General features: G+C 38.2%; 101 protein-coding genes, 6 tRNA genes and 2 pseudogenes (1 of these 109 running past the window's edge). 44 read left to right on the top strand and 65 right to left on the bottom strand.

Translation table 11 applies throughout. From position 1 onward, the window contains the following. Positions 1-7: 7 nt before the first annotated feature. The 5 genes from GWI68_RS13965 to GWI68_RS20670 all read left to right on the top strand — a co-directional run bounded on the left by GWI68_RS13965 (position 8) and on the right by GWI68_RS20670 (position 3,061). A tRNA-Asn gene (locus GWI68_RS13965) sits at positions 8-83 on the top strand. A gap of 291 nt (positions 84-374) precedes the next feature. Further along, positions 375-450: transfer RNA gene (locus GWI68_RS13970), tRNA-Asn, on the top strand. Positions 451-648: 198 nt separating this feature from the next. Further along, the gene (pyrC, locus tag GWI68_RS13975; RefSeq protein ID WP_166540685.1) at positions 649-1,701 is read left to right on the top strand and encodes a dihydroorotase; all 1,053 of its coding nucleotides are present in this window, start codon (positions 649-651) and stop codon (positions 1,699-1,701) included. A 211-nt stretch (positions 1,702-1,912) separates the two neighbouring features. Beyond that, the gene (bssS, locus tag GWI68_RS13980) at positions 1,913-2,167 is read left to right on the top strand and encodes a biofilm formation regulator BssS (RefSeq protein ID WP_064720401.1); all 255 of its coding nucleotides are present in this window, start codon (positions 1,913-1,915) and stop codon (positions 2,165-2,167) included. 291 nt (positions 2,168-2,458) lie between these two features. Then, entirely contained in the window at positions 2,459-3,061 is a 603-nt protein-coding gene (locus GWI68_RS20670; RefSeq protein WP_166540686.1) for a LuxR C-terminal-related transcriptional regulator, read from the top strand. Positions 3,062-3,325: 264 nt separating this feature from the next. Here the strand turns inward: GWI68_RS20670 and ttrA are convergent, their stop codons facing one another. Genes ttrA through ttrB form a run of 3 tightly spaced genes read right to left on the bottom strand, consistent with a single transcriptional unit; the run spans position 3,326 to position 8,167 of the window. Next, on the bottom strand, positions 3,326-6,406 hold the full coding sequence (gene ttrA / locus GWI68_RS13990) for a tetrathionate reductase subunit TtrA (protein WP_166540687.1): 3,081 nt from the start codon (positions 6,404-6,406) through the stop codon (positions 3,326-3,328). After that, a complete protein-coding gene (gene ttrC, locus GWI68_RS13995; protein ID WP_166540688.1) occupies positions 6,399-7,427 on the bottom strand; it encodes a tetrathionate reductase subunit TtrC in 1,029 nt (342 codons plus the stop codon). The genes ttrA and ttrC overlap by 8 nt, the downstream gene beginning before the upstream one ends. Next, on the bottom strand, positions 7,424-8,167 hold the full coding sequence (gene ttrB, locus GWI68_RS14000) for a tetrathionate reductase subunit TtrB (protein WP_072068548.1): 744 nt from the start codon (positions 8,165-8,167) through the stop codon (positions 7,424-7,426). The genes ttrC and ttrB overlap by 4 nt, the downstream gene beginning before the upstream one ends. 177 nt (positions 8,168-8,344) lie before the next feature. On the opposite strand from ttrB, the gene ttrS reads away from it, so the two are divergent. From ttrS to GWI68_RS14035, 8 genes are all read left to right on the top strand, one after another. After that, complete coding sequence (gene ttrS, locus GWI68_RS14005; RefSeq protein ID WP_166540689.1) at positions 8,345-10,108, top strand: tetrathionate respiration histidine kinase TtrS; 1,764 nt, start codon at positions 8,345-8,347, stop codon at positions 10,106-10,108. Between the two features lie 10 nt (positions 10,109-10,118). Further along, the gene (gene ttrR / locus GWI68_RS14010; protein ID WP_166540690.1) at positions 10,119-10,721 is read left to right on the top strand and encodes a tetrathionate respiration response regulator TtrR; all 603 of its coding nucleotides are present in this window, start codon (positions 10,119-10,121) and stop codon (positions 10,719-10,721) included. Positions 10,722-10,795: 74 nt separating this feature from the next. Continuing rightward, positions 10,796-11,737 carry a Kdo(2)-lipid IV(A) acyltransferase gene (locus GWI68_RS14015; protein ID WP_166540691.1) on the top strand — a complete coding sequence of 314 codons (942 nt, stop codon included), beginning with the start codon at positions 10,796-10,798 and terminating at the stop codon, positions 11,735-11,737. A 272-nt stretch (positions 11,738-12,009) separates the two neighbouring features. Continuing rightward, complete coding sequence (locus GWI68_RS14020; RefSeq protein ID WP_347877532.1) at positions 12,010-12,909, top strand: MFS transporter; 900 nt, start codon at positions 12,010-12,012, stop codon at positions 12,907-12,909. Then, positions 12,876-13,217 carry an MFS transporter gene (locus GWI68_RS20490; RefSeq protein ID WP_347877536.1) on the top strand — a complete coding sequence of 114 codons (342 nt, stop codon included), beginning with the start codon at positions 12,876-12,878 and terminating at the stop codon, positions 13,215-13,217. The genes GWI68_RS14020 and GWI68_RS20490 overlap by 34 nt, the downstream gene beginning before the upstream one ends. Before the next feature lie 420 nt (positions 13,218-13,637). Continuing rightward, positions 13,638-15,173, top strand: a complete 1,536-nt coding sequence (locus tag GWI68_RS14025) for a peptide MFS transporter (RefSeq protein ID WP_166540692.1) — start codon at positions 13,638-13,640, stop codon at positions 15,171-15,173. A 163-nt stretch (positions 15,174-15,336) separates the two neighbouring features. After that, the gene (locus GWI68_RS14030; RefSeq protein ID WP_166540693.1) at positions 15,337-16,116 is read left to right on the top strand and encodes a PhzF family phenazine biosynthesis isomerase; all 780 of its coding nucleotides are present in this window, start codon (positions 15,337-15,339) and stop codon (positions 16,114-16,116) included. 108 nt (positions 16,117-16,224) lie between these two features. Then, positions 16,225-16,635: an acyl-CoA thioesterase gene (locus GWI68_RS14035; protein ID WP_072068555.1), complete on the top strand. Its 411-nt coding sequence runs from the start codon at positions 16,225-16,227 to the stop codon at positions 16,633-16,635. 230 nt (positions 16,636-16,865) lie between these two features. On the opposite strand, the gene GWI68_RS14040 is transcribed toward GWI68_RS14035, so the two are convergent. The 6 genes from GWI68_RS14040 to GWI68_RS14065 all read right to left on the bottom strand — a co-directional run bounded on the left by GWI68_RS14040 (position 16,866) and on the right by GWI68_RS14065 (position 22,638). Then, positions 16,866-17,183, bottom strand: coding sequence for a hypothetical protein (locus GWI68_RS14040; protein ID WP_166540694.1), 318 nt, complete (start codon positions 17,181-17,183; stop codon positions 16,866-16,868). A gap of 132 nt (positions 17,184-17,315) precedes the next feature. Continuing rightward, positions 17,316-18,989 carry a YadA-like family protein gene (locus GWI68_RS14045; protein WP_243733404.1) on the bottom strand — a complete coding sequence of 558 codons (1,674 nt, stop codon included), beginning with the start codon at positions 18,987-18,989 and terminating at the stop codon, positions 17,316-17,318. A 431-nt stretch (positions 18,990-19,420) separates the two neighbouring features. Further along, a complete protein-coding gene (locus tag GWI68_RS14050; RefSeq protein WP_109407840.1) occupies positions 19,421-20,050 on the bottom strand; it encodes a CatB-related O-acetyltransferase in 630 nt (209 codons plus the stop codon). Positions 20,051-20,307: 257 nt separating this feature from the next. Further along, positions 20,308-21,399: an NADH:flavin oxidoreductase/NADH oxidase gene (locus GWI68_RS14055; RefSeq protein WP_166540696.1), complete on the bottom strand. Its 1,092-nt coding sequence runs from the start codon at positions 21,397-21,399 to the stop codon at positions 20,308-20,310. Positions 21,400-21,725: 326 nt separating this feature from the next. Then, positions 21,726-22,004, bottom strand: coding sequence for a DUF2798 domain-containing protein (locus GWI68_RS14060; RefSeq protein WP_109407842.1), 279 nt, complete (start codon positions 22,002-22,004; stop codon positions 21,726-21,728). 295 nt (positions 22,005-22,299) lie between these two features. Continuing rightward, positions 22,300-22,638: a DUF5713 family protein gene (locus GWI68_RS14065; RefSeq protein WP_166540697.1), complete on the bottom strand. Its 339-nt coding sequence runs from the start codon at positions 22,636-22,638 to the stop codon at positions 22,300-22,302. A 154-nt stretch (positions 22,639-22,792) separates the two neighbouring features. On the opposite strand from GWI68_RS14065, the gene GWI68_RS14070 reads away from it, so the two are divergent. The 3 genes from GWI68_RS14070 (at position 22,793) to GWI68_RS14080 (ending at position 26,291) form a co-directional block, all read left to right on the top strand. Beyond that, positions 22,793-23,524, top strand: coding sequence for a hypothetical protein (locus GWI68_RS14070; protein WP_166540698.1), 732 nt, complete (start codon positions 22,793-22,795; stop codon positions 23,522-23,524). A gap of 697 nt (positions 23,525-24,221) precedes the next feature. Further along, complete coding sequence (locus GWI68_RS14075) at positions 24,222-24,887, top strand: response regulator transcription factor (protein WP_109407845.1); 666 nt, start codon at positions 24,222-24,224, stop codon at positions 24,885-24,887. Further along, entirely contained in the window at positions 24,888-26,291 is a 1,404-nt protein-coding gene (locus GWI68_RS14080; protein WP_166540699.1) for an ATP-binding protein, read from the top strand. It begins immediately after the preceding gene. A gap of 81 nt (positions 26,292-26,372) precedes the next feature. Here GWI68_RS14080 and GWI68_RS14085 read toward each other — a convergent pair whose 3' ends face one another. Further along, positions 26,373-26,699 (bottom strand): AzlD domain-containing protein, encoded by a 327-nt coding sequence (locus tag GWI68_RS14085; RefSeq protein WP_166540700.1) that lies wholly within the window; start codon positions 26,697-26,699, stop codon positions 26,373-26,375. Then, on the bottom strand, positions 26,699-27,361 hold the full coding sequence (locus GWI68_RS14090) for an AzlC family ABC transporter permease (protein WP_166540701.1): 663 nt from the start codon (positions 27,359-27,361) through the stop codon (positions 26,699-26,701). The genes GWI68_RS14085 and GWI68_RS14090 overlap by 1 nt, the downstream gene beginning before the upstream one ends. Before the next feature lie 84 nt (positions 27,362-27,445). On the opposite strand from GWI68_RS14090, the gene GWI68_RS14095 reads away from it, so the two are divergent. Continuing rightward, the gene (locus GWI68_RS14095) at positions 27,446-28,006 is read left to right on the top strand and encodes an XRE family transcriptional regulator (RefSeq protein WP_166540702.1); all 561 of its coding nucleotides are present in this window, start codon (positions 27,446-27,448) and stop codon (positions 28,004-28,006) included. Positions 28,007-28,098: 92 nt separating this feature from the next. Here GWI68_RS14095 and GWI68_RS14100 read toward each other — a convergent pair whose 3' ends face one another. Beyond that, the gene (locus GWI68_RS14100) at positions 28,099-28,953 is read right to left on the bottom strand and encodes a D-amino-acid transaminase (RefSeq protein ID WP_166540703.1); all 855 of its coding nucleotides are present in this window, start codon (positions 28,951-28,953) and stop codon (positions 28,099-28,101) included. 194 nt (positions 28,954-29,147) lie between these two features. Here GWI68_RS14100 and GWI68_RS14105 point away from each other — a divergent pair, with 194 nt between their 5' ends. Then, positions 29,148-29,726, top strand: a complete 579-nt coding sequence (locus GWI68_RS14105) for an HdeD family acid-resistance protein (RefSeq protein WP_109407851.1) — start codon at positions 29,148-29,150, stop codon at positions 29,724-29,726. A gap of 101 nt (positions 29,727-29,827) precedes the next feature. Here the strand turns inward: GWI68_RS14105 and GWI68_RS14110 are convergent, their stop codons facing one another. Further along, complete coding sequence (locus tag GWI68_RS14110) at positions 29,828-31,447, bottom strand: hypothetical protein (RefSeq protein ID WP_166540704.1); 1,620 nt, start codon at positions 31,445-31,447, stop codon at positions 29,828-29,830. 598 nt (positions 31,448-32,045) lie between these two features. On the opposite strand from GWI68_RS14110, the gene GWI68_RS14115 reads away from it, so the two are divergent. The 4 genes from GWI68_RS14115 to GWI68_RS14130 all read left to right on the top strand — a co-directional run bounded on the left by GWI68_RS14115 (position 32,046) and on the right by GWI68_RS14130 (position 37,502). After that, positions 32,046-33,302 (top strand): mechanosensitive ion channel domain-containing protein, encoded by a 1,257-nt coding sequence (locus tag GWI68_RS14115; RefSeq protein ID WP_109407853.1) that lies wholly within the window; start codon positions 32,046-32,048, stop codon positions 33,300-33,302. A gap of 358 nt (positions 33,303-33,660) precedes the next feature. After that, positions 33,661-36,093 (top strand): DMSO/selenate family reductase complex A subunit, encoded by a 2,433-nt coding sequence (locus tag GWI68_RS14120; RefSeq protein WP_166540705.1) that lies wholly within the window; start codon positions 33,661-33,663, stop codon positions 36,091-36,093. An 11-nt stretch (positions 36,094-36,104) separates the two neighbouring features. Beyond that, entirely contained in the window at positions 36,105-36,722 is a 618-nt protein-coding gene (locus GWI68_RS14125; protein WP_023581764.1) for a DMSO/selenate family reductase complex B subunit, read from the top strand. 3 nt (positions 36,723-36,725) lie between these two features. Next, the gene (locus tag GWI68_RS14130; RefSeq protein ID WP_166540706.1) at positions 36,726-37,502 is read left to right on the top strand and encodes a DmsC/YnfH family molybdoenzyme membrane anchor subunit; all 777 of its coding nucleotides are present in this window, start codon (positions 36,726-36,728) and stop codon (positions 37,500-37,502) included. A 71-nt stretch (positions 37,503-37,573) separates the two neighbouring features. Here GWI68_RS14130 and GWI68_RS14135 read toward each other — a convergent pair whose 3' ends face one another. Continuing rightward, a complete protein-coding gene (locus GWI68_RS14135) occupies positions 37,574-38,116 on the bottom strand; it encodes a DUF924 family protein (RefSeq protein WP_166540707.1) in 543 nt (180 codons plus the stop codon). Positions 38,117-38,814: 698 nt separating this feature from the next. Between GWI68_RS14135 and GWI68_RS14140 the strand changes: the two genes are divergently transcribed. Beyond that, positions 38,815-38,994: a GhoT/OrtT family toxin gene (locus GWI68_RS14140; RefSeq protein ID WP_109407857.1), complete on the top strand. Its 180-nt coding sequence runs from the start codon at positions 38,815-38,817 to the stop codon at positions 38,992-38,994. A gap of 359 nt (positions 38,995-39,353) precedes the next feature. Here GWI68_RS14140 and GWI68_RS14145 read toward each other — a convergent pair whose 3' ends face one another. From GWI68_RS14145 to GWI68_RS14170, 7 genes and pseudogenes are all read right to left on the bottom strand, one after another. Then, positions 39,354-39,773, bottom strand: coding sequence for a GNAT family N-acetyltransferase (locus GWI68_RS14145; RefSeq protein ID WP_166540708.1), 420 nt, complete (start codon positions 39,771-39,773; stop codon positions 39,354-39,356). Positions 39,774-39,945: 172 nt separating this feature from the next. Continuing rightward, positions 39,946-40,263, bottom strand: a complete 318-nt coding sequence (locus GWI68_RS14150; RefSeq protein ID WP_166540915.1) for a tail fiber assembly protein — start codon at positions 40,261-40,263, stop codon at positions 39,946-39,948. 62 nt (positions 40,264-40,325) lie between these two features. After that, positions 40,326-40,520, bottom strand: coding sequence for an Rz1 family lipoprotein (locus GWI68_RS20675; RefSeq protein WP_347877533.1), 195 nt, complete (start codon positions 40,518-40,520; stop codon positions 40,326-40,328). Next, positions 40,429-40,737 (bottom strand): annotated as a pseudogene (locus GWI68_RS20500) (lysis system i-spanin subunit Rz); the annotation flags it as partial. The pseudogene GWI68_RS20500 and the gene GWI68_RS20675, both read right to left, overlap by 92 nt. Further along, positions 40,734-41,138, bottom strand: coding sequence for a structural protein (locus GWI68_RS14160; RefSeq protein WP_166540709.1), 405 nt, complete (start codon positions 41,136-41,138; stop codon positions 40,734-40,736). The pseudogene GWI68_RS20500 and the gene GWI68_RS14160, both read right to left, overlap by 4 nt. Further along, positions 41,131-41,439, bottom strand: a complete 309-nt coding sequence (locus GWI68_RS14165; protein WP_072068579.1) for a phage holin, lambda family — start codon at positions 41,437-41,439, stop codon at positions 41,131-41,133. Before GWI68_RS14165 ends, GWI68_RS14160 begins: the two co-directional genes overlap by 8 nt. 364 nt (positions 41,440-41,803) lie before the next feature. Continuing rightward, positions 41,804-42,619, bottom strand: coding sequence for an antitermination protein (locus tag GWI68_RS14170; protein WP_166540710.1), 816 nt, complete (start codon positions 42,617-42,619; stop codon positions 41,804-41,806). A gap of 239 nt (positions 42,620-42,858) precedes the next feature. Here GWI68_RS14170 and GWI68_RS14175 point away from each other — a divergent pair, with 239 nt between their 5' ends. Continuing rightward, complete coding sequence (locus GWI68_RS14175; protein WP_109407864.1) at positions 42,859-43,596, top strand: helix-turn-helix transcriptional regulator; 738 nt, start codon at positions 42,859-42,861, stop codon at positions 43,594-43,596. Positions 43,597-43,725: 129 nt separating this feature from the next. Here the strand turns inward: GWI68_RS14175 and GWI68_RS14180 are convergent. The 4 genes from GWI68_RS14180 to GWI68_RS14195 form a co-directional block, all read right to left on the bottom strand. Continuing rightward, positions 43,726-43,801, bottom strand: a tRNA-Thr gene (locus tag GWI68_RS14180). 6 nt (positions 43,802-43,807) lie between these two features. Next, positions 43,808-43,895, bottom strand: a tRNA-Ser gene (locus tag GWI68_RS14185). 293 nt (positions 43,896-44,188) lie between these two features. Next, a tRNA-Thr gene (locus tag GWI68_RS14190) sits at positions 44,189-44,264 on the bottom strand. Positions 44,265-44,270: 6 nt separating this feature from the next. Continuing rightward, positions 44,271-44,358, bottom strand: a tRNA-Ser gene (locus GWI68_RS14195). 203 nt (positions 44,359-44,561) lie between these two features. Here GWI68_RS14195 and rcsD point away from each other — a divergent pair. Both rcsD and rcsB read left to right on the top strand, forming a co-directional pair. Beyond that, a complete protein-coding gene (gene rcsD / locus GWI68_RS14200; protein WP_166540711.1) occupies positions 44,562-47,270 on the top strand; it encodes a phosphotransferase RcsD in 2,709 nt (902 codons plus the stop codon). A gap of 2 nt (positions 47,271-47,272) precedes the next feature. Continuing rightward, positions 47,273-47,929 (top strand): response regulator transcription factor RcsB, encoded by a 657-nt coding sequence (gene rcsB / locus GWI68_RS14205; protein ID WP_036935620.1) that lies wholly within the window; start codon positions 47,273-47,275, stop codon positions 47,927-47,929. Positions 47,930-48,236: 307 nt separating this feature from the next. On the opposite strand, the pseudogene rcsC reads toward rcsB, so the two are convergent. Continuing rightward, a pseudogene (gene rcsC / locus GWI68_RS14210) lies at positions 48,237-51,002 on the bottom strand (two-component system sensor histidine kinase RcsC). 261 nt (positions 51,003-51,263) lie between these two features. Next, a complete protein-coding gene (gene gyrA / locus GWI68_RS14215) occupies positions 51,264-53,891 on the bottom strand; it encodes a DNA topoisomerase (ATP-hydrolyzing) subunit A (RefSeq protein WP_166540712.1) in 2,628 nt (875 codons plus the stop codon). 172 nt (positions 53,892-54,063) lie between these two features. Between gyrA and ubiG the strand changes: the two genes are divergently transcribed. The 6 genes from ubiG to tyrP all read left to right on the top strand — a co-directional run bounded on the left by ubiG (position 54,064) and on the right by tyrP (position 60,605). Then, entirely contained in the window at positions 54,064-54,801 is a 738-nt protein-coding gene (ubiG, locus tag GWI68_RS14220) for a bifunctional 2-polyprenyl-6-hydroxyphenol methylase/3-demethylubiquinol 3-O-methyltransferase UbiG (RefSeq protein ID WP_109407225.1), read from the top strand. Positions 54,802-55,149: 348 nt separating this feature from the next. Then, a complete protein-coding gene (nrdA, locus tag GWI68_RS14225; protein WP_166540713.1) occupies positions 55,150-57,441 on the top strand; it encodes a class 1a ribonucleoside-diphosphate reductase subunit alpha in 2,292 nt (763 codons plus the stop codon). 11 nt (positions 57,442-57,452) lie between these two features. Then, positions 57,453-58,583: a class Ia ribonucleoside-diphosphate reductase subunit beta gene (gene nrdB, locus GWI68_RS14230; protein ID WP_109407228.1), complete on the top strand. Its 1,131-nt coding sequence runs from the start codon at positions 57,453-57,455 to the stop codon at positions 58,581-58,583. Between the two features lie 25 nt (positions 58,584-58,608). Beyond that, positions 58,609-58,887 (top strand): class I ribonucleotide reductase maintenance protein YfaE, encoded by a 279-nt coding sequence (gene yfaE, locus GWI68_RS14235; protein ID WP_109407229.1) that lies wholly within the window; start codon positions 58,609-58,611, stop codon positions 58,885-58,887. Positions 58,888-58,977: 90 nt separating this feature from the next. Further along, on the top strand, positions 58,978-59,211 hold the full coding sequence (locus GWI68_RS14240; protein WP_166540714.1) for a YgdI/YgdR family lipoprotein: 234 nt from the start codon (positions 58,978-58,980) through the stop codon (positions 59,209-59,211). Between the two features lie 242 nt (positions 59,212-59,453). After that, complete coding sequence (tyrP, locus tag GWI68_RS14245) at positions 59,454-60,605, top strand: tyrosine transporter TyrP (protein WP_243733424.1); 1,152 nt, start codon at positions 59,454-59,456, stop codon at positions 60,603-60,605. Between the two features lie 84 nt (positions 60,606-60,689). Here tyrP and GWI68_RS14250 read toward each other — a convergent pair whose 3' ends face one another. Then, positions 60,690-61,232, bottom strand: a complete 543-nt coding sequence (locus tag GWI68_RS14250) for a YfaZ family outer membrane protein (protein ID WP_166540716.1) — start codon at positions 61,230-61,232, stop codon at positions 60,690-60,692. Between the two features lie 285 nt (positions 61,233-61,517). Here GWI68_RS14250 and GWI68_RS14255 point away from each other — a divergent pair, with 285 nt between their 5' ends. Further along, positions 61,518-62,972, top strand: coding sequence for a catalase (locus tag GWI68_RS14255; RefSeq protein WP_166540717.1), 1,455 nt, complete (start codon positions 61,518-61,520; stop codon positions 62,970-62,972). A 178-nt stretch (positions 62,973-63,150) separates the two neighbouring features. On the opposite strand, the gene menE is transcribed toward GWI68_RS14255, so the two are convergent. The 6 genes from menE to GWI68_RS14285 form a co-directional block, all read right to left on the bottom strand. After that, the gene (menE, locus tag GWI68_RS14260; protein WP_166540718.1) at positions 63,151-64,578 is read right to left on the bottom strand and encodes an o-succinylbenzoate--CoA ligase; all 1,428 of its coding nucleotides are present in this window, start codon (positions 64,576-64,578) and stop codon (positions 63,151-63,153) included. Further along, on the bottom strand, positions 64,566-65,537 hold the full coding sequence (menC, locus tag GWI68_RS14265; protein ID WP_166540719.1) for an o-succinylbenzoate synthase: 972 nt from the start codon (positions 65,535-65,537) through the stop codon (positions 64,566-64,568). Before menC ends, menE begins: the two co-directional genes overlap by 13 nt. After that, complete coding sequence (gene menB, locus GWI68_RS14270) at positions 65,537-66,394, bottom strand: 1,4-dihydroxy-2-naphthoyl-CoA synthase (protein ID WP_109407235.1); 858 nt, start codon at positions 66,392-66,394, stop codon at positions 65,537-65,539. The genes menC and menB overlap by 1 nt, the downstream gene beginning before the upstream one ends. A gap of 12 nt (positions 66,395-66,406) precedes the next feature. After that, the gene (gene menH, locus GWI68_RS14275; RefSeq protein ID WP_166540720.1) at positions 66,407-67,174 is read right to left on the bottom strand and encodes a 2-succinyl-6-hydroxy-2,4-cyclohexadiene-1-carboxylate synthase; all 768 of its coding nucleotides are present in this window, start codon (positions 67,172-67,174) and stop codon (positions 66,407-66,409) included. Continuing rightward, positions 67,149-68,843: a 2-succinyl-5-enolpyruvyl-6-hydroxy-3-cyclohexene-1-carboxylic-acid synthase gene (menD, locus tag GWI68_RS14280; protein WP_166540721.1), complete on the bottom strand. Its 1,695-nt coding sequence runs from the start codon at positions 68,841-68,843 to the stop codon at positions 67,149-67,151. The genes menH and menD overlap by 26 nt, the downstream gene beginning before the upstream one ends. Positions 68,844-69,195: 352 nt before the next feature. Next, positions 69,196-70,527 carry an isochorismate synthase gene (locus GWI68_RS14285; RefSeq protein ID WP_166540722.1) on the bottom strand — a complete coding sequence of 444 codons (1,332 nt, stop codon included), beginning with the start codon at positions 70,525-70,527 and terminating at the stop codon, positions 69,196-69,198. Between the two features lie 211 nt (positions 70,528-70,738). Between GWI68_RS14285 and GWI68_RS14290 the strand changes: the two genes are divergently transcribed. Both GWI68_RS14290 and GWI68_RS14295 read left to right on the top strand, forming a co-directional pair. Then, positions 70,739-71,950 (top strand): alpha-xenorhabdolysin family binary toxin subunit A, encoded by a 1,212-nt coding sequence (locus tag GWI68_RS14290; RefSeq protein WP_109407239.1) that lies wholly within the window; start codon positions 70,739-70,741, stop codon positions 71,948-71,950. Positions 71,951-71,965: 15 nt separating this feature from the next. Then, positions 71,966-73,012: an alpha-xenorhabdolysin family binary toxin subunit B gene (locus GWI68_RS14295; RefSeq protein ID WP_166540723.1), complete on the top strand. Its 1,047-nt coding sequence runs from the start codon at positions 71,966-71,968 to the stop codon at positions 73,010-73,012. A gap of 60 nt (positions 73,013-73,072) precedes the next feature. Here GWI68_RS14295 and nuoN read toward each other — a convergent pair whose 3' ends face one another. The 14 genes from nuoN to hexA form a co-directional block, all read right to left on the bottom strand. Beyond that, entirely contained in the window at positions 73,073-74,542 is a 1,470-nt protein-coding gene (gene nuoN / locus GWI68_RS14300) for an NADH-quinone oxidoreductase subunit NuoN (protein WP_109407241.1), read from the bottom strand. Between the two features lie 6 nt (positions 74,543-74,548). Then, complete coding sequence (nuoM, locus tag GWI68_RS14305; protein ID WP_166540724.1) at positions 74,549-76,078, bottom strand: NADH-quinone oxidoreductase subunit M; 1,530 nt, start codon at positions 76,076-76,078, stop codon at positions 74,549-74,551. Between the two features lie 19 nt (positions 76,079-76,097). Further along, positions 76,098-77,933: an NADH-quinone oxidoreductase subunit L gene (nuoL, locus tag GWI68_RS14310; protein WP_166540725.1), complete on the bottom strand. Its 1,836-nt coding sequence runs from the start codon at positions 77,931-77,933 to the stop codon at positions 76,098-76,100. Further along, on the bottom strand, positions 77,930-78,232 hold the full coding sequence (gene nuoK / locus GWI68_RS14315) for an NADH-quinone oxidoreductase subunit NuoK (RefSeq protein ID WP_023581731.1): 303 nt from the start codon (positions 78,230-78,232) through the stop codon (positions 77,930-77,932). The genes nuoL and nuoK overlap by 4 nt, the downstream gene beginning before the upstream one ends. Beyond that, positions 78,229-78,762: an NADH-quinone oxidoreductase subunit J gene (gene nuoJ / locus GWI68_RS14320; RefSeq protein WP_072063175.1), complete on the bottom strand. Its 534-nt coding sequence runs from the start codon at positions 78,760-78,762 to the stop codon at positions 78,229-78,231. The genes nuoK and nuoJ overlap by 4 nt, the downstream gene beginning before the upstream one ends. A gap of 12 nt (positions 78,763-78,774) precedes the next feature. Continuing rightward, a complete protein-coding gene (gene nuoI, locus GWI68_RS14325) occupies positions 78,775-79,317 on the bottom strand; it encodes an NADH-quinone oxidoreductase subunit NuoI (RefSeq protein ID WP_006533299.1) in 543 nt (180 codons plus the stop codon). Between the two features lie 14 nt (positions 79,318-79,331). After that, positions 79,332-80,309 (bottom strand): NADH-quinone oxidoreductase subunit NuoH, encoded by a 978-nt coding sequence (gene nuoH / locus GWI68_RS14330; RefSeq protein WP_006533300.1) that lies wholly within the window; start codon positions 80,307-80,309, stop codon positions 79,332-79,334. Next, positions 80,309-83,041 carry an NADH-quinone oxidoreductase subunit NuoG gene (nuoG, locus tag GWI68_RS14335; RefSeq protein WP_166540726.1) on the bottom strand — a complete coding sequence of 911 codons (2,733 nt, stop codon included), beginning with the start codon at positions 83,039-83,041 and terminating at the stop codon, positions 80,309-80,311. Before nuoG ends, nuoH begins: the two co-directional genes overlap by 1 nt. Before the next feature lie 53 nt (positions 83,042-83,094). Further along, on the bottom strand, positions 83,095-84,459 hold the full coding sequence (nuoF, locus tag GWI68_RS14340; RefSeq protein ID WP_072063177.1) for an NADH-quinone oxidoreductase subunit NuoF: 1,365 nt from the start codon (positions 84,457-84,459) through the stop codon (positions 83,095-83,097). Next, positions 84,456-85,001: an NADH-quinone oxidoreductase subunit NuoE gene (gene nuoE / locus GWI68_RS14345; protein ID WP_006533305.1), complete on the bottom strand. Its 546-nt coding sequence runs from the start codon at positions 84,999-85,001 to the stop codon at positions 84,456-84,458. The genes nuoF and nuoE overlap by 4 nt, the downstream gene beginning before the upstream one ends. 2 nt (positions 85,002-85,003) lie before the next feature. After that, positions 85,004-86,800, bottom strand: coding sequence for an NADH-quinone oxidoreductase subunit C/D (gene nuoC / locus GWI68_RS14350; protein WP_166540727.1), 1,797 nt, complete (start codon positions 86,798-86,800; stop codon positions 85,004-85,006). A 76-nt stretch (positions 86,801-86,876) separates the two neighbouring features. Beyond that, positions 86,877-87,551, bottom strand: a complete 675-nt coding sequence (locus GWI68_RS14355) for an NADH-quinone oxidoreductase subunit B (protein ID WP_166540728.1) — start codon at positions 87,549-87,551, stop codon at positions 86,877-86,879. Between the two features lie 17 nt (positions 87,552-87,568). Then, positions 87,569-88,021 carry an NADH-quinone oxidoreductase subunit A gene (locus GWI68_RS14360; protein WP_072068609.1) on the bottom strand — a complete coding sequence of 151 codons (453 nt, stop codon included), beginning with the start codon at positions 88,019-88,021 and terminating at the stop codon, positions 87,569-87,571. A gap of 800 nt (positions 88,022-88,821) precedes the next feature. Further along, the gene (gene hexA, locus GWI68_RS14365; protein WP_166540729.1) at positions 88,822-89,739 is read right to left on the bottom strand and encodes a transcriptional regulator HexA; all 918 of its coding nucleotides are present in this window, start codon (positions 89,737-89,739) and stop codon (positions 88,822-88,824) included. Between the two features lie 853 nt (positions 89,740-90,592). Here hexA and GWI68_RS14370 point away from each other — a divergent pair. Beyond that, the gene (locus GWI68_RS14370) at positions 90,593-91,807 is read left to right on the top strand and encodes a pyridoxal phosphate-dependent aminotransferase (protein WP_072068611.1); all 1,215 of its coding nucleotides are present in this window, start codon (positions 90,593-90,595) and stop codon (positions 91,805-91,807) included. Between the two features lie 135 nt (positions 91,808-91,942). Beyond that, positions 91,943-92,524 (top strand): 5'-deoxynucleotidase, encoded by a 582-nt coding sequence (gene yfbR, locus GWI68_RS14375; protein ID WP_004243705.1) that lies wholly within the window; start codon positions 91,943-91,945, stop codon positions 92,522-92,524. Between the two features lie 57 nt (positions 92,525-92,581). Here the strand turns inward: yfbR and GWI68_RS14380 are convergent, their stop codons facing one another. The 4 genes from GWI68_RS14380 to yfbV all read right to left on the bottom strand — a co-directional run bounded on the left by GWI68_RS14380 (position 92,582) and on the right by yfbV (position 96,307). Continuing rightward, on the bottom strand, positions 92,582-94,411 hold the full coding sequence (locus GWI68_RS14380; RefSeq protein WP_166540730.1) for an SLC13 family permease: 1,830 nt from the start codon (positions 94,409-94,411) through the stop codon (positions 92,582-92,584). Positions 94,412-94,520: 109 nt separating this feature from the next. After that, the gene (locus tag GWI68_RS14385; RefSeq protein WP_166540731.1) at positions 94,521-95,183 is read right to left on the bottom strand and encodes a sugar phosphatase; all 663 of its coding nucleotides are present in this window, start codon (positions 95,181-95,183) and stop codon (positions 94,521-94,523) included. A gap of 34 nt (positions 95,184-95,217) precedes the next feature. Then, on the bottom strand, positions 95,218-95,712 hold the full coding sequence (locus GWI68_RS14390; protein WP_072068750.1) for a YfbU family protein: 495 nt from the start codon (positions 95,710-95,712) through the stop codon (positions 95,218-95,220). Positions 95,713-95,851: 139 nt separating this feature from the next. Beyond that, complete coding sequence (gene yfbV / locus GWI68_RS14395; protein WP_166540732.1) at positions 95,852-96,307, bottom strand: terminus macrodomain insulation protein YfbV; 456 nt, start codon at positions 96,305-96,307, stop codon at positions 95,852-95,854. Positions 96,308-96,700: 393 nt separating this feature from the next. On the opposite strand from yfbV, the gene ackA reads away from it, so the two are divergent. The 3 genes from ackA (at position 96,701) to GWI68_RS14410 (ending at position 100,421) form a co-directional block, all read left to right on the top strand. Then, a complete protein-coding gene (ackA, locus tag GWI68_RS14400) occupies positions 96,701-97,903 on the top strand; it encodes an acetate kinase (protein WP_166540733.1) in 1,203 nt (400 codons plus the stop codon). A 77-nt stretch (positions 97,904-97,980) separates the two neighbouring features. After that, complete coding sequence (gene pta, locus GWI68_RS14405; RefSeq protein ID WP_166540734.1) at positions 97,981-100,125, top strand: phosphate acetyltransferase; 2,145 nt, start codon at positions 97,981-97,983, stop codon at positions 100,123-100,125. Positions 100,126-100,277: 152 nt separating this feature from the next. Then, positions 100,278-100,421 carry a Hok/Gef family protein gene (locus tag GWI68_RS14410; RefSeq protein ID WP_166540735.1) on the top strand — a complete coding sequence of 48 codons (144 nt, stop codon included), beginning with the start codon at positions 100,278-100,280 and terminating at the stop codon, positions 100,419-100,421. A 70-nt stretch (positions 100,422-100,491) separates the two neighbouring features. Here the strand turns inward: GWI68_RS14410 and alr are convergent, their stop codons facing one another. Continuing rightward, positions 100,492-101,715, bottom strand: coding sequence for an alanine racemase (gene alr, locus GWI68_RS14415; protein ID WP_166540736.1), 1,224 nt, complete (start codon positions 101,713-101,715; stop codon positions 100,492-100,494). Between the two features lie 292 nt (positions 101,716-102,007). Here alr and GWI68_RS14420 point away from each other — a divergent pair, with 292 nt between their 5' ends. Beyond that, positions 102,008-102,190 carry a helix-turn-helix domain-containing protein gene (locus GWI68_RS14420; RefSeq protein WP_347877534.1) on the top strand — a complete coding sequence of 61 codons (183 nt, stop codon included), beginning with the start codon at positions 102,008-102,010 and terminating at the stop codon, positions 102,188-102,190. Between the two features lie 76 nt (positions 102,191-102,266). Here GWI68_RS14420 and GWI68_RS14425 read toward each other — a convergent pair whose 3' ends face one another. Genes GWI68_RS14425 through GWI68_RS14435 form a run of 3 tightly spaced genes read right to left on the bottom strand, consistent with a single transcriptional unit; the run spans position 102,267 to position 104,295 of the window. After that, positions 102,267-103,523, bottom strand: coding sequence for a PTS ascorbate transporter subunit IIC (locus tag GWI68_RS14425; RefSeq protein ID WP_109407259.1), 1,257 nt, complete (start codon positions 103,521-103,523; stop codon positions 102,267-102,269). Between the two features lie 10 nt (positions 103,524-103,533). Next, the gene (locus GWI68_RS14430) at positions 103,534-103,821 is read right to left on the bottom strand and encodes a PTS sugar transporter subunit IIB (protein ID WP_088495113.1); all 288 of its coding nucleotides are present in this window, start codon (positions 103,819-103,821) and stop codon (positions 103,534-103,536) included. A 30-nt stretch (positions 103,822-103,851) separates the two neighbouring features. Then, a complete protein-coding gene (locus tag GWI68_RS14435; protein ID WP_072068623.1) occupies positions 103,852-104,295 on the bottom strand; it encodes a PTS sugar transporter subunit IIA in 444 nt (147 codons plus the stop codon). Between the two features lie 227 nt (positions 104,296-104,522). On the opposite strand from GWI68_RS14435, the gene GWI68_RS14440 reads away from it, so the two are divergent. After that, complete coding sequence (locus GWI68_RS14440; protein WP_166540737.1) at positions 104,523-105,569, top strand: LacI family DNA-binding transcriptional regulator; 1,047 nt, start codon at positions 104,523-104,525, stop codon at positions 105,567-105,569. Here the strand turns inward: GWI68_RS14440 and yfcD are convergent. Then, complete coding sequence (gene yfcD, locus GWI68_RS14445; protein ID WP_072068625.1) at positions 105,566-106,108, bottom strand: NUDIX hydrolase YfcD; 543 nt, start codon at positions 106,106-106,108, stop codon at positions 105,566-105,568. The genes GWI68_RS14440 and yfcD overlap by 4 nt on opposite strands. Before the next feature lie 198 nt (positions 106,109-106,306). Between yfcD and GWI68_RS14450 the strand changes: the two genes are divergently transcribed. Then, positions 106,307-106,924, top strand: coding sequence for a glutathione binding-like protein (locus GWI68_RS14450; RefSeq protein ID WP_166540738.1), 618 nt, complete (start codon positions 106,307-106,309; stop codon positions 106,922-106,924). A 64-nt stretch (positions 106,925-106,988) separates the two neighbouring features. Beyond that, complete coding sequence (locus tag GWI68_RS14455; RefSeq protein ID WP_166540739.1) at positions 106,989-107,894, top strand: TIGR01777 family oxidoreductase; 906 nt, start codon at positions 106,989-106,991, stop codon at positions 107,892-107,894. 188 nt (positions 107,895-108,082) lie between these two features. Here the strand turns inward: GWI68_RS14455 and GWI68_RS14460 are convergent, their stop codons facing one another. From GWI68_RS14460 to truA, 8 genes are all read right to left on the bottom strand, one after another. Next, positions 108,083-108,664 (bottom strand): UbiX family flavin prenyltransferase, encoded by a 582-nt coding sequence (locus GWI68_RS14460; RefSeq protein ID WP_166540740.1) that lies wholly within the window; start codon positions 108,662-108,664, stop codon positions 108,083-108,085. 119 nt (positions 108,665-108,783) lie between these two features. Then, entirely contained in the window at positions 108,784-110,301 is a 1,518-nt protein-coding gene (purF, locus tag GWI68_RS14465) for an amidophosphoribosyltransferase (RefSeq protein ID WP_072068629.1), read from the bottom strand. Between the two features lie 30 nt (positions 110,302-110,331). Then, complete coding sequence (gene cvpA / locus GWI68_RS14470) at positions 110,332-110,823, bottom strand: colicin V production protein (RefSeq protein WP_023581692.1); 492 nt, start codon at positions 110,821-110,823, stop codon at positions 110,332-110,334. A 184-nt stretch (positions 110,824-111,007) separates the two neighbouring features. Beyond that, a complete protein-coding gene (gene dedD, locus GWI68_RS14475; RefSeq protein WP_109407264.1) occupies positions 111,008-111,664 on the bottom strand; it encodes a cell division protein DedD in 657 nt (218 codons plus the stop codon). Next, entirely contained in the window at positions 111,654-112,952 is a 1,299-nt protein-coding gene (folC, locus tag GWI68_RS14480; protein ID WP_166540741.1) for a bifunctional tetrahydrofolate synthase/dihydrofolate synthase, read from the bottom strand. Before folC ends, dedD begins: the two co-directional genes overlap by 11 nt. Continuing rightward, on the bottom strand, positions 112,945-113,907 hold the full coding sequence (gene accD, locus GWI68_RS14485) for an acetyl-CoA carboxylase, carboxyltransferase subunit beta (protein WP_166540742.1): 963 nt from the start codon (positions 113,905-113,907) through the stop codon (positions 112,945-112,947). The genes folC and accD overlap by 8 nt, the downstream gene beginning before the upstream one ends. Positions 113,908-114,076: 169 nt before the next feature. After that, positions 114,077-114,778, bottom strand: coding sequence for a DedA family protein (locus GWI68_RS14490; protein WP_166540743.1), 702 nt, complete (start codon positions 114,776-114,778; stop codon positions 114,077-114,079). A 24-nt stretch (positions 114,779-114,802) separates the two neighbouring features. Continuing rightward, positions 114,803-115,343: the 3' portion of a tRNA pseudouridine(38-40) synthase TruA gene (gene truA, locus GWI68_RS14495; protein WP_243733408.1), read on the bottom strand. 344 nt of this gene lie beyond the right edge of the window; only the last 541 of its 885 coding nucleotides appear in the window; its start codon lies off the right edge, out of view — the gene reads right to left on this strand; its stop codon occupies positions 114,803-114,805.

Raw genomic sequence — 115,343 nt, forward strand, 5'->3', positions numbered from 1 at the left:
ACACGCTTCCTCCATAGTTCAGTCGGTAGAACGGCGGACTGTTAATCCGTATGTCACTGGTTCAAGTCCAGTTGGAGGAGCCAAATTTAGAAAAGCCCGCGCTATTATAGTGCGGGCTTTTTGCTTTCTATCTTCAGCATAATTCATTTCATTCTCTTCTCCGTTAATGTATTTTTTTAAGATCTCCATTTTTACAGTTGAGTACGTTATCTCTTTATTTTTATTCATTATTGCAGAAAATATCACCTCTTTATCAGAGTATCCGTTTTAGAAATGCACAAAATGTTGCTTATCTACGCACTTAAACAAATATCGAGGATTGTCCTTTGACATATCAAAACGACCGCTATATGATACACGCCACTTAGTGTTATTCCTCCATAGTTCAGTTGGTAGAACGGCGGACTGTTAATCCGTATGTCACTGGTTCGAGTCCAGTTGGAGGAGCCATTTCTATTTGTGTCACCCTCGTAACCTTTTGATTTTATTCTCTGTTTTCCCTTACAGCATTCCATAAGACATAATAAAAAATACGATTAAATGGTAGCTATTTAATCGTTTTCGTATTAGCATTCGTTTCCGGCTTGACTACTTAGTCCAATCCAATCCTTGATCTTTCGATTTTCCTAAGACACACGGAGCCGGTATATGACCACTGCACAACCTATCACCCTCACTATTCGCCGTCCTGATGATTGGCATGTTCACTTTCGTGATGATGACATGCTAAAAACCGTTGTTCCTTATACCAGTCGTTATTTTGGCAGAGCCATTGTCATGCCAAACCTTGTTCCACCAGTGACAACTATTGAAGCAGCTCGCGCTTATCGTGATCGAATTAAAGCTGCTATTCCTGCTAGTGATAACTTCGAACCTTTAATGACTTGTTATTTAACGGATAGCACGCTGCCTTCAGAAGTTGAACAAGGTTTTTTACAAGGTGTTTTCACCGCCTGTAAGCTTTATCCTGCAAATGCAACAACAAACTCAAGCCATGGTGTATCTGATATTACAAAGATTTATCCAATCTTAAGTGTGATGGAAAAAATCGGTATGCCATTGTTGATCCACGGCGAAGTTACTGCTTCACATATTGATATTTTTGATAGAGAAGCACGTTTCATTGATAGCGTCATGTCCCCTGTGCGCAAACAATTTCCTGAGCTAAAAATAGTTTTTGAACATATCACAACCAAAGAAGCGGCTCAGTATGTGTTAGAAGGAAATGAATTTCTTGGCGCCACCATTACTCCACAACATTTGATGTTTAACCGTAATCATATGTTAGTTGGCGGTGTTAAACCTCATCTCTATTGCTTACCAATTCTTAAACGTAATGTTCACCAAGAGGCATTAAGACAAGCAGTAGCATCTGGAAATTCTCGCTTTTTCTTAGGAACAGACTCTGCACCACATTTGCAACATCGAAAAGAGTCCTCTTGTGGCTGTGCGGGTGTATTTAATGCCCCTACTGCATTAGCCGCCTATGCAACCGTATTTAAAGAGCTTGATGCATTAGCGCACTTTGAAGCATTCTGTTCACTCAATGGCCCACGTTTTTATGGGTTACCTGTAAATGAAGGCACCATTACGCTAACAGAAAAAACCATTGAAGCACCTGCTCAAATTCTTTGTGGTAATGAAGCTCTTATCCCATTCTTAGCGAATGAAAATATTCACTGGGATATTACTGTCGATTAATCTCACCCCTTGATATTTTTCTAAAATGCACCATATAACATTTGTTCGACTGTTAATGGTGCATTACTCTTTTATCAGAGCCAGCACACATTTTTTTGTTACAACAAAAATTTATCTTTTTAATCATGATAAATCTCGTATACTGAAAAGTAACCACATTGCGTGGGAGCTTCTCTCTTAGTCAAAACCGGCTGTATGATTAGGAGGTATTATGAGTAGAAAAAATGAAGTTATACAGACACATCCTGTTGTAGGCTGGGATATCAGTACCGTTGACATCTACGATGCCATGATGTTGCGTTTACATTATCTTCCTGAAAACGAACATCATCCAGAAAATGCAGTTGTAGATAAGACACTTTGGCTCACAACAGACATAGCTAAACAGTTGATTCATATTCTTCAAGCAGGTATTGATAAAATTGAATCATCTGAAGATTCTGTTTCAGACAACACCAAGCATTAATAAAAAGATCGACAAAAAGATAGCGAACGCAAAGCAGGAGTACTATGTACTCCTGTTCTCATTTTTATCATTCCGCATAATCATTTCTTATATACTATCTATTTATAAATTTCATATCATAAAAAACAATTAACAACATTAATAAATAAATCATCATTTAATACAAGAGTAATAATAATTATTTTATTCGATATATCTTGAAAAAAATAATATATATGCCGAATTGACATAAAATGAAGTTATCTTTATTTTAATAAATTAATAGAATAGTAACAAACAAGGAAGTTATTTGTGAAAATATTAATTATTGATGAATGTTTCTTTACTCGTAACGGTATAAAACATTATTTCTCCAAAAGAAATATAAGACATGAAATTATTGATGTATCATCTATACAAGAAGCTAATAATTATATTAATCATTCTATGCCTGATATCATATTCATTGATCTTACCCGATATTGCCGAGAAATAGCACACTGCCAACATTTGCAACTCTTTTTCATTTCAACAAGAAATTGCCGACTTTATCTCTACATTGATGCAAACTATCCTGACAAAGAAAGACCTATCTCTTTGACAAATAACTGTTTTATCCTACCTAAAAGAGTACTTCCTTGGGTGCTTGAAAAAACATCTTTATTCACATCACGATGCCAAGTATTTTTTCCAACATATAAACACTCTATGTGCTCTATTTTCAGCACACAAGAACAAAAAATTATTAATTACTGGATGAATGAATTACCCAATCACCAAATAGCTAAAAAGCTATGTATTAGCAATAGTACGGTATATTCACACAAGAGACATATTACTGAGAAGATTAATGTAAAAAATAGAATTGAGCTATTTTTCATATATAACATTTTAAAGTACATATATGAAAAGTAGTCTTGTGTTTTTATATTATAAAATAAACAAAAGAAAAAAGGAGTCCGATTCCTATTATTACTCTCTGTAAGCATGATGACGAATAGGCGTGTTGGTCACCTTAAATTTATAATAATATTATGTATGTAGGGTACATGTGATATTAAGATAATTAAACTAATATTATATATATTTTATAATATAAAAAATAAGCTATTTACTTTGTTATCACTTCACCCTCCATTTTGAAGAGTGAAGTGATGGTCAAAAACTCAAGACAGATAATTAAGCGATACGTTCAATCTTAGCTGGTAAACCTTGACGAACAGAGGCACCAGATACCCAGTCTAACCAAGTGTTGGTTATCTCTCTTGTTGGATCAGCGAACCCTAAATCATTAAGATTGATACCATTACCAATACCTTTATCCATCGGTAAAGGTTGTTCATCTAAGTAATGTTGACGGGAGCCTAATTCTTGATGCCCATAACCATACTCAATCGCTAAAACACCTGGCATCACACCATCGAGTAAACTAATCTCAGCTTCAACTTGCCCACCAGGTGTTACAATACGAACCTTATCACCATGGTTAACACCCCATTTTTTACCATCTTGAGGATTAATTGCGACCAAGTTACTCGGTTTCACCATTCGTAAACGTTGTATCATACCCGTTGAACTACTCACCACATGAGACTTAAAGGACATTAATTTTAATGGCCATTGATTTTCAGGATAGTGCTGGTGAATATCGCTACCATCTGAAAGGCGTGGTGGATAATAAGTTGGGCAACCACTATAACGTTCACCCGTTATTGCATGATGGTTTTTTGCAACTTCTTCATTCCAAATTTGTAATGGTTTCTTCCACTGAGGTCCCGTTTCATCACCATTCCATGCTTTGTCATAAGGCGCAAAACGACCGCCTCGAGTGTAAATATATGCAACACGTAATACTTCTTCATTTTTTAATGTGGAAGTCATTACTGGCAAAATTCGATCAACACCACTTAATAAAATATCTTCATTAGTTGCAGGAGCAACCGGCTTTTCACCCATAAACGCCATATTAGCCGCAACACGTAAATAGTAATCTTCTGCACTGTTGATTGGATAAAAATTTCCATCCATATCTTCAATAGCTTTATCACCAAAGCCTGGTAAATCTAAGGCTTTTGCAACAGCAATACAGAATGTTTCCATTGAGATTGGTTGGCCTTCCGCTGTTTTAGCAACACGAGGTTCAATAATCGGCCAACGTGCAGTACTTGCTTTCACTTGAACACCAGACCAAGGCGCGCTAAATCCCCAACTTTCAAAGTTGTGTGTATCAGGCACGATATAATCTGCCAGCGCAGTTGTTTCATTCATAAAGGCATCAATACCGATAATTAAAGGCAGATGCTTTGGATCTTTAAGGCGCTCTTCCATTACTTGACGAATACCAGCAATCCCATAAACAGGGTTGGTCATATTCGTGATCCATGCTTTTAATGAATAAGGATAACCCGCTAATGCAGAACCCAATTGCTCAGTTAATTGCCCCGCAGCAAACGGATACCAAGGTGCTTTGGCAGGATATGGCGATTCTCCTTTCTCTACACGCTCACGATATTCATCGGATTTTTCATAGGCTGCTTTACTACGTGATAGCACCATGCCTTTTGGCTTCACTTTACCTTTAAAGCTATCCATTTTGTAACAAGGGCCATCTGTTGCGCCATTAAATTTACCGCCACCAACAGATACCCCACCTTTAAGGTTTAAGTTACCTATTAGTGCATTGAGCATAATCACGCTCCAAGCAGTATAAAAACCATTTCCTCCCATCATACCGCCATGAGAGATAACAGCAGCCTTTCTCCCATAAGCGGTAAATTCTCGGCCTAATGCGGCAATGGTCGTTTCTGGTACTTTACAGCGCTCGCTATATTCAGCCAGAGTCATACGTTTAGCCGCTTCATCAAGTAATTGAAAACTTGATTTAACAGTCACTTCTGCGCCTGTTTTTAAAGTAATTTTATGCGTAGCAAATAATTGTGCTTTATCGACTTGTGTTGCGGGAACTAATTCACCATCTAGCGATAACACTAAGTTTTGCTCTTCCCCTTCAGCAACATCATTCAAATGTGCCGTAGTGAGCATTTGTCCTGAAAGTGGATGTTTTTCATCACTGATCACAAGGTGAGTGGCATTTGTCCAGCTCTTCTCACCCACATTTTTCATTGAAACTTCGCTTGGTACTGACAGATAGTCTGCATTGTAACGCTTATTTTCAATGATCCAGCGGATCATTCCCATCACTAAAGCAGCATCCGTTCCTGGTTGAACAGGAACCCAATGCCCATGATCGTTAGCTAATGTTGTTGTTAATGGTAAAGCTGGTGCAACAACCACATAATTAAACGAGTCACGAATACGTGCATTAGCTAACTGGCGACCTTGACGTTTAAATGGGTTACCTGATTGTGCTGGTGATGTTCCTAAGAACAGTGCAAATTCAACATAATCCCAATCTGGTTTAACGTGGGCGTTTTTATCTAAATCGTTCATTAACGCACCAGAGCCAGCACGATACGCTAACCCACAATAAGAGCCATGAGCGCCAAAGTTTTTACTACCAAATGAGTTTTGAGCGAAACGACGAATAAATGTATCACGTCCATCATCACCCGCATTTGTCATTAATAATTGGTTAGCTTTAGGACCTAATGAGGGTTGTTTGGGATCAATCAGAGTGTCTAAATCACGGATCGCACGCAAACCATCAACATGACCTTCTCCGAATAAATCACCGCCTTCAACAATTTCTTGGATCAATTGTTCAAAACTGATGCGTTTCCATTTACCTTCACCACGTTTACCAACTCGTTTCATCGGCTCAAGAATACGTGTTGGGCTATCAAGGCTTTCCATCATGGTTGCACCACGCGCACAGGCCGTAGAGCGATTTTCTAACCCACTTTCACCCCCCATTTTTTCAAATGCTTCTTTAATTGGCATGTTGTAGCCAAAATGATGATCATGAGAAAGTGGATGATAAGGGTTACCTGCAATACGTAATACTTTATTGTTTGCTCTATCAACACGGGCACGAACACCGCATTGCGTCCAACAACCAAAACATTGGGTCATACAAACCGATTGATCAGTATTCGCTTGCCATTTGCTCTCTTTAACAACCTTACCTTCAGGTAATAATGAGTTGCCATTGATCCTGTCAAGTGTCACTTTACCTGATGTGCCATCAACTAAACCATCTATGGCACGTTTAGCAACATCACGGTAGCTGGCAGCAAATGCGGCAATACCACCGATAACCAATCCACCTTTAAGCCATTGACGTCTTGTAAACTTAGCCATGCTGCACTCTCCTGACAACCCAACGAATACTTTCTCTAAATATGATGGTTAACGCTATCCACAATCCAAATGTTCCGACGATTGCCATCAGTCCATCATTGCCTAGCGTAAATTCATAAGGATTTGTAATAATGTTATATTTTGGAATATATTGTGCACCCATCAACATTAACCAGCGTAATACCCACGCAAGCCCCATTGATACAAATGCCATAATGGTAATAAATACGATCGAACGGGCTTGTTTTGCCATCAAAAGTCCCATTGCAACAGAGATAACCCATAGTGCGATAACGCCCATGGCACTCCACCAGCCAAGACTTCCCATGGCTAATTGTTGTCTAATGGCCTGACCTGAGATCGTATCGCCAGCAACCCAAAAACCCGTACATACTGCTAATAACATTAATGAGCTTACAAACCACATCGCTAATTCACGTTGATGTACAGGTTCACGACGCGTTCCTAATGCCAACAATGTTGGTAGCACTTGCATTGCACTAAAGAACAGTAAGATCGGTAACCAATAGGTATACAACACAGGTCTTGCTTTTAAGATAGAAGCTTCGCGCCCTGTATATAACAGCAAACCAATTGCAGTTAATGAGCAAGCTAATGCAACCCAACGTGTTAATTTATATTCACGTTTCCACACTAAGCGAACAACCATTGCCGCAAAGTAAAGCATGCTAAACGCCGAAAACAATGGCAGTAATATTGAACCCCATGCCATCCACGACCACGGTGTTGGATAAGCATAAAAGTGCCATACACGCGCTGTTTGGTGTAAATCTGCAGTTAAAGCAAGCGGTGCTGTAATACCCGCGGTCACTGCAATAAATACCGCTACGGCTTCTAAACGTTGATTACCTGCACGGCCTTTCCAACACTGCCAACAGGCGTAAAGTGTTGCGCAACAAGCAATACCAATAAAAAAGAAATACTGCACAGCCCAAGGCAACCAAAAATATTCTTGCGGGATCGCAATGACTTCTTGAATTTGAGAGAGTTGCGGGATCATGAGTGAACCTCCTGCTGCCATAATGCTGGTTGTCCTTGACCTGCTAACGGTTGTACAAATGCATCATCGAGGCCGAGATAGAAAACTTGTGGTAATGTGCCACTTTCTGGTTTTAATACTTTCAGCTCTTTTTCATGTGTACGCAGCATTTTACTGATAGTGCTATTAGGATCTTTCATATCACCGATAATACGCGCGCCGCCAACACAAGATTCGACACAGGCAGGTAATAAACCAACTTCAAGACGATGCGCACAGAAAGTGCATTTATCCGCAGTTTGTGTTGAGTGATTGATAAAACGGGCATCGTAAGGACATGCTTGAACACAATAAGCACAACCAACACAACGTTCATTATCAACAACAACAATGCCATCTTTACGTTGGAAAGTTGCTTGGACAGGACAAACTGGCACACAAGGTGGTTCATCACAATGGTTACATAATCTAGGTAGCAAGACGTTGGTTATCCCCTCTTGCCCCTTGATAGCAACCTGATATTGGTTTACTGTCGTCCTAAATTGCCCTTGGGGTGTTTGATTTTCAATATTACAGCTCACAGTACAGGACTGGCATCCTACACAACGGCGTAAATCAATCAGCATGCCATAGCGTTTATCTTCTGAGCCTTCACGACGCTCAGGTGATAATTTAATGCCGGCTTCAGCTAAAGGAACCAGTGAAGCACCTGCAGTAAGGACCCCTAATTGTTGTAGAAATTTTCGTTTTCCAAGATCCATATTTGTCTCCAGCATCACTCAACAACACAATCTCACAATGAGTGAAGGAAATAGAAAGTAAAAAGTATGTGTTTTGTTATAAGTGCATTGTAAAAATTACTGAAGACAACACCTATTGTGGTTTACCACATACCGGGTATGAACTTGATCCAAAACAATATTTAACATTAGATATTTATGACGATAAAACAGACAATTGGGATAAGAAATACAGTAAGTATCGGATTATTACTGCTCTTTTTTGTACTTCCTCTACATGCCATTGCAAAAGAGTGGAATATTGGCGTCTTGGCCTTACGGGGTGATGCTTCAACACAAAGACACTGGTTACCTCTTGTTCAAACATTAAATGAACAATTGCCTTCAGAAAATTTTGTGTTAGTTCCCTTAAATCTGGAAGAAATGAAGCTAGCAGTAGCGAAAAAAAAGGTTGATTTCTTACTAACAAATCCTGCGCAATTTATTCAATTGGATAATGCTTTTCCATTACGCTGGTTACTCTCTTTACGCTCTGGTTATGAGCCTGATAACACGACACGAAATGTGATTGGTAGTCTAATTTTAGTGCGTAATGACAGCCCAATTACTTCTGTTCACGAGCTAATAGGAAAGCGTGTTGGTGCTATTGCACCCGATGCTTTTGGTGGTTATCTTTTAGGTTATAAAACACTACGCGAAGAAGGTATCGATCCCGATAAAGATTTCACTCTACGTTTTACCGGTTTTCCTGCCGATGCCTTGCTTTATCTCTTACGAGATGAAGATATTAACGCGGCAATTATTCCCGTCTGCCTACTAGAAAATATGGATAATGAAGGGTTGATTCGAAAAAGTGATTATCGCCCAGTCATTTCCTATCAAACTAACACTCCGTGCTTAACCAGTACCCCCCTGTATCCTAATTGGTCATTTGCAGCATTAGACACTGTGCCTGATGAGTTAGTTGATAAAGTGACTCGCGCTTTACTCACGGATGACAGTAAACCCATGAAATGGGGAGCCCCTGCATCACATACACAAGTTGAAAACTTACTCAGGGAAGTCAACCAACATCCTCGACAACGCCAACTTTGGCTGGATGCAAAAAGCTGGGCAATTCAACACCAATTTATTATTGGTCTTTCGTTGGCTGCTATCTTTTTTCTTATTTTAAACCAAGTGTGGATTAGCTATTTAGTAAGGCGTCGCAGTCAACAATTAGAGCATGCTCATAATCGATTAAGGCAGCAAAAAGAAGAGTTAGAACACGCTCAACGCTTAAATATATTGGGGGAGATGGCTTCAGGATTTGCTCACGAACTTAATCAGCCTCTTTCCGCCATAAAAAGTTATGCACAAGGTAGTGTCATTCGCCTTAAAAAAGAAAATGAGTCACACCCGCTATTACCTGCATTGCAACAAATAGACAAGCAAGCACAACGCGGTGCTGATATCATTAGAAATCTACGTTTATGGGTTGGAAAACAGGCACCTAACACAGATACGATTACGCTTTCTCATCAGAATATTGCGGAATGTATCCACCATATTTGGAAACTTTTACGTGTAGAAGAAAAATACCCACAAGTTTCACTGAAAACCAATGTTGATGAACATGATACTCTGTGTTTACCCGAAACCTTATTAGAGCAAATTTTATCGAATTTAATCACCAATAGCCTGCAAGCAGGTGCAAAGCATTTAAAGATAAGTTCACACAAAGCACCAGATAGATTGCTTGTTGTTATTGAAGATGATGCAGGCGGAATGAGTCATAGTCAGCTTGAACAACCTTTTTCTCCATTCCAAACAACAAAAACGGAAGGACTTGGATTAGGTTTAGTGATTTGCCAGCGATTATTGCTTTCTCAAGGTGCGGATATTCATATTGAAAATCAACAAAATGAGCAAAATAATGTCGGATTAAAAATCACGCTTATTTTCCCTAATAAAAATAAATAACGGAGAAAAAATGCCCACTATTCACCTTGTTGATGATGATCTTGCTGTCACTGATGCTTGTCAGTTTTTATTAGAAAGCTTAGGTTATTCAGCCCATGTTTGGAATGATAGCGAATTCTTTATCAACAACGTCAATCTCTATCAACAAGGGGTTGTACTGTTAGATATGCGAATGCCAAAACCTGACGGTAGACAAGTTCACCAGCATTTAATTGATAAGCACAGTACACTTTCTGTGATTTTTTTAACAGGACATGGTGATATTCCTATGGCCGTTGAGGAGATCAAAAAAGGCGCTATTGATTTTTTACAAAAACCCATTGATAGCAATGCACTGTTATCAGCCTTAGATGCCGCATTTCTTGAAACAAATACCCGTTTTACTGCGCATGATATTCGTCGTCGCTATGCATCATTAACCCCAAGAGAAAAAGACATTGCTTATTATGTTATTCAAGGTTTAATGAACCGGGAAATCGCTGAAGTTGCTTGTGTTTCAATAAGAACTGTTGAAGTTCATCGAGCCAAAGTGATGGACAAAATGGCCGCTAAAAATATTGCTGAATTGGTGACTGCGTTACAAGGCATTGAAATAATTTCACCTAATTTATGACAAAATTTCTTATCTGCGCCAAAAAATGTCACAATATAAGATATTCATTGGAAAAATAGTAAATAGATAGGCTTATGATAAAGTCACCTCCATTTAAAAAATCATTTTTGCAGCCTAAGTATTGGCTGACTTGGTTTGGGATCGGATTACTCTATATTCTGGTTCTGCTTCCTTATCCTGTCATTTATTGGCTAGGCACACGCCTAGGTCGTTTCTCTAAAGTTTTTTTAAGAAAACGTGTCCAAATAGCGGAACGAAATCTTGAACTTTGTTTTCCACAAATGCCAAAAAGTGAACGCGAAGCTTTAATTAATAAAAATTTTGAATCTGTTGGTATGGGATTGTTTGAGACTGGAATGGCTTGGTTTTGGCCTGAATGGCGAGTTAAGCGCTGGTTTAAAGTCAGCGGACTTGAAAATATTTCAGCGGTTCAAGAAAAAGGACAAGGCATCTTACTTATTGGGATACATTTTCTTACTCTTGAGCTAGGTGCTCGTATTTTTGGTATCTATAACCCAGGAGTTGGTGTTTACCGCCCTAACGATAATCCCGTTATGGACTGGCTACAAACATGGGGTCGATTACGTTCTAATAAATTTATGATCGACAGAAAAGATGTCAAAGGCATGATCCGTAGCTTAAAAGCGGGAGAAATTGTTTGGTATGCACCTGATCATGATTATGGTCCACGTAAAAGTGTTTTTGTACCTTTGTTTGCCGTTGATAAAGCGGCAACAACAACGGGAACTTATATTCTGACAAGAACCAGCAAACCTGCATTAATTCCATTTACGCCCAAACGCTTACCTGAAGGTAAGGGTTATGAGTTAATTATTTCTCCGGCTGTTGCCGATTTTCCTGTTGATAATGAGGAAAATACTGCTAAGGCGATGAATAAAGTGGTTGAACAAGAGATTTTACGTGCGCCAGACCAATATATGTGGTTGCATCGCCGCTTTAAAACCCGCCCAGAAGGGGACGCTTCTTTATATAATGAAATAAAGAAAGTACACTAATCACGAAGTGGCTGTTTTATTCCAAAGCAGCCACTTTGTAATATGACAACACGCTGAAACAACAATAATAAAATCAACAACAGCACAAGCTGTAAACTCCTGCAAAAACACATTATAAGAGCAAGACCTATCGCACTTATTCTGTATCATGGCTATATTCTTATTCACTATAAATAAGAAGACCGATGCGTTGTCACAATATTCAACATCACCACGGTTATGTTCAGCCTATTTTCTTGGTTTACTCTCTCGTTCTCGGCTAAAGGAGTAACATGGATCTCAAGCCCCGAAATAATTCTTGGAAACGTAATCTTTATATTGTCTGGTTTGGTTGTTTTCTAACTGGCGCAGGTTTTAGTTTAATTATGCCTTTTCTTCCTTTATATGTTGAAGAATTAGGTATAACCGATCATGAAGAGCTTAACCTTTGGACGGGTGTAGCATTTAGTATTACTTTTCTTTTTTCTGCTATCGCCGCCCCTTTCTGGGGAAAATTGTCTGATAGGAAAGGTCGAAAATTAATGCTATTACGCTCTGCCCTTGGCATGGCAATTGTCATGGTATTAATTGGTTTTGCACAAAATATATGGCAGTTACTGGTATTACGTGCCTTGCTAGGTGTATTAGGTGGCTTTGTTCCTAATGCTAACGCATTAATTGCAACTCAAGTCCCTGTCAAAAAAAGTGGTTGGGCATTAGGTACTCTTTCAACGGGTGCTGTAAGTGGCGCTTTAATCGGTCCTTTAATTGGAGGAATGCTTGCCGACCTCTATGGTTTACGCCCTGTATTCTTTATTACTTCAGCGGTTTTATTTATTTGTTTTCTAGTCACCCTCTTTTTCGTGAGTGAAAACTTCACACCGGTTTCTAAAAAAGACGCACTAACTACAAAACAGGTTTTTTCATCACTTAAAAACAAAAGACTCGTTGTATGCCTATTTTTCACCACAATGATCATTCAAGTGGCAACGGGTTCAGTTACCCCTATTTTGACACTTTATATCCGTGAATTAACAGGATCAGTCAGTAACCTTGCCTTTATCAGTGGTGTTGTTGCCTCCGTACCCGGTATTGCTGCACTGATTAGTGCCCTCGCTTTGGTAAGCTTGGTGACCGAATTGGCCCTGATAAAGTCCTTATATTTACCCTCGGGCTCTCTATTTTTATGCTAATTCCAATGGCACTAGTCAGTAATTATTGGGAACTTGGTGCATTACGATTTTTACTTGGCGCAGTCAATGCAGCTATGTTACCTGCAGTGCAAACGCTTATTCTCTATAACATTACCCCGGCTATTGCGGGTCGAATTTTTAGTTATAACCAAGCACTAAGGGATGTTGGAAATGTTACAGGACCGTTAATGGGTGCTTTTGTTGCTGCAAGCTATGGATTTAGAGCTGTTTTTTATTTCACCGCGGCGGTTGTCTTTTTTAATCTAATTTATTCTTGGTTAAGCTTTAGAACGCCACAAGAAAAGTAGTCAGAAAATCCACAAATAAGATCAGTTAATAGTTTTTTTTCTTCAAAAAATTACACTTTTACATTTAAAGGCCTAATTGTTACTTTTTTTATTCTATTTTTTGTAATTTATTGTTTATTAAGAACATTCTTAACGCCTGTTTGTTAAGACCTCTAAAATTTTCTTGTCCTCTTTTTTCAAAAAATTGCAAGGTTAACTATTGCAAAATGAGATTTTTATCGACTTTTGCACCAAAAAATGGTTTATAAAGTATTAAATATACTTTTAGTCGCTAAATCCTGACAAAAGTATGTTAAAAATATATTAATTAAATGCGGTGAATATTGATAACAGAATGAAATAATTTTGTTTCATCACTTGCTAATATTTTGTTCTTTTTACTTGCAAACGACCTGTAGAGGTTTTTTTTGGGAATTTAAGATGCAATCTACTCACTCAAAATCTAGCCGAACTTTCTTTGGCCACCCATATCCATTAAGCTCCCTTTTCTTCACTGAAATGTGGGAACGCTTTTCTTTCTATGGTATTCGCCCATTATTAATTCTATTTATGGCGGCAACCGTTTATGAGGGTGGCATGGAAATCCCCAGAGAGCAGGCATCTGCTATTGTGGGTATTTTCGCAGGTGGTGTTTATTTAACATCGCTACCTGGAGGTTGGCTGGCTGATAACTGGTTAGGTCAACGCCTAGCTGTATGGTATGGCTCTATCTTTATCGCATTAGGGCACCTATCCATCGCACTTTCTGCGTTTTGGTCAGAAGATCTGTTCTTTATCGGTTTATTACTGATTGTATTGGGCACAGGATTATTTAAAACCTGCGTCACAGTAATGGTAGGAACCTTATATAAAAGGGATGATACTCGCCGTGATGGTGGATTCTCCTTATTTTATATGGGTATCAATATGGGCTCATTTATTGCACCACTCATCACCGGTTTCTTAGTGCGTGATTATGGCTGGCATTGGGGCTTTGGTATTGGTGGAATTGGTATGCTTGTTGCGTTACTGATTTTCCGCTTTTACGCAGTACCGACCATGCGTCGCTTTGATAGTGAAGTAGGTTTAGATTCAAGCTGGGATCGCCCAACGGTTGTTCGTCGTAATGTCGGTCAATGGATTTTAGCGTTATCTGTCGTTCTTATGGCAATTGTTGGCCTTATCATTTCTGGTGTTATTCCTTTTAACCCAGTTGCTGTGGCTAACTTTATGGTCTATGTGATTTCCGGTAGTGTTATCGCCTATTTTATCTATTTATTCCTATTCGCAGGATTAAGTAGTAGTGACCGTTCTCGCTTATTTGTTTGTTTCCTTTTATTGGTTTCAGCCGCCCTTTTCTGGTCTGCATTCGAACAAAAACCGACATCATTTAACTTATTTGCCAATGACTATACAGACTTAAACTTTATGGGCTTTGAGATCCCTGCAGTTTGGTTCCAGTCTGTAAATGCCTTGTTTATTATTGTTCTTGCGCCTGTCTTTAGTTGGTTATGGCCAATGATGGCACGTAAGAATATGAATTTAAGCAGCATCACTAAGTTTGTGATTGGTATTTTATTTGCAGCGGGTGGCTTTACCGTCATGATGTTTGCATCTGAAAGCGTTATCGCAACAGGACAAAGTGTATCACCACTTTGGTTGATTGGTAGCATCTTATTGCTGACATTAGGCGAATTATGTCTAAGCCCAATTGGCCTTGCCACAATGACTATTTTAGCCCCAGCAAGAATGCGTGGGCAGGTCATGGGATTATGGTTCTGTGCAAGCGCATTAGGTAATTTAGCCGCTGGTTTAATGGGCGGAAATATTCGTCCAGACAAATTGGATGTAATGCCTGATTTCTTCTCTCATGTTTCTATCGCACTGGTTATTTGTGCCGTTGTTCTTGCTGCACTAATTATTCCAGTTCGTAAGATTTTACAAAGCGCAGATAGCAAAGAGAAAGCACAAGCTTAATTTCAGTTGCTCATTATTGAAGCCATGCCTCATTTGCTTAGGCATGGCTTTTTGCTTTTATACCCTGTTATTTAAAGGTGATTTTTATATATTGCACCTAGTATTTAAAACACTTAATCTCATTATCTTCTATCGATTGATAATTTATCACTAAGGTAATGGAATGACTGTTCTTCCTATTTATTATGTTAATGCCTTTTCTTCTACACCTTTTTCAGGGAATCCCGCAGCTGTCGTTTTGTTAGAAGAATGGTTGCCAGATGCCACCTTAATTACACTTGCTAGTGAGATTAATTTACCTGAAACCGCTTTTTTAGTGGATGATCACATTCGCTGGTTTACACCAAAAATAGAAGTACCATTATGTGGACATGCCACATTAGCCACCGCATTTGTATTAAAAACGATCAAACACGCTCCAGATAATTTATTTAAATTTCATTCACTTTCAGGTGAGCTCACCGTCTCTTGCCAAGATTCATTTTTTACGCTTGATTTTCCAACCATTCCAGCAACGTTAAATAACGGCATAAAATCACAACTCGAAACACAACTTAATTTAATCATCAATGAAGTTTGGCAAGCACATGATCGTTATGTCTGCTTTTTATCTGATCCAAAAACAGTCATTAACTACCAACCTGATTTCACTCAAATCGCACAGTTAGATTTACCTGGCGTTATTATTACAGCTAAGGGCAATAAACCTTTTGATTTTATTTCTCGTTTCTTTGCACCTGTAAAAGGGGTTAATGAAGATCCCGTTACTGGTACGTCTCACTGTGTATTAGCTCCTATTTGGAGTAATAAGCTAAATAAAAAACAATTACACGCAAGACAAGTCTCAAAACGAGGTGGAAATATCGACTGTGAATTAAAAAATGGTCGTATTCTACTTACCGGTGACGCGACTCTTTTTCTAGCAGGTGAAATTACCTTTTAATTACTGACGACATTATCAGCCATTCATCTACTTTGCTTTCAATTTACTCTATTTTATACTGTGGGGAAAATTTCCCTACAGTATCAAAAAGAAGAAGGCTTTATTGTTATGTCTATCTCTGACTTATCTCCTGAACTGCAAGATAAAATCAAAAATTCAGTTACTCGCGTTTCTAAAGTTATCTTTCCAACCACAACTAACCATCACTCCACACTCTTTGGTGGTACTGCATTAGCTTGGATGGACGAAGTGTCATTTATTACCGCCACACGCTTTAGTCGTAAACGCCTAGTGACTGTCTCAACCGAAAAGATTAACTTTAATCATCCGATCCCATCAGGCACGATTATTGAACTAGTCGGTGAAGTTATTCGTGTTGGACGTACTAGCTTAACGGTTAATGTCTCAATTTTTCTGGAAGATATGTACGCTGAAGGACGAGAAGAAGTGATCCATGGCCAATTTAATTTTGTAGCTGTCGATAATGCCGGAAAACCCACGCCATTATTCGACAAATAGCCTCTTATAAAGAGTACTATCTCTCTTTTGACCTGCCTTAATTAAAAAGTACATGATTTTATTATGTCGTAAATTATTCTTAGTAAGAACAAGACATTAAAATAATTAATTCAAATGGATATTTTTCAATCAATGATAAATATTCAATAAAATCAAATAGTAATAAGATTACTAACATGTAAGACAAGAGTTATCCACAGTTAATGTGGATAACTGTATACAACAGAGAATTAGAGAACACAGATCTTTATTACTGAAAATTCAATCTGACAAACTGTTAATTTCATTCCCATTTTTGCACTTTCAGCAATAACTATATCAACAGAGTGTGAATATCTTCGGCCCACTTCAAGCGCCAAATCGATGGAAGGTTCAATGAGCAATATTACGCCAACATCCTCATTATCCCCAGAGAGGTCAGTAAGCGATCTTATTTGAATGAGTGGTTTCATTATATTGTTAGCAATTTCTTGCGCTTTATCTGTTGCGGCTTGATTTACTCTTACTTGCTTTTCTATACAGCCACCACCAGAATGAAGATAGATCATGATAGTCTCATTATAAAAACAAAGGTCGTTATCCTTATTATTCAAATCGACGGCATAAAAGCCAGTCAATCCTATAAGAAAAAACGACCTTATTTCTCATTATTATCCTAAGCAATATTATTTAGTAGACACTTACCAGCCATAAGAAACACCACCACCGACAACACCGCGATCTTCCGTATTCCATGAAGCTGAAACACGAATAATTGCACTTTCTGTTATTTGATACTGAGCACCTGTTGCAAGTGCATTAGCATCTCGATAATTACCAACCCCCACACCTAAACTAAAAGTGTGAGCCGTCACATAGGGAATATTCGCCATAGCTGCAACGGAAGCGATACCAGCACTTGCTCTCTTATCTGCCTTATCAATTTTATTATCCATATTTTTCAGTGCAATATCGTTATCAATAAAGATATTTTTAATTTTATTATTGGTATATTCATTTGCAATAGAGATAGAGTCATGTTTTGATCTTTCTATATATTCCTTCAACGATTCATCTCTCTCACTAATAATGCTATTAGTGATATTAATATACTCATTTCCTTTTTGAGTAATATACTTCTCACGCTCCTTTATTATTTTTTCATTATTTTTTCCAATAAGCCCTTCCATACCCGATGCTATTTTACTAATTTCTATATCCGTATAACTATTAGCACTTTTTTCTGATGCTTTAACTTGCCCTTCTGTTGATATTGTAATTTCATTTCTAACATTATCAATATGCTCAACTATTTTTACATCATGCTGATTAACTTTAAAATCAGTATACTCTTTACCACTATTTTCAACTTCAATAAATCTATTGTTTGTGTAATTTTTAATATCCTTTTCAGACTCACTAATTTTATTATCAGTATAAGACTCAACACCGGCTTTCATGTCTGAAAGTTTATCTTCGGTATAAAGGTAGAATTCATTTTTTTCTTCATTGATATAATTAATAATTGTATCTTGATGTTCGTTTATTTTACTATCAGTATATTGATTTGATTTTTTATTTGCATCATCAGCCAATACCTTTGCTTTAGATTCACTTTGTTTTAATACAGCTTCACTTGCTTTAGAGATATCATTTTGTATTACTTTGTTATTTTCATTTATTTGAGTTGTGGTTGCTTTGAGTAGAGTATTTTTTTCTTGCTCAATTTTATCATTGATGACGACATTATTGTCACGAATACGCTTATCAGCTTCAATAAGAATATTATTTTTCTCTTCTTGCAGTTGAGAAACATTCACCGCATCTGTATCTTGTGTTCCTGCTGCAACATTAATAATTTGTCGCTGATTTTTATCACTGCCTATTGATAGCGTATTATCTCGATTATTACTGCTTTTATCACCTAATATAATAGCATTACTTGCTGTTCCTGATGACTTACTGCCAATAAGGACCGAATTTTCAGCGCTATCTGAAAGGCGGCTTCCACTGCCTAATATCACCCCATTTTCCGCATTATTTATTGCACCTTTACCTATACTAATTGCATCCTTACCTTCACTATAAGCTTGAGAGCCAATAGACAGTGAACCTTCGCCAATAGCCATTGCCCCACTTCCTAATGACAATGCATTATCCCCTATTGCCGTACTTTTATGACCGATTGCTGTTGCATTTTTACCTTCAGCGCCGGCATTAGCTCCAATCGCTGTTGATTGGTCTGAATGTGCCCACGTATTATATCCAACTGCTGTCGCCTCATTACCATCTGCTTTACTATCTCCACCTAATAAAGTGGTATTGTTGGCATAAGAAAATGTAGATGAAAATAATATAATAGCCAATAGTTTCATCTTAAAACTTATATTGCAAATCATATTTATATCACTCCATAATTAATAAACTCATACATAGAGTAATATGTATTTTATTTTTTACACATTATATATTTTACAAAATAATTTAATTCCACTCAGGAATTTCATTATAAATGAATAATAACATCTATATATAATTAGATAATCAATGAAAAAATAAATTACTATTTTTTATTTTCAAAATAAAATCAACCACTAAAGAAAAAAGACAAATAATAAAAAAACAAGAATAATATTTAATATTAAAAACAAGATCCATTTTAATAAAATTAAAATGTTTTAAATTTTGAGATAAAGATCAAATAATAATAACGTTATTTTTTTATATTTTAATAGCATTATAAATTTATATTACAACAATAACTAAGTATAAATCCCTAAACATTTTTATGTTTAGGGATTTATGTTTATTCAATAAAAGTCGCTTCTGCGATTAATAATTTATCAATTGAGGATTGACATAAATAAGGCCTAAGAGCTTCAAATTTTTTCTCTGACCATTGATAAATTTTTAACGATAAAAGTTGCTCAATCACATTTGGATCAAAACGGAATTTAAGATGTTTCGCTGGCGTTCCACCTACAATACTATAAGGCTCCACATCTTTGGAAACAACACTATTAGCAGCAACAATAGCCCCTTCACCAACAGTGACTCCAGGCATTATCATTGCACGCATTCCTATCCATGCACCATCCTGAATATGAGTATCACCTTTACCTATATAAGCTTCTTCAATTTTATCCATAAAAGGATATAGAGAGAACCAGTCCATACGATGAGTATGGTTTCCGCCCATTAATATAACGGCTTGTGCACCAATACAAACATAATCACCGATATATAATTTATCAATTTCCCATAATGGTTCCCATTGCAGGCTAACTTCATCACCATAAAGATAGCGCACAACAGAAGCTTCAAAACCCTCATCCCAACAATCACTGTAATAGCTATGTTGTCCTTTGATGATAATGTTTTTATTTTTTACTGTTTCATGTAGATATTCTACACGTGACCAATGCTTATTTTTCATAATATGACTCGCTATAAATTAATGAGTCATCAAAGAATGCTTAATTCTCTGATGATGTGTTCGCATTCAAAACACATCGCCTTAAGCTATCCTAGGTTGAAGTAATAAAGGATTTTGTTTCATTTTACTTTATTATCCTGTCTCTTTATTCGATAAACTTATACCACTATTGTTATCTGTCATCATAAGCTTTATTGACGAAAAAACCACGGATAATCTACATAACATTTTATGACTATCCATGGTTTAAGAAATGACTATTTAAAAAAATCTTTACTCCCATGAGGCGCACAACGTAAATATTGAGGCGCAACTTTTATGGTTTGCTTCAGTTTTTCTGCCGCATGCCACGGCCAACGAGGATCGTATAAAATACCTCGACCTAATGCAATAAAGTCAGCTTGCTCTGTTAATAAAATAGCTTCAGCTTGTTCTGGCTCGGTAATAAGTCCAACCGTAATAACTGGCAATTGTGTTTCATTATAAATAGCCTGAGCAAATGGCACTTGATAATTAGGGCCTAGTTTAATATTTTGCTTATCAGATAAACCACCAGAAGAAACATGAATATAATGGCAACCTAACTCTTCAAGATGTTGCGTTAAAGCAACTGTGCTTTCAAGATCCCAGCCACCGTCAACCCAATCTGTTGCAGAAATTCTCACGCCAACACAAACATTATCAGAAACAGCATTTTTCACTCCAACAAAAACATCTGCTAATAACCGACTACGATTATTAAAATCACCACCATACTGATCTGTTCTATCATTTGATAATGGGGATAAGAATTCATGCAATAAATATCCATGAGCGCCATGAATTTCAATAACATCAAAACCTGCTGATTCTGCTCTTTTCGCTGCCTCAATAAAGGATTGCTTTATCTCTTCAATTTCTTCAATAGTCAGAGCATGAGGCTGATGATTTTTTCCAAAAGGAATTGCTGAAGGTGCAACTTTTTGCCAACCATAAGGAGAATCTGGTGCTAATGATCCGCCACCATTCCAAGGTAAATCAGTTGATGCTTTGCGCCCCGCATGGGCGATTTGTATACCAATTTTAGCAGAGGAATATTGCTTAATATTATCAACCAATTTTTTTAATTCACTGCCATGCTGATCAGACCAAATGCCTAAATCTTTATAGCTAATACGGCCTCTCGGTTCAACAGCAGTTGCTTCCACAATCACAAGCGAAGCACCTGATAATGCAAGCTGCCCATAATGCATAATGTGCCACGTTGTCGGATAACCATCTTGTGCTGAATATTGGCACATTGGCGCAACAATAATACGATTATCTAACTGATGGGGGCCTAATTTTTTAGGGGAAAACAACAAACTCATATAAAGCCTCCTGCTACCAATAAGAATTTATGCAAAGAAAATTACTTTGCTTATAAATAAATGGATTTAATATACAAGTTTAAGGCTATCGGATCTTATCCATCAAGGCGATGCCCTACTTCACATTGTGATGATAAATACTTTATTTCTTAGTTATTATTTATTCTTACCTAAACCTTATAGTTATTAAAAAATGTAAAAGTTACTCAATAAACTATCACCTTATTTTAATCTGCTACAACGGAATAAGATATTATTTGAAACGTATAAAACAAGAAATGAACAACATGAAAAAGATCAGCACTAAATACTGATCTTTTTTCTAATTAGTCATTCGATTTTGCAGGCTTAACCAGTAACAGAGAGAAACGTCTTGCGATAGGCAATACAAATAAGACGGTTGGAAAAGCAATCATCCAAGAGATCCCCCAAGAGCTTAACCATGGGGAGATAACATACATACCCATTCCTAACGATTTGACGGTACTAATAAAAGCAACAATACCTGACATAATAAAAGAAAGGAAAAAAGGAACAAGAAAAATCATTGCTCGAGTAGGCAGTTTAGGAATACCTAAAAAATAATTTTTGTCATGAAAAGACATAGTGAAAGACCCCAATAATACGATTGTACAACGGCACATAACTGCCAATACAACAGGCTAAAACTAAGTTATATGCGTTGATTAACGTAAACGCTTACGAGTCTTATTGACTAAACTGTAGGCTAGTTTATTAATAAATATTTTTTTGTCAACTAAATTATTCTATTCTCATCTAGAGAATAAATGATATGAGATAAATATACGTTTCTTTTGTTTTATATAAAATTTATTTATATAATTAAACAATTAAAAATAATAAAAATGAGAAAACATTATCTTGTTTTCTCACACTTTTTTACCAATCTCTTGTTGCAATTAATTCTTCTATATCAGCATCTTTAAAACCATATTCATCAGCAATAATACCAAAATCTTCTGCAATACACTCTCTTGCAACGGTTTCAATCTCACTACCTTCTTCACAAAACTCCTCAGCAAGATCATTAAATTGATCTGTTGTTTCTTGAGTTAAAATATAAAGCTCTGATAAATCTTTAGGTGAAGTCGCTTCAATTTTAAAACACAGTGTTTTAAGTAAATCTTGTCCTTTTTTTACCAGGTGAGCTGGATAATACTCATCATTTTCCATCTCTTTTAAAAAAGAGTGTAAAGCTAAAACTGAATTTTTGATCATGGTGAAATCCTATTTAAGTATTTACCTTAGTGACATTAAATACATGTCCTTTTTCTGGTAAGGATATATTACTTTCTTTAATTAAATGATTCATTTCTGTTACACTGAATTTATACAACTTTAAGAGTAAATAGAATATAGGCAATAAAGTAAAATGAATAAAAAAATACGAATTATTTTTCTTTTTTTGACTATCGCTTTGCTTTCTTTTTTTATTCTTAATTTCTATTTTAAGCACTCCCCTTTAGCAACATGGAAATTTTATGGCAGTAATGGTGAATACATTACAGGTCGTTACTATCCACCAGCAAAAGACAGTGCAACAGATCTCATAATTTCAATTCCAGAAGTTCCAGAAAAAAACGGTTTAAAAATAACAAAATGGGATAATTGTCATTTAAATTTAAACAACGATAACAAAACATTGGATATCTCTTATTTTACAAATGGGCTCATTCAAGCCTCATTTTCCACAGATAATCCAATTTATATGCCTCTAATAGAGCTTAATTTTTATCAGCCTGATGATATGCATTGGTCGATAACTCGTTTAACTGATGGCACTTATAAAGGCTGGATCTGGGATAATGTCGCTAATCAATTAATTCCCATACATTACCAATCTGATAGAACAACATTAATTGAAGGCACTAACTATACACTGATGCCTGGTAGTTATTGGCTATTTCAGCGTTGGGATAATGGAGTATTAGTGGAAGAATACAATTTAGATGATTTACCTGCAAAAGATAACTTTATTCCTGAAAGCGATAAACAACGTCTAGAACACGCAAAAGCAGAATTTCAGAATATAGCGAATGAACTAGCAAAACCGTTAAATTTACCATTTGATTTACATTTATGGGATAACTCATTTTGTGAGTAATAACCACCATGTGAAATGCTCCCAGAGGGATGGGAGCATTTCTGACACAGAATGATTTAATTTATACTAAATAACACCATCTAATTTCATATAAATTCCTTTTAATAAAAATCAAATTCCTTTTAAAACACGAAGTTCTATTGCAAGAGTATAGATGAATAGAGTAAATAATTTAAATCTAATAAAATGTTGCACAACAGGGATATAATAATCCTATTATTTTATTTCAATAAAACAATAAAGCATCATTTTAATAGACATATTAATCAATGAAATTATTTTTTTATATTTATATTATCTTAAATACACCATCACATTTAATCATTCTTAACTAATGTTATATTTCATTTTAAAAAAGCAAGCATCTTAGGTAAATCATTTAAGTTAACTTAGCATAATAATGTGAGAATATACTACCTATAACAAACCAAGAATAGTAATTCTAACTTAATTCGTTTTTAAAAATTAACATTAAATGCCTTAAAATAATAAAATACAAAACAAAACTATCTAGAAACTCCATTCATATTAATACTTTATTTTTAAAGTCGCCTATTTTTAGTAAAAAAAAATATTAAATAAAATCTTATCTTACATTAAGAGTTCATTAATCAAACTTGATTTTACATTTTATTATATTGCTCAATTTTTATTTGGCTCTTATACTTTCTTAAGACGATTTTAGATAGGTATTATTATGAATATTTTATTGGTTGAAGACGATCTACAACTCGGTAAAGCGCTTTGTCGCGGGCTTGAAATTGCCGGTTTTCACCCATGTTGGGTTAGGTTACTTGCTGATGCTCGTGTTCAACTGAGCCAGCGCCCTTTTGATTTAATGCTATTAGATTTGGGTCTACCGGATGGCGATGGACAAGATGAACTTATTGCACTTAGAAAGAACGGCGAAAAAATTCCGATCATCATTTTAACGGCTCGAACTCAAATCGACAATTTAGTACAAACTTTAGATTCAGGGGCTGATGATTTTTTACCGAAGCCTTTCGCTATGCCTGAACTTATTTCCCGTGTAAAAGCAGTTAGCCGTAGAATGGCTGGTTTTTCATCACAAATATGGTCTATTGGGGATTTACAGCTTAATCCTGCAAACCATCAAGTCACCTTAAATGACGAACTGCTTTTATTATCAGGTAAAGAATATCAGTTGTTATACGAATTAATGCGTAATACTGATAATGTAGTGCGTAAATCCGAGTTAGAACAACGCCTATTTGGTTTAGATGATAAAATTGAAAGTAATTCACTTGAAGTCCACATGCATAATTTGCGTAGAAAAATAGGAAAAGAGCGAATTATCACTGTGCGTGGTGTGGGTTATTTATTAAAAAAAGATGCTAACTAAATGAAGATCCGTTCTTTCTTTATTTACACCATTGTTCTTCAAATTATCTCTATTGTTATGCTTTGGGGCGTATGGTTAGCTTGGATACAATTTGATTATCTTGCTGAGTTTGAAAAAATTTATAATAAACAGCAAGAAATTATTGCTGAGGGTTTTGCTAATACCTTAGAGAGTGTTGCTGATCAGCCTGAAGTCCTTAAAGAAATCGCTCATAACTTACAAGGTATGTATATAGATGCCATGCTCAATGGCGAAGATGATGAATTACAATATCTGCCGTGGTTTATTGCCTTAGATGCAAATAATACTCTGATTTATACTAACCGCCCTGAATTACCTATTCCAACCAGAGTGCTTTCATTAGCATCCGAAAAAGTCTCTGTGGCGGGTGAAAAGTGGATCCTCTCTTTTAGTTGGGGAGAAAAACACAAAATAAAAGTATTTATTGGTGAATCCGTTGAAGATAGGGGGCATGTTATAGGTAACCCTGTTGAGGGAACATTTGTGCCCTTTCTGTTTATTCTAGCAACAGTTATTTTTGCTATTTTAATTACAGCTTATTTTAGTTTACGTCCGTTAAGGCAAGCTGCAGAACTAATTTCTAATCGTAAACCTCGTAATTTAACGCCGATTAATGTCGGTCAACAATTTAAAGAAATACGTCCAATCTTTAAAGAATTAAACCAGTTAATGGCAAGAATTGATGCAGCTAATATTCGTGAAAAACAATTTATGGCAGATGCCGCCCATGAATTAAGAACACCAATAGCTGCTGTTATTGCTCAATTACATCTACTCTCTTTAGTAGATGATCAACATGAGCGCGAAGAGATTATTGATGATATGAAACAATCACTTGATAGAGCCGCAGCTCTTTCTCATCAAGTAATTGATTTAGCACGATTAGAATGTGATGATTTTCCACTTAAAATAGAAACCCTTGATATCTATAACATCATTGGTAATGCAATAGCACAACGTGTTCCCTATGCAATTAGTAAAAATATTGAACTATCACTAAATGAAGGGCATCCATTGCCCCTTAAAACTGATAAACAGGCATTACTCTCTATATTTAATAATCTACTTGATAATGCTATTAAATATTGTCCTAAAGGTAGCCAAGTAGAAGTTACTATTGAAAATAGATATGCAGAAGGGGTTAACATTTTTGTGCGTGACGATGGGCCAGGAGTGGCAAAAGAACATATTAATGCCCTTTTTTCACGTTTTTATCGTGTTCCTGGTTCAAATGAAACGGGTAGTGGCTTAGGGTTATCTATTGCACAAAACCTCGCTAATAAAATTCAAGCCTCATTAATTGTGGCTGAAGGACTTAATAATAGAGGTATCGGTTTTATTATCACGCTACCGTTAGAAATAAAACCATCAGAAAATGATTAATTACTTGTTAATTAACAAAATATTAGAAAGGAGGCATTCATGCCTCCTTTTTCTTTTATCACCGTAGCGTTAATTGTTGATTTATTCCCAAAGCTTTATTAGCCAACGTAACCCAGCAGTCACTATTGCGGCACTAAGCACAATCATAATAAATGGCTTTTTTTGCCAAGTGAGAACACCCGCTACCCCGACACCAATAATTTTTGATATATCAGCAAGTTGATTGCCATCAAAAAATGTTGAGGTCGTTGCCACTGAAAATAAAATAACAATTGCTGATAATGAAAGTATCTCTTTTACACGAGGCGAAACACCGGACCTATTGTTAAGCAATATTCCGGAAAGACGCATTGCATATGTGCCAACAGCAAGAATAATAATTCCTGTAATAATAGATGCGGTGGACATTAAATTCTCCTTAGCACAAATAACACGCCAACTAATGACAATAAAACGGGGATCCCTACAGGTAAAAATAGTGTTGTTATAAGAGCAATGGCACTACCAATAATCGCAGCATTACGTGTTAGTTTATTTTTTAATGCTGGCAAACTTAGTGCCAAGATAATAGCGGGGAACATCGCATCTAACCCTAACATCTTAATATCAACAATAAATGATCCTAAATAAATACCTATCATGGTTCCTAAAGGCCAAACAAGTAAAATGCTCAACCCACATGCCCAAAATGCAAGTTTATTCTGTTCAGCTGTTCGTTGAGATAAACCAAATACAACACTTTCATCATTTAATATATGAAAGCCTAATAATGATTTAAGCCCTTTTCCGGGTAAATCTTTTACAGCCATACTGAAGGGAATATGTCGTGCATTAACCATCAATCCAGCAAGCGCTGCATAAATTGCACTTCCTCCCATCGCCACTACACCAATAAAAAGAAACTCAGAAGCGCCGGCTAAAACGAAAATGGATAACACTAATGGCACCCAAAAATCAAACCCTTGTGTATGAGCCAAAGCACCATAAGAGATACCAACAATACCATCTGCTAATGAAACAAGCAGAATGTCTCTAAGTACGTTATTATCAAGCCGACTGTTAATTTGCATAGAATATCGTATTTTTTATTGAACATATCGTTCATTATGTTGAACGATTTATTTTTTTGCAAGATGATTTTAAAGGAAGCTATGATGTCATCGCCTTGTGCGCCTATTGAAATTATTTCTCAGGCCCTTGCCCGAGAGAGAAAAAAAGCGGGCCTTTCGCTTGCTGAAATTGCAAGACGAGCCGGTGTTGCAAAATCCACATTATCTCAATTAGAAGCAGGCCAAGGAAACCCTAGTATTGAAACACTCTGGGCGATTTGTGTTGCATTAAACATTCCGTTTTCTCAACTTATTTCAGCACCACAATCTGAAGTCAAAGTTATTCGCAAAGGTGATGGCTTTAAAATTAGCGCAGAAAAAGCGTATTACCATGCTTTTTTACTTTCATCCTGCCCAATGGGGGCAAAACGCGATATATATACCGTAATTGCTCAACCAGGAAAAGATAGGGTGTCAGATCCTCACAGTAAAAATGTGACTGAACATATTATTATTATTAGTGGTAGTGCAATGGTGGGAACGCTAGATAATCAACAAGAATTGCAACCCGGTGATTACATTTGCTATCCCGGTGATGTTACTCATGTATTACGGGCTTTAGAGCCAGATACAACCGCTGTAATGATCATTGAACATCATAATTAATACAATAAATGATAAATTTACCGCACTGTTATATTGCAATAAAAATCTAAAAACAGTGCGATAAATTCTATTAAGTATATTTGTCTATTCAATTATTTTTTAAGTGCTTTATCAAGGTAGATCTCTCGTAGACGTTGAGACAAATGCCCAACTTTCCCCTGATTAATCTCTTCATTATCGATTGAAATTATAGGCCAAATTAACGTGGTAGCTGAGCTAATAAAAGCTTCTTTTGCTTTTTTAGCTTCATCAAGCGTAAATAAACGCTCAATAACTTTAAGCCCCTCTTCTTGCGCTAATTGAATAATTGCTTGGCGCGTGATACCTGGCAAAATGTCCTGACTCAAAGGTCGTGTAATAATTTCATTATCATGATTTACAATAAAAAAATTACTTGAACTACCTTCTGTTATATAGCCATCTTTTATTAAAATAGCATCATCAGCACCTTGTTGATGTGCATAATGTTTCGCTAAACATGCGGCTAATAATGCAACAGTTTTAATATCACAACGCTGCCAGCGAATATCGTCAATACTGACTACCGAAATGCCTTTTTTGGCATTAGGATGATTAATTACTGTGGAGTGCTGAACGAAGGCAACAATTGTGGAAGGAATAGATGAAGACGGAAAATCAAAAAAGCGAGATGAATCAGTACCTCGGGTTATTTGTAAATAAATAAGCCCTTCATGAAGATGGTTGCTTTCAATAAGTTTTTGATGAATATCGATTAATTGTAATTTCGTGATAGGAAGGGATAATCCTAATTCTTTGCACGAACGCTGTAAACGTTGGAAATGTCCGTCAAAGTCAATGAGTTGACTATCAATAACTGCGGTAACTTCATAAACCGCGTCTGCAAATAAAAAACCACGGTCAAAAACAGATATTTTAGCCTGCTCTTTAGGTACAAACTGATTATTTAAATACACAACATCAGACATTTTACCTCCGTTATAACTTTTATTAACATTTAACCTTAGCCACTACCTTACTCCTTCAATTTTATATTTCAAAGATGATTTATCACCTTCCCTACCTCTTTTTAATTATAGTTTTATTTAAAGAAGTCATGTTATATAAACAAAAATTGCTATAATTTAACTTATGTCCAAAATATAAACATAAAGAGGTTGCTATGTTAGATATTAATAAAAATAATTTATCTCAGCTAACAGAGAAACTGGTTAAAAGACAATGTACCTTAATGAATATTATCGCCACATTGGGCTTTATTGCAGGTTTTATCTGTATTATTAACCCTCTCTCTTCTGGTGTTGTTATCAGTGTATTACTCGGTATCGTTTTCTTTGCCTGTGCAATATCCAGCATTATTGGTGGCTTCAATTCTCAAGTCTCTTCAGGCTGGTCAATGCTCATCACATTATTAGCTGGTTTTATTTATCTTTTGCTGGGCTATATTTTTATTACTGATCCGCTAAACGGTATGCTTAGCCTGGCTTTTTTTATCGGTTTTCTCTTTATTTTTGCGGGGATATTGCGCCTAAATATCGGCTTCAAGCAAATTAAAGATAACTTTTATGGGTGGTTTAATATCTTGGTAGGATTTTTAGATCTCGTTATCGCCTATTTTTTACTTGCGTTTGGGCCTGAAACATCCGTAGCTCTGGTAATGGCATTGATTGGTATACAGCTTATTTTAAGCTCACTCACCATTTTATCGATAACCAGTGCAATAAAAAGAATGACTCGTTAATAGGCTATACAATAATCATATTCTTATTAGTTTTTGCTAAGCAAAGAGCCACATTATGTGGCTCTTGAGCAGAAAACTATTCTCTATATTAAGTGTAAGTATTAAGCACAAGGCAAGCGCAGAGATACTGTATACATATTCTCACCACAAAGATAACAATTCCCTGTATTCTCAAATATCATCACTTGGATACCTAATTGCCCCACTTCAATATTCGGTAGTGCATCAGCCAAAATACTTTCTAACACAGGTTCTAGTATTTCAACCATATTTATAGGTTCATTATTTGGTGTTATATCATGCAAGAAGTTACCTAAACGAGGATCATCTGCATAAATTTCCAATGTTGAACGATACACTAGCGTTCTTTCACTGCTATTCATTTTAGAATAACCATTAAAAATGATAACCATTTTCTGGATATGCATTTTTGCAACACGGTTTTTAATTTGTAAACATAAAGAAGGTACAAGCCTAATATTGACAGAATTAAAATAGCGATCACAAATTTGTGGAATAGTGACACTAACGCAAGGTTTAGGTGCAATATTTTTAATTTGCTTATTACACTCTCCCGTTAAAGAGTTATCAACAATAATACGCTCACGGCGAGAAAAACAAATATTATCGAATATATCAACAGTGAAGAAAGAGATGTAATGGATACCATTTGTTAATGCTTGATTTTCCAATCTAACAGAAACTGCAGATTTATCAGTGCAAGGCAACATTTTTAATTGGTCATTAAAATAAAAACCAACCTGAGTACTTTCACTAATATCTCGTCCTAAAATAAGATTTGCATTCACACAATAATTTTCACTGTGATAGCTTAAAATCCCATTTAATGTTGCAGGCACTTTCGGAGAGGGTAGCTTCTCCGTGGTTAATTCAACATAATAATCTCTTGATTTAATGGGCTTGGTAGGCTCGTCACTATTTTCAGATTCAGCATGAAAAATGGCAATTTGTTTTGGCTCACTCTTTTTAAACCTTACTTTAAAATTCGCAATACCATATTTATTCGTTTTGCCAACATTAACCATTTCGCCATCTGCGTTATAAATTTCGGGTTCAACGTCAAGAGTACTATTATCAACATCGTAGACTAATTTAACTTCTTTATTTGACGCATCCTCCCCCTCTTTATCCTGTAAATGCACGACAAAGCTTTTAGAGACACTTTCCCATTTACTTGGCCACTGCATAGACTCAGAACGTATTGTCAGTAAATCATCAAATCGCTCACAGTTAGTCGCTGTGCAGTCAGTATTAGGATTGGCTTTTGGCGGTGTAACACGAATTTGTATCGGTGTTGCGTAATATACGATATTTTCATCATCTTCATCTTTTAATATCAATTGTAATGACGCCACACCATTACGATTTCCCGTTAATGAGATCTCTGTTGTATTGTTATCAACTATCGTAATGTAGACATCTTTATTATTGGGTAAAATTAAAATTCCTTTCGGGCTGGTACGCCATTCCGCCAAACGCAAATTAATCCCGGTTACAACAACCTCATATTTAATAACTCGATTTATCTTTACTTCATTATCCACTTCATCAGGCGATGCTTTGATCTGATTAAATTCAATCTTCACATCCGCATCAACAGCTTGAGCCTGAGCACTATGGGCAGGCGGCTGAAACGCTAGCGTTTCTTTCTCACCTTGTAAGATTTTTTGCAAACGTTCTTCTTTTGTTTCGATATCCATTGAGTGATTTCCTTTCTTTTTCCGATTCCATTTTTAGCTTAAAGCAAAAAAAACAAGTGAAAATCACAATAGAAAAAAGTCAACTGAGTATTGTTAATAAACGGAAATAAAAAACAATTAATAAACAATAAGATAAATAGGTTCACCAATAAGGCACCACGGCTTAAATAGGCAGAAAATACCTTTAGCATAAAAAATAATTTAAAATTTAAAATATTTTTGTATAAAGCTATTGACTGTTATGAAAATGTGATTAAAATCAATCTTAGAAAATATTTGTGACGTGAATCACATTTTATTAATAGGATACTTAATATGAAATCAATGACTTCTTTTATTACTCACTTGCACCAAGTTGTTGTACAATTATCATCAACTCGCTTACTGTAATTATTTGATTTAAAACAATAAACAGCTCAAAGCCAGAAATAGCCCCCTCATCGCAAAAAAGACTATTTCTGGCTTTTACTCTATATATTTTCTTTTTTCTTACCTTATTTATCCGCGCACCTTTCGTAACAAAAAATTCACCTCCTTGAACTAAGATCTCTTTTCTGTACTCTTAATACACAATACACATTAACTATGAGGATATTTTATGCAGCAGCAACTGCTTACATGGATACGTCAATTCAATGAAGAATACGCTCAAGTCGCTTCTTTATTACTCGTTTTAGTCATTATTTTTCTTGTTGCCCTTGTTCTTCATTTTATTTTACACAAATTAGTCCTACCTCGAATTTCGAGCGCCATCAATCAATATGACCAAAAATGGCAAGTTTCATTAGAAATAAACAAACTATTTAGTCGTTTTGCTTTTTTAATCCAAGGTGTCGTTGTTAATATCCAAGCACTTGTTTGGATGGGTTCAGGTAAAACACAAGAAGTCCTCACCACCAGCGCCCAAGCTTGGTGCTTAATTTTCGGCTTATTGATGCTTTTCTCTATTATGGATCTGTGCATGCAGATCATGAGAAATTCATCCTCCTTTGGCCGATTACCGTTGAAAGGTATTTTTCAAAGTTTAAAACTCGCCGCTTCAGTCCTAATTGGGATAATGATTATTTCCCTGCTCATTGGAAAATCTCCCCTTATTTTACTCAGTGGTTTAGGGGCAATGACGGCAGTATTAATGTTGGTGTTTAAAGATCCCATAATGGGATTGGTGGCTGGTATTCAGTTATCCGCAAACAACATGATAAGCCTAGGTGATTGGTTAGAAATGCCTAAATATGGCGCTGATGGTGCGGTTATCGATATTAGTTTAACAACCGTTAAAGTCCGTAATTGGGATAATACTGTTACCACTATCCCAACTTACTCACTTATTTCAGACTCATTTAAGAATTGGCAAGCTATGACAAAATCGGGAGGACGTCGTATTAAACGAAGCCTTGCTCTTGATATTAATAGCATTCATTTCTTAGATAAAAAACAACTTGATGATTTAGAAAAAGCTCATTTATTAGCGCCTTATATCAAAAATAAGGAAAGTGAAATTAGTGAATTCAATGCGACTTTAGGCAATGAATGTCAAACACCATTAAACCAACGTGGCATGACCAATATCGGAACCTTCCGTGCATATGTTGAAGCGTATTTAAAAAATCACCCTAATGTTCATCAGCAAATGACCATTATGGTAAGACAATTAGCACCAACCTCAGATGGGCTTCCTATTGAAATTTATGCGTTTACCAATACAACTGTTTGGGTACAATACGAGGCGATTCAATCCGATATTTTTGATCATATTTTTGCTATTTTGCCCCAATTTGGTTTAAGAGTGCATCAATCCCCAACGGGAAATGATGTAAGAGCACTGAGATTTCCTGTAGAGAATAATCAGCAATAAATCATTTTTATCGAAAATCAGAAAGGAGATAAATTCTCCTTTTTGACTTTTTGTATTAACAAATATTTTGAATCTCTTATTTTGTTATCATATTAACAATCTTGTTTAATTATAATGTATTTAAAATCGCTATGTTATTTTTTATATATCGATTGATTGTTAAATCCTATTTAATCTATATTTCATTTACCACTAAAGTGGTATTTATCAAAAAATGTAACCATTTGTTTAATAATTATTTTTTTAGATAACGTTATTAACATTTTTTATATTGATATAAATCATTATAGGTAGAAGGGTTATAACTTAACATATATATACAACTTTACTTGTTGTGAAAAATGTTAGGGTAATGTCAATGTCAAAAATTAAAAATAATACTTCTATTACTGAAATGAGTCGGCGTGGATTCATTCAGTCTGCAGCAGTTATTTCTGGTGCTGCCGCTGTTGCAGGAACGGTTTCATTACCATTCGCTGCTAATGCTCAAACCCCCCAGGGTATTCGTCCTGATGAGACTTCAGAAACTATCAAATACAGTGCATGCTTAGTGAACTGTGGTAGCCGTTGTCCATTAAAGGTTCATGTGAAAGATGGCGTTATCCGTCGCATTTCTAATGAAACTATGTATGACGATTCAACATTCGGTCTTCACCAAATTCGTCCTTGTCTGCGTGGTCGTTCTGTTCGTTGGAAAACCTACAATCCAGACCGTTTAAAATATCCAATGAAGCGTGTTGGTAAACGTGGTGAAGGTAAATTTGAACGTATTTCTTGGGATGAAGCCACATCAATCATCGCCGAAAAATTAAAATACACCATCGAAAAGTATGGTAATGAAGCAATTTATTATCAATACGGTACAGGCTCTACCGGCGCAAACTTACACGGTAGAACCGCATGTAAACGTTTATTAAGCACTGTGGGTGGCTTTTTAAGTGATTACGGTACTTATTCTTACTCTCAATTAACAGGTATCGTTCCTTATGTTTATGGCGATATGTTGGAATCTCTGTTAACAGAAATTGAGAATTCAGATCTCGTTGTGATGTTTGGTCATAACCTTGCTGAAACTCGTATGTCAGGTGGTGGCCAGTTCTATGAAACGCTAAATGCGTTAGATAAGAGCAAAAGTAAAGTTATCATCATTGACCCTCGCCGTACTGATAGTGTGACAACACTGGGAGCAAAGTGGATCCCGATTTATCCAGGTACCGATGCCGCATTAGTTGCTGCACTAGGTTATGTGATGATCCAAGAAGGTATCACCGATGAAGATTTCTTACGTGAATATTGCGTCGGTTGGGATAAGCAAACACTTCCAGCATCAGCACCTGAAAATGGCTCTTACAAAGATTACATTTTAGGTAATGGTCCTGATGGTATTGCCAAAACTCCTGAATGGGCGAGTAAATTAACCGGTATTTCTGTTGCACGTATTATCCAATTGGCACGTGAAATTGGTGGTGCAAGAGCTGCGTGGATCTCTCAAGGTTGGGGTATTCAACGTACAACCAATGGTGAACAAGCCTGCCGTTCTATTATGATGCTGCCATTAATGTCTGGTCATATTGGCCGTCCAGGTACAAATACTGGCTGTTGGGGCGGTAACGTAGCTTATCCTGTAGCAAGCTTTGCACTTCCTAACCCTGTAAAAACGCTGATCCCAACATTTATGTGGTCTGAAGCGATTGCACGTGGTGAAGAATTAACGAGTAAAAATGCAGGTGTTAGAAATAAAGATAAACTCGATACTGGCATTAAATTTATGTGGTGTTATTCCAGTAACGTGATTGGTAACCAACACGCTGATCTGAATAAAACCCATGATTTGCTGCAAGATGAATCAAAATGTGAGTTTATTTTAGTGTGGGATAACCACATGACACCTTCTGCAAAATACGCAGATATTCTACTGCCAGACGTAACAACGGTTGAAACAAACGATCTTATCAATAACTCTTACGCAAGTGGTGCTTACCACTATGTTGTCCGCTTACAAAATGCGATTAAACCACTTTGGGAAAACCGCCCTTGCTATGATGTCTTAACCGACATTGCAGAAAAAATGGGTACCAAAGCGCAATTCACCGAAGGTCGGACTTACGAAGAGTGGATTGAATATTGCTATAACCAAATGCGTGAGAAAAACCCTGCATTGCCTACTTTTACAGAAACCAATGATATGGGGATTATCGATCGTAAATTACCTAATCGTAATCAATACGTAGCACTTGAAGCATTCCGTCAAGATCCTATCGCTAACCCATTAAAAACAGCGTCAGGTAAGATTGAAATTTATTCTGAAAAATTAATGCAAGATACTGAAGGCTGGGTTTTACCTGAAGGCGACCGTATTCCTGCTATTCCAGAATATTGTAAGAATGAAGAAGGTGTTGAAAACGTTAAGCTTAAAGAAAAATTCCCTCTGCAAATGACGGGTTTCCACGATAAAGGCCACGTTCACTCAAGCTATTATAACGTTGCTATGTTACGTGAAGCTATCCCACATCAATTCTGGTTAAACCCAATTGATGCGCAAGAACGCGGATTAAAATCAGGCGATATCGCTGAAATTTATAATGAACGTGGTCGCTTAAATATTCTTGTCAAAGTTACTGATCGTGTATTACCTGGTGTGATTGCAGTACCGCAAGGTGCATGGCGTTCACTTGATACAACAGGTGTAGATACAGGTGGATGTATTAATACATTAACAAGCTGGCACCCTTCGCCGTTTGCTAAAGGAAATCCACAACATACAAACCTTGTTGAAGTGAAACGTGCATAAGGAGTTAACTCATGAAGCAATATGGTTTTTATTTTGACTCCACTAAATGCACTGGCTGTAAAACATGTCAAGTCAGTTGCAAGGATGAAAAAGATTTAGATTTAGGCCCTAAATTCCGCCGTGTTTATGAATACGGTGGCGGTAGCTGGGCAAAACAAGACGGGATCTGGACACAAAATATTTATAGTTATTATTTATCCATTTCTTGTAACCATTGTTCAAACCCTACTTGCGTTGCAGGTTGCCCAACTGGCGCTATGCATAAACGTGAAGAAGATGGTTTAGTGGTTGTTAACCAAGATATTTGTGTTGGTTGCCGTTATTGCGAATTGCGTTGCCCTTATGGTGCGCCACAATTCGATGAGAAGAAGAAACTCATGTCTAAGTGTGATGGTTGCTATGAACGTGTAGCACAAGGCATGAAACCGGTTTGTGTTGAGTCTTGTCCTCAACGCGCACTTGATTTTGATGATATTGAAGTGATCAGAGCGAAACATGGCACAGAGTGCGGTATTGCACCAATGCCAGACCCAAGCCTGACTAATCCAAATATCGTTATCAAAGCACACAAAGAAGCAAAACCTTCTGGTGATAAAACCGGCTCAGTTCAAAATGCGGCGGAGGTATAAACCATGCATGAACTTCCTCTAGTCTTTTTTACTGTTTTAGGTTCTTCAGCAGCAGGCCTGTTTCTTATTGCTTATATCAGTAAAAAATTAGGTCAGATTGATGAGAACCAACTGCGTAATGCCAATATTTTAGCTTTAGTCTTAACATTAATTGGCTTAGGTATTGGTGGATTACACGTTGGTCAACCACTGCGTTTTTTCAATATGCTCTTAGGTGTTGGCCGTTCTCCTATGAGTAACGAAGCCTTTCTAAGTGGTGTGTTTACGGGATTTGCTTTTGCAACTGTCGCACTCACTATAATGAAAAAATGGAAAGGTTTACGTGAAATTTGTAATCTGCTTACTGTTATTTTTGGTTTAGCCTTTGTTTGGTCAATCCCTCAGGTTTACCACATTCCAACTATTGCTAACTGGAATACAGATTACACTACCTTGCAATTTTGGATGACTCTCTTAGTGGGGGGCGGTGTACTGGCAATGGCAACAGGCGCAAGACGTTTAGGCGCACTGTCCTTTATTCTCGGGGCTATTATCACTTTTGCTACACGCTCAGGTTATGTCAGCTTCCTTGGCTTTACCGGCCCTCAACTGAGTGCTGACCAATCTCTTTTTTGGGGATTCCAATTAGCGGTATTAGCATTGGGTATTGTTATCGTAGGATTTACTGCCCTAAAAGCACAGGCGTCAAAAATGACACTAGTCACTTGCGCCGCTGCGGTGATTATTGCTGAGTTATCAGGCCGTATCGCTTTCTATAACTTATGGCATATTACAATGTGATCAATTTTATGGCTGATTAATCAACCATAAAAAAGAAACCAAAATGCATACCTTTTTAGGTATGCATTTTTTTAGAATGAAGAGCCAGGTTGCTGTAAAAAATCTAATTCTTCAGGTGTCGATGTACGACCTAAAATTTGATTACGGTGAGGATAACGACCATATTTATCGATAATTTCTTTATGTCGTAATTCATATTGATACGTATTTTCGTCGTTAAGTTGAGAAAATAATACGACTGCATCTTGGTGTATTTTAGCTGATTCTGAATGCATAAATGGCATTATCATAAATTTACGCTTAACGGGAGTTAGCGTCAGGTATTCAGGTAAACGAATAGCTTCCTGCGCTAAAATTAAAGCCATATTATCTTGTGCAAAGGCTTTTGGCGTATCACGCCAAATATTACGAGAAAATTGGTCAAGGATAATTATTTCAGCTAAGCGCCCTTCTATAGTTTCACGCCATGATGCAAGTTCACCACGACTTGCACTTAAACATAATTCACCAAACCTACGGCTAATTTCTTTATCAAACTGCAGATCTTTTTTAAACCATTGCTCTGGTGTGCATTCTTCAAACCAAAACGTCAAAGTTGATTGATAAGGGATCATAAAAACCACCACACTTGTTGTTTATTAATCAAAACAGCGTTTATTTTCATTAAAATAAACGTCATTGACGGGTTACTACTTTGATAAGTTACCATTTTAATATAGTGACGGCTATTAACCCCAATCCGAAACAGATATAAAAATAAATCCCCTTTAAACATTGAAAAGGGGATTTAAAATGCTTCCTAGCTAACGCTTAAGTCCATTAAGTCGCGCCATCCATAAGCTAATTTATCTACAAGTATGTATAAATGACATTCATTCCATTTGTTACATTCTGTTGATATTATGATGTAATATAATTAACCCGTACATTTTACAACCATAGAACTTATCTCTGCCTCACTACCCTGCCTTAAAAATCAGTATTTGCAAATTTCATTATTTATAGTGAAGCCACTAAAAAAGATCTATGCCGTCTTGTACTGTTTTTTAGTGAGTATCATTTAAAGACAATAAAGATTGTTATAAATAATAATTTAAATCAATATCTTACATTTCATTTTTTGATTTTTCGGCTTTAGCCTTGTTATTATCTTGTGTGATTACACCTAAAAGAAACCAGAGATCAAAAGTGAGATGAATGTTTAAAATTTGCACATTAGTAATGACATTTATTGAAAAGTTTGCCCTATTCCTCTGTTTCTTTAACAATTTTGGAGTACAATTGCCACAGTCTATTTACTGAATGATCTGTTATGTCTGCTATCTCTGTTATTGGAATAAGCTACCTTATTGGAGCTGTGATCTCGTTTATTATTACTTTCTTTTTAACCAAAGATCCCAGTTTTGCTATGCGCCTTCTCAGTGCATTATTAATCGCACTCACTTGGCCTCTTAGCTTTCCTATGGCGCTTATTTTTTCTATTTTCAGCTAGTTTTTAATCTTACGTTTAATAAACATAGTTATATTCTATTAAATTAGAATAATAACTATTTACTGTTTTAAATTTAAATAATAAATTAATTACTTTATAAAAATAACACTTTTAGCTTAGATTTTATTTAAAAAAGAATATCTAATTGCTCGTTACTTTATTCAATAAAAACAATATTTACCGAGTTATATCAGTGTGTTATGAATAATGTTCGTTTTTTTGAAAATAAAACGTTATTTTAAAATCTGATATAAAATAAGTATTTTTATAAATTTACATTAATGATAAAAAATAAGATAAACTCACTCAAACCATCTATCTCTAGATGGTTTTGAGTTTAAATACTTTGAAATAATTTATTATTTTTTAATAAAACAATAAATTATTTCAGGATCGTTTTCATCAAGATTTTCAATACAACCGCTTTCAATAAAGCCTAACTTAATTAACATATTTCGCATTGAATGATTAGATTTATTGGTTGATGTAAATAGCTTATCTCCTTGTGTGTTTTCTTGAAAATAAGTGATCAAGCATTTTCCATAACCTTTTTGACGATACTTTTTATCTATCATCACTAGTTCAATAAATGGCTGATTAAAAAAGTAATGATGAATAACACCATACCCCACAATCTGTGCATCCACTTCAAGAAGATAAACAGCTTGGCTATCAAGCCAAGCTTTAATTTCTTCAATACGTGAAGCATCCTGTTGAGCATAGGTATCTAACTCAATAAGCGCAGAAAGATGATGATGTGTAGCGGAGATGATTTTCATGATTTTATTGTTAAACTGTCTCTAATATTTAGAGGTTAAGTTTATATTATCGAATTACTTTTTGCAGAAAAATCTATAACTAGAATTGGTACAGTTTAGAACTTTTTCATAGCTCACAACCACTATAAGATTAGTGAGCTAGTTATAAAAAACCAAAATGAATAATATAGACTTAATTTGGTTTTTCTGGCCATTCTATACTTTCACCATCATTTACATTATATACTTCTATAAAATATTTCATTAATTTATTCCTTCTTACTTTTTCATCTGAAGAAATAATTCCCAATTCCATAGAGCAATCTAATAATTTTAATTCATCAATGATCCATTTTAGATTTCTTCTTTTATTTCCTTTTGTAGCTAAAACCAAGTCATCATTATTTATTAAATCAACAAGCACTGGATATCCATTTTCATCTGCTTGAATTCTTTTATTACCATTCTGAGCGATGCAAAGCTCAACATAATATTCATTAGTTATTTTTATTTCATAAGTCGTATAAAAATATTTTCAATTAATACACTTTTGGCGAATATAATCCTGTAAACCTAGAATGATCTGTTCTGACTGCGCAATTCGTTCTCAGAGTAACCAATAATTTCGGATAGCGGTATCAGTAGGTTTGGCGGTGTTTGCATCATCCAAGCTGGAGGAGGAAGTGATTGACGCTTTGGGGCACTCAGCGTTGATGTACACCCGCTCAGGAATACGCTCACTAATATCACGCAATCGGCCAATTTCATTTTTCGCATGAACAAGTTCCTGTGTATGCTGATTATCAAGTTGATTAAGTCGATTAATTCTTAATTGATAATCTTTATTCTCTGCAATTTGTTGAATAAGAGATTGATAGATATCATCGTATTCACTTTTCAAAGATTTATTTTTATCAATTAACCAAACCAATCCTGTACCTAGGCATAAAATAACTATTACCATTATTCTAGATAAAGAAGTCATAATAATAGCCACGCATCTTCAAAAACCTTCTCTGAATAAGGTTGATATCCAAGTTCAATATTAACAATCGCTATTACTAAAGGAATCGTGATATTTTTTAATTGTGTATTAATAGGAGCATTAATTCCGATACCTATCTCTTTTGAAGCTCGGTTAATATAGCCTATTGTATTATTTTCGTTAGGTGGAGCATAACGATTTATAATGGTTTTAATAGTATTTAAGCCATATTTTTTTTGGTACGTTTGCAATAATTTGTAGATGGCTCTTATTCCATATTCTGGTGAAATAAATTGGCAAAAGTCTTTATCTGTTTGTTCAACAGATAACCCTTGCCATTTTGAACCATGCCGGATATTGCCAGGGTTATTATTACGCTCACCTCGCGCTATTTTAGCCATTTTTAACTCCTGCTCTTCCTTTTAAAAGTTTGCTCACGGAATCTACTCCGATATAACCAATAAACACACTGGCTAAATAAGCAAACTCATGATTAATATTAAATAAAATTAAAATATCTTTAATAAACCAAGCAAACATTGCACACATCAGCCCATCTATAGAGGTTTGTTTCCATCCTCCGCCGTTATATAAACCTCGAAGAATAGCCATTCCTCCAGCTAGAGAGGCAGATATTCCTTGTTCTTTCATTGAAGAAAGAGCAATAAATATCTGTTCCCATAAATCTGGATTTTCTTTCATTGTTTCTCATGGCTTACCTCCAAATAGGAGGAAATGTAATAAATAAGATACTCATCTACCGCGCTTAAATTTAAGTACGGTTTTAACATGAGTATGTTTATGTTTTATTTATCTAGTTAGATAAATGGCGGATATAAAAAAAGACCACATTGTGGTCTTCAATTGAAAATAAGCTTTAACAAATATTGTTACTTTGTATTTGTTAAGAAAATGCAGATACAAAAAAGCCCCACCGAAGTGAGGCTCTTTATATTCTGTTGTGAGGTCTTTAGATACAAATCTCTCACTGTGGGGATATAGTATGTTTATTTTTCCTGAAAGTCAACAGCTAGTTTCTACGAAAATAAATAAAGATAGAAAATTATTACTTAACAGTTACTTCTTGAAGAATTTTTTCTGATAAAGACTCTTCTTTAAAGCATTCTTCCACTAAATGTTCAAATAATACCTTGTAGTTACTGTATGCAACTGTTTTAGAAACACTCACCACCGTTTGTACTTGTTCTAATACTTCACTGAATTTTAAACGAGGATATCCGCGTCCTGCACATTTACTACAAGGTTTAAAAACTGACATGCCCTGTTTTTCACTCTCTTTTTTATCTAAAACTTGACCACGGCCATGACAACGACAGGCCAAGCGAATTTCAGCTTTCCCTTTACAAGTAGGGCAAACAACTCGAGTTGTTTCTCTCACTTTTCGGTAAGAAGTATTACCTATAGGTTTGGCTTTAAGTTCATTTTTAAGGTTTCGCTCAAAGCCTTTAACTGTTTTTGATGTATGGCTTTTGGTAGTGAAAACATCAACGTCAATAAATCCATTACTGCAATCAGGACAAACTTTTTTGCTTGCTGCACTTCTTGCATAATCTTGAAAGGCATAATTGGCAATAATATGTAAAACCTTGGCTTTATCATTTTCAGTTAGTTTATCAATGGCTTTATATTGATATGCCTGAGTTAACGCGTATTGATAAAGACTTTCTATAGCTTCATCTGGGTGACTAATATTATGCTTAGCTAAAAACAACTCTATGCCCATCCGTCCTTTTCGCGTAACTAGGCTAATTGATGTCATCACATCAGTCACAGAAAGCGAATCTACTGCTTTAACAGTTCTTACATCACTTAATACAATGCTTTTTGGTGAAAAATATTTAGGTAAGTCTGCTAGTCTCATTTAATGCTCCTTTTGATTTCCTATCATTACTAACTTGGTCATCCATGTACCACGACAAGGCATGGCATTTATGCATCTAAATCACCCGCATTTTACGGCGTTATCTCAACGTGATTTTTACTTACCACTCTTGCATTGGTTTATTTAGTTACTATTTTGTACTTTTCGTACTTTTATTAACTACTGGTTAATGCTATATTTTAACCAAAGTGGCGTCAAGTGGTAAAGGAAATTAACCAATGGTTAAAAATGATAATAAAACGGAGTTCACAAAAAGGCTTCAAGAAGCATGCTTAGATTCAGGGATTGCTGGTCGTGGGCTGGGTAAAAGAATTGCAGATGCGTTAGCTCAACAAGGTATAAAAGTCAGCGCCCCTGCAGTATGGAAATGGTTAAACAGTGAATCGATTCCTGATCCAACTAACATTTTAGCATTAAGTCAATGGTTAGATATTCGACCAGAATGGTTAGAATATGGGCGAGGAGCAAAAAGAAATGACGGCGTTTCAGTAAATGAAATGACTCCGGTTGATGATTGGGATAATAATACACCGATAGAACGAGATGAAGTTGAAATCCCCTTCTATACTACTATTGAATTAGCTGCCGGTTTCGGAAGTTGTACCACTGATAATCAAAAGGTGGAATTGTTGAGATTTTCTCGTTCTACGTTTAATCGCTATGGTGTACAACCTAGTGATGCTGTTGCTTTTAAAGTGCATGGCGACAGTATGTCTCCTGTTATTCCTGATGGCTCTATAGTAACTATCAGCACAGGACATACAAAAATTGTTGATGGTGGTATTTATGCTATTCAACAAGGCGATCTTTTAAGAGTTAAAATTTTACATCGACTCCCCAATAACACTATTATCATTCGTAGTTATAATACGATTGATTATCCTGATGAACGTTCCACATTAGAAGAAGTGAAAATCTTGGGGCGTGTATTTAACTGGTCGGTTATGGGTTGGTAATCATTGTAATGCCTAAAAACACCACCATCTTTTTATTAATGTGGTGTTTTTTAGTACATATATACTTTAGCATTAAGATTTGATCAAAGAAAAAACCCGCTACCTCTTGCGAGATAACGGGTTCTTATATGGTGCCGGCTACCGGAGTCGAACTGGTGACCTACTGATTACAAGTCAGTTGCTCTACCAACTGAGCTAAGCCGGCTAATTCTGGCGGAAGGATAGAGATTCGAACTCTAGGATGGTTTCCCATCGGCGGTTTTCAAGACCGCTGCCTTCAGCCACTCGGCCATCCTTCCATAGCGCGGAATTATGCCTATCTCTGACCCTGCTGTCTAGTCCTGATTGTAAAAAAAATGACTTTTTTATCCGTTTGCTTAATTCTCAGTCTTTTTTTGCTTAAAAAATGCTAAACCACTAATATAGTGGTTAAATTTTGATAATTTAAAATAATAAACAAGAAGGTATTGTGAGATATATGGAACAACAGAGAAGGAAAAAAACTTAAAAAGTTGATGGTAGCAATATGCGGATAAATAAAATATAGGTAAGAAAAAACCCGCTACCTCTTGCAAGATAACGGGTTCTTATATGGTGCCGGCTACCGGAGTCGAACTGGTGACCTACTGATTACAAGTCAGTTGCTCTACCAACTGAGCTAAGCCGGCTAATTCTGGCGGAAGGATAGAGATTCGAACTCTAGGATGGTTTCCCATCGGCGGTTTTCAAGACCGCTGCCTTCAGCCACTCGGCCATCCTTCCATAGCGCGGAATTATGCCTATCTCTGACCTCGCTGTCTAGCTTCTATTGTAAAAAAATCTGTTTTTTTTGTTTGTTTGCTCAAAGTTCATTCGAATATCCCTTTTAAAGCGATAACCTGTTAATATAATGACTGAATAATGGTGATTGTTTATTCAACTTTTCTTTTTTTAACTACATTGTCTCTTAAAGGCTCGCAAACTGAATGCGTACATTGAACCAACTCAAGCCAAATACACTAACTCGCTTATATGTCCTGTTTCTTCTTTTTATGGTCATATCACTTTTTTTATACGCTTACAGTTATTTTGATACTTGGCTCGATAGTAAAAAGAATGCTATCAACAACACGACTCATAAATTTGCTTTGCAGGTTGAAGATTACCGTTATCACTCTAATCAGCTTTTTCAGTTATCAAATAAAATATCAGACACGGCCTTTTTCCCTTCCTTACCACTGACTCCAATAAAACTACGCTCTGATGTCTTTTGGCTTGAAGGTCGGGATCAAACTATAGATGCCATTATATTTGGTAAACCTAACGAACAAACGTTCCAGCTAGCACAACGCTTTGCAAATTCACTCGAAATTATCTGGGGTGTACGTAATGATTACAGTTCACTTTATTATCTAAATGGTAAAGGAAATGATCTTATCTTAATTACGACCCACTCTGTGCTTAAACCAGAAATTCGTTACAAAGAAAGCTACCTGACGTTAACCGCTGAGAACAAACGCTCTGAGTTGCTGATGCAATCAACCGCTTTAGATGAAAAAGAGAGCCTTTCTCCTATTAGAAAGATGTCTACAGAAAATATCTATTACTATACCTACCGCATTATGTTTAATGTGCCAGGGCAACTTACGAGCGTGGTCGCTTTTGATTTACCTATCAATAATTTTTTACCTTCAGAACTATCACCACACTACTTAAGATTACTGCCAACAGGCCAACAATCGGTCTATGATAAAAACAGTATTGAAATTTCAACCGATGGCTCTTCTTTGATTTTTTCTCAACCTATTGCGGGCATTCCCTATTCACTCTCTTATGAATATCCGTTGAAACTCATTATCAAAGAGATTGCTTATAAAAACATCTGGTTGTTAATTAGCCTGCTTGCCTTTATTTCAGTTTCTGTTTTCGGACACATCTATATACGTAACAAATATGTTTTCCCGTACATCTCAATGACTCGTAATCTACGCATCAAAGAAGAGATGACTAATGACATCATTTCTAATCTTCCTATCGGCTTATTGGTATACAATTTTTCCTCTAACCATAAAATTATTAGCAACAGCCATGCTGAAAAACTATTACCTCATATCGATTTATCAAAGATCCGACAGATGGCGATTGAACATAATGGCTTAATCCAAACAGCGATCAATAATGAGATTTATGAGATTAGAACCAGCAATAACAGCAATATTGACAATACGTCATTATTCATATTTCTGAATAAAGACAACGAAGCACTTATCAATAAAAAATTACAACTTGCACAGCAAGAATATGAAAAAAATACCATCGCGCGACGTAAGATTTTATCTAATATGTCATTAGAATTAATGCGTCCGATTAAAGATATAAATGAGATGGTTTATCAATTCAAAGAACTGTTGCCCGAAAGCACGCATCAGCAATTGCTTAACTTATTATTAGAAAAAACAAATTACATTTCCGAATGGATAGAAAATATTACGTTAATTAATAAGTTAGAAAATCAAGAATGGAAAATTCACAAAGATGAATTTGAGCTTTCAACATTAGTTGAATCTATTTTGATAACTGCATCACCATTTATGATAAGAAAAGGCTTAACCCTTTATTTCCATAATAATATAAGGCCTGGTTTACTTTTAATTAATGATGGGCCAGCATTAAGTAAGATTATTTTATCATTGATTAATTATGCCATTAGTACGACTAACTATGGAAAAATAACTGTTAATCTAAATTTAGTTAAAAATAAAGATAAAGAAGAAATACTTATTGATATTATTGATAGTGGAAGTGGGCTAACACCACAAGACATTGCTAATATAAAATACCCATTCCTCGGACAAGCGATGGGAGATAAATATTACTCCAACTCTGGGATTATTTTTTATTTATGTCATTTGTTATGTAATAAAATTCAGGGTGAGTTAACAATTAAGAGCCAAGAAAGTATTGGTTCTCATTTCCGGATTGCACTCCCATACCAGCATATAGATACGGAAGAACGAACTTTTAACATATTATTGGAAGGAATAAGCGCAAAACTCGCCATAAAAAACCCTGAAATAGAAAAAATCATCTGCCGACAACTTGATAAATACGGCGCGACATACTTTGATAAAAATAGAGAGAATCTTTATCCCGAATACGATATCATACTTAAAGATACTCCGGATGATAGTCCAGAGTCTCCAACAATATTATTAATGAGCTCTATTGTTGGATTTGAAAAAATATCAAAAAATTTAATAAAGTGTAACTATAACTTCGGTGATCCTTTAATAGAAGCTATTACTTATTTAATTGAAGAAAATGAGTCATTTTCTCTAGATACAACTGAAGAGAGTATTTTAGATGAAAATAATAACCTTGATAATTACGAAGTAATTCTTAATAATTATAGGAAGAAGTTGAATGGTAGTGATTATAAGGAACTATTTATCAGTACTGTTCCTATTGATGTTGAGAAACTACACTTAGAAGCAACAAATAAAGACTTTCATTCTCTAGCTCAGACAGCTCATCGTCTAAAAGGGGTTTTTGCCATGTTAGATTTAGAATATCTCAGAGAAAGCTGTGAATATTTAGAACATGACATAAAAAATCATAATGAATTAGAGATCAAAGAACGTATCACTCAACTGGATAAATGGATTCAACAGTTGCTGCAGCAAGGTAACAATTAAACATGAATAACCTTAATATTATTATTGCCGATGACCACCCAATCGTTTTATTCGGTATTCGTAAATCTTTAGAACAAATTGAATGGGTCAATGTTGTTGGTGAATTTGAAGATTCAACGTCACTTATCAACAACTTGCCTAAGTTAAATGCAGATGCATTAATTACTGACTTATCTATGCCTGGTGATAAGTATGGTGATGGTATTACACTAATTAAGTACATCAAAAGACATTACCCGAATTTGTCGATTATTGTACTTACCATGAATAACAACCCAGCTATTTTGAGTGCTGTCCTTGATCTTGAAATTGAAGGTATTGTACTTAAACAAGGTGCTCCAACGGATCTACCAAAAGCATTAGCAGCGTTGCAAAAAGGCAAGAAATTTATGCCTGAAAGTGTCGCGAAACTACTTGAGAAAGTAAATGCAAATGGTTATGGCGATAAACGTTTGTCACCTAAAGAAAGTGAAGTTCTGAGATTATTTGCTGAAGGCTTTCTCGTCACTGAGATCGCAAAAAAACTTAATCGTAGTATTAAAACGATTAGTAGCCAGAAAAAATCAGCAATGATGAAACTGGGTGTTGATAACGATATTGCATTACTTAATTACCTATCATCAGTAACTATTGATAAGGAAATTAACGGCCCAGATTAATCTTTTCAAGCGACCGTTTGCAGTACCGATAAAATCAGGAAGCTCAACCTATTTTGGGAGCTTCTCTGCTTTTTTGTCTTTATTCTCTCGCGCCATCCCACCCGCAAAGCGCTAAACGGATGTAATATACCCTACACTCATCTTTTGTCTGATAATGCCCTATAAGCTATAGGATGTGTTATTTATGGTATCATTCTTTATGTCTATCTTATCCGTGCAGTTAATATTGTTATTACTTAACAAATAGAAAAGAGATTAATAAATTAATCTCTTTTCTATTTGTTTATTTTTATGGTGGCTGCATAAACTACTTTTTAGGTATATGTCCTACCAAAACTTCTCTTAAGATGGAAAGTGATACCGGTTTAGACACACAATCATTCATTCCGGCATCAATACAGCGTTGCTTTTCTTCTGCTATTGCATTCGCTGTTACACCAATTACTGGCATATCACTCCCCATTTCTCGTATGTGAGTTGCAAGCTGATAACCATTCATATTTGGCATATTGACATCAGTTAGAATGATATCGATATGATTTTTCGCTAAATAGGCTAATGCATCACACCCATCTTCTGCAGTTGCTGTGTTAAAACCAATTTTTTTCAGTTGATCGGTCAGCAATAAGCGATTTATTGGATGATCATCAACAATCAAGATGGTCAACGCTTGTAAACCACAATCGGTATTCAACTCAACCATATCAACACAATTTGCTTCAATTTTGTTTTGCGGTAATTGTAGTATTATTTTTGTTAATTCATTTAGTTTATAAGTACTACATACCCATATGTTTTCTGCTATTTTTTTGGATGGTTCGAGGTAATGTTCATTAAGCCTAATAAATTGGCAATGATGCTCTCTCGGATAATCATAGTCCGTGATAATAAAATCAGTTGAAGAGAGTGTTGTTTCTTCTGTTAATAATTCACAATTCAACCCAAAGTAATTGAGATATCGCCCAATAAACCCTTCTAAATAAAGGTTTTTGATATCAATAAAACAACGAACGGTACTCTCTTTATAAATATCCTTTTCGGTAGCAAGTTCATTCTCTTCTAACACACCATAAAGTGGTATTCGAACTGTAAATCGGCTACCAATATTTTCTTGTGAAACAACACTGATATCGCCATCCATTAAGTTAATTAGTTTTTCACAAATAGCTAAACCTAATCCTGTACCTTCAGATGCGCTTTCTGTATTTTGTGAAACCTGGAAGAATGGTTCAAAAAGCTCATGTAATGCCTTCTCACCAATCCCTCGTCCTGTATCATGAATATCAAAATACAGGTAATACTCATCTTTATAAAGATGTAAGGTAATACACCCTGTCGTAGTGAATTTAATGCTATTATTCAATAAATTAGAAATAACCTGTTGTACCCGAACAGGATCACTATTTACAATTTTAGGTACATCTGGTTCGATAAAGCAGTAGATAGCTAAATCTTTTTTCGCAATCAAGGGTAAATAGTTAGAAATAACAAAAGAGAGTACTTGGCGACAATTAAACGGTTTAATCTCAATCTTTAATTGTTTAGATTCAATTTTTGAGAAATCGAGAATATCACTAATAATTTTTAGCAGTAATGATGAGGAATTATCCATCGTTTTTAATAATCGACTTGTATCATCGTTTTGTGCAAAGGATTGTAATAACTCTAAGTTACCAATAATGCCATAAAGTGGTGTACGTAATTCATGACTCACCGTAGCTAAAAACATCGATTTTGCTTGGTTAGCTTATTCTGCCGCTGTTGCCATATTTTGTAGCGAACGTTCCATTTTAACACGAGCGCTAATGTCCACTAAAACACAGATAGCCACATCTTCATTTTGATAGCGTGAATTAACAAAACTGATTTGTAAGTGATTACGGTTATTCGTCACTACATCAACCATATTGCTACTTTTTTCAGCAATAATAGATAAAATATTTTGCTTATCACTGTGACTGAGTAACCGAAAATAGTTATGTGCTAATTCATTACTTAAAATGATCATGCCATCGCGTATTCTCAGAATACTAATTCCGACAGGTGCCGATGCCACAATTTTATGGTTAAACTGTTCATGCTCTTCTAATCGGGAAGCATTATTTTCTGCTGGTGAGAATATTTTTCTTTCGAAGATCCACACAAAAATAAAAATAAAAATGGCAGAAATAATATTTAAAATCAGTGCATTAAAAATCGTGAATTTAAATTCATTTAAAATTTGCTTGAGTGGTAATGAATACACCACACTAAAAGAGGATGGCAATAGTTTTCGTTTTGCAACTAACTCACTGAAATCTTCATCAAAACCAAAATAAGGTGCGCTCACATCAGCGACTTGCTTAACAGAACGATAATTATTTTCTGCAGGGTAGCTTAATACCGTGGTATTTCGGCTATTTAGAAGATGGATAGAAATTACTCTGTCTTTGGCTGGAGAGAAGTATTCAAGGCGAATTGCTCTTTCAATACCAATTAATCCAATAAATTTACCAGAAGCATAAACAGGTGACATAACATATAAAATGCCACTATCCCCTTTTGCATCTGGAACTATCCAATATTGATTAACTTCTTTGCCTTGCGCCCGTTGATTAATGTAGTTACGTGTATTTTCGTAAACCATTTTTTTCAACATCTCAGTATCTACAGGTGATGCGCGCAAAGGGAAGTTAATCATGCACATACTGTGCGAACCTACCATGAAAACCTGGTTTATCCCTTGTAATGCAGGGGTATTATCTTTCCAATAATATAAGATACTGTTAAACGAACGAAAATAGTTATTGGTTTGTCCTTTAAATAATTCACAGTCCGCCGTTTCATTGAGTTTATGAAGTGAAAATGGTCCTTCATAAAATAATGAATTTTTTATACCTGGATTTAAATTAATTTGCTCTTGATGACGTTCTGCGAGGTATTGTAAATCACGGATAGTGCCAGAAGTTTGTCGAAAAAAACCGAGGAGATTAGTGTAGTTATTACTATACTCTTGCCGAATATCTGACTTAGTATCATTAAAGATGTTGATGAGGTAAAACATCGTTAATAATGCCCCCATCGCCCACAACATGATACCTAATACGCGAAAAAGGTAGCGGGAAATTTTTAACGATGTTTTAAAGGACGAGAGATATCTCAAACAACCACCCTAATCAATATTCCTACCGCATAAGAAACTTATTCTATTCTAGCAGAAATTACTGTATGTCTGAATAATATGATCTTTATCATCAGGATAATTATTTCTGATGATACTCTGATCCAACCACATAAAAAAAGCAGGCAATTATGCCTGCTTTCTTTTATTTATACATCACAATAATGATAAATATTATTCTTCATCTGCATCATCGGTTAAATCTGATCCCGACTCTTCAGGTGATGTCTCGTTAATAACCTCATTAACTTCATCATCATCTAATGCGTCATCTTCATCTTCAACACGTTGCAAGCCAACAACCAACTCATCTTCTGTTGTACGAATTAAGGTAACACCTTGTGTATTACGTCCAACAATGCTGACCTCTGAAACACGAGTACGAACTAATGTACCTGCATTGGTGATCATCATAATTTGGTCAGTTTCTTCAACTTGAATTGCACCTACTACTTTACCGTTACGCTCACTCACTTTAATAGAGATAACGCCTTGTGTAGCACGATTCTTCGTTGGGTACTCGCTTTGTGCAGTTCGTTTACCATAACCATTTTCAGTAACGGTTAAAATATCACCGTCACCACGAGGAATGATCAGAGAAACGACTTTATCATCATTACTCAGTTTCATACCACGAACACCTGTCGCAGTACGACCCATTGGACGAACACAATCTTCTGCAAAACGAACCACTTTACCATCAGCAGAGAACAGCATAACTTCGTTCGTGCTATCGGTTAAGTCAACACCAATTAGCTCATCGCCTTCATTTAAGTTGACTGCGATAATACCTGCGCTACGAGGGCGGCTGAAATCTTGCAGAGGTGTTTTCTTCACTGTACCGCTTGCCGTTGCCATAAAGACAAACTTACCTTCTTCATACTCTCTCACTGGCAAAATAGCCGTAATACGTTCATTTTGCTCAAGAGGTAATAAGTTGATAATCGGACGGCCACGAGCACCACGACTTGCTTCTGGTAACTGGTAAACTTTCATCCAATAGAGACGACCACGGCTTGAGAAGCATAAAATGGTGTCATGGGTGTTAGCCACCAGCAGGCGATCAATAAAGTCTTCTTCTTTAATTCTTGCTGCAGACTTACCTTTACCGCCACGTCGTTGTGCTTCGTAATCGGTAAGTGGCTGATATTTAACGTAACCCTGATGAGAAAGTGTAACAACTACATTTTCTTCATTAATCAGGTCTTCGATATTAATATCTGCTGTATTCTCAGTGATCTCAGTACGGCGTGGATCGTTATATTGATCTTTAATCGCATTTAGCTCTTCTCGAATGACTTCCATCAAACGCTCAGGGCTTCTTAAGATATGCAGTAATTCAGCAATTTGCAGCAATAAGTCACGGTATTCATCTAACAGTTTTTCATGTTCAAGACCAGTTAGTTTCTGCAAACGCAGATCCAAAATAGCTTGAGCTTGTTGTTCTGTAAGATAGTATTTACCGTCATGCACACCATATTGTGGCTCTAACCATTCAGGACGAGCAACATTGCTGTCACCAGCACGCTCTAACATGGTAGAAACACTACCTAAATCCCAAGGTTGTGCAATTAATGCGGTTTTTGCTTCTGCTGGGTTTGGTGCTTGGCGGATCATTTCAATAACAGGATCAATGTTCGCCAATGCAACAGCCAGCGCTTCTAAGATATGAGCACGGTCACGCGCTTTGCGTAATTCGTAAATTGTACGACGAGTAACAACTTCACGACGGTGACGAATAAAGGCAGAGATAATTTCTTTTAGATTTAATAGTTTTGGCTGGCCTTGGTGAAGCGCAACCATATTAATACCAAAAGAAACCTGCATTTGTGTTTGTGAGAATAAGTGATTTAATACCACTTCACCCACAGCATCACGTTTGATTTCAACAACAATACGCATGCCGTCTTTATCAGACTCATCGCGTAATCCGCTGATACCTTCAATGCGTTTATCTTTAACAAGCTCTGCTATTTTTTCAATTAAACGCGCTTTATTCACCTGATAAGGAATTTCTGTCACGATAATTGTTTCGCGACTGGTTTTCTCATCAGTTTCAATATCAGCCTGAGCACGGATATAAATTTTCCCGCGACCAGTACGGTAAGCATCTAAAATTCCTCTGCGGCCATTAATAATAGCAGCAGTCGGGAAATCAGGCCCCGTGATATGTTCCATCAACTCTTCAATAGTGATGTCTTCGTTATCAACATAAGCAAGACAGCCGTCGATAACTTCGCCTAGGTTATGTGGAGGAATGTTTGTTGCCATCCCCACCGCAATCCCTGATGAACCATTGACTAGCAAGTTTGGAACACGGGTTGGCATAACTGCCGGAATATGTTCTGTTCCGTCATAGTTAGGAACAAAATCAACCGTTTCTTTTTCCAAATCCGCCAGCAGTTCATGGGCGATTTTCGCCATACGAACTTCGGTATAACGCATTGCAGCCGCCGAGTCACCATCAACTGACCCGAAGTTACCCTGCCCGTCAACCAACATGTAGCGCATAGAAAAAGGCTGTGCTAAACGAACAATCGTTTCATAGACAGCACTGTCACCGTGCGGGTGATATTTACCGATAACATCCCCAACAACACGGGCTGATTTTTTATAAGGTTTATTCCAATCGTTTCCTAGTACATTCATCGCGAAAAGAACTCGGCGGTGTACTGGCTTCAGTCCGTCTCGAACATCGGGTAATGCGCGTCCTACAATAACAGACATCGCATAATCCAAATATGAGCTTTTCAGCTCTTCTTCGATATTAACTGGTGTGATTTCTCTGGCAATGTCGCTCATGGAGCCACTGTCCCTCATACTACGGATTCAAAGGTTTAGAACTATACCACAAATCGCCAATTTTTGGAAAAAGGAAACAACTAAATTAATGATCCTTTCGCTATTCTCTTCGATTTCACCGTCTAACGTTGGTAGAATCATGGCAATATGAAAATAGGAGTAATACTTTCTGATGAATGATAAAACAACCTCTTTACATGCTAACGTGGATCAGCATGAAATCGACAAGTTTGAAAGCGTCGCATCACGCTGGTGGGATCTTGAAGGTGAATTTAAGCCATTGCACCGTATAAACCCACTAAGACTTAACTATATCCAAGAACGCGCTGACGGCTTATTTGGAAAAAAAGTCCTCGATGTTGGCTGTGGTGGCGGTATTTTATCTGAAAGTATGGCGTGTGTCGGTGCCGAAGTTACTGGCCTTGATATGGGCACAGAGCCATTACAAGTTGCACGCTTGCACTCACTAGAGTCAGGTATTCCTGTGACTTATATTCAAGATACCGTTGAAAACCATGCAAATGAAAACCCGCAAGCTTACGATGTTGTCACCTGTATGGAGATGTTAGAACACGTTCCAGACCCTTCTTCTGTTGTAAGAGCCTGTGCAAAATTAGTAAAACCAGGTGGGCATGTTTTCTTTTCAACTATCAACCGTAATAAAAAGGCATGGCTAATGCTGGTGGTAGGTGCGGAGTATATTCTAAATATGGTACCTAAGGGCACACATGATGCTAATAAATTTATTCGTCCATCAGAACTGCTCAGTTGGGTTGATGAAACCGACTTACGTAGCAAAAATATGATTGGCTTACATTATAACCCAATCACTGACAAATTCCGATTAGCGCCAAACGTCGATGTGAATTATATGGTGCACACACAATCGACACATAACTCGAATTCGTGAAACTGAAAGTTTGATTTGGTTTAATAAAACATCAAACGATCACATTTTTTAAAATTGACTTTACATCATTGTCACCTGAATTTGAGTTTCTTACTGCCTGTATTTACGCAGGGTACGGGCAGTTATTAAAAAATTTATCCCCTATTTATCCACAGAAACAATCAGATTTGTACACTTGATCAATCTCTCAATTACCTTTATCTTGTTATCACCATTTGAACCAACCCCTATATATTGTGTTTCCTTGAATTTCACACCACAAGACTCCTTGACACTCTTTGTCATCGGGAGCGTTTTTTTGCGGTATAAAATTTCAGGTAGCACTAATGCAAGAAAGGTGCATCGCTCATGAATCACAGCCTGCTCGTCACAAAACGTGATGGTCATAAAGAACGCATTGACTTAGACAAAATTCACCGTGTAATCGCCTGGGCCGCTGAAGGCCTAGAAAATGTCTCTGTATCTCAAGTTGAATTACGTTCTCAGATTCAGTTTTATGATGGTATCAAAACTGCTGATATCCATGAAACACTGGTAAAAGCTGCTGCAGACTTAATTTCAGGTGAAACTCCTGATTATCAATATCTTGCTGCCCGTCTTGCCGTATTTAACTTACGTAAAAAAGCCTATGGCCAATTTGAGCCACCAACGCTCTATGAGCACGTTAAAAAATTAGTTGATCTAGGCAAATACGACCGTCATCTTCTTGAAGATTACACCCAAGAAGAATTTGAGCAGATGAATAACTTTGTTGTTCATCAACGTGATATGAACTTCTCTTATGCTGCGGTTAAACAGCTAGAGGGTAAATATTTCGTTCAAAACCGTATTACTGGCGAAATTTACGAAAGTGCACAATTTTTATATGTTTTAGTTGCAGCTTGCTTGTTCTCTCGTTATCCACAAGCAACACGTATGGACTATATCGAACGCTTTTATAATGCGATTTCTACTTTCAAAATCTCATTACCAACGCCAATTATGGCTGGCGTCAGAACACCAACTCGTCAATTTAGCTCTTGTGTATTAATTGAGTGTGACGATAGCCTTGATTCTATCAATGCAACATCAAGCGCTATTGTAAAATACGTTTCTCAACGTGCGGGTATTGGTATCAATGCAGGTCGTATTCGTGCATTAGGCAGTGCTATTCGTAATGGCGAAGCGTTTCATACAGGTTGTATTCCTTTCTACAAACACTTCCAAACTGCGGTAAAATCTTGCTCGCAAGGTGGTGTTCGTGGTGGCGCTGCCACACTGTTCTACCCATTGTGGCATTTAGAAGTTGAAAGCCTGCTGGTACTGAAAAACAATCGTGGTGTTGATGATAACCGTGTTCGTCATTTAGATTACGGTGTGCAATTAAACAAATTAATGTATGAACGTTTAATCAAAGGCCAGGATATTACCTTATTTAGCCCTTCTGATGTTCCTGGTTTATATGATGCTTTCTTTGCCGATCAAGATGAATTTGAACGCTTATATGTACAATATGAGAAAGATAAGAGCATCCGCCAAAAACAAGTTAAAGCAGTTGAGTTATTCTCATTAATGATGCAAGAGCGTGCATCTACGGGCCGTATTTACATTCAAAATGTTGACCACTGTAATACACACAGCCCATTTGATCCGGCTATTGCACCTATCCGCCAATCAAACCTGTGTTTAGAAATTGCACTACCTACTAAACCATTAAACGATATTAAAGATCCTAATGGTGAAATTGCACTCTGTACCTTGTCAGCCTTTAACTTAGGTGCAATTGAAAATCTTGATGATTTAGAAGAGCTAGCTCGTTTAGCTGTTCGCTCACTGGATGCGCTATTAGATTACCAAGATTATCCAATCTTAGCCGCTAAACAAGGCGCAATGGGCCGTCGTACCTTAGGTATTGGTGTTATTAACTTTGCTTATTACTTAGCTAAACACGGTGTTCGCTACTCTGACGGTAGTGCAAATAACTTAACTCATCGTGCATTTGAAGCAATTCAATACTATTTATTAAAAGCATCTAATGAATTAGCAAAAGAACAAGGCGCATGCCCATGGTTTAATGAAACCACTTATGCTGAAGGTATTTTACCTATTGATACCTATAAAAAATCATTAGATGTTCTGACAAAAGAACCTCTGCATTACGACTGGGAAGGCTTACGCAAAGACATTAAAGAGCACGGCTTACGTAACTCAACATTGTCTGCACTGATGCCATCAGAAACCTCTTCTCAGATTTCGAATGCAACCAATGGTATCGAGCCACCTCGTGGTTATATCAGTATTAAAGCCTCTAAAGACGGTATTTTACGTCAAGTGGTTCCTGAGTATGAGCGTTTGAAAGGCGCTTATGAATTACTGTGGCAAATGCCAAGTATTGAAGGTTATTTGCAGTTAGTGGGCATTATGCAAAAATTCGTTGACCAAGCGATTTCAGCGAACACTAACTACGATCCTACTCGTTTCCCTAGCGGTAAGGTTCCAATGAACCAGCTGCTGAAAGATTTGCTGCTCGCTTACAAATATGGTGTGAAAACACTTTATTATCACAACACCCGTGATGGTGCAGATGATGTACAGGGTGATCTGGAAGAAGTCGTTGAGACTGAAGATTCAGATTGTGAAGGCGGCGCGTGTAAAATTTAATTGAGGAAGCTATGTCCTATACTACTTTTTCACAAGTTAAAAATGATCAACTTCAGGAGCCCATGTTTTTTGGGCAGCCTGTTAACGTAGCGCGTTATGATCAGCAAAAATACCCTATTTTTGAAAAGCTAATTGAAAAACAACTCTCCTTCTTCTGGCGTCCAGAAGAAGTGGACGTTTCTCGTGATCGTATTGACTACAATGCACTGCCTGATCATGAAAAACACATTTTTATTAGTAATTTAAAATATCAAACTCTGTTGGATTCGATTCAAGGCAGAAGCCCTAACGTGGCATTCTTACCTTTAATCTCGATCCCTGAGTTAGAAACATGGGTTGAAACATGGTCATTCTCTGAAACCATTCACTCGCGCTCTTATACTCATATTATCCGTAATATTGTTAACGATCCGTCAGTTGTGTTTGATGATATCGTTGAAAATGAAGAAATTTTAAAACGTGCGCGTGATATTTCTTCTTACTACGATGAGTTGATCAGATTAACTAACCTTTATCACATGTATGGTGAAGGTGATCATCATGTTCAAGGTAAAACCGTTAATGTGACTTTACGCAAATTAAAGAAACAACTTTATTTGTGTATCATGAGTGTAAATGCGTTAGAAGCGATTCGTTTCTATGTAAGCTTTGCGTGTTCATTTGCCTTTGCTGAACGAGAGTTAATGGAAGGTAACGCTAAAATCATTAAATTGATTGCACGTGATGAAGCATTGCACTTAACGGGTACGCAACACATGCTGAATCTACTGCGTTCAGGTCAAGACGATCCTGAAATGGCAGAAATAGCCGCAGAATGTGAACAAGAATGTTATGACTTGTTTGTTGAAGCCGCAGAGCAAGAAAAAGAGTGGGCAGAATACCTGTTCTCAGAAGGCTCGATGATTGGTTTAAATAAAGAAATTCTCTGCCAATATGTTGAATATATTACCAATATTCGTATGCAAGCAGTAGGTCTTAAATTACCATTTAAAGCGCGCTCAAATCCTATTCCATGGATCAATGCATGGTTAGTGTCTGACAACGTTCAAGTAGCACCTCAAGAAGTTGAAGTCAGTTCTTATCTTGTGGGCCAAATTGATTCACAAGTTGATACTGATGACTTGAGTAATTTTGAACTGTAATACCGAGAAATAACACTGATACGTTATGGCATCTCATAAAGTGACCCTGCATCAGCAGGGTCTTTCAACACCACTAGAATTTCATACTGACGCCCACCCTTCATTGCTTGATGCTTTAGAGCATGGGAAAGTTCAAGTCGAATACCAATGCCGTGAGGGTTATTGTGGCTCTTGTCGTCTACGTTTAGTGAAAGGCAAGGTTTGCTATCGCAATGAACCTTTAGCATTTATCCAACCCGATGAAATCTTACCTTGTAGCTGTCATCCTATTAGTGACATTGAAATAGAAATTTGCTCTGAATGATTTGAATTATCTTAATTTTCCTTTTTTTCTAACATTGTTGTCCATCATTGACTAGAATTAAATTACATTGATGAAAAAAGGAAAAACATTATGAAATTAAATTCTATTTTCTCAGTTGTTGCTATCTCTGCATCACTTTTATTAGTTGCGGGTTGTTCAACTCCACAAAAAATAGAAACAGTAAATGGGGAAACGATTTTAACAACAGATAAGCCCCAAGAAGATGAAAAAACTGGATTAATTACCTATAAAGATGCAGAAACTGGGCAATTGAAACAAATTAATCGTGAGCAGATAAGACGAATGGTAGAGCTTGACGATTAATATTCTTAATTAATCACCTCTATTAAGCGCCAATTGATACTTATTAATTGGCGTTTTTTTATTCATTTTTTATTTTCCGTAAAGAAATAATTACAGTATACGTAATTAAAATTTGACAGGTATTTACCATTCTTATACTCTGCATTTTATATAAATAAAATAGCTAGCGAGCAGAGGACTTAGTGAAAAATCGCACTATAGGTAGTGTTTTTATTGTTGCAGGAACAACAATTGGGGCAGGCATGTTGGCAATGCCACTGGCTGCGGTGGGTATTGGCTTTGGTACTATTATGCTATTACTCGTAGGACTGTGGTTATTAATGAGTTATACCGCGCTCTTGCTAGTGGAAGTTTATCAATACAACGATCCTCATACTGGTCTTGGTTCAATCGCTAAGCGTTATCTTGGTGTTGGTGGTCAAGTGATCACTGGACTTGCTCTACTCTTATTGATGTATGCATTGACGACAGCTTACATTAGCGGCGCTGGCGAATTGCTTTCATCTACCCTATCCTCTTGGATTGGTCATGAACTCTCTGTCACTCAAGGTATTATAATCTTTACAGTGATTGGTGGTGCTGTAGTAGGTATTGGTACCACATCAGTTGATATGATTAATCGGCTGCTATTTACAGCAAAAGTTTTCTTCTTAATCTTTATGCTGGTTGTGATGCTACCCCACGTTGAAAGTGTCAATTTAACGTCAATGCCAGTCGCTCACGGGCTTATTCTTTCTGCTATTCCCGTTATTTTTACTTCATTTGGTTTCCACGGTAGCGTGCCAAGTATTGTAAGTTATATGAATGGCGATATTAAAAAGTTACGTATTATCTTTATTATTGGTAGTGCAATCCCTCTTGTTGCCTATATTTTATGGCAAATTGCCACATTAGGAGCCATTCCTACAAATACTTTTATGGGAATTATGGCGCAACAATCAGGTTTAAATGGCCTACTTACCGCTATCCGCGATGTCGTTGCAACGCCTCGCGTCAATATTGCAGTAAACCTATTTGCTGCATTGGCGTTAGCTACCTCATTCCTTGGTGTTGCACTAGGCTTATTTGATTATCTTGCTGACCTATTTAAACGCAGTAATCGTGCTACAGGTCGTATGCAATCAAGCTTATTAACCTTCGTTCCGCCTTTACTTTGTGCTCTTTATTTTCCTAACTTTGTACAAGCATTAGCTTATGCAGCTATTGCATTATCTATTTTGGCATTGCTACTACCTGCCTTATTAGTTTGGAAAGTAAGACAAGAGCAACACAGCGCGGATAAATACAAAGTCAAAGGTGGAAAAGGTGCATTAGCCATTGTCTTTACTTGTGGCTTAGTTGTGATCAGTATTCAAGTCGCCATCACTTTTGGTTTATTACCTCAAGTCGGTTAATCACATTTTTTATACAGACAACAAAAAAGCAGGTGTTGATTGTTCAACACCTGCTTTTTATTTAACGTTACTGCAAGTTTTTGCTTAGAAACTTAAACCTGCACCAACATAGAACCCATCAGCTAATTTATTATTACTTCTATTATGTGAGTTTTCGATTTCAATCACACGATAACCTGCATTGACATGCAATGGTTTAAATACCGTTAATTGCGCGCCCACATCGGCTTCATAATAAGATTTGCTACCAGACGTTAATCCTTCAGGAGAGCCATAAGCCTCACCATAAACACTTAAAGAAGGTAAAATATCCCAATTAAGCCCAACACCACCCGCTAAAGCAGCGCCATCATCACCATTTTTTGGTGATAAATAGAGCGCTTTACCACCAACACTTGCTGAAAAAGGCCCTAAAGGCAGAGCAAACTTCGCACCTAAGCTACCTAACTGACCATCATGATCACTACGAGCCCAGTTACCATTAAAAGAAAGGCCCGCATTAGGATTACCTAGTCCTGCTCGAACGTCCGTATAATGCTCACCCGCTTGAATATTCATTGATACTGCATTGGCATTTGCCGCCATAAATAATGTACTTATAGCGCCGACCAATAAATATTTTTTCATTGTTATTACTCCAGCAAATAATTGTCCTAACTTATAATTATACAACAAATTTATTAAACAACTTGAGTCAAAATTGAAAGCTAATCTGTAGAATTTTCAATCTATGTAAATAAGTTACGTCTATCAATATTATTGGTCTAATCGGTTTTATTAATGAGTTTAATATTGTTAAAGTGGATTTGCAGTCAATATTAACCATAATAAATATAAGGCTGTTCGCTTCGTTTTATTCACACATGCTATTTTTTTTAGAACGTTTACTATTTCATAAACTGGAGATATGTGATGGAAAAGAAAAAGCTAACAACGGCGTCTGGCGCACCTGTTGTAGACAATAATAACTCAATGACCGCAGGCCCACGTGGCCCAATGTTGCTTCAAGATGTCTGGTTTCTAGAAAAACTTGCTCACTTTGATCGTGAAGTTATTCCTGAAAGACGTATGCACGCAAAAGGCTCAGGCGCTTTTGGTACATTTAAAGTTACTCACGATATTACACAATATACTCGCGCTAAAATTTTCTCTAAAGTGGGTAAAAAAACAGAAATGTTTGCTCGCTTTTCAACAGTTGCTGGTGAAAGAGGTGCCGCAGACGCAGAACGTGATATTCGTGGTTTTGCGTTAAAATTTTACACTGAAGAAGGTAACTGGGATATGGTGGGTAACAACACCCCTGTTTTCTATCTTCGTGATGCGCTGAAATTCCCTGACTTAAACCACGTTGTAAAACGTGATCCTAAAACTAACCTACGTAATATGGCATACAAATGGGACTTCTTCTCTCATTTACCAGAAGCATTACACCAATTAACCATTGATATGAGTGACCGTGGTTTACCACAAAGCTACCGTTTTATTCATGGTTTTGGTAGCCATACCTACAGCTTTATTAATAAAGATAATGAGCGTTTTTGGGTTAAATTCCACTTCCGTTGCCAACAAGGCATTAAAAATCTGATGGATGACGAAGCACAAACACTCGTAGGTCAAGATAGAGAAAGTTCACAACGTGACTTATTTAATGCTATTGAGCGCGGTGATTTCCCACGTTGGAATTTACAAATTCAAGTGATGCCAGAAAAAGAAGCATCAACTGTACCTTATAATCCTTTTGATTTAACCAAAGTTTGGCCTCATGCGGATTATCCATTAATTGATGTGGGTTACTTTGAATTAAACCGTAATCCTGAGAACTATTTTTCTGATGTTGAACAAGCAGCATTTAGTCCTGCTAACATTGTTCCTGGTATCGGATTCTCTCCAGATAAAATGCTACAAGGTCGCCTATTCTCTTACGGTGATGCTCACCGTTATCGTTTAGGTGTTAACCATCATCAGATCCCAGTTAATGCACCAAAATGCCCGTTCCATAATTACCATCGTGATGGTGCAATGCGTGTTGATGGTAATAGTGGTAGCGGTATTACTTATGAGCCAAATAATGGTGGCATGTTCCAAGAACAGCCTAATTTTAAAGAGCCACCATTATCTATCGAAGGTGCAGCAGATCACTGGAACCATCGTGAAGACGAAGATTATTTCAGTCAACCTCGTGCACTGTATGAATTACTGAGTGATGAAGAGCATCAACGTATGTTTGCTCGTATCGCGGGTGAATTAATACAGGCAAGTAAAGATACACAAAAACGCCAAATTGCCTTATTTAAGAAAGTCCATCCTGAATACGGCGCAGGCGTTGAAAAAGCAATGAAAGCTTTAGCGAAAGCAGAAGCTAAGTAACTGCATAATAAGAAGCCTTGTGAGCAACTTGGCAAAACAGAAAGGCGCCTTCGGGCGCCTTCATTATCTCTAATAATCTTTATGATTTACTGTTATTAAAATAAATTATCAAAAATAGGCATTCTTCAAACTAAGTTTATATATATTTTTGAGGGGAAGTTCGAAAAATGCATAGATATCACTTCAACATTTGCCCTCTCACCCATTCTTGCACTTGTTTACGAGAGATTTTAATTCCGCCATTCTTAAGGCTTTCAGGAAGTTGTAAACAAGCAACGGGTCGTTGAAATCCGGCTAATCGAGAGTGATACCACTGTGGTAATTGATTGATTATTTCAATATCAGCATCCACAACTGCGACTGGACGCTGCCCAAATTCAGCATCATCAATAGGGACAACAAAAGATTGGCTAACACTTGGATGTACATTCAGAATTTTTTCAATATCCTCTGGTTGGATTCCTTCACCAGCACTGAAAAAGAGATTATCCAAGCGCCCTAAAACACACCACTCATCTGCACTAAAACAGCCTTTATCTCGCGTTGAATACCAGCCATCAGCCGTAAGCGATAGCGGTTTTAATTTACCATCAAACCAATAACCTAATGCGACACTATCAGACATTATCTGGAGTTCATCATCCACTAACCTAACTTCTTTACCTTTTAGTGGAAACCCGACTCCTGCTTTACCATCTGCACGTTTTGCACAAACAGTTGATGCCATTTCAGTCATACCATAACCACACCAGCATTGAACTCCCCAATGTTCTGCTTCTTGCGTTAGCTCAATAGGGATCATTGCTCCCCCTAATAGAACCGACTTTAAGGTAATAGGTTGCTTATCTTGTTGCGTTCTACTTTGTAAGAAGCGCCATAATTGTGTAGGAACCAAAGAAGCATGAGTGCAACCTTGTAACGCTTTTTCAAAAGGGTGCATATCACGTACCACTAGAGTTGCGCCACGTAACAACCAACGCCAAAAAACACCTTGCCCAGAGACATGAAATAGAGGTAAAGAAAGTAACCAACTATCCCCTTTTTCAAAAGGTATTAATGACAAAACCCCCGTTGCACTGCAAAGATGCGCATCAAAAGTATGCACCGCAGCTTTGGGTAAACCTGATGAACCTGATGTCAAAATAAGTGTTGCCATACGAGATGGCTCCCATAAGACATCATTTATAGTTTGAGTTTTATATTGACGTGACGTGTTATCTAACTCAATACCTCTAAGATCAAGCAATGTTGCATTTAAATCTAGCGGTATCTCACTCAAATCAGCATAAAAATCAATACCTAAGTGAGGTAATAATTCATCAAGTAAAGATTTTGGAAGCTGTGGATTTAAAGGTAAAACCTTCGCACCACATTGAAAAATAGCGAGTAGTGTAAAAACAAGATTGATATGATTTTTGCCTCGTAACAATACTGTGCTTTGAGTATTAATACCTTGCTTAATAAAATGGTTCGCTAATTGATTAATATGACAACTTAATTGTTGCCATGTAATAGGCGAATTGCCTGAAATGATGGCCGTTTCATTTGGGGTTAATTGTGCCCAGTGATGCCACGGCCATTGTTTAAATGGAACTACTGTTGCCATACTGTCTCTAGCTGTTCAAGAGAGATAAGTGGAATATCCACATTTGGCCAAGGACGAATAAGTTGCTGTTTGATTAAATCAACAGTATCGAGCCCCGGAATGCTATTAGGTGTTAACCACTGTGCAATTCTTGCTAATTGAGTCAGCCCGAAGCTACTCTCAATACTTGAACTGATAATGGCATCTAATCCTAACGCATGCGCTTGTTTAACAAGCAGTTGACAGAGTTCAAGGCTTCCCACCAGCGTAGGTTTTATCACAATCGTAGTGACGCCAGGTTGTGGTTTTACTTCAAAACCGTCATCACGCACTGTTTCATCCCAAGCAATATTAATTCCTGTTGCTTGAGAAAAAGCCAGCGACTCTTCTGGTGTTTTGCAAGGCTCTTCTAAGAATGCTATACGATCACGCCATGCAGGGTTTACATACTTCGCAAATCCTTCTGCTTTGGCTGGTGTCCAGCTTCTGTTCGCATCCAACCTTAATTTTAAGTCTGGAATGGCTTCTAATAGCAGGTTAACAACAATCCCATCACGTACCGCTTCATATAATCCCACCTTGATTTTAGCGACTTTTTCACCTTCCATATCATTAAGGCTTAAAATCAAATCATCAGGGTCGCCATTACATAAAGGAGCTGCGCGATAGTTTGCCTCTAGTGGCAATGTGCCTTCAAGCTCTGCTAATGCACAACTTAGGCCAAAAGCCACGCTTGGCAGTTCACTGTGCTCAGGGTTTTCACCCGCACACCACGCAGTTAACCAAGATTGCGCTGATAATTGTGCTTGCTCTAAAGTTTCACGGCTAAACTCAGGAAGAGGTGAAATTTCACCCCATCCTTGTTTGCCATTTTGCTCTAAACAGACAAGAAAACCATCACGCGTTTTTAGCCTTTGATAGCGCAGAACAACGCCTGCATCTACAGGTAGGCTGAATGAATAGAGTTTGGCGTTTCGCATTATGGGTTACGTTTAAATCGAGAGAAATCAGGTTGACGTTTTTCGTTAAAGGCGTTGCGGCCTTCTTGACCTTCATCCGTCATATAGAACAGCATAGTTGCATTACCCGCTAATTCTTGCAGGCCTGCTTGACCATCACAATCCGCATTTAATGCTGCTTTCAAGCAACGTAATGCCATTGGGCTGTTTTCCAGCATTTCACGACACCAACGAACGGTTTCTTTTTCAAGATCAGCATAAGGTACAACAGTGTTAACCAAGCCCATCTCTAATGCTTCTTTTGCATCATATTGACGGCATAAGAACCAAATTTCGCGCGCTTTCTTTTGGCCAACAATACGAGCCATATAAGAAGCACCCCAACCACCATCAAAGGAACCCACTTTAGGGCCTGTTTGACCAAAAATAGCGTTTTCTGCCGCGATAGTTAAGTCACACATCATATGAAGCACATGACCACCACCAATAGAATAACCAGCGACCATTGCCACAACAGGTTTCGGGCAAGTACGGATTTGGCGTTGGAAATCCAACACGTTCAGGTGATGCGTACCGCTATCATCACGGTATCCGCCGTAGTCACCACGAATTTTTTGGTCACCACCAGCACAGAATGCTTTTTCACCTGCACCCGTTAAAATGATAGTACCAATTGTGTCATCATAACGTGCATCGGCTAATGCTTGGATCATCTCTTTCACTGTCAAAGGACGGAAAGCATTACGCACTTGCGGGCGGTTAATCGTAATTTTTGCAATGCCATCGACTGATTTATGGTAGAGAATATCTTCAAAACCTTCAGAACAATCTAGCCATTCAATCGGTGCATATAACTTTTCTTCGCTCGGGTAAAGCATAATTAGGTTCCTTTAACCAAAGAGGGATAAAACATGATTTATCACCGCAGCATAAGCAGCTGGCTGTGCCTGATGCGCATTATGTCCAGCTTGCGGGATAGTCGTTAATGGTAGCGAATATTGCTGCGCTATCGCTTGAAATTTTTTATCTTTCTCACCACAAAGCCAAATAAATGGCAAAGTGAGTTGCTGCAATTCAGAGACTAGCCAAGGCTGATGACCTAAAGAAAGCATCTCTAAACTTTCTGCAATACAAAACCCCGCATTATGGCGACGTTTTTCAATCAATAATTGTCGGTTTTCATCACTTAGATCAGCAAATACAGGTTGTTGATACCATTGTGTTAATACATCACAAATAGGTTCATTACGAAAACGCTCAGCCCAACATTTATCATGCGCAATGCGATTTTGCCTTTCTGTTGCATCATTTAAACCTGGGTTGCCACCTTCTACAATCAATCCCATTAATCCTGCCGTATCACCAAAACATGCATGATACATCGAGATCCTGCCACCTAACGAGTAACCAATTAACCAATAGTGATCAATACCTTGCTCTTTTAGAGTGTCTGTTAACAAAGTGCTCACTTCAACAAAATCTTTCGCGCTGATAGATGCAGAACCACCATGACGAGGCAAATCAATCACAAGTGATGGATATTCATGGCAAGCCTGAATGACAGGCTCCCATTCACAACCTTCACCTAATAGCCCATGCAACCAAACTAACCAAGGCCCTTCATTATGGGTATTATATCGCTGACATGCTAAAGTCATGAGATGTTACCTGTTTTACCAGCTGATTTAATGTTTTTGCGCCATCAGTATCATCAACAATTAATTCAATTAATGTTGTTGTTGGCGCCCCTGTCCAGCAATCCTGAACAGTCGTTAACAGTGCATCCCAACTTGTTGGTGATACATAATGCAAACCAAACATTGCGGCTGCATGTTTGAAATTTAATGAGTGAGGCATACAGTAAAAACGTTCTCGTTCTGCCTCTGGCGTGGGTAACATAGAAAATATTTGCCCACCGTTATTATTCACTACGATAATAACATTAGGTGCATAAACTTGTTGATGTAACGCTAAACTATTTAAATCATACAATGCCGATAAATCGCCCAAAATTGTTAATGTTGGCTTTTTTGTCGCGCGGTGAACACCTGCAGAGGTTGAAATTAAACCATCAATACCACTTGCACCTCGGTTACTCATTACCGGATAACCTTGTGGTAATCGAGCAAAAGCATCAATTAATCTCACTATCAGACTATTGCCAACAAATAACTGTCCATCACTAGGAAGTAATTTATCTAATTGATGTGCAACCTGTGCTTCACCAAAATAATTCGTTATTTCACTTACCTTTTGATAGGTTTGTGTAGCTATATCTGTTAATGCTTTAGCCCAAGATAAATTATCAACAGCTGGGTGTGCCCTTAACCATTGCATGGGTGATAATGTGAATTTTTCACCTTGATGATGGCCGGGATCTAAGCGTCCCGGAATAGGGTCAACAATCCAATAAGCGTTGGGAGAACATCCCACTTGCCATTGCAATAAACGTTTACCTGTTAAGCTTGAGCCAAATTGAATAACGATTTCGGCATTATTGAGTTTTGATTTTGCTTGTGAGTTATTCAACCATAAATCAGCACAAGGTAACGGTTGCCCTGTTTGGGATAATACATCACCTAATAAAGGCCAACCTAATTGTGATGCCCATTTTGCGACTTCAACACCTTCTTCTGGGCTAATACGCCCAGCGATCACAACACCTTTTTTCTGGCGTAACTCATTCCATTGAGGATGTGTTGAAACTGCATTAAAGCGAGTTTCATGTAACCACGGTTTATCATTTTGCCACCAATTCCCTAAAGCTTCAGTCCATGGTGTTAATGTTTCAACATCATCACCATATAACGGTTCAGCAAAAGGACAATTAACGTGTAACGCGCCATGAACCAATGTATTCATCGCATTATCAAGTGTAGAAACTAACCAGTTTGCGGGAATATCCGCTGTCGGTCGTGGTAAAGAGAGTGTTTGTGAAGGATGCGTTGCAAAAATACCTTGCTGACGGATAGCTTGATTTGCACCGCAATCAATTAATTCGGGCGGTCGGTCTGCGGTTAAAAAGATAACACGCTCCCCTGTTAATCCCGCTTCAATTAATGCCGGATACAAATTAGCGACAGCGGTACCTGATGTCACAATCACGGCAACAGGATCTTTGGTTGCTTTTGCCAACCCCAAAGCTAAATGACCAAGCCCACGTTCATCAAAATGCGTATGACATATTAATTTTTGATTAGCGGCAGCTGCGAGTGTTAAAGGAGTCGAACGTGATCCGGGTGCGATACAGATATGGCGTAAACCATGACGAGTCAAAGTTTCGAGTATAACTTTAGCCCATTGGCGATTAAACGAACTATTAGACATTGATCATCCCAACAACGAAAACCTGCAATTGCTATTATAATATCTGTTCCTAAATACTTTTCCTTAGCCTAGTTCAATGAACAGAAGTTTTCGTTAAATAAATCGTTAAAGAAAACACTCAAAGAGTGCATTATTTAGGCGAGTTGTCCGCCTTATTTTCAAAGCGCTCTTTTTTATCGTTAAGAATAAGAATAAATAACGCTACAGTGCTAAAGAATAGCATCAATTAGTTAACAACTAGCAGTGGTTATTTGAAGAGTAGCACTAAATAACTGACTGTAAAAAAACACTCATCAAATTATGATGATTATTGCTGATGCTATTTATCCTAACTCAGACTTTTAGTAGAAAATTAACTCTCTTTCTCTAGCAATGTTCGTAAACCCGCCGCTTTATTTTCAATTTCTGTCCACTCTTGCTGTGGATCAGAGCCGGCCACAACACCCGCACCTGCATACAGCGTCAAGGTATCATCGTGCAACTCACCACAACGCAAGCTTACTGCAAATTCGGCATGAGGAAGCGATAAATACCCTGCAGATCCGGCATACCAACGACGTTCAAAAGGCTCATGTTTGCGAATAAAAGCGCGCGCAACACTTCTTGGTAATCCACACACCGCCGCAGTTGGCTGTAATCGTTTTAAACAATCAATATCATCTGAATTAATTAATTTTCCATGAATATAACGACGAAGATGTTGTACTTTACGTAAACGGATAACATCAGCTGGAGAGACATCAATACCGTCAACACCACCTTGTAATCGTTGACAAATATCATCAACGACAACCAAATTTTCATGCTGGTTTTTTTTGTCATTCATCAGCCAATCTGCAAACGCTATCGCTTGTTGCTCATTATCCGAACTCGCTACAGTTCCAGCTAACGCTTCGGTATACAACATCAACTCATCACGTTTATATAATCTTTCAGGAGTTGATCCCATAAAGGCATCTGAAGGTGAAAATGCCAGCATATAATGATAGCAATGATGATTGACATCACGACTTGCTTTCATAAATTGAATGGCTTTAAGTGGATTATCTAATGTTAAGCATGTAGCCCTTGCTGGCACTACTTTTTCAAATAAGCCTTGGTTAATTTCATCTAATGCAATATCAAGATAATGAGTCCACTGCTCTTGCGTTAAAGAGTGATTAACTTGAGTCACAGAAACAGAAAGAGGCTCAATATCTAGCGATTGATTTAATGTTTGCAGAAAATCTAAGGTGTCTTTTTTATCAGCGTCATCAAGTAGATTTAAATGAACAGAAAGCTGCTGCTGGTGGCGCCTAATTTCAATTCTAGGTAAAAAAAGATAGGCATCATCCCCATTTATCTCATCTATACGGCCAGGAATAATGGTATCCCACGCATTTAAGCCCCAAATACGCACATCATCAATATTTATATCAGACTGATGAATTGCTAAAAATTGGCGAGCGTCTTGAATATGATTGAAGCAACATAATTGCCCACATGCTGCCACTTCTTCACTCTCATCGCGATGCTGCCAGTAAAATTGCGGATAATACACTTGAGCAGCAAGCCATGAGAGTAATGGGAACGAAACCTCTGACGGCAAGGCGACTTTCAAATGTAAAAGATTACCTTGTGCTGTCAGATTTATTTTTTTAACTTTTTCGTACAGTGTCGAAAACACAGGATTAACCTTTTCCACTCCAAATACCCACAACTAATTAAAAGGGAGATTATACGTCTCTATAAGAATTATCAAAGGGCTGATTAATTATAACCTTTGTCATTTATCAAAGTTTTGTATTTTTCATGTTACAAAGTAGAAGCATTAATCTGTAAATCCTAAATAGTAAACAAATCATTCTAAGAACATGCTGTATAGATAAAAAATTATTATACATAAGAGAGGTTATATGGATACAACCACCTATGAACATATAGATAAAATTATCGAAACGCCCGATATTCCCAAAGAGGCACTCAGCTTAATACTCGGAATAGATAACGAAAATGGGCGCTTACCCGGAATTGTTACTTCTCATGATTTAATTAAGATAAAATCTTATATTAACAAAGCACTTTCACTCCCTTACAAATTAGAAGATGTTATCAATTTTATTGGTTACAATGAAATAAGCATACAACAACTCTCCTCTGATAATATCTTGTCTCTTTTTGTTCGGATCCGAGAACATGCATTTGAATGGAATAAAATTGAATATGCAATAAAACAACAAGCTATTGATTTAGAAATCATGGGAAGGGAAATAACATCTACGGGTGAAAACATCATTTTATTTATTAGCCAAATGCCTTTATTAACCAAAATCTCAACTGTTATCAATGATCTTTCCGATCAAGAATTGGCTAATATTAAATATACCGATCAGGATAAACAAATTTCGACTCAACTTATTCATATATTAGAAAGTATGAAACAAGATATCGAAACTGAACGAGATAAAACCCTTAAAATAAAAGATCTTTTATCTACCTTTAGAAGTAAAATAATGGGTGGGAAAGATAGTAGAAATATACAATATCAATCTATTTATCATGAGGTCATTAACAAAAAAAAACTCATTAATGAATTCAATAATAGTAATAATATCTCTCTCATTGATGAACGAGACTTACTGATTGAGGATATTAAAATATTAAAAGAGGAGTATAAAAACTATGTTGGTCTTGCTTTTACAGGACTTGCGGCAGGTATTATTGGCGTTATTATTACAGGAGGTATTTTTGGCGCTAAAGCTGAAAAAATACGCAAAAAGAGAAATGAATCAATAGAAAAAGTAAAAAGCCTTAATAAGGAGATAGATATCTATACTAACTTATCTCTCTATTTAAATTCTCTTTATATTGAATTGGACGATGTAGAACAACTTATCGAAGATACAAATATAGCATTAGAGCATATTGAATATGTCTGGCAGGCCATAATAACAGAGATAGATGCATCAATAAGTAACTTCAATAAAATAAACAATGCATTAGAACTCATTAAATTTAGTATCTATTTAGAAAAAATCATTTCACCTTGGTATATGGTTATTGGGTATTCAAAAGAGATTTTTATTTCTTTTGATAATGCACTCTCTTCTTTTTACTCATCAAATTAACAAAAGGAAATTGTTATGAATAATAGTAGAAAACAGGTAACGCCTGAAATAAAATTTGAGCATACAAAACTATTTCATGCTTATCGAAACATTCTTTATTTAAGTAATAATAAATGTTACATGAATAATGATTTCAACAACGAATTAACCTTATTCATAGAAAGAAATAATAAAAATATTGAAAACATTATCTATTTCTCACTTGTTTTAAAAACAAGATTAAGGCAGAAATTACTTAATGATACATTTAAAATAGTTAATGAAATTGATAATGAGATAAAAAAAGATTCACTCAGTATCGAATTGAAAATAAAATTAGAAGAGGAAAAGAAAGAGATACTAGATATATTTCTAAATGAAGTCAATGAAACTAAAAAAATCATTGATGAACATTGTCTATTTCTTTCATCAGAAATAAATCAACTCAAAACACAGTTTGTTAGTGATAGGATCATGCCTTTTATTATTGATAAAGAAAATCTCATCAATACATTAACAACTCAAATTGCAACATTAGAGCATGAAAATGAAAAGACAAAACAAGAACTCGATATCATACGCCAAAGTGAAGATATTTTAAACAAACGGAGTTTTTTCGACCTTTTTAATGGCTCTATTCCTTTAAAATCAGAAATTGAAGCACTTAACATTGAAAATAAGGAAAAAAATATTTTATCTTCATTGATAGAAATACTTGATAAGTTATTTTCTACATTAAGCCATGGTTTTTCATATGCTAAAATTGTTGAAACTCGTCATCAACTCACAACGCTTTTTCTTTCACAAATAAAACAACTTAGCCAATTAAAAAATGAGAAGCAAAATACTTCATTTACATTAAAACACTACTATATGTTAATTGATATTGACCTTTTTTTAAGGGAATTTATTGAACAATTAATCGTGTTAAATGAGTCTTGGAAAATGATAAATTCACAATTTACAACTTTGAAAAGTAATATGTCATTAACGGAAAAATTTCTTATCCCCCTTTTCCCATTCTTAGATGACTTCACTTTATATTATAGTAATAAAGAACAATTAAAATACACCGAGAATTAACCATAAAAAACGGCTCTATAAAAAGAGCCGTTTTATTATTTGAATTTTTTGTTCTTACGATTAATTTACAGCAGGTGCAATAATCGCAAAATTCGTCAATTCAATTAATGGTTGTGGCCATACACCTAATGCAATCACAACAATCGCACAGATTAATGCAACAAATGTCGCCATATTTTGTGATGTGGTTGCAACCGCTGGCGTATTGTCATTGTCTGGTTTACGTAAGAAAACAATCGCAGCTGCACGTAGGTAGTAGAATAAACCTATCGCACTACCTAACACGACCATACCAGTTAACCACCATAAGCTTGAGTTAATACCTGCAATAATCACATATAGTTTACCAATGAATCCTAAGGTAATTGGTACACCAGCCAGTGATAACATCATCAGGGACATAACTACAGCAACAACAGGACGGCGCCAGAATAATCCACGGTAATCTTCTAGTGAATCCATTTCGCTTTCGCGATAAGGACTTGAAGCTACCGCGATTGCACCAAATGCACCTAAGCTTGCAAACAAGTAACCCGCTAAATAGATTTCGGCCGTTTCTTGCGCCAGCACAGGACTGTATTGCAATACAATTAATGCCACTAGCAGATAACCAAGATGTGATACCGAAGAGTAACCCAGTAAGCGCTTCACGCTTTTTTGCGTTAACGCCATAATGTTACCAAACAGAATAGAGGCAATTGCCATGAAACCTAAGATCATTCGTAAGGTTTCACTATCTGCTGCAGGCGCTTCAAGGAATAAACGCATCACAACTGCAAAAATACCAATCTTGCTTGCAGTGGCTAAGAATGCCCCCGTTGGTGCTGGCGCACCTTGGTAAACATCAGGTGTCCATAATTGGAATGGGAATAAAGATAATTTAAATCCAATTCCCACCAACATCATGCCTAAACCTGCAAGCACTAATGGTTTATGGATATTGCTATCACTTAAACTTTGTCCCATAGCAGTAAAGGAAAGGTTTCCTGCTTCTGCATAGAGCAGTGCCATACCAAACAGTAAGAAAGAAGACGCAGCTGCTGAAAGCAGCATGTATTTAATACCCGCTTCCAGTGATGGACGTTGTTGGAATGCATAGCCGATAAGACCAAACAGTGGCAATGTCAGCAATTCAATACCAATAAACATCGATGCGAAATGATGAGCAGATGAGAGTAAAATCCCCCCCACTACTGCAATCGCAATCAGCAAGTAAAACTCTTCTTTGTTATCTTGATAGCCTTCTAACCAAGGATAAGCAAAAGCGATAGTACCAATACCAGAAAGAATAACTAGCGCAGTAAAGAAGCTAGAGTATCCATCAACATGGTAAAGCGTGGTCACGTCAACGACGCCTAATGCATTAACGTAATAGAGTGATCCCAACGCAATAATGAAACCCGTTGCTGTCAAAGTGGCAATGGTGAAATGATCGCGTCGCCACGCAATGGACAGCATCACAACCACCACCGTCAATCCGACGATTAATAGCGGTAGCATTGCGATCAATTGTTCAGGAGTTATTGTCATGGCGAATTACGGCCTTACTGTTGAAATAGAAGCGGAATACCAAGTCTGGAGATTTTCCATCGCTGATGCCGAGGTGTCTAATACTGGTTGTGGGAAGAAGCCCAAAATAACCAGTAAAACCACCAAGGTGATCAGGATAAAGAATTCTCTCAGATCCAACCCTTTATAGGTTCTTTCAGCTGTTTTCGGTGAACCGTAGTAAGCCTGTTGCATCATCCATAGTGCGTAAACAGATGCAAAGACTAAACCAAAGACCGAAATAATCGTGATCAGCTTAAAGTTGCCATAAGTACCAAACAGGATCATAAACTCACCTACGAAGTTACCTGTTCCTGGCATACCTAAAGAGGCAACTGCAAAGAACAGTGAAAACGCAGGTAAGAAACGGATGCTTTTCCACAATCCACCCATTTGATTCATATCACGCGTACCTAAGCGTTCATACAGCATGCCACACATGATAAATAGACCTGCAGCTGACAAACCGTTAGTGATCATCTGAATGATAGCACCTTGATAAGCCAATACAGAGCCAGCATAAATCGCAATCACGATAAAGCCCATGTGAGAAATACTACTGTAAGCCGCAAGACGTTTAATATCTGTCTGACGAAATGCCAGTAATGCTGCATAAAATACGGTAATTAAACCTAACCACATTGCCACAGGAGCAAGCAATGCTGATGCTTCTGGGAACAGTGGTAAGTTAAAACGCAATAAACCGTAAGCTGCTGTTTTTAACAAAATACCGGATAAGTCAACAGAACCCGCTGTTGGTGCTTCTGCGTGCGCATCAGCTAACCAGCCATGAACAGGAACAATTGGCATTTTCACCGCAAATGCAGCGAAGAAACCTAGCATCAGGATAAATTGTAGCTCAGTACCTAATACGGTGTGTGCTTGTAATAAGGTGTCATAGCTAAACGTCCAAATACCTGTTTCACGGTAGAAAGCAACCGCTAAACCGATAATGGCCAGCAACATTAACAGGCCACTTGCCTGTGTATAGATAAAGAATTTCGTTGCTGCACTGACGTGTGCTTTATCACTACTTCCTTTGTGTCCCCATAAAGAAATCAGGAAATACATTGGGATCAACATCATTTCCCAGAAGAAGAAGAATAAGAACAGATCCGTCGCTAAAAATACCCCCATTACACCTGCTAAGATCCACAGCAGGTTAAAATGGAAAGCACCTTGTGATGGTTGATTTTCATTCCACGATGAAAGTACCGCTAAGATACCTAAAATCGCAGTTAATACAGCCATCAGTAATGACATACCATCAAGTGCGAACTGGATGTTGATCCCTAACGCAGGGATCCACGGCACAAAGAAATACTCTGTCCAGCGTGGTGCTCCATCAGCACTGAGTAGTTGATAATCGCCTTGCAACCAAAGTTGCACAGAAATAACGAGTGTTAATCCCATCGTCAGCAACGCAACCCAGCGAGGAACTTGCGAGCCAATTCGTTCAGCCTGCCAACTTAGCAGGCCACCGATGAAGGGAATAAGTATTAGCCAGGGTAATAACATGGCGCAATGTGTCCCTTAATTAAACCAGAAGCAGCAGAGCGATAACCAGCACTGCACCTAAACCGAGAGAAGCCGCATACCAACGTGCTAATCCATTTTCACTGAAACTTAATCCTTTATTGGTGCCTTTAAGCAAGCAACCAAATAAATTAAAGAATTGGTTCACAGGATCATTTTGGATAAGCCACGCCGCCCCTTTATAAGGTTTGACAAACAGCACTTCATACAGAGCATCGAATCCCCAAGCATGGAACCACCATGTTGAGAAGAAACGACCGGTACGAGTATTGGCAACCTTAGAAACACATTGACGCTGTTTCAGGTATAACCATGCTGCAATGGCAACGCCTACAATCGCTACCACACCAGAAAGTATTTCTAACACATACTTACCATCATGAGATGCGCTTCCTTCAGGGAACACAGCACCTAACGGTTGAGTAATTAATGCACCGATAAACGTTGATAACAGTGCTAATACCGCTAATGGGAAAGTATGTGTAAAACCTTTAACTTGGTGTGCTTCGGTTTTGGTTTCACCATGGAATACGATGAAAATCAAACGGAAGGTATAAAGTGACGTAAATAACGCACCAATTAACCCTGCTAGCATTAAGTTAAAATGCCCGTTTGAGTACGCACCCCATAAGATTTCATCTTTACTGAAGAACCCTGCTGTTAACAGTGGTAATGCCGCTAATGCGCCACCACCAATTAAGAAACATGCATAAACAAATGGGATCTTCTTACGTAACCCGCCCATCTTAAAGATATTCTGTTCGTGGTGGCAGGCTACAATTACCGAACCTGCGGATAAGAACAGTAACGCTTTAAAGAAAGCGTGGGTCATTAAGTGGAAAATTGCGGCATCCCATGCTTGAGCGCCTAAAGCCAAGAACATATAACCAATTTGGCTCATGGTTGAATAAGCAAGAATACGTTTAATATCTGTTTGTACTAAGGCAGCAAAACCCGCTAACACTAATGTCACAGCACCGATAATACCAACTAACTCCAGTACTTCTGGTGCCATTAAGAATAGCGCATTACTACGTGCCACTAAGTACACACCTGCTGTAACCATGGTTGCGGCGTGAATTAATGCAGATACAGGTGTTGGGCCTGCCATTGCATCGGCTAACCAAGTTTGTAATGGAAGCTGTGCAGATTTACCTACAGCACCGCCTAATACCATTAACATTGCCCAGTTAATAACACTTGAACCTACTGCTAATTGCTCAGGAGCAAGCACTGCCATTTCACGGAAGCTTAATGTACCTAATTGGTCAAACAGGATAAACATACCGATAGCTAAGAACACATCACCGATACGCGTTACGATAAACGCTTTCATCGCCGCTGCGCCATTGGCAGGATTGCTATAATAGAAACCAATTAACAGGTAGCTACATAGGCCAACCCCTTCCCAACCCATATACATCAGCATCATGTTATCAGCCAGTACTAAAACAACCATACTTGCGATAAATAAGTTGGTATAAGCAAAGAAGCGAGAATATCCTTCTTCTCCACGCATATACCACGATGCATACATATGAATAAGGAAGCCAACACCGGTAATAACACCCAGCATGGTTAACGAAAGACCATCAAGAACCAGAGTGAATGGAATATTAAAATTCCCTGCTGACATCCAGTTCCATAAAGTCAGAACATAAGTTTCTTGCCCATTGGCAAAGAAATCCATACCAGCCCAAAGTGCAACTAAAGCCGATAAACCAACCGAACCTGTACCAATCCATGCTGATACGTTTTCAGACCAACGACCACGTGAGAAAGCGAGCAGTAAAAATCCCAGCAGTGGTAGCAGAATGGTTAAATAGAGTATATTCATCCGCGCATCTCACTGACTGTATCAATATTGATGTTTTGGCGATGTCTATGAAGCTGTAACAACAATGCCAGACCAATACTTGCCTCTGCCGCTGCCAAGCTGATTGCCAGAATATACATTATCTGACCATCTGTTTGACCCCAAAAGCTACCACCGACAACAAATGCCAGTGCAGCCGCATTAATCATAATTTCTAGTCCGATCAACATAAACAACAGGTTGCGGCGAAGTACTAAGCAGGTAAAACCTAACACAAACAGTACCGCAGCCAAGATCAAACCATGTTGAAGAGGTATCATTTTTGCTCCCCTGCGTTTTCGTTTTCGACGAGATCGTCATGGCTCTGATCACGACCAATGTGATAAGCAACTATTAACCCTGACAATAAGAGAACAGATGCTAACTCAACAGCCAGAATATAAGGCCCAAACAAGCTAATACCGACCTCTTTCGCGCCAATTATTTCTCCAGTAATTTCACCGTGAGTGACACTACTAATTGCATAAATAAGTACGACTAATAGCATCAGAGATAAAAGAGCTGGCCCAATCCAAAACTTCGGTTGTAGCCACTTTCTCTCTTGATCAACGACGGATTTACCTAAGTTGAGCATCATCACCACGAAAACGAACAACACCATAATGGCGCCAGCGTAAACGATGATTTCTAATGCACCTGCGAAATAGGCGCCCAGCGAGAAGAAAACCACAGAGAGTGCAATCAATGAAATCACTAAGTACAACAATGCGTGTACTGGATTGGTATGAGTGATAACTCTCAATGTTGCAAGGATGGCAATCAGCCCCGCGATGTAAAATGCAAATTCCATGAATATCGCTCCTTACGGTAACAGGCTTTTGACATCGATAGGTTTAGCTTCATCATCTGCATCACCTTTGTCTTTGCCGTTAATCGCCATACCTGTTTTACGGTAAAAGTTATATTCAGGATATTTGCCGGGTCCAGAAATCAACAAATCGTCTTTTTCATAAACCAGATCCTGACGCTTAAACTCACCCATTTCAAAATCAGGCGTCAATTGTAACGCCGTTGTTGGACAAGCTTCTTCACATAAACCGCAGAAAATACAGCGAGAAAAGTTGATACGGAAAAATTCCGGATACCAACGACCATCTTCATGTTCTGCTTTCTGTAATGAAATACAGCCAACTGGACAAACTGCTGCACACAAGTTACAAGCAACACAGCGCTCTTCACCATCGGGATCACGCGTCAATACAATACGTCCACGGTAGCGTGGTGCAACATTGACAGGTTCTTCCGGGTACATCTGTGTTTCGCGTTTGGCGAAGGCGTGTAAGCCAATCATCCAAATGCTTCGTACCTGGGTGCCGAAACCAGTCAATAACTCTTTTAAAGTCATGGTTCAATCACCCCTTATTGAGCGTTGTAAAGTATCACTGCAGCAGTTACCAGCAGATTGATAAGAGTTAACGGTAAGCAAATTTTCCAACCAAAAGACATCACTTGGTCGTAACGCGGACGCGGTAACGATGCACGAATAAGGATGAACATCATCATAAAGAATCCTGTTTTCAGTGCAAACCAAATGAATGATGGTAAGAAAGGACCTTGCCAACCACCAAAGAATAACGTCACGATAAGACCTGATACTGCAACGATCCCGATATATTCACCGACAAAGAACAGACCGAATTTCATACCGGAATATTCAATGTGATAACCATCAGCAAGTTCTTGTTCTGCTTCTGGTTGGTCAAATGGATGACGGTGACAAACAGCAACGCCAGCAATCGCAAACGTAATAAAGCCGAAGAATTGTGGAATAACATTCCACATATTCGCTTGTGAATTCACAATATCTGTCAAGTTAAAAGAGCCTGCTTGAGCAACAACCCCTAAGATTGAGAGTCCTAAGAACACCTCATAACTTACGGTTTGTGCTGATGCACGCATTGCACCTAACAATGAGTATTTATTGTTACTTGACCAACCCGCAAATAACACGGCATAAACCGCGATACCCGCAACCATCAAGAAGAATAAAATACCGATGTTTAAGTCAGCAACAACCCATGTTGAGCTAACAGGTACAATAGCAAATGACAGTAATAAAGATGAAAACGCAATTACTGGTGCTATGGTGAAGATAAAGCGGTCAGCAAATTTTGGGATCCAGTCCTCTTTAAAGAACATTTTGATCATATCCGCAATTAGCTGTGCTGAACCTGCATAACCTACACGGTTAGGCCCATAACGGTTTTGGAATAATCCCAGTAAACGGCGTTCCCCCATACTCATAAAAGCACCACAGGTGACCACGACAAGCAAGATCACCACGGCTTTTAGAACGGTGAGTAAAATCTCTGTAACTTCAGGAGATAACCAGCTCATTATGCAATACCCCGCAGTTGACGAACCGATACACCCACCAGCGATGGAGAAATACCTGCCATACCTAACGGCAAGCCGATTTGACCTTGAGTCAGGTGAGCACTGATTTTCACAGGTAAGGTGAATTCACGACCTTCGTAAGTAAACATGGCTTGCTGACCCTGAGTTAACGCTAATGCTTGTGCATCAGATTCGCTCAATGTTAAATAAGCCGTTTCCATACGAGATTGGATAACTTCTGCACGTTGTGATAATTCTTCACTACCAAATAAACGGTAGCAAGGTGCGACAGTCCACTGATTTTTCTGTGCATTAAATGGCGCAGGAATATCCGTGAAGTAGCCTAGTGTATTATCACCACATTCAATTAGACGCACACCTGGATCACCAAAGCGTAAGCTGCCACCCACTTCGGCTTGGAATTTATTCCATGCTTGAGGTGAATTCCAACCCGGTGCCCATGCAAATGGAATTTGCTGGCGAGGCGCTGTTGGGCTGTTATTACCTTCCATTGAGAATGCAAATGGTGTGTCGATATCTTTTGGCTGACGCTGTTCATGAACAGACACATTCGCCAACATAGATGTACGACCACTATAACGATGTGGTTCACGTGCCAGTTTTTGACCGCGAATACGGAATGACGCATTCGGTGCAGCATCAACAATGCCCGCAAACTGAGGAAGACGTGTTGCACAATGCTCAATCACATTGTCTAACTGTGTCCAATCCAGTGTTCTTTCATGCCATTGTGAATCAACCGCACTTAACCAACGCCAGCTTTCATGCATCACGACTTCTTTGTTATAGAAAGAAGGTTCGAAAACTTGGAAGTAACGCTGTGCTCTGCCCTCTTGACTCACCATTGTTCCATCGCTTTCAGCGAATGAAGAAGCAGGGAGAACCAGATGTGCTTTCGCCATAATGTCTGTTTGCTGGTGGTCAATAACAATTAAGTTATCCACTTTCGCAACCGCATCATCAATCACATCAGCATCGTAATGGCGATATAAATCGTTTTCCATAACAACAACGGTGTCTGCTTGACCACTGCGCATGATTTTTAACGCATCATCAAGAGGTTGCGCATTCATCATGGCAAGACCCATGCTGTTTGCATCATCAGCAACGAAAGAAAGTCCCACTTCATTGCCTTTTGCTTTTAATGCAAACGCAATGTTGGCAGCGGCTTTAATGACGTCTTCGCTACCTGCATGACTACCACTGATAATTAATGGTTTTTTCGCTTGAGAAAGTGCTTGAACAACCATCTCGATATGTTTATTCAGCGCTTCATCAATGCCATCAACCGCTGGTGCTTCACCATTAATGTTATTGGCAATTGTAAAACCTAAGCGTGCTTGATCAACAACCGGGGCGCGATAACTCCACGCAGCAACATCATCAAGACGAGTTTCATCAACATGAGTCACAAACAGTGGGTATTTAGCACGTTGCCCGATATTCATAATCGCAGCGATTTGCCAATCAGCCACTTTTTGAGCTGCTGCCATTTCGCGAGCTTTACCTTTCACTGCTTGGCGTACAGACAATGCCATACGAGCACCGGTTTGCGTTAAATCTTCACCTAACACTAAAACTGCATCGTAATCTTCAATTTCACGTAGAGATGGAGTATGAACACCACCTTTTTGTAAAATCTCTAGCATTAATGTCAAACGTTTCTGCTCTGATGCAGAAATACCGCTATAGAAGTTTTCAGCACCCACAACTTCACGTAATGCAAAGTTACTTTCGATACTTGCACGCGGTGAGCCAATACCAACAATACGCTGGCTTTTTTTCAGCATATCCGCAGCAGCTTGAGTTGCTTGAACAGCATTGATCTCTAACCAGTTACTACCTAAACGTTTTTTAGGTTGACGAGGTCTGCTTGCTAAGTTCACATAGCCATAGCCAAAACGACCACGGTCACAGAGGAAATAGCGGTTTACAGTCCCGTTATAACGGTTTTCAATACGACGTAATTCACCATAACGTTCACCTGGGCTTGTATTACAGCCCATGCTACAACCTTGGCAAATACTTGGTGCAAACTGCATATCCCACTTACGGTTATAACGTGATGAGTGAGTTTTATCAGTAAATACACCCGTCGGACAAATTTCGACCAAGTTACCCGAGAATTCGCTCTCTAATGTGCCATCTTCAACACGTCCAAAGAAAACGTTGTTATGTGCACCAAAGACACCTAAATCAGTACCATCAGCATAGTCTTTGTAGTAACGAACACAGCGGTAACAAGCAATACAACGGTTCATTTCATGAGAAATAAACGGTCCCAGATCTTGGTTTCTATGTGTACGCTTCGTAAAGCGATAGCGACGCATAGTGTGACCTGTCATTACCGTCATATCTTGAAGATGGCAGTTACCGCCTTCTTCACAAACTGGACAGTCATGAGGATGGTTTGTCATATACCATTCAACAACGCTTTCACGGAATTTCTTCGCTTCTTCGTCATCAATAGAAATAAACGTGCCATCAGTCGCTGGTGTCATACAAGACATCACTAAACGACCGCGGGTATCCTCAGCATTTTGATACTGCTTAACCGCACACTGGCGGCAAGCGCCAACGCTTCCCAGCGCTGGGTGCCAGCAAAAATAAGGAATATCTAAGCCTAAATTAAGACAGGCTTCTAACAGGTTATCAGCCCCGTTAACTTCATATTCTTTGCCGTCTACATGAATCGTAGCCATAGTCAGCATGCTTCCCAAAGGCCTGCACAGCAGGCGTTAAACCTAGAATGTGTCGTAAAAAATTACCAGCGGCTTTTCAGCAAGTTAGGCTGAATACCTCTGATTAAGTTGGCATTGGTATAATCTTCTTGAATAATGCCCGCTTCAAATTCTTCACGGAAATATTTAATGGCGCTTTGTAAAGGTTCTACTGCACCCGGTGCGTGAGCACAGAATGTGTGTCCTGGACTTAAAGAACGACATAAATGCTCAAGGGTTTCAATATCACCAGGGCGACCTTTACCGTTTTCTATCGCACGTAAGATTTCGACACTCCATGGCAAGCCATCACGACAAGGTGTACACCAGCCGCAAGATTCACGCGCAAAGAATTCTTCTAAGTTGCGAGTTAATGAAACCATATTAATTTCATTATCTACTGCCATCGCAAGCGCTGTGCCTAAACGGCTACCTGCTTTTGCAATCGTGCCAAAATCCATTGGGAGGTCGAGATGATCTTCAGTTAGAAAGTCAGTACCTGCACCACCCGGTTGCCATGCTTTCAGCTTAAGACCATCGCGCATACCGCCTGCGTAATCTTCAAGGATCTCACGCGCTGTTGTACCAAATGGTAATTCCCATAAGCCCGGAAATTTCACGCGACCTGAGAATCCCATTAATTTAGTACCCGCATCTGGGCTTTTGCCTTCACTTAAGCCGATATACCAATCTTTGCCATGTTCAATAATCGCGGGCACATTACACAGTGTTTCAACGTTATTGACACAGGTTGGTTTACCCCATGCACCTGATGTTGCAGGGAATGGTGGTTTAGAGCGCGGGTTAGCACGACGACCTTCTAAGGAGTTGATTAATGCTGTTTCTTCACCACAGATGTAACGACCAGCACCTGTATGAACGAACAGTTCAAAATCAATACCTGAACCGAAGATATTTTTACCAAGGAAACCCGCTGCTTTTGCTTCCTCGATTGCATGGCGTAAATGCTTAGCCGCTTCAATATATTCGCCACGAAGGAAAATATAACCACGATAAGCTTTTAGTGCGTGAGCACCGATAATCATCCCTTCAATTAACAGATGTGGAAGTTCTTCCATTAAGAGACGGTCTTTATATGTTCCCGGCTCCATTTCATCTGCATTACAAAGGATGTAACGGATATTCATGCTTTCATCTTTTGGCATCAGGCTCCATTTCAAGCCTGTTGAGAATCCAGCACCACCACGACCTTTTAGGCCAGCATCTTTGACTTCTGTCGTAACTTCAGTCGGTGACATGCCTTTTAATGCTTTTTCTGCCGCTTTATAACCGTTTTTAGCACGGTATTCATCCAGCCATACAGGCTGACGATCATCGCGTAAGCGCCACGTTAGCGGGTGCGTTTCTGCGCTACGAATAATCGGTTTTGCTCCTGAAATTGCTGTCATGGATACTGCTCCAGTAACGTTTCAATCTCTTCAGGTTTAACAAAGCTGTGAGTATCGTCATCTACCATCATGGTAGGACCTTTATCACAATTACCTAAACAGCAGGTTGGCAGTAATGTAAAGCGACCATCTGGTGTTGTTTGACCAGGGATGATATTAAGATGCTTTTCAATTGCTGCTTGAATGCCTTGATAACCTGTAATATGACAAACCACGCTGTCACAAAAACGAATAATGTGACGACCAACGGGTTGACGGAAAATTTGGCTATAGAACGTAGCAACGCCTTCAACATCGCTAGCAGGGATCCCAAGAACATCCGCAATCGCATAGATTGCGCCGTCTTCCACCCATCCACGGTTCTTTTGCACAATTTTCAGTGCTTCTATAGATGCTGCTCGCGGATCTTCGTAGTGATGTTTTTCTTGTTCAATTTCGGCACGTTCTTCTTCAGTTAATACAAACGTCGCTTTCTTTGAATGCGTGACATCAACAATTTCAATCTGCACCGCATCATCTTTTTGGTTTAATTCATTTTGCATGATTAACGATCCACATCCGACATTACAAAATCAATACTTCCCAGATATACAATCAAGTCAGAAACCAAGCTACCGCGGATAACCGCTGGGATTTGTTGCAAGTGAGCAAAGCTAGGCGTACGAATACGTGTGCGATAGCTCATTGTGCTGCCATCACTGGTTAAGTAATAGCTGTTAATCCCTTTAGTGGCTTCAACCATCTGGAATGATTCATTAGCAGGCATAACCGGGCCCCATGAAACCTGTAAGAAGTGGTTAATCATGGTTTCGATATGCTGTAATGTGCGCTCTTTTGGTGGAGGCGTTGTCAGTGGATGATCTGCTTTAAATGGCCCTTCTGGCATGTTTTTATAGCACTGTTCCAAGATGCGTAAGCTCTGGCGTAGCTCTTCTACTTTCAGCATTACACGATCGTAACAGTCACCATTACTTGCGACAGGAATTTCAAATTCAAAGTTTTCATAACCTGAATATGGACGCCATTTACGCACGTCAAACTCAACGCCTGTTGAACGAAGACCTGCACCTGTGACACCCCACTCTAACGCTTCTTTCGAGTTATATGAGGCGACACCGATAGTACGACCTTTCAAAATACTGTTTTGTAACGCTGCTTTTACGTAAGAATCTAGACGTTTTGGCATCCAATCTAAGAATTCACGTAATAAGCGTTCCCAACCGCGTGGTAAGTCATGAGCAACACCACCGATACGGAACCATGCAGGGTGCATACGGAATCCGGTAATCGCTTCAACGATGTTGTAAACTTTCTGACGGTCAGTAAAGGCGAAGAACACCGGTGTCATTGCACCAACGTCTTGGATAAAGGTACTGATATACAGTAAGTGGCTATTAATACGAAATAGCTCAGACAGCATGACACGAATGACTTTAACGCGTTCAGGCACTTCAATACCGGCAAGTTTTTCCACTGCAAGTACATAAGGCATTTCGTTAACGCATCCGCCAAGGTATTCGATTCGATCTGTATATGGGATATAGCTGTGCCAAGATTGGCGCTCACCCATTTTTTCAGCACCACGGTGGTGATAACCCACGTCAGGCACACAGTCGACGATTTCCTCGCCATCAAGCTGAAGAATAATACGGAATGCACCGTGAGAGGATGGATGGTTAGGGCCGAGGTTTAAGAACATAAAGTCCTCATTCTCCGTACCGCGTTTCATTCCCCACTCTTCAGGTTTAAATGTCAGCGATTCCATTTCCAGATCCTGCTTCTGCTTTGTCAGCACATAAGGATCGAACTCTGTCGCACGAGCAGGATAATCTTTACGCAGTGGATGACCTTCCCAATCAGGAAGCATCATTATACGGCGTAAATTTGGGTGCCCATTAAAGACAATCCCAAACATATCCCAGACTTCACGCTCATACCAATTCGAGTTAGGAAAGAGAGATGTGATTGTCGGAACATTAAGATCATTTTCACTTAATGCGACTTTCAACATAATATCTTTATTACGATCGATTGATATCAGATGATAGAAAACGGAAAAGTCTGCTGCGGGCAAGCCTTGACGATGCGTACGAAGGCGCTCATCAAAGCCATGCATATCAAACAGCATGACATAAGGTTTTGGTAAAGATTTGAGGTATTGCATTACCTCAATGAGTTGTTCCCGCTTAACCCAAACAACTGGCATGCCAGTACGAGTAGGCTGGAACGTAAACGCATCTGGCCCAAATTTCTGACGCAGTTCATTAACCACCTGATCATCAATATGATCGGTCGTTTCCCACGCTGGCCGAGCGCCTTTTTGCGCTATCTGATCGGTCATTTCTATTCACCACAACTTTGATCAGGGTTACTATGATCGCAACACATTGCTCTGGTTACGTCTTAGGCAAAAGCCTTTAAATTTCGTCAGGAGTACGCAGATTTTTGACTGCGATACGCTCACCGTGTTTTCTTTCTCGTTCTGATTGCATATTGGCACGGTAAACGCCTTGGTCGCCGACAACCCATGATAATGGGCGACGTTCTTTACCAATGGACTCTTGTAATAACATTAATGCTTGCATATAAGCTTCAGGGCGTGGCGGACATCCAGGAATATACACATCAACTGGAATGAACTTATCCACACCTTGCACTACGGAATAGATGTCATACATACCACCAGAGTTAGCACATGCACCCATAGAGATAACCCATTTAGGTTCTAACATCTGATCGTATAAACGCTGAATAACCGGTGCCATTTTCGTAAAGCAAGTACCTGCAACCACCATAAAGTCAGCTTGACGAGGGGATGCACGTAATACTTCTGAACCAAAACGAGCCACGTCATGCACAGCTGTAAATGACGTCACCATCTCAACGTAACAACAAGAAAGACCAAAGTTATATGGCCATAAAGAGTTTTTCCGTCCCCAGTTCACAACGTCATGCAACGCATGTTCCAGTTTTCCCATATACACGCTGCGATGAACGTGAGCATCTAATGGGTCACTGACAATTTCCTGTGATTGCAGGGGATAACAGTCATTCTCACCGTTCGGATCTATGCGGGTGAGGGTATAATCCATTTCTAATGCCTCGCTTATTACTGCTGCGGATGTTTGCCGCTGGTTAATCGAACATGGCTTTTACTCGCAGTTTCACGGCGAGAGCGAATAGGCGTCCAATCTAATGCACCTATGCGAACCAAATAGAATAATCCAGCTAATAAAATAGCGATGAAGACTGATGCTTCAATAAAGCCTAACCAGCCGACTTCACGAACGGAAACAGCCCAGGCATAAAGAAACAGTGCTTCAACATCGAAAATAACGAAAAACATGGCAACTAAATAGAATTTAGCCGACATGCGCAGACGAGCGCTGCCAACAGAATCAAGACCAGATTCATAAGGAACATGCTTTGCCCTTGCCTGTGCGCGTCCGCCTAAATAGCGGGCACCCAACAACATGAGCGAACATAACCCCAATGCGCCTATGAGGAAGACAGCAAATGCCCAATGATGGGCGATAACTTCGGTGGTTGTAGACATACTCATTGCTTACTCATCAAAGGTGGTGTCAATTAACCAACTCTTATCCGGCGGTTTACACCACATTTCTAATTACGAAAAAAAAGGCGAATTAAACAGGCTTGCTAATTAAAGAAATAATAACAGTCTATTTATACCTTTCTTATTTTTTAGAAAACTTTGTAATAAATTACGCTGTTTTCTATCGCGATTTAACAAATTTAACACTCATTTTTAACACCCAATTACTGGCTAATGCTAAAACGTGTCAGTCAATCTACAAAATTTTTGCTAACACGCTTAGTCTAACCGATAATTCGATTTTACTACACCAGTATCTCAGGAAAAACCTGACTCAACACAGGCAAATGTGCCTTATTTTCTTGATCAAACTCACAAAATAGTCGAAAAAATACTTAATCAGTTTAAAATTTATCCAAATTTTAACAAATTAACTTTCCAATATTGTGGAGGAGGTCAAATATCCGTTTTGATTTGCGTTTTTATTCTCTAAAAACCTAGACAATCTTTTTATTTGTTAACAAATCCTACAACTGATTAACCCAGGAGGAAGTTAAACATTTTTTTAACAAGCAGTTAAGGCGGTTATGGAATGAAATGTCACAAAGATAAATACATAAATCAACATAAATATTAACATAATGTTACTACATACAAATATGACAATAAAAAAACGGAAATAAATGCGCTTAATTGCATCTATTCCCGTTTATCATTATTCATCACTATTCAGTCTTATTTGACTGTTTTTTTAATCTTTAATTTTTGTGTTTTAACACTCAATATTTACACAACGATTAATGTGATTATTCCAGATCAGTAGAGCTAATATCTTCAGGTGCAGTGACGGTATAAGGTGTTTTCTTGTTTTCAATTGCATTGAATACTGTTAACACCGCTTCATTTTGTTCATCAAAGTTACGATATAACCAATATTGTGTTTCAGGTAAACGCGGTAAACCTTCGCTTTCGCCTAAAATACGTAAATCGGCATTTTGCATTTCAAGTGGACGCGCTGTAATACCCACTTCTGCATTTACGGCAGCACGAACAGCAGATAAAGAAGCCGCTTCATAAGCAATACGCCATTGAATGCCCGCATCATCTAGTGTGTTCGTTGCTAATTGACGGAATGGGTTTGTTTCATCCATCACAACTAAAGGGAGCGGCTCATTCATTTGTATTTGGAAATCAGGCGCACAGTGCCATAACACAGGTGCAGTGCGTAACGCTGTACGTGGATGATGACCAATACGGGCTGTTGTTAATGCTAAATCAATTTCATGATTATCTAGCATTGTTTCAATATATTGAGAACGTTTAATACGTACATCAACCGCTAAACGTGGATATACTGATGCGATACGATTTAATAAAAAAGGCAATAAAGTATCAACAGAGTCGTCAGAGGCACCAATACGTAGTTCCCCTTCCGCATCGCTATACGTTAATGATGCAGTTGCATCATCATTCGCACGTAAAATTTGACGTGCATAACCTAATAATTGAAGGCCATGCTCTGTAAGTAACTTATTACGACCATGACGGGCGAAAAGCTCTCTGCCCACCAATTGCTCTAAACGTTGCATCTGCTGACTAACCGCAGACTGGGTTCGACATACGGCAGCTGCAGCGGCTGCAAACGTGTTTAAATCTGCTACAGCTACAAACGTTCTAAGCAGATCGAGGTCGAGATTCATTATCGGACGATTTGCATTAATCATTGTTTATTCTTCACTTATTTTTGATTTTTAAATTACATATACCTGGTGTTTTTTATCAAAAGTCTAAAAAAGACTTCTAATTAGACAGTACTCTACTCTGAAAAGGAGAGCAAAGACATACCGAATACTTTACATTTGTTTCTTATCGTTTACACCTCCTAGATAGAAAGGAATTGCATCTTTTTGTAACAAATTAAATTTTATTATCATTTCAAGCATTCACAAGAAAGAACTGCATACCATCATCACAAGTTAGACTTGGATCATACTATATTGCTTTCTCGTACATAAATTTTAACATTTTGAAAATAATTTAAATTATCTTAACTATACATTCCAATTTAAGTATCTTCCCCTATAAATTAAATTTAAGATTTAAATTTAATTTATACTTAAACTGATTGATTGCTATAGAATAAAGTAGATTTAACCATATTATTTGAAAATTTAATATATTAAGTCAGATAATACAAATCCGATAAAATTATTCAATAATTGATTATGCAACATTCCATCTATCTATGTATCACATCAACTTATTTCTGATAACCACACTAAAAAGCCCTTATTCACCAGAATAATAATCCAGAATTATTCTTGAAACTGAAATATAAATCTCACATAAGCCACACAATCAGTCATCAAAATAACATTCTAAGAATAAACTGACCTTTTACACCAAAAATTACCTAGCATCTTCAAAAGTTTGTAACGTAAGAGTAGAGTGATAGAACAGTTATTTGCTGGGACAGCCTTTTCATTTGTATCTTTCTATATGAATAGCAATTGGCGATAAATGTCGCTAAGTCGCCACAGTAGAGATACACGTCAGACCCTATTAGGTAAACGCGCTATGAATCAGATTAAAAAATCAAACAAACTCGAACATGTCTGTTACGACATTAGAGGTCCGGTTTTGCAAGAAGCAAAACGTCTGGAAGAAGAAGGTAATAAAGTTTTAAAACTCAATATTGGTAACCCGGCACCTTTTGGCTTTGAAGCACCTGATGAAATTTTAGTAGATGTTATTCGCAATCTACCAAGCTCACAGGGCTATAGTGATTCAAAAGGACTGTTCTCTGCGCGCAAAGCAATCATGCAGCATTATCAAGCTCGTGACATGCGTGACGTCACTGTTGAAGACATCTATATTGGTAACGGTGTTTCTGAATTAATCGTACAAGCGATGCAAGCCTTATTAAATAATGGCGATGAAATGCTGGTACCAGCTCCAGATTATCCTTTATGGACAGCAGCTGTTTCCCTTTCCGGGGGAAACGCAGTTCATTATATGTGTGATGAACAGCAAGGCTGGTTCCCTGATCTCGATGATATTCGTAGCAAAATTACAAAAAATACCCGTGGTATTGTCATTATCAATCCAAACAATCCAACAGGTGCGGTATATAGCAAAGATATTTTGATGGAAATCGTTGAAATAGCTCGTCAGCATGACCTAATTATCTTCGCCGACGAAATCTACGATAAAATTCTCTATGATGATGCCGAACACCACTCTATTGCAGCAATGGCTCCTGACTTATTAACAGTCACCTTTAACGGCTTATCAAAAACCTATCGCGTTGCAGGTTTCCGCCAAGGTTGGATGGTATTAAACGGCCCTAAAAAGCATGCTAAAAGCTACATTGAAGGCTTAAATATGCTGGCTTCCATGCGGTTATGCGCCAACGTTCCGATGCAACACGCCATTCAAACTGCATTAGGTGGTTATCAAAGTATTAGCGAATTTATTCTACCGGGTGGTCGCTTATACGAACAACGCAATCGTGCTTGGGAACTGATCAATCAAATTCCTGGTGTGTCTTGCGTTAAACCTATGGGTGCATTGTATATGTTCCCTAAAATAGACCTTAATCGCTACAGTATTAAAGACGATCAGAAAATGATCCTTGATTTATTACTGCAAGAAAAAGTGTTACTGGTACAAGGTACGGCCTTTAACTGGCCATATCCAGACCATTTCCGTATCGTCACCCTTCCCCGTGAAGATGATTTAGATATGGCAATTCAAAAATTTGGACGCTTTATTGTGGGTTATCACCAATAAAATTGTCTTCTATTAGAGAAAACGCAGTATAACAACCCGTTATATTGCGTTTTTTTATTTTCTTTTTTATTGACGTTTACATCTGTTAGTTATCCACTCACAATAATGTCATCAATCACGCAATTGGGAGATATTATGAGTTACTTTTTTGCCCACCTTTCTCGCTTGAAACTCATTACTCGTTGGCCTTTAATGCGTAATATTCGCCAAGAAAATGTTTCTGAGCACAGTTTACAAGTCGCTTTTGTCGCCCATGCTTTAGCGGTGATTAAAAATCGTAAGTTTGATGGTAATGTCAATGCGGAGCGTATTGCATTACAAGCGATGTATCATGATGCCAGCGAAGTGATCACTGGCGATATGCCAACCCCAATTAAGTACCATAATCCACAGATTGCTCATGAATATAAAAAAATAGAAAAATACGCACAGCAAAAATTAATTGAAATGCTACCCGAAGAATTACAAGAAGATTTTCGTCCTCTTATTGATGAACAATTACATAGTGAGGAAGAAACCTTTATTGTCAAACAAGCTGATAGTTTATGTGCTTATTTAAAATGCCTTGAAGAACTTGCTGCAGGTAACAGTGAATTTAATCTAGCAAAAAATCGCTTAGAAAAAACATTGGCAGAAAGACACAGCCCTGAAATGGACTATTTTATGAAGGTGTTTGTACCTGGGTTTAGTTTATCTCTTGATGAAATTAGTGAGTAAATGATCAAAAAACGCCGTTTATAATAACTAAACGGCGTTTCAGAAAAATGCAGAACATTAGAATGGAAATAATAGCGGGATCAAGAATACGCTAATAAACATTACAATAATCGTAAATGGCACACCAATCTTAATAAAATCTGCAAATTTATAACCGCCAGGTTCAAGAATAAGTGTATTAACTGGTGATGATACAGGTGTCATAAATGCGGCTGATGCAGCAACACCAATCACCATTGCAAATGGTAACGGTGAGACATTCATTTGGTTTGCAGCGGCAATCGCAATGGGAGCCATTAATACCGCCGTTGCCGTATTTGAGATAAACAACCCAATTGATGCGCAGAGTACAAATAAACATACCAACATCACTTGAGGCCCTGCACTACCAGCGACATCCATTAAACCATTTACAATAAGCTCAATACCGCCCGTTTTTTGTAATGCCGCGGCAAATGGCATCATACCCACAATCAAGATAATACTTGGCCAATGGATAGAACGATAGGCACTTTCCATATCAATACAACGGAATTTACCCATTAATAAACAAGCAATAAGTGCAGCAATAAAGTTAGGCACTTCATTTGTCACCATTAATGCCACCATTAATGCTAACGAAAATAATGCATGAGGTGCTTGTGATGAAGCTGGCGCAACCGTTTCAATTTCTGCGGCTAAATTTAACACGATAAAATTACGTGGTTTAGTCGATAAAACCCGAATAAGCTTCCAATCACCAATAACCAACAACACATCACCAAGGCGTAATGGCTCATCAACAATTTTACCCGGCAACGCATTACCTTCTCGACGAATAGCAACAACATTTAACCCGTAGCGAGTACGGAATTTTATCTCTCTTAATGATTTGCCTAATAACTCTGAATCTGGATTCATAGATACTTCAGCAAGACCGACATCGCGGGATTGTTCTGAGAAATATTCTCCTCGTAATACCATCGGCTCTAGCATCTGTTCACGGCAAAATTCGCGCAAATCAACATCACTGGCAGACATATCTATCAATAAAACATCACGCTCTCTTAATTCAGTGCCCCCTGTTGCGCTGACCATCACACGCCGAAACCGCCTCCAGCGTTCGATACCAACAACGTTTGCACCATAACGAGAACGTAGGTGCAATTCATCAAGTGAATGACCTACAAGTGGGGAGCCTTTACGAATGGCTAAACGACGAGCACGTCCTGCTAATTGATAATCACGAATAAGATCACGGAAAGTACGACGATAAGCCTCTTTTTGCTTCCCATTATCGTTATTTCCTAACCAACGACGTACTACCAGCATATATAGAATACCGGCAAACAATACAGCAATACCAATTGGTGTAATGGAGAAAAATTGAAAACTTGGCAATCCTTCTCTGACTAATTCACTGTTAACAACCATATTAGGCGGAGTCGCCACTAAGGTCATTAATCCACTGATAAGGCCCGCAAAACCTAGCGGCATCATTAAACGACCTGGTGATGTTTTCATCCGAGCAGCAACGCTCAGCACAACAGGGATAAAGATAGCTACCACGCCCGTTGAGCTCATGAAAGCCCCCAAACTTGCAACACATATCATTAATAGCACAAGCATTTTAACTTCACTGCTACCCGCAACACGTACAAGCCAGTCACCCATTTGATAAGCCACGCCTGTTCTCACTAACCCTTCGCCAATAACAAAAAGGGCAGCAATAAGTAATACGTTAGGATCACTAAATCCTACTGTGGCTTCATTTAATGTAAGTGTACCGCTAAGAACGAATGCGATGATGACAAGTAAAGCGACCACATCCATGCGGATTTTGTTGGTCGTAAAAAGGACAATAGCTATCAATAGCAGGCTTAAAACCCATAATAATTCGCTATTCAAAATGGCCTCGATCAGCAATAAGTGAAAACAGGTTAAGACATCAATTCACTACATTGATAAGTAGACCATTTTTACATCGATAAGTCTTCTAGTATGATCAAAGAAAAGACTATCTTTTGTGCGTTATTATCACTTTTTCAGCTTGCTTCTCGATTTGAATATCATTTAAAGAATCAATAATTAAATGAATCTCATTACGGCGAGGAAGGGATAAAGGAGCATGAACAGCAACGACTTGACATCCTGCATCTAAACCAGAGTAAATACCGGCCGCTGCGTCTTCAAAAACCACACATTCTTGAGGCAATAAACCCAATTTTTTAGCTCCTAAAAGATAAGGCTCAGGATTAGGTTTACCCTTACTAATACATTCCGCTGTAACCCAATGTTTAGGTTCAGGAATACCAGTGACAGATTGGCGCGTTGATGCGATTGGTACGGTACCTGAAGTCACAATTGCCCACGGAATATCTAATTCATTAAGGTGATTAATTAACTCAATAGCCCCCGGAAGCGGTGCTAAACCTTCTGTTTGTGTTGATTCTAATTTTTCTAACCAACGAAAGGTATCTGTTATCTCTTGTTCGGAAGCATTAGGCATAAAATGGCGAATCGACTCAATGGCTGGCTTTCCATGAATATAGTCATTAATCTCTTGTGTTGATATGCCAACGCGTTCACCAAATAACGCCCAACAATATTCAACAACGGGTAATGAATCAACTAATGTTCCATCTAAATCAAACAGAAAGCCTTTACATGTGATCGCCATAATTTATGCCTACCTTAGAATGATGCGTTACTTATTACGCATTAAGAATTTGTTGGATTTCAACGGCGCTAAGGTGATATTGACGAGGGCAGGCTAACCAAACAGCCAGCATTCTTTGGTATTTTTCCCACATTGGTGTTTGTGAGTTGAAACCATGACTACCGCTATCAAAATGCGTATAGCGCCCTTCTGTATTCACCATAAAACGCACATAACTAAGATAGCGGGATTCTGTCGCCGCATCAAAGCCAATAAATGCAACACGACGAGCATCTGGCATTTCTTGGTCTTTTAAGTTATCGCGAGAAACTTGCAGTGCATGGTACATTTCCATGACGTTAATAATGGTACGGCAAGTCTCCTCTGACATTTCATCAAAATCACGGTCTAGTTCACGTAATTGTAATCCGTAACCGCGTTCAATGATTGTCTGATAGCGACGATAACGTTCAGCGTTATCAGGATCCATCATAGTCATCATTTTATATTGATTAGAGAGGATCAAGCGTTGTGCGTGTGTCATTTCCATCATTAATTCTCCAAAGAAATCATTGAGAAGAGCATGACATTAATCAAAAGTATTGAGTAGTGTTAACTACGCGTTTTTTGATCTCAACGGGGTAATTCTAAAAACAATAATGACAAATGACGAAGGTAGAACAAATGTTCTACACATCATCAAGAAAAGAGCGATCAAGTTGCTTAAAAGCACGTTTTAATAAATGTGCTAGAGAAAGGTAAGTCGGCGTTTGTTCCACAGGTGCTAAAGCAATGCCTGCTTCTTCAAATTTCTCGCGTATCTCATAAAACCAGCGTAATAATGTGCCAGGAAGAGGGGTTGCTGCACGCTTACCTAACCACCATAACCCTTGCATTGGTAGGCTACAGGCAAATAACGCTGTTGTAATTGCAGGCCCTAAATTTCCCCCTAAAGCAATTTGCCATGTCATTGTAAAAATGGCGATCGGCGGCATATAGCGAATGCCAAATCGTGTTGCTTTGACAATGCGATTTTCAGGGAATACGGGCGCTAATTGCTTTTCAACCGGCCAGGTTTTTAAATACTCATTACCCAAACGAAGCTTCTTAAAAAAGCCGGGAGGAGTCACTGTCGGTTCGCTCATAATGACCTCAATCAATTTCTTCTGTAACTTTTAAAAAATATCTATAAAGAATAAAAATCTTTTAGTAGAATTAAGTATATTTTGTCTTTGTTGCCTTTACTCTGTATCCTGTGCCCATTCTAAAGGTTTGTGGCAATAAAGCGCTATATTTTGTTTGCCGGCGTGATTTTCAACCCTTTTCGCCGATTTTAACGCGAAAAGCTAATGGGTGAATAAAAATCGTCCAATTAATGATTGGCAACTATAATTAGCATCAAGTTTTTTTACTTTAAGCATGATGCGCGTCATTAATGTCATCATAGTAATGCGATAGGCTTTTATGATTGACGTTTTATTAACCACCGTCTTTATAATATAAAAGACACTACGACAACAAGATAAATAGGTAATTCCATGTCAAGTAAGCTGGTGCTGGTACTGAACTGCGGTAGTTCTTCTCTTAAATTTGCAATTATCAACCCAGAAAATGGTGAAGAATTCCTTTCAGGTTTGGCTGAATGCTTCAACCTTCCTGAAGCCCGCCTGAAGTGGAAAATGGATGGCCAAAAACATGAAGCTGCGTTAGGCGCAGGTGCTGCTCATAGCGAAGCATTAAACTTTATCGTAAATACTATTCTGGCTGAAAAACCAGAACTGTCTGCACAAATCGCTTCAATTGGTCACCGCATTGTTCACGGTGGTGAGAAGTTCACTAAATCTGTCGTGATCACTGACGAAGTTATCAAAGGTATTGAAGCTGCTATCCCATTTGCTCCATTACATAACCCAGCTCACCTTATTGGTATTGAAGAAGCGCGTAAAGCATTCCCTCATTTAATTGAGAAAATGGTTGCGGTATTTGACACTGCATTCCACCAAACAATGCCAGAAGAAGCTTATCTGTATGCACTGCCATACAGCTTATATAAAGATCACAGCATCCGTCGTTACGGTGCTCACGGAACTAGCCATTTCTTCGTTTCCCGTGAAGCCGCTAAAATGTTAAATAAACCTGCTGATGAACTGAATGTAATCACTTGCCACTTAGGCAATGGTGGTTCTGTATCTGCTATCGTTAACGGTAAATGTGTTGATACTTCTATGGGTCTGACTCCATTAGAAGGTTTAGTGATGGGTACACGTAGTGGTGATATCGACCCTGCTATCGTATTCCATTTACATGATACTTTAGGTATGAGCGTTGATGACATTAATAAACTGCTAACTAAAGAATCAGGCTTATTAGGTTTAACTGAAGTCACTAGTGACTGCCGTTATGTTGAAGATAACTATGAAACTAAAGCAGATGCTAAACGTGCAATGGACGTTTATTGCCATCGTTTAGCGAAATACATCGGCTCTTACTGTGCACTGATGGAAGGTCGTTTAGATGCTATTATCTTTACTGGTGGCATCGGTGAAAACGCAGCAATGGTACGTGAATTATCTCTGAAAAAACTGGCTCTATTAGGTTTTGAAGTTGATCATCAACGTAACTTAGATGCACGTTTCGGTAAATCAGGCACTATCACTACCGATAACAGCCGTCTTGCTGTTGTTATCCCAACTAACGAAGAGTTAGTTATCGCTCAGGACGCAAGTCGCCTGACCGCTTAAGTTCTTTGATGTACTGCCAGTGTCATGCTGGCAGTACTGTTTTACATAACGAGCAACCGATATTTAAAGAGGTTTCCGTGTCCCGTACAATTATGTTAGTCCCAACTGATACACGCGTAGGTTTAACCAGCGTCAGCTTGGGTGTTATCCGTTCTATGGAACAAAAAGGCGTTCGCCTTAGCGTGTTCAAACCTATTGCACAACCTCGTGTAAAAGGCGCATTAGATCAGACAACTGCGATTATCCGTTCTCACTCCACTATTCAATCATCAGAACCTTTAAACATGGATTATGTTGAGTCTCTGCTCAGCTCAAACCAAAAAGATGTTCTGATGGAAGAAATTGTTGCTAGATACCATGAAAACACCGCTGATGCAGAAGTTATTCTCATCGAAGGTCTGGTACCTATGCGTAAGCACCCTTTTGCACAATCATTAAACTATGAAATTGCAAAAACATTAGGTGCTGAAATTGTTTTCGTTACTGCATTAGGTAACAACACGGTTGAACAGCTAAAAGAGCGTATCGAATTTGCGCGTGCTGAATTTGGCGGTGTAAAAAACCAAAATATCACCGGTGTTATTGTTAACAAACTAAATGCACCTGTTGATGATCAAGGCCGTACTCGCCCTGACTTATCTGAAATATTTGATGATTCAAGTAAAGCGATTATCTCTAATGTCGATTTAAAAACCATTGAAAAGAATAGCCCACTGCCTTTACTGGGTTGCATTCCTTGGAACTTCGATTTAATCGCTACCCGTGCAACAGATATGGCAAAACACTTAAATGCGACAGTCGTCAATAAAGGCGATATTGAAACCCGTCGTATTAAGTCTGTGACTTTCTGTGCCCGTAGTATTCCACACATGTTAGAGCACTTCCGCCCTGGTTCACTTTTAGTGACTTCTGCGGATCGCCCAGATGTATTAGTTTCAGCGTGCCTTGCAGCAATGAATGGCGTTGAAATTGGTGCAATCCTACTAACAGGTGGTTACCAAATCGATGCTCCTATCAAACAACTTTGTGAACGTGCATTCGAAACTGGCTTACCAATCTTTATGGTTAATGCAAACACTTGGCAGACTTCTTTAAATCTTCAAAGTTTTAGCTTAGAAGTGCCTGCTGATGACCATGAACGTATTGAAAAAATTCAGAACTACGTTGCTCAACATATCAATACACAATGGATTGATTCACTGACCGCTAACTCTGAACGCCCTAACCGTTTATCACCACCAGCATTCCGTTACCAATTAACAGAATTAGCACGTAAAGCGAAAAAACGTATCGTTTTACCAGAAGGTGATGAGCCACGTACTGTTAAAGCAGCAGCAATTTGTGCTGATCGTGGTATCGCTACTTGCGTACTGTTAGGCGATCCTGAAGAAATTCGTCGTGTAGCAACCGCACAAGGTGTTGAATTAGGCACAGGCATTGAGTTAGTTAATCCTAAAGAAGTACGTGAAATTTATGTACCTCGCTTAGTTGAACTGCGTAAAAGCAAAGGTATGACAGAAGTTGTTGCTCGTGAGCAGTTAGAAGATAACGTTGTTCTCGGCACATTAATGCTGGAAAAAGGCGAAGTAGATGGCCTTGTTTCTGGTGCTGTTCATACAACGGCTAACACTATTCGTCCACCACTACAGTTAATCAAAACTGCACCGGGTAGCTCATTAGTGTCTTCTGTGTTCTTTATGCTGTTACCAGAACAAGTTTATGTTTATGGTGACTGTGCAATTAACCCAGATCCAACAGCGGAACAACTGGCTGAAATCGCAATCCAATCTGCAGACTCTGCAATTGCATTCGGTATCGACCCACGCGTTGCGATGATCTCTTATTCTACTGGTAACTCTGGTGCAGGTAGCGATGTAGAGAAAGTTCGTGAAGCGACACGTTTAGCGCAAGAAAAACGCCCTGATCTGATGATTGATGGTCCTTTACAATACGACGCAGCTGTTATGGCTGATGTTGCTAAATCTAAAGCACCAAACTCACCAGTTGCAGGTAAAGCGACTGTGTTTATCTTCCCTGATCTGAACACCGGTAATACCACTTATAAAGCGGTACAACGTTCAGCTGACTTGGTTTCAATCGGACCAATGTTACAAGGTATGCGTAAACCAGTGAATGACCTTTCTCGTGGTGCATTAGTAGACGATATCGTCTACACCGTTGCGTTGACAGCTATTCAAGCAAGCCAACAAGAAAACGCATAATTATTGAAGTTCGCTTCAAATAAAAAAACGCCAGATGATTAATTTCATTTGGCGTTTTTTATTCTACAGATTTCTTATTTGACTAAAATTCGAGGCAGTCTCAAAACTAGACAACTTGATTCTGTCTCCTTTATAAAAGAGTGTCAAGAGAAGTGACTAAGCTTGCCCTATTAGGGCTGATTACTGTATGTATTACAGTTTGGTGTTTTGCTTTACTGAAACATGAAAGATTATGTTCTTTTAATATCAGTAGTGGCGACACCGTAGTTCAAGCTATTTTATCTTGCGATAAATAGTTTTGTGGGGGAAATTCCCCCACAATTTCTCTCAAAAGTTGTTGAGATTGGTGATCACAAGCACCCTACTTTAATCCACGAGTACACGCTGATTGGTCGCCCCCCACAAAATCGACATCTCTGTAAACAGTGCACCACTAATATCTTCAACCTCTTCAGCAGTGATCTCTGCATTACCTTGCTTACCAAAGAACACGACTTCATCCCCTGATTTGATATTTTTAAGATCGGTAATATCAACAATCACCGTATTCATTGATGTTTTACCTAAAACAGGCACACGTTGACCACCAATTAAAGCATGTCCTGCATTACTAAAGACTCGACGATAACCATCTGCATAGCCAACAGGGATATTAGCTAATACTGAATCACGTTTTAGTGTGTAAGTGCGATCATACCCAACAGTATTACCTTTAGGATAATAATTGATTGAGGCAATATTGGATTTAAAAGTCATAACACGTTTGTAATCTGTACTTGCGATGGTATCACCATAAAAAATCCCGCCTACACGCACCATATCTAACCATGATCCAGGTACGGTAATTGTGGCAAAAGTATTTGCCATATGCAGAGTAACGTCTTTACGGTTTAGCCCAGTAACATCCAATACCTTTTGTGATTGCTGTTTAAAACGAGCGAGATCTTCTCTTACTTTATCCGCATCTTCTTCAGGATAATGAGACATAATGCCAACCACTTTAAGGTTAACTAATTGAGCAATTTGCTTTGCTTCTTCAAGCCCCGCATTGTTATTAACTTCTAATCCATTACGAGACATTCCACCTGAATTTAAGGCAAGATGAATAGGGATCACTTTATTTTGTTGTTTAGCAATGGCATCTAATTTCTTAGCCATATCTAAGTTACCAATCAATTCTTCCACGTTATAGCTTGTCGCCTGAGCCATTTCTTGCTCTGTGGCATTACGCACACGCATTAAACGACCTTGGAATCCTAGATCACGCACTTCTTTTAGCTCTTGGTTATTCGTTACACCAATACATTGCACATTGTTTTCAATCATAACAGGTGCAACTAACGATAAATCATGGCCATATGCATCCCCTTTTAAAACAGCACAAAGCGAGGATTTATCACCTAAAAGTGATTGTACTTTTTTCACATTAAAATCGAGCGCACTACGTGAAATTTCAATCCATGAGTTATTCACGATTGCAGGCTGAACCTGAGCTGTTTGAGTCGCTGGTGGATTGTGATTAACAGGTTGTTGGCAAGCAGTGATAACAAAAAGTGGTAACAACGCAAGATATCGAATACCAAAAGACATCTTCTTTTTCCTTAGTGATTGTGATGTTAAACCTATTTTTATAATTAATTAGGTACGAAAATATACACATAGTGAATATTCACTCAGGATAATAGCATTATTATTCATAAAATAAACATATTAATTCACAAGTTTTAATTAGAATTAATTCGTTTATTTATTCACTAAAAAACTTACGATAAAATTTAACCTATTGTTTTAATAGTAAATTATTTGATAATTTAAAAGAAACGGTACAAATACATAAAAAACAGGTCATGCCTTCTCGAGTATTTACTGTTACAGAGCCTGTGTGAAAGAAATCCGTAAATTGACAAAATTAAAACAAACTGATTTTGCTACTGCTCTTGGTGTATCGACTTCTTTAGTTCGAGCATGGGAACAAAAGCGTAGATTTCCGACAGGAAGTAGTTTGAAACTATTACGAATGATAGAAAAAAATCCAAACATTGCTAAAAGCCTGATACTTACTTGAATAATAATATTTGTAAAAAAATGCCTTGTTGATTTAACTCAGCAAGGCGTTTTTTTAATTAATAAATTCAAAAATATCAACGAACAATAATACCTAATAAAATACCGATAACACCGAAGTCTGCATCACTAAATGTGGTGTTAGCAATACCGATGTCTCCAAGTACTGGTAATAGGAATACAGGCAAGAAAGTAATTAATAAGCCTTGAACGAATGCCCCTAAAATCGCACCACGACGTCCACCGGTCGCATTACCAAATACCCCAGCTGTTGCACCCACGAAGAAATGAGGAACCACACCAGGAATTATTACTGTCCAATCTAAAGCATACAGAATAAACATGCCGATAACACCCGCAGCAAAGCTACTTAAAAAGCCAACTAATACCGCATTGGGTGCATAAGGGAATACAACTGGGCAGTCTAAAGCAGGTTTTGCATTAGGAACTAACTTATCTGAAATACCTTTAAATGCAGGAACAATCTCAGCAATAACCATACGCACACCTTGCAGAATAATATAGACACCTGCTGCGAAGGTTATAGATTGCATTAACGAGAACATAAACCAGTTTTTACCACCACTAACTTCACGAACAAAAGTATCGCCCGCAAATAAACATGTAATGACAAAAATAATGCCCATAGTAAAGGCAATTGCGACTGGCGTATCACGTAAAAATAACAAGCTTTTAGGCACATTCATCTCTTCTGTTGAATGCTCTTTATTACCAAATTTACTGCCGATAAAGCCCGCAACGACATAAGAAATAGTTGAGAAGTGTCCTAATGCCACATCATCAGAACCGGTAATTTTTTTCATATAAGGGTGTGCAATGGCTGGGAAAAACACCATTGAAACCCCAACAACTAATGAACCTACCGCAACTAATACAGCGCCTTCTAAGCCTGCTGTTGCCAGAATAACTGCCACCATCATTGACATAAATAATGTATGGTGACCCGTTAAGAAAATAAATTTCCACGGTGTTAAACGAGCAATTAAAATATTAATCAACATGGCAAAGAACATAATCAGAGCCATTTCTTTACCAAAGCTTTTTTGTGCAATAGAGACAATTGCCTCGTTATTAGGCACAACACCTTGAATGCCAAATGCATGTTGGAAAATCGTTGAGAAATCACCCAGTGAGTTAATGACAAGACCGGCACCAGCACCTAAAATCACAAAACCCATAATGGTTTTTACCGTGCCTTTAATACATTCCGTAACTGGTTTTTTCTGGGCAATTAATCCAATCAATGCGATCAAACCCACTAAAATAGAAGGCTCTGAAAGCACATCACTCATTAGAAAGCGGAAAAAGTCCATGATAGGCTCCTTATAACGCGCCTAATTCACGTAATGCAACAGAAAGTTTTTCTTTCATCGCAACTTTATCAATCATATTATCCAGTGAAACTACTCTTCCATTTACGGCTTGAGAATTAAGCTGTTCTGCAATATCACGAGTTCCAACATAGATATCACTTGGCGTACCTTTTGCTGAACCCAAATCAACGTGATCCACCTCTGCATTGACAGCGAGATCTTTTAAAATACTTTTGATACTCATTTCCATCATTAAGCTACTGCCTAAACCATTTCCACACACAACTGTAATTTTCATGGTATTCCCCTTGGTAATTTTAAATTGTCATTAATAGTTGTTGATAACTGCTAATACATCCGCTTTGCTTTTCGCATTAAATAGCGTTTGAATATCTTTATCGTTATCAAAAAGTTCGGCTAATTTCATAATGGCATTAATATGGCTATCGTTATCTGTTGCAGCTAAAACAATCAGTAATTTCACCGGATCGTTTTCATCAGCACCAAATTCCACTCCTTGCTCAACAATCGTTAATGCAAGAGAAAGTTGGTTAACACCATCTTCAGGACGAGCATGAGGCATCGCAATGCCCGGACCTAAAACATAATATGGCCCTATTTTTTCATGTGATTTGTAAATAGCATCGATGTAACGAGGTTCAACGCACCCTTTATCAACTAATGGCTGACACGCCACTTTAACGGCTTCTCGCCAATCGCTAACGCTCGGAACCACTTGTACCACATCAGGTGTTAATAATGTTTTAAGCATCTTTGTAACCTCAATAAGACTCTCTTTGAGCTTCGTTATTAAGGATAGTAATCATTAATGGTAGCGCTATCTAGATAGATCGTTCGTAATTGTGATAGCGCTATCATTTTAATAAAATGTTAATTGCAGAAAATGCCAACAATTGACACTGTATTGTTTCAGCATAATAGAAAGATTTCAGGTAGGATCTGCGGTTAATAAAATAGGCTAAGCAAGCATAATCACACATGATCAAAACACGTAAGCGCCGAAATACAGGTCGCGTCACATTACAAGATGTCGCTAAACACGCTGGAGTCGGTTCAATGACCGTTTCGCGTGCATTACGAACCCCTGAGTTGGTCTCTGATAAGTTAAGAGAGAAAGTTAATCAAGCCGTAGAGGAACTTGGTTATATTCCTAATGCCTCAGCAGGCGCGTTAGCATCGGCTCAAAGTCATATTATTGCAGTACTGTTACCCTCTTTCACAGATAAAGCCAGTGCTGATTTTATGCAATCTTTACAGCAAATATTAAATCGCCATCAATATCAAATTCTCGTTGGTTGTTATGAATATCAACCACATAAAGCCAGTGATGTGATTAATATGCTATTACAAAGCAATCCTGCCGCATTGGTTGTCTTTGGATCACAACTCAGTCCCACTCATTTTTTACATATTAGTAATGCCAACGTGCCGGTTGTCAGTGTTGCGAGTCAATCTGATGAACAAGCCGCCATTAGTATTGATTGCTCTTATGAGCAAGCTGCATATGATTTAACTAGTCATTTAATCACCCAAGGAAGACGTTGTATCGGTTATATTGGCGCTTTACAAGGCCAGCGTTTACACCACCAGCAAATAACAGGTTGGTCACGAGCTTTACTGAAAAATTATTTAAATGCTGAGCAAAGTGTCACTACACCTGATCCCGCATCTATGGCTTATGGTAGACAAGCTTTAACAGAAATTTTATTGCGGCAACCGGAATTAGATGCCGTTATTTGTAGTCATGAGAGCATTGCGTTAGGAATGATTTTTGAGTGCCAAAGGCGATTAATTAAGATCCCTCAAGATCTGGCCATTGCTTGTTTGGAAGGCTCTGATAATAGTGATCAAATATCACCATCTCTTACGTCAATTCATTTTGATTATCACAAAATGGGAAAAGAGGCAGGAAAACACCTTATCGCCCTTTTACAACGCTTAAAAGACGAAGATGATAACGCTATATTCGAAGATACCGTTATCAACTATGCTTATCGCTTTGAAATAGGGCAAAGTACCCCTTAATCGACGGTTTCTCGGGTTTCTAAACGTGTACTGTTATTACGTGTTAACCAAAGAGAAAGCGCTTTTAGTGAATCTGGCGTGAATTCGTCACAACGCTCTGTGATTTCAGAGGGAGTTAACCAGCATACTTCCTCTATTTCTTCTGCTTGCAGAGCGAAAGGCCCATGAGAAACACAACTAAATAGACTTCCCCAGACACGACAGCTTTTATCATCATAATAAAATTGCCCATGTTCAGCGAAAGGAACCCCCGCAATGCCGAGTTCTTCTTCTGCTTCACGACGCGCGCTTTCCAGTAAATTTTCACCTTGTTGGACAACACCACCTGCTGTGGCATCTAACCAACCGGGATAAAAATCTTTTGTTTCTGTTCTACGTTGCGCCAAAATTTTACCCATCCCATCATGAACAACAATATACGTTGCTCTATGTCGTAGGTTTTCAGCTCGCATTTGTTGACGTGTTGCTTGTGCAACGACTTCATTTTTATCATCAACAATATCAACCCACTCAACCAATGCCGTCTTTTCTTGTTCCATCCTCAACAAACCTTTTTTAACCGATACTAAACGATCGTAATTTTTATCCTGAATATACCAAAATCACTATTTTTCACCACTACAATAATCATACGAGACTTGTCTTATCCATCTTGCGCTTTTTTGCTTTTTATGATGTTAGAAGGCAGACTGTGGATATACTAAACATTTCGTGCCTACTTTACTTTGGAGCTTTCAATGATTGATTTATATTACGCAGATACCCCAAATGGCCAGAAAATAACACTTTTTCTCGAAGAAGTAGGCCTACCTTATCAGTTACATCGCATTGATATTAGTAAAGGTGATCAATTTAAGCCTGAGTTTTTAGCAATTTCCCCTAACAACAAAATTCCTGCCATCGTTGATAATTCACCAGCAGATGGAGGCGAACCACTCTCTATTTTTGAGTCTGGTGCTATTCTTATCTATCTAGCTGAAAAAAGTGGCAAATTAATTAGCCAAAATTTACGCGAAAAAACAACACAACTACAATGGTTGTTTTGGCAAGTGGGAGGTTTTGGCCCCATGTTAGGACAAAATCATCATTTCACCCGCTATGCCACAGAAAAAGTCCCTTATGCAATTAAACGTTATACTGAAGAAACACAGCGTCTATATAGCGTATTGGAAAAAAGATTAGCGCAATCACCTTACCTTGGTGGCCAAGAATACAGCATTGCGGATATCGCTACATATACATGGGCCCGTCTTCATGCTCACCACAATATTGATTTGGCTAATTATCCTGCGATAGAAAAATGGCTAAATAAGATCAACCAACGCCCAGCAGCTAAAAAACTCTTTGGTGAATAAAAGCAATTCATAATGTCAGGATGATATTTATTCTTTATTAGGTAAGATGATCAGGAGGATGGTGATGAAAATACTTATCACAGGTGGTACAGGATTAATTGGCAAAGCATTAGTGTGTGAACTTGCACTGTCTAATAATGATATTACAGTGCTTTCTCGTTCTCCTCAAAAAGTCTATTCGCACTTTTGTAATGAAATCACCTGTTGGACTCAACTCAGTGATAAACAAAATCTTAATGGGTTTGATGCGGTCATTAATCTTGCTGGAGAACCCATTGCCGATAACCGTTGGACACCTGCTCAAAAACACAAACTCATTAACAGCCGTTGTGATTTAACTCAAAAATTAGTTGAGTTAATTAAAGCCAGCGACTCTCCCCCTTCTGTTTTCATATCTGGTTCTGCGGTTGGCTTTTATGGTGACCAAGGTGATTTGCAAGTCACTGAACAGACGCCAGCAAACCCTGAGTTTACACATGAGCTTTGTGCTGAGTGGGAGCGTATTGCTCTTGAAGCACAAACACCATTAACTCGTGTTTGTTTGTTACGTACAGGAATTGTACTTTCAACACTCGGTGGCGCACTACCTAAAATGAGTAAACCCTTTAAGTTAGGATTAGGTGGCAAATTAGGAAGCGGAAAACAGTATATGCCGTGGATCCATATTGATGATATGGTCAGTGCGATTATTTTCTTGCTTAAGACTCAAGATGCTAAAGGCGCTTTTAACTTAACTGCACCTAACCCTGTACAGAATAAAGAATTTACTCGCTTATTAGGAAAAGCATTTAATCGCCCAGCCTTAATGACGGTTCCTGAAAGTGTATTACGTTTAGTGATGGGAGAAAGCGCCACATTAGTATTAGGCGGGCAACAAGCCATTCCTGAAAAATTACTCAGTGCTGGCTTTGAGTTTCGCTACCCACATTTAGAAGAGGCATTAAAAGATATTATAACCACAGGAAAATAATCTCTTTTTCTATTTTCAATAATTCGATGTGACTAGTGCGAATAAATATTCTACCTAATAGATACTCTAAATAATTCAAGGTGTAGCTAGGCGACAAGTAAATGAGTCACTAGGAGCATACAATAGTATGTGACTAGTGCGAATGAACGCAGTCAACAACGCTACAACTTGAAGTATGACGAGTATACTTAGCGGGCAGGCTTATCGCCTTCCCACCTTTGAAACAAATCATCAGGTAAATCAATCTCAAACTGATCAAGTACACGATTAACCGTTTGATTGACAATATCATCAATGGTTTTAGGCTGAAAATAGAATGCTGGTACAGGTGGCATAATCACGGCACCTAACTCAGAAGCTTGTGTCATTAAACGCAAATGACCTAAATGCAGAGGCGTTTCACGCACACACAACACCAATTTACGCCCTTCTTTCAGCACAACATCTGCAGCACGAGTGACTAAAGTATCGGTATAACTATGAACAATACCGGATAAACTTTTAATTGAGCAAGGTAAAATTACCATCCCACTGACACGAAACGATCCTGAAGAAATTGACGCACCAATATCGCGATCGTCATAAATCACATCTGCTAAAGCATGGATATCTTTTAGCAAATAATCAGTTTCTAATGAAATAGTACGGCGAGCAGCTTGGCTAATCACTAAATGCGTTTCAACTGACGGTACAGATTTCAGAATTTCTAATAAACGTATACCGTAAATTGCACCACTGGCACCGGTTAGCCCAACTATCAGCTTTTTCATTATAATCCTCAGAATATATATCAACATAAATCATTATGATGATTAACCCTCAAAAAACAAGCGCCGATGCAGAACACGCTAGCATCGACGCTTTATAAGGGCATTATATTACCGAAAAACTAACCTTCGTTATAGATTTCCAAGTTTTCTATTTCATTTTGATCACGAATTTTGTGTTCATCATCACGACGAAGATTTTCTAAATAATCTAGATAATCTTGGTCGATATCTTTCGTTATATAAACACCATCAAATACAGAACATTCAAACTGACTAATATCAGGATTTTCTTCTTGTACAGCGGCAATTAAATCAGAGAGATCTTGGAAGATAAGCCCATCAGCACCAATTAATTTACGAATTTCATCCACTTCACGTCCATGAGCAATAAGCTCATTAGCGTTTGGCATATCAATACCATACACATTAGGGAAGCGAACTTCTGGCGCAGCTGAAGCAAAATAGACTTTCTTCGCTCCTGCTTCTCTTGCTAACTCGACGATTTGCTCTGACGTTGTGCCACGAACAATAGAATCATCAATCAACAGAACATTTTTATCACGAAACTCTGCACGATTTGCATTCAATTTACGTCTTACTGACTTACGACGTTCTTGTTGACCCGGCATAATAAAAGTACGCCCCACATAGCGATTTTTTACAAAGCCTTGGCGATACGGTTTATTAAGAATATGAGCGATTTCTAATGCGATATCACACGAGGTCTCTGGAATAGGAATGACCACATCAATCTGCAAATCTTCCCACTCTTTCGCAATTTTAGCGCCTAATTTTTGCCCCATACGCAAACGTGCATTGTAAACAGAAATTTTATCAATAAAGGAATCTGGGCGAGCAAAATAAACATACTCAAATAGACAAGGCATTAATTGTGGATTTTCAGCACATTGGCGGGTAAAGAGTTGTCCTTGTTCAGTGATATAAACTGCTTCACCGGGGGCAACATCACGCAAGAACTCAAAGCCTAAAGTATCTAATGCAACACTTTCAGATGCGACCATATATTCATGGCGGCCATCTTCTAATGTACGTTTACCGAGAACTAAAGGACGAATACCAAAGGGATCACGGAAAGCTAATAAACCATGGCCGATGATCAACGCAACGCAAGCATAAGCACCACGTAATTTTTTATGCATTGCTGCGACTGCAGCAAAAATATTATCAGGCTCTAGAGGGAAATGGTCAAAACGGTCTAATTCATATGCCAATACATTAAGTAAGATTTCAGAATCAGAGGTGGTATTGATATGGCGACGCGCTGTTTCAAATAATTGTCGACGTAATAAATGCGCATTGGTTAAATTACCATTATGCGCCAACGTAATACCAAAAGGTGAATTCACATAAAAAGGCTGCGCTTCTGATGCACTAGAACTACCCGCTGTTGGATAACGGACATGCCCTATCCCGATAGTACCTTTTAAACGCAACATATGACGGGTTTCAAACACATCTTTAACCAGTCCGTTAGCTTTGCGAAGACGGAAACCGTTGTTACCGTCTATCGTTGCAATGCCAGCTGCATCTTGACCTCGGTGTTGTAACACCGTTAACGCATCATAAATTGATTGGTTTACTGGATTCGCTCCAGCGATACCGACAATACCGCACATGAATAGATCCTCATCAGCCAGACGGAGAGGTTATATTCTCTCCGACACGAAACTTGACGCATTTTGCAGGTAGTCAAAGAACCACCTAATAATATGGTTGAATTGAGGAATAAGTTCAGAACGTTGCCAATCAGCGCTATCTGCCATAGGCGTAAATGCCCCTAAAACAAACAATAATGCTGACACGATCAGCACGCCTCTTAATGCCCCGAAACAGACCCCCAAAACTCGATCTGTACCTGATAACCCTGTGCGTTGAACAAGAGAGCTAATCACATAGTTCACAACAGCACCAACAATCAGTGTCGCAATAAACAGAGTGACTATTGCAATCCCGTTACGAACCAGTTCATCTTCAAACCGGGTAAAATAGACGGCAAGATAAGGATAAAACTGACTAGCAACAAAGAAACCACAACCCCAGGTGATGAGTGATAATGCTTCACGAACAAAGCCACGGATCAGGCTGACTAATGCGGAAAAACCAATAATGGCAATGATGGCGTAATCTATCCAGACCATAAATTCTTTATCCAAAAATGATGCTCCGCATTAATACGGAAGCATTCTAACAGAAAACGAAAACGTTTGCGTAATGCTAATTTTCACTAATTTCAAAATAATTTACGGCGATATGAAAAATCATAATCGCCGCAATAAGTTAACGCTTTGTTACATCGCTCATCAGATGACTCATTTAGAAAAATTAAGGCTTATATGCCCTTACCTCACCTTGTAAGCCTGTAAGCTCTTTTAAATGAGGCAAAATAGCCTGTAATTCTGACTTAGATGCACTTGGCCCAATGTAAATTCGAGTCATTTGACCAGCAACAGGACGCGCGGGTACGGTATACACCGGGTAACCTGAGAAATGCATTTTCGCAATAATTTCTTCAACCTTCGCCGCATTTTTCAATGCACCTAATTGAACAACCCAAGCTTCACCTTTTGGTGGTTTGGTTTCTTGCACTGGTGGTGCTGGTGGTTGTACAGGTGGCGTGACCACCGGTGGTACAGGCGTTGGCTGTACAGGAGGTGTCGGCGTTGGTTGTACTGGTGGCGTAACAGGAACAACGGTTGGTGGTTGTGGTGCTGTTGCCGTAGATTGTTCAACACCCGTGACTGCTTCAGAAAGCATTGCTTCAGAAGCGCCTTCTGATGGTGTTGAAGGCGTCGTTGTTTGCTCTATAGGAGCGATAGATTCAATTTCTTGTTCATCGCCTGGTTTGGGTACTAAAGGAATAGCGGCAAATTGGTCTTCGTTATATTTCTTATCGCCGTCAAGCAACGCAGGTAAAAAAATAACCCCTACTGCCACTAATACCACGGCTCCGACTAAGCGATTTTGAAATTTACTCGCCACCCACACTCTCCTTTTCCAAAAGTTCCATCACATGTGCGACTGTATGAAATGAGCCACACACCACGACGATATCATTAGGATTAGCATCGGACATAGCTTGTTTCCATGCCGCCTCTACACTCTCAAATACCGATGGGTTTTCAAGATGTTGAGCAAGTACATCCGCTGAAGCGCCACGAAATTCATTAAGTGGCGCAACATACCAACTATCCGCCAATGGCATTAAGCACGCTAATGTTCCCGCAATATCTTTATCACCTAGCATACCAACAACAATACGCACTTTGGTATCAGACTTACGCGGTAATTGTGATAATTTTTCAGCTAAATATCCTGCTGCATGAGGATTATGTGCCACATCAAAGATAACTAGAGGATGTTGTGAAATTACCTGAAAACGTCCAGGTAATTGTGCTCGAGACATTCCTTCAACAATGCTTTGCTGTGTTATTGCTTGACTGACCTTATCATCAGATTTGAGCAAGCAACGGATGACCCCCATCGCTGTCGCCGCATTGGCTAGCGGAATATTAGGGATAGGCAACGCATCAAATTCACAATCAGCACAACGCCAATGCCAATGATCACCTTCAATAACAAAAGACCAATCCGTTTCTCGACGGAAAAGCTTAGCCTGTTTTCCATTGGCAACTTCAGCAATGGAATGAGGCATATCTGGCTCACCCACAACAGCGTAGTGATTAGCACGGAAAATACCGGCTTTCTCGTGACCAATATGCTCTCTATCTGCACCTAACCAATCAGTATGATCGAGTGCAATACTTGTGATAGCAGCAATATCTGCATCAACGATATTCGTCGCATCTAATCGACCGCCTAATCCTACTTCAAGAATAACAACATCAAGTTGTGCTTGTTGAAATAACTTCAGCGCAGCCAGAGTGCCATATTCAAAAAAGGTCAGCGAAATATCGCCTCTAGCTTGTTCAATTTCTGCAAAAACTTCACAAAAAGCATCTTCGGAAAGTTCTTTGCCTTGAATACGTACACGTTCTGTGTAGCGAACAAGATGAGGTGAGCTATAAACGCCGACTTTCAATCCTGATGCCATCAAGATTGACTCTAGCATATGACAGGTTGTGCCTTTTCCATTTGTACCTGAAACAGTAATGACTTTAGGTGCAGGGCGTAACACATTTAATATTTTTCCTACCTCGCCTACACGTTCTAACCCCATATCAATGGCGCTTGAATGTAAGTGTTCAAGATAAGAAAGCCACACCGACAGAGGCGATGTGGCTTTAGGAGCAGTTATGATATTAGACATCTTCTTTTTTATTCGTTTCGATGTTAATTTCTGGCTCGTTATCAGCAGATTCGATTTCATCAGCAATCATTTCTTCGCCAATAATTTCATCTTCATCTTCGACTAAATCATATTGAGTCAGCTTAGCCAGTAATTCAGCCAGCTCATCACGCATTTCTGGACGACGAACAATCATATCAATCGCCCCTTTTTCTAACAGAAACTCACTACGTTGGAAACCTGCTGGCAGTTTCTCACGTACAGTTTGCTCAATAACGCGTGGGCCTGCAAAACCAATCAGTGCTTTAGGCTCCGCAACGTTAATATCGCCTAACATGGCTAAACTTGCAGAAACACCGCCCATTGTAGGATCAGTCATCACTGAGATATAAGGCAAACCACGTTCTTGCATTTTTGCTAATGCTGCACTGGTTTTTGCCATTTGCATTAATGACATCAGCGCTTCTTGCATACGCGCACCGCCACTTGCAGAGAAGCAAATCAGAGGACAATTATCTTCTAGTGCTTGTTCAACAGCACGAACAAAGCGCGCCCCCACAACAGAAGCCATAGAGCCGCCCATAAACGCAAACTCAAAAGAAGCAGCAACAACTGGCATCTTTTTCAATGTTCCTTTCATGACGACTAATGCGTCTTTTTCCTGAGTTTGCTTTTGAGCAGCGCTAATTCTGTCTTTATATTTTTTGGAGTCGCGGAATTTCAGAATATCTTTAGGCTCTAATTCACTACCTAATTCTGTGGTACTTCCTGTATCAAGGAAAGTCTCAAGGCGACGGCGCGCTGAAATGCGCATATGGTGATCACATTTAGGACAAACCTCCAAATTACGCTCTAATTCTGCGCGATAGAGTACCTGTCCACAGCTATCACATTTAGTCCAAACTCCTTCTGGGATATTGGCTTTACGTGAACTTGTGATAGTGCTTTTATTTAGAATTTTTTCAATCCAGCTCATTAACGGACCTTTTCGTCTGAATCTGACCTTCGCCAGTAAAATTATTGTGAGCGTATCAACCACAATGCACTGGCTGTGTGGTTAGCAAAGTTTATGATGATACCGCTTACTGAATTTCAGCGCATCTCTTTATTATGGCTATTCTACGGCAAAAACTAATGATAACTGCTCAAACCTCTTTGCTATCACTTTCTTTCTTCGCTTTTGCACTCGCTCTGCGATGGCGTATGATCTCAATGACGCCCGGTAAAATAGAAATAACAATAATGGCAACAATTAGCAATTTTAAGTTCTTTTGAACTATATCTAAGTCACCAAAAAAGTATCCCGCATAAGTAAATAACAGTACCCATGCAATTGCCCCAGTAACATTATAAAAGGCAAAATGACGATATGACATTTTTCCCATTCCTGCAACGAATGGCGCAAAAGTTCGGATAATCGGCACGAATCTTGCCAAAATAATCGCTTTACCACCATGTTTTTCATAAAAAGCATGGGTTTTGTCCAGATATTCACGACGAAAAATACGTGAATTAGGCTTACTAAATAGCTTTTCGCCAAAAAGTCGCCCTATAGAATAGTTCACTGCATCACCTAAAATCGCGGCGCAAAGCAACAGTAAGACAATAATATGGACATTCACATCATTGGTATCTAAAGAAGCTAAAGCACCAGCAACAAACAGCAATGAATCACCAGGTAAAAATGGCGTTACCACCAGCCCTGTTTCACAAAAAACAATCAGAAACAAAATGGCATAGACCCATGCACCATATTGCGCGACAAGCTCTGCTAAATGCGCATCAATATGTAAAATAAAATCAATTAGAAATTTTATCAAATCAACAAATTGCGTTAATATTTCCATAAATCCTCAGAGAACTGGGTGTTTTTATGATTGAGATATTTCAATAGGGGTATCCGCTAAAAATAGTGGGCCCATTGCAGGTTTTGGTAATTCAAAATGCTCAGGATAATCCACTGCCACCAAATACAAGCCATTTGCTTTAGCTGTTGCAGCAGCCTTGGTTCTGTCTTTTAAGGCTAATAATTCAGCCATCCAAGTAATGTCCTGATTGCCACACCCTATTTCTAAAAGGCTACCGACAATATTTCGCACCATATGGTGTACAAAAGCATTCGCTTTAATATCCACCACAACATAATCACCATATCGAGAAACGTTAACATGCATAACGTTACGCCATGGCGTTCGTGATTGACATTGAACGGCTCTAAAAGAGGTAAAATCATTTTCACCCAATAAACATTGGGCAGCCTGATGCATACGCTCAGCATCTAAAGGGTAATGAAAATGCGTCACTCCAGATGATAATATAGCGGGACGATAGCGATGATTAAAAATCACATAGCGATAACGTCTTGCCGTTGCGCTAAAACGTGCATGGAAATCATCAGAAACCGTTTTTACC

The sequence above is a fragment of the Proteus sp. G2669 genome, from assembly GCF_009915245.1.
Taxonomy (GTDB): Bacteria; Pseudomonadota; Gammaproteobacteria; order Enterobacterales; family Enterobacteriaceae; genus Proteus.

Coding starts and splice junctions, on each gene's coding strand:
- GWI68_RS14075 (WP_109407845.1), top strand. CDS start 24,222: ATGAATATTTTATTGGTTGAAGACGATCTACAACTCGGTAAAGCGCTT.
- nuoH (WP_006533300.1), bottom strand. CDS start 80,309: ATGAGCTGGTTATCTCCTGAAGTTACAGAGATTTTACTCACCGTTCTA.
- gyrA (WP_166540712.1), bottom strand. CDS start 53,891: ATGAGCGACATTGCCAGAGAAATCACACCAGTTAATATCGAAGAAGAG.
- GWI68_RS14115 (WP_109407853.1), top strand. CDS start 32,046: ATGCAGCAGCAACTGCTTACATGGATACGTCAATTCAATGAAGAATAC.
- accD (WP_166540742.1), bottom strand. CDS start 113,907: ATGAGCTGGATTGAAAAAATTCTAAATAAAAGCACTATCACAAGTTCA.
- GWI68_RS14030 (WP_166540693.1), top strand. CDS start 15,337: ATGACTGTTCTTCCTATTTATTATGTTAATGCCTTTTCTTCTACACCT.
- GWI68_RS14120 (WP_166540705.1), top strand. CDS start 33,661: ATGTCAAAAATTAAAAATAATACTTCTATTACTGAAATGAGTCGGCGT.
- pyrC (WP_166540685.1), top strand. CDS start 649: ATGACCACTGCACAACCTATCACCCTCACTATTCGCCGTCCTGATGAT.
- nuoK (WP_023581731.1), bottom strand. CDS start 78,232: ATGATACCTCTTCAACATGGTTTGATCTTGGCTGCGGTACTGTTTGTG.
- menH (WP_166540720.1), bottom strand. CDS start 67,174: ATGACTTTAGCATGTCAGCGATATAATACCCATAATGAAGGGCCTTGG.
- GWI68_RS14170 (WP_166540710.1), bottom strand. CDS start 42,619: ATGAGACTAGCAGACTTACCTAAATATTTTTCACCAAAAAGCATTGTA.
- GWI68_RS14165 (WP_072068579.1), bottom strand. CDS start 41,439: ATGAAAGAAAATCCAGATTTATGGGAACAGATATTTATTGCTCTTTCT.
- ttrB (WP_072068548.1), bottom strand. CDS start 8,167: ATGGATCTTGGAAAACGAAAATTTCTACAACAATTAGGGGTCCTTACT.
- rcsD (WP_166540711.1), top strand. CDS start 44,562: ATGCGTACATTGAACCAACTCAAGCCAAATACACTAACTCGCTTATAT.
- GWI68_RS14290 (WP_109407239.1), top strand. CDS start 70,739: ATGGATACAACCACCTATGAACATATAGATAAAATTATCGAAACGCCC.
- GWI68_RS14040 (WP_166540694.1), bottom strand. CDS start 17,183: ATGATCTATCTTCATTCTGGTGGTGGCTGTATAGAAAAGCAAGTAAGA.
- GWI68_RS14430 (WP_088495113.1), bottom strand. CDS start 103,821: ATGAAAATTACAGTTGTGTGTGGAAATGGTTTAGGCAGTAGCTTAATG.
- GWI68_RS14015 (WP_166540691.1), top strand. CDS start 10,796: ATGATAAAGTCACCTCCATTTAAAAAATCATTTTTGCAGCCTAAGTAT.
- GWI68_RS14440 (WP_166540737.1), top strand. CDS start 104,523: ATGATCAAAACACGTAAGCGCCGAAATACAGGTCGCGTCACATTACAA.
- rcsB (WP_036935620.1), top strand. CDS start 47,273: ATGAATAACCTTAATATTATTATTGCCGATGACCACCCAATCGTTTTA.
- folC (WP_166540741.1), bottom strand. CDS start 112,952: ATGTCTAATATCATAACTGCTCCTAAAGCCACATCGCCTCTGTCGGTG.
- GWI68_RS14435 (WP_072068623.1), bottom strand. CDS start 104,295: ATGCTTAAAACATTATTAACACCTGATGTGGTACAAGTGGTTCCGAGC.
- GWI68_RS14360 (WP_072068609.1), bottom strand. CDS start 88,021: ATGAGTATGTCTACAACCACCGAAGTTATCGCCCATCATTGGGCATTT.
- yfbV (WP_166540732.1), bottom strand. CDS start 96,307: ATGAGCGAACCGACAGTGACTCCTCCCGGCTTTTTTAAGAAGCTTCGT.
- menC (WP_166540719.1), bottom strand. CDS start 65,537: ATGCGAAACGCCAAACTCTATTCATTCAGCCTACCTGTAGATGCAGGC.
- nuoG (WP_166540726.1), bottom strand. CDS start 83,041: ATGCTGACTATGGCTACGATTCATGTAGACGGCAAAGAATATGAAGTT.
- bssS (WP_064720401.1), top strand. CDS start 1,913: ATGAGTAGAAAAAATGAAGTTATACAGACACATCCTGTTGTAGGCTGG.
- GWI68_RS14085 (WP_166540700.1), bottom strand. CDS start 26,699: ATGTCCACCGCATCTATTATTACAGGAATTATTATTCTTGCTGTTGGC.
- GWI68_RS14095 (WP_166540702.1), top strand. CDS start 27,446: ATGTCATCGCCTTGTGCGCCTATTGAAATTATTTCTCAGGCCCTTGCC.
- nuoL (WP_166540725.1), bottom strand. CDS start 77,933: ATGAATATACTCTATTTAACCATTCTGCTACCACTGCTGGGATTTTTA.
- GWI68_RS14370 (WP_072068611.1), top strand. CDS start 90,593: ATGAATCAGATTAAAAAATCAAACAAACTCGAACATGTCTGTTACGAC.
- menE (WP_166540718.1), bottom strand. CDS start 64,578: ATGGCAACAGTAGTTCCATTTAAACAATGGCCGTGGCATCACTGGGCA.
- GWI68_RS14160 (WP_166540709.1), bottom strand. CDS start 41,138: ATGGCTAAAATAGCGCGAGGTGAGCGTAATAATAACCCTGGCAATATC.
- GWI68_RS14135 (WP_166540707.1), bottom strand. CDS start 38,116: ATGATCCCTTATCAATCAACTTTGACGTTTTGGTTTGAAGAATGCACA.
- GWI68_RS14450 (WP_166540738.1), top strand. CDS start 106,307: ATGATTGATTTATATTACGCAGATACCCCAAATGGCCAGAAAATAACA.
- GWI68_RS14385 (WP_166540731.1), bottom strand. CDS start 95,183: ATGGCGATCACATGTAAAGGCTTTCTGTTTGATTTAGATGGAACATTA.
- nuoM (WP_166540724.1), bottom strand. CDS start 76,078: ATGTTATTACCCTGGCTAATACTTATTCCCTTCATCGGTGGCCTGCTA.
- alr (WP_166540736.1), bottom strand. CDS start 101,715: ATGTCTTTTGGTATTCGATATCTTGCGTTGTTACCACTTTTTGTTATC.
- GWI68_RS14100 (WP_166540703.1), bottom strand. CDS start 28,953: ATGTCTGATGTTGTGTATTTAAATAATCAGTTTGTACCTAAAGAGCAG.
- GWI68_RS14035 (WP_072068555.1), top strand. CDS start 16,225: ATGTCTATCTCTGACTTATCTCCTGAACTGCAAGATAAAATCAAAAAT.
- GWI68_RS14145 (WP_166540708.1), bottom strand. CDS start 39,773: ATGAAAATCATCTCCGCTACACATCATCATCTTTCTGCGCTTATTGAG.
- tyrP (WP_243733424.1), top strand. CDS start 59,454: ATGTTGGCAATGCCACTGGCTGCGGTGGGTATTGGCTTTGGTACTATT.
- nrdA (WP_166540713.1), top strand. CDS start 55,150: ATGAATCACAGCCTGCTCGTCACAAAACGTGATGGTCATAAAGAACGC.
- GWI68_RS14130 (WP_166540706.1), top strand. CDS start 36,726: ATGCATGAACTTCCTCTAGTCTTTTTTACTGTTTTAGGTTCTTCAGCA.
- GWI68_RS14050 (WP_109407840.1), bottom strand. CDS start 20,050: ATGAAAAATAAGCATTGGTCACGTGTAGAATATCTACATGAAACAGTA.
- GWI68_RS14455 (WP_166540739.1), top strand. CDS start 106,989: ATGAAAATACTTATCACAGGTGGTACAGGATTAATTGGCAAAGCATTA.
- ttrC (WP_166540688.1), bottom strand. CDS start 7,427: ATGATCCCGCAACTCTCTCAAATTCAAGAAGTCATTGCGATCCCGCAA.
- GWI68_RS14025 (WP_166540692.1), top strand. CDS start 13,638: ATGCAATCTACTCACTCAAAATCTAGCCGAACTTTCTTTGGCCACCCA.
- GWI68_RS14060 (WP_109407842.1), bottom strand. CDS start 22,004: ATGTCTTTTCATGACAAAAATTATTTTTTAGGTATTCCTAAACTGCCT.
- yfcD (WP_072068625.1), bottom strand. CDS start 106,108: ATGGAACAAGAAAAGACGGCATTGGTTGAGTGGGTTGATATTGTTGAT.
- ttrS (WP_166540689.1), top strand. CDS start 8,345: ATGACGATAAAACAGACAATTGGGATAAGAAATACAGTAAGTATCGGA.
- nuoF (WP_072063177.1), bottom strand. CDS start 84,459: ATGACAGCAATTTCAGGAGCAAAACCGATTATTCGTAGCGCAGAAACG.
- GWI68_RS14355 (WP_166540728.1), bottom strand. CDS start 87,551: ATGGATTATACCCTCACCCGCATAGATCCGAACGGTGAGAATGACTGT.
- nrdB (WP_109407228.1), top strand. CDS start 57,453: ATGTCCTATACTACTTTTTCACAAGTTAAAAATGATCAACTTCAGGAG.
- GWI68_RS14045 (WP_243733404.1), bottom strand. CDS start 18,989: ATGAAACTATTGGCTATTATATTATTTTCATCTACATTTTCTTATGCC.
- GWI68_RS14105 (WP_109407851.1), top strand. CDS start 29,148: ATGTTAGATATTAATAAAAATAATTTATCTCAGCTAACAGAGAAACTG.
- GWI68_RS14140 (WP_109407857.1), top strand. CDS start 38,815: ATGTCTGCTATCTCTGTTATTGGAATAAGCTACCTTATTGGAGCTGTG.
- menD (WP_166540721.1), bottom strand. CDS start 68,843: ATGTCTAATAGTTCGTTTAATCGCCAATGGGCTAAAGTTATACTCGAA.
- GWI68_RS14255 (WP_166540717.1), top strand. CDS start 61,518: ATGGAAAAGAAAAAGCTAACAACGGCGTCTGGCGCACCTGTTGTAGAC.
- ubiG (WP_109407225.1), top strand. CDS start 54,064: ATGAATGATAAAACAACCTCTTTACATGCTAACGTGGATCAGCATGAA.
- cvpA (WP_023581692.1), bottom strand. CDS start 110,823: ATGGTCTGGATAGATTACGCCATCATTGCCATTATTGGTTTTTCCGCA.
- GWI68_RS14175 (WP_109407864.1), top strand. CDS start 42,859: ATGGTTAAAAATGATAATAAAACGGAGTTCACAAAAAGGCTTCAAGAA.
- nuoC (WP_166540727.1), bottom strand. CDS start 86,800: ATGACCGATCAGATAGCGCAAAAAGGCGCTCGGCCAGCGTGGGAAACG.
- GWI68_RS20675 (WP_347877533.1), bottom strand. CDS start 40,520: ATGAAATTGGCCGATTGCGTGATATTAGTGAGCGTATTCCTGAGCGGG.
- GWI68_RS14250 (WP_166540716.1), bottom strand. CDS start 61,232: ATGAAAAAATATTTATTGGTCGGCGCTATAAGTACATTATTTATGGCG.
- GWI68_RS14460 (WP_166540740.1), bottom strand. CDS start 108,664: ATGAAAAAGCTGATAGTTGGGCTAACCGGTGCCAGTGGTGCAATTTAC.
- GWI68_RS14090 (WP_166540701.1), bottom strand. CDS start 27,361: ATGCAAATTAACAGTCGGCTTGATAATAACGTACTTAGAGACATTCTG.
- GWI68_RS14425 (WP_109407259.1), bottom strand. CDS start 103,523: ATGGACTTTTTCCGCTTTCTAATGAGTGATGTGCTTTCAGAGCCTTCT.
- ackA (WP_166540733.1), top strand. CDS start 96,701: ATGTCAAGTAAGCTGGTGCTGGTACTGAACTGCGGTAGTTCTTCTCTT.
- GWI68_RS14295 (WP_166540723.1), top strand. CDS start 71,966: ATGAATAATAGTAGAAAACAGGTAACGCCTGAAATAAAATTTGAGCAT.
- menB (WP_109407235.1), bottom strand. CDS start 66,394: ATGCTTTACCCGAGCGAAGAAAAGTTATATGCACCGATTGAATGGCTA.
- nuoJ (WP_072063175.1), bottom strand. CDS start 78,762: ATGGAATTTGCATTTTACATCGCGGGGCTGATTGCCATCCTTGCAACA.
- hexA (WP_166540729.1), bottom strand. CDS start 89,739: ATGATTAATGCAAATCGTCCGATAATGAATCTCGACCTCGATCTGCTT.
- GWI68_RS14080 (WP_166540699.1), top strand. CDS start 24,888: ATGAAGATCCGTTCTTTCTTTATTTACACCATTGTTCTTCAAATTATC.
- nuoN (WP_109407241.1), bottom strand. CDS start 74,542: ATGACAATAACTCCTGAACAATTGATCGCAATGCTACCGCTATTAATC.
- GWI68_RS14125 (WP_023581764.1), top strand. CDS start 36,105: ATGAAGCAATATGGTTTTTATTTTGACTCCACTAAATGCACTGGCTGT.
- ttrA (WP_166540687.1), bottom strand. CDS start 6,406: ATGGCTAAGTTTACAAGACGTCAATGGCTTAAAGGTGGATTGGTTATC.
- yfbR (WP_004243705.1), top strand. CDS start 91,943: ATGAGTTACTTTTTTGCCCACCTTTCTCGCTTGAAACTCATTACTCGT.
- purF (WP_072068629.1), bottom strand. CDS start 110,301: ATGTGCGGTATTGTCGGTATCGCTGGAGCGAATCCAGTAAACCAATCA.
- nuoI (WP_006533299.1), bottom strand. CDS start 79,317: ATGACTTTAAAAGAGTTATTGACTGGTTTCGGCACCCAGGTACGAAGC.
- GWI68_RS14055 (WP_166540696.1), bottom strand. CDS start 21,399: ATGAGTTTGTTGTTTTCCCCTAAAAAATTAGGCCCCCATCAGTTAGAT.
- ttrR (WP_166540690.1), top strand. CDS start 10,119: ATGCCCACTATTCACCTTGTTGATGATGATCTTGCTGTCACTGATGCT.
- GWI68_RS14020 (WP_347877532.1), top strand. CDS start 12,010: ATGGATCTCAAGCCCCGAAATAATTCTTGGAAACGTAATCTTTATATT.
- GWI68_RS14240 (WP_166540714.1), top strand. CDS start 58,978: ATGAAATTAAATTCTATTTTCTCAGTTGTTGCTATCTCTGCATCACTT.
- GWI68_RS14070 (WP_166540698.1), top strand. CDS start 22,793: ATGAATAAAAAAATACGAATTATTTTTCTTTTTTTGACTATCGCTTTG.
- nuoE (WP_006533305.1), bottom strand. CDS start 85,001: ATGCAAAATGAATTAAACCAAAAAGATGATGCGGTGCAGATTGAAATT.
- GWI68_RS14490 (WP_166540743.1), bottom strand. CDS start 114,778: ATGGAAATATTAACGCAATTTGTTGATTTGATAAAATTTCTAATTGAT.
- GWI68_RS14110 (WP_166540704.1), bottom strand. CDS start 31,447: ATGGATATCGAAACAAAAGAAGAACGTTTGCAAAAAATCTTACAAGGT.
- yfaE (WP_109407229.1), top strand. CDS start 58,609: ATGGCATCTCATAAAGTGACCCTGCATCAGCAGGGTCTTTCAACACCA.
- GWI68_RS14065 (WP_166540697.1), bottom strand. CDS start 22,638: ATGATCAAAAATTCAGTTTTAGCTTTACACTCTTTTTTAAAAGAGATG.
- GWI68_RS14390 (WP_072068750.1), bottom strand. CDS start 95,712: ATGGAAATGACACACGCACAACGCTTGATCCTCTCTAATCAATATAAA.